The organism is Longispora fulva (assembly GCF_015751905.1).
Taxonomy (GTDB): domain Bacteria; phylum Actinomycetota; class Actinomycetes; order Mycobacteriales; family Micromonosporaceae; genus Longispora; species Longispora fulva.
On sequence record NZ_JADOUF010000001.1, the window covers coordinates 2,689,639 to 2,804,981 of the forward strand.

A 115,343-nucleotide genomic window follows, 5' to 3' on the forward strand; every position below is an offset into this window, starting at 1 on the left:
GTCTCGCGGAGAGCGGGGTGCAATGCGCCCGGGCGGGCGACGACGCCAGGTCAGGGCAGCGTGCCGGGATCGGCAAGCGGGTCGGCGCGGGCCGGTGTGCCGGACTGCTGACGCAGCCAGCCCTGCGCGGCACACAACGCGAAGCCCGCTGCCAGTCCCACGAGATGTTCGCGTTGGGACAGGCCGTTGAAGACCGCGATCTCCACGGCGTCATAGACCACGAGGGTCACGGCCAGCCACGTCATGCCCCGCGACCAGGCGACGTAGCCGATCAGGCAGATCACGGCCGCCGAGGGCCCGGCGTCGGGGAAGTGCCGGAAGTGCCCGTCGAGGCCGATCGGGTCCTCCATGGCGATCCACGCCCGCGCCGACACCGTGGCCAAGACGTGCCCGGCGAAGGCGACGGCGACGGTGGCACGCCACCCGAGGAGCACCTGCGCGGCCCCGAAGACGACCGCCACCTGCACGACCGCGAACGCGAACGGCAGCATCTGCGCGGGGGCGAACATCGACAGCGGCAGCTTCATCGCGAGCACAGCCCACGGGTCGCTGGCGCGGGGAACCGCCGCGGCGAACACCCAGCCCCGCAACCCGTGCGTCCGGAAGGCGAGCGCCAGCACCACGACCGCCAGGCCGCCGGCCGGGCCGAGCCACCACGACCGCCACTGTCCGCGCCGCACCGCCCGCGCCGGTGGCCCGATGAGCGGCCCCAGCTGGCGCTTGCCCCATCGCCGCGCCATGCGGATCGCACGCACCTTGCCGAATTGCCCCATCCGGCCTCCCACCCGCCACGCTCGGATACCGCGCCGCCAGGCCCTACTGCCGCCCATGTCCATCGTCGCCCCGGAGCGCCCGGCACCGCTACCCGCCGCGCCCAACTAGGGACGAACGGGTACATCTCACCTCCTCCTCGCGGCGCCGGTCTCCTCCGTATGGCGGCCGAGTCCGTCGAGGTGCGGGTGCGGGTCACAGCGCCGGGGAGGAGTTCTGCGATGGGCTGACCGGCGGCGTCGTAGCTGGTGATCCACGTGCGGTCGGCGGGACGGTCAGTCCCCGGAGAACCCCCAGAACGCGACCTCGACGGGCTCGCCGTCCTGGAACAGCACGACGCACCGCCCGGTCCAGCGGTCGCCGAGTAGACCTTGGACACCCCTGGCATGTTCGCCAGCAACTCGATCCCAGTCCGCTCTGGTCGGCTGGTCGGCGCCAAAGACTCGCATGACGGTCTCAGCGTCGACGGGGCTGATCCCATCCTGGCCGATGCTCGGGACATCCAAGATCGAATGAGTCCCGTTGGTGCCCAAGAACTCGTGATAGACCTCGCTACCCCACAGTTCTGCGAGCGTGGCCGGCTGGGGTAGCTTCCAGCGGTCGAGCTCGGTGCGGAACCACGGCTCGCCACCATCGAACATCTTCTGGTGAAGTGCGGCCAGACTCGATCCGATGTCGCCCCGGTATGCCGTCACGTAGTCCCATCCCGAAGGTCCCACTGCCAACGCCCTTCGTCGGATCCGCCACCTCGCTTGATCGGATGGTTCGGCGAACGTAGCACCCGGCTCTGACAGGAATCTCTGCAAACGGGTCGGGGTCAACGGCCTCGACGCCGAGTAGACGAGGCGCAGCGTCGAGTCCGGTGTGGCCACCTGCCCAGATCGCTCACGGAATGTGCGCGATGGTCGGGCTCGGCGGGAGCGGGTGCGTCTGCGGGCGGCGGGCATGTTCGCCTCTGGGATGTCTGCGGTCGAGGTGGCCTGCGTGTTCGAAGTGTCGGTCGACCTACCAGTGGCGGCGTGCCTTCGCCCGGTTCCTCGACGGCGTCCACCAGCACCTGCGCGGCCCGATCGTGCAGGTGCTGGGACGGACTACCGGCCCACCGGTCGGCCGCGATGCGCAAGTACATCGCGGCCCGACCCTGGCTGCGCGTGTTCTACCTACCCGCCTACGCACCTGAGCTGAACCCGACCGAGAACGTCTGGTCAAACATGAAACGCTCCATGGCCAACCTCGCCTCAGGCACCGTGACCAACCTCGCCCGGATCGCGAAGAACCGACTCAAGGCCATGCAATACCGGCCCGACCTCATCAACGGCTTCCTCGCCGCCACCGGCCTGGCCCCACCCTGACCAGGCCCTGACCCACAAAGCTCAGTAGGGTGGGGTATGCGATCGGTGGTGTTCAACGGGGACCTGGGCAGTGGGAAGAGCACCGTGTCGGTGCTGCTGGCCGAGCGGCTGGGGCTGCGTCGGGTGAGTGTCGGCGATCTGTACCGGGAGCTGGCAGCTCAGCGCGGCATGACGGCATTGCAGCTCAACTTGCACGCCGAGCTCGACGACAAGATCGACCACTACGTGGACCAGTTGCAGGCCGACATCGCCGCGTCCGGGGAGCGCTTGGTGGTGGACAGCCGGCTCGCCTGGCACTTCTTCACCGATGCGGTCAAGGTGCACCTGGTCACCGACCCAGCGGTGGCCGCGCACCGAGTGCTCGGCCGGCCGGCGTCCACGGTTGAGAGCTACCGCTCGGTCGCCGATGCCCGGGAGCGGTTGGCCAGCCGGAGCGACAGCGAACGGGCCAGGTTTCTGGCCCGGTACAACGTGGACAAAGCCGACTGGGCTAACTACGACCTGATCTGTGACAGCACCCGCGCCGCGCCGACCGAGATCGTGGACCGCATCATCGACTCTCTGGACCGCGACGCCCCCGGTCCCGTCTGCTTCCTGGACCCACACCGACTGCACTGCGGCCCCCCAGACGGCGATCTCGTGGTATCCCAGGACCTCCAGGTCCGATCCGGTCAACACTTGGTCGACGCAGCCGCCGACCACTCTCTGATCCGCGCGTACCTGGCCTAGTACTGCAACCCGAATCGCGCCGTTTGCGCCGTTTTACCAGCGTGAGGACGGTGGAACCAAGCGCCCCCCAACATCACCCAAAAGTCACATTGGATCCGAACCAGACCCCGACCCACGAAGCTCAGTAGCACGCGGCACTGACAGGCATTTCTGCAATTGGGTCGACTGCCAGCGGCCTTGACCCCGAGGTGATGACGCTCAGCGTCGAGTCCAGAGCCGCCACCTATCTACTTGCCCCTGAAAAACTCGTGGGCTGGGCGGTCGTTGTTCTGGGCATGTTGAGGTCAACGACCGCCTGGTCAGCATCGTGGGATGGGTTGCCGCAGGAGCTGCTGCGGTTGCCAGTGGAGTTAGCGCAGGTCGACGGTCTGCTGGATGATGCGCGGTTCGTCGAGCCGTTCCGGCCGTACTTCGATTCCTCACGCGGCCGGCCGTCGACCCCGATCGACACGTACTTGCGGTTGATGTTCTTGAAGTTCCGCTTCCGGCTGGGCTATGAGTCGCTGTGCCGGGAGGTCGGTGACTCGATCTCCTGGCGCAGGTTCTGCCACCTCGGGTTGGGCGAGCGGGTGCCGCATCCCACAACGCTCATGAAGATCACCACCCGGTGCGGGGCGGCGGCGGTGGCCCGGTTGAACGAGGCCCTGCTGGACAAGGCGGTGGAAGGCAAGGTGCTGCGGGTGGGAAAAGTGCGGGCCGACACCACCGTGGTGTCGGCCAACGTTGAGCACCCCACCGATTCCGGCCTGTTGGCCAAGGCGGTCACCAAGACCAGCCGGCTGGTCCGGCGGATCAAGGCGGCTGGTGGCGCACCTCGGACCCGCTGTCCTGACCGCTCCAGGGCGGCTGGGCGCCGAGCCCGCCAGATCGCCTCTCGGCTGCGATTACGGGTCGGCAAGGACGAGGCCCAACAGATCGTGCGGCGCATCACCGGAGAACTGGCCGACCTCGCCGAGCACGTCAGCGCAGACGCCGATGCAGTGCTACGCAACGCTTTCCGGGCCCTCAGCAAGGCCCGTGGGCCGGTGGCAGGCAGACTTCGCCGGGCAGCCGACGAACTCGCGTCCCTCCTGGCCCGCACTGGCCAGATCATCACCCAGACCCGCTCCAGGCTGGCCGGCGTCATGCCCGACTCGGCTACCCGCGTCATCAGCCTGCACGACGTCGACGCCCGCCCGATCGTCCGAGGGCGTCTGGGAAAACCCGTGGAGTTCGGCTTCAAAGCCCAGGTCGTCGACAACGAAGACGGCATCATCCTCGACCACACCATCGAGCTCGGCAACCCTGCCGACGCCCCGCAACTGGCACCCGCCATCGCCCGCATCGCGGCCAGAGCCGGGCGGGTGCCTCGCGCGGTCGCCGCTGACCGCGGCTACGGAGAAGCCCGCGTCGAGGCCGCGCTGCACGACCTCGGAGTCCGCATCGTCGCGATTCCCCGCAAGGGCCAGCCCGGCCCTGCCCGCCAAGCCGTCGGAGAAACGACGCGGTTTCCGCGACCTCATCAAGTGGCGCACCGGCTGCGAAGGACGCATCAGCCACCTCAAACGCCGATCCGGATGGGACCGCGCCCTCCACGACGGCCTCGCAGGCGCCCGCACCTGGTGCGGACACGGCGTCTTCACCCACAACCTCATCAAAATCAGCGCCCTGACAGCCTGAACAACCCAAAAGGCCCAGACAACACCCGAAGGCACCACCCGAACTCATGAGTTTTTCAGGGGCAAGTATCTAGTGCAGCGTCAGGGAATCGTCGCCCTGTCTGTGGCTCGCGGGTAGCGTTGGCGGGTGCCTGATGCGATCTTCTCTCACTCTCGTCTTGCGGCTATCTATGACGCTTTCGACGGGAACCGCGTCGATCTGGACGCCTACGTCGCGATCGCTGACGAGTTGGCTGCGAGGCTTGTCCTTGATGTTGGTTGCGGGACTGGGAACCTGGCGATTCGGCTGGCCGAAGGCGGGCGCGGTGTCGTGGGTGTGGACCCGGCCGAGGCGTCACTGGCGGTCGCGAGGTCAAAGGACGGGGCCGCGGCGGTCACCTGGATCTGCGGCGACGCGACGGCGCTGCCGGCTCTGGGCGCCAATCTCGCGCTGATGACCGGGAACGTGGCGCAGGTGTTCCTCACCGACGACGAGTGGGCAGGCACGCTCCGCGCTGTCGGTTCCGCGGTGCGGCCGGGCGGCCACTTGGTGTTCGAGACCAGGCGGCCCGAGCATCAGGCCTGGCGGGAGTGGGCTGCCGACACCGATCCGGTGGTCTTGGACGTCCCGGGAGTCGGGATGGTGGAGCAGCGCCGGGAGGTCACCGCGGTTGATCTGCCGTTCGTCTCCTTCCGCTTCACCTACCGGTTCGCCTCTGACGGCGCGGTCGTGACCTCGGATTCGACGCTGCGGTTTTGGGGCCGCGACGAGGCGGAGTCGAGTCTTGTCGCCCACGGCTATCGCGTGGTGGATGTGCGCGACGCCCCCGATCGCCCGGGACGGGAGTTCGTGTTCATCGCCGAGCGTGCCGCCGCCTGACGCTGGGTGTCTGTCAGGCGACCTTCACCCTGGCCACCACCGATGGAGTTCACCGCACCGCGCATTCGCGTCGCCGCCTATGTCATCCGCCACCGCCACTGCCAGCCCGAGCTTTTGATCTTCGACCACGTCGACATGCCCGAAGCCGGAACCCAGGTTCCCGCCGGCGGCGTCTCGCACGGAGAAACCCTGCAAGACGCGGTACTCAGGAAAATCCTGGAGGAGACCGGAATAGCCGACGTCAGGATCGTCACCGCGGTAGGTGTCGAGGACAAACCCCACCCCCGGACCGGGGCACCCCGCCGCACCACCTTCATTCACGCCGAAGCCGGCCCTGACAGCGCCGACGGCTGGCGGCACCATGTCCACGGCGACGGCGAGGACACGGGGATGGAGTTCGACTGCTGGTTTCAGCCCCTTCCCCTACCGGCACGACTCGCCGACCACCAGGACGTCTTCCTCAACCGCATCGAACCTAACTGGGCAGCACCGCAAGACCGCGCTCAGTAAAGGTCAAGGAGTAAACCGCAGCAACGCGCGGAGCTGGACTGCCGCGGTCAGCCTGGCGGGGCGAAGCCGTGCGGGAAGACCAGGTCGGGGTGCACGCTCGAGCGCCATTCGACGATCGGCGCCCCGGTGAGTCGTTCCCACTCCTTGAGCGCTGTCTCGAGGCGCTCCCGCGAATGGCCGGTGGTCCACTCTCCCGAAGTGAGCGTGACCATCGCCTGTGCCTCGGCGAGTCGGGCCCGGTCCTGTTCGTCGAACTCCACCACCGACCCGTAGTAGAAGGTGATCGCGGTCCCGGGTGACGTGTCGTCGACAGCGCAGTCGAGGTACACGCCCGTCACGACCGCGTCGCCCGCGACGTCGAGGCGCAGGTCCGCCGTGAGGATCGCGGGCTGGGCTTCGACGGTCCGGACAACCTCACGGGAAGGGCCGAGCCACATCAGATCGACGACGACGTGGGTCGCGGTCACCAGGTCGGCGAACCCGGTGAGGAAGGCGCTCACCGCGGCGTCCGGGTGCGTGCCTCCCCCGGCGTCCTGGCTGATCGTCCAACTCCCGACCCGGCGAGGGCCCGAGGAGACGCTGGCCTGTGCGCGGTCACTACGTCGCGGGTTCATTCCTGACGCTCATTCGTTCTGCCGGGCACCACCGCAGGTGGCAACCCGGGACTGGGCGCCGGCGCGGCCCTGGGCCGCAGCACCTCGGTGAAGGGGCCGTTCACCTGGCCGTCGGCGGTGCGGACCATGAACGACCTCTTGATCTGCCCGTCAGCCAGGTCCTTGTACATCACCTCAAGGTAGTCGATCTGACTGAGGCGAGCGTTCGGATCGGAAGGAGCACCGCGCATCTTGCCGCGCAGGAAACTCTCGACCTGGGCCCGGTCCATGCCGGCCGGGGACTGGGAGGCGTCGACGATGATGTCACCGCGTTGGGCCCCGGTGGGGTCGGCGGCCTTGATCTGTTTGTTCGCGGTGCTCACATCGGTGTTCAGGCTGTTGCGGGTAATCGGCTCCGTCGCGCGGTTTTTCACCTCGACCTTGACCGGATCATTGGCGGGCGGTCGGGCACCAGGGTGCTGCGCGTCGATGTCGGGGTTCCTGACCCCCGCGTTCTCCTTCGGGGTGGCAAGGCCGGTGTCGTATCCGGCGTCCGCGTACCGCTCCGCCGTCCTGAGCTCGGCGATCGCGTCGGCGTCGCCGGCCCGGGCCCGGGCCAGCCTGGCGTCGAGGTCCCCGCCCACCCCTTTCGCCCGCAGCCGCGTCTCCCACGCCGCGAAGTCGACATCGCCGGTCGGCGTCCGTGGAACGTCCTGGGGGACCTCCGGCCGCGGCCGCCCGGGACCCGGCTCCACCTCCTTCGCACCGCCGGCCACCCGCTCCCAGGCTCCTTTGAGGCCACCCTTCAACCCGGTCCACATCTCCACCGCGACGCCGCCGACACCCTCGCCCATCCTGGGGAACAGGCCCCGCCATCCGCCCGGCACCTCCACAGGGCGGGTGAAGGCGCCGCCGGGCGGGCCCTTGATCGCCGACCGCACACCCAGGACGATCGACACCAAGGTGACCGCGCCGAGCACGCCGCGTTCGGTGCGGTCGGCGGCGCTGAGCTGGCGGTCAGTGAACAGCTCCTTGCCTCTGATCCCCTCGATGATGCCCGTGATGCCCACCGTGTCCGACAACGCCATCAAAATGATCATTCCGGGGCGGCCCTGGAGTTCCCGTTGCCGGGAGCGTTGAATCAGCGAATAGATCAGACCGGCGGCCAGCAAGATGGCACCGGCGATCATCACGGCGGTCCAGGCGGTGAGAAACACTCCGAACATCGCCGCGATCGCGGCCACCACCAGCGCGACCACCACCATGACCACCAGGCCGATGGCGATCTGGACCAGCGCCCGGCCCAGACCGGCAAGCCAGCCCTGGTCGACCTGTTCGCCGGCCTCACGGGCCCGGGTATTCACATCGTCGGTACGCGGCCGACTGGCCTCCTCGATCCCCCGGTCGGCGGCCTGCCGCACCCCCCGCCGGTGTTGGCCGCTCATATCAGCTAGCTGCGCGCGCGCCTCAGACACCGCCCGGTCGACCTCCCCGAGCACGCCGTCACAGGTCTCCGAGTGCCGCGCGCGCAACCCGGCCGTAATTTCAGCGGCCTGCGCGGCGCGGCTCGACGTGACCTGCCCGACCATCGCGGTGAAACCGGCGACGACCTGATCGTGCTGGCCACCGACCCGCTCCAGCAGCGTGCCAGCGGAAGTGTCGAAGCTGGTGGTGACGGCGGTGAACTGCTCGCCGGCGCCCTGGGCAGCGACCGACAGCTGGGCACCGGCCCCGATAGCCAAGGCGGACATGCCCGCCCGGGCGGCCTGAGCCTGCTCAGCCACGCCGGGAAGGAAAGGCCGCTGCACTGGCGACAGGACAGCCGTAGTCTCCTCCGTCGTGTTGTCGAGCTCCCGGTGCACACTCTCGACACCGGCACCGAGCTCACGCTCAGCGCCGGCGATCCCGGTATCCAGCTCAGCGAGCGATTGGCGGGCGGCGGTCTCCAGCTGTTGCCCGGCGACCGTGGCCGCCGCCTCGACCCCGGCGAGGTCCTGGCGTAGCCGGCCGTCGACGGCGGCCGTCACACCCGCCAGGCCGGTGCGCACCGTGCCCTGGGCCTGGGCGCCGGCGTCGCGGAGTTCAGCGATCAGAGCCTGCTCCGCCTCGGCGAGTTTGCCGAGGACGCCACGGACGTACTCGGCACAGCGCCGCGTGTGCTCGGCCGTGTTGCCCCGCAGCTCCGCACCGATGCTTGTCTTCTTGGCCCGGATATCGGCCGCGCTGTCCCGACCCACCTTGCGGGCCGCGTCGCGCTGTTTGGGTTTCGGGTCCTCCGAGCCGGGGAACCGGTCCGCCTCGGCTTCCCCGCCCCGCTCACAGGCCACAGCCTGAGCTTCAAGCTCCGCCACCGCCCGGGCCGACTCCGCCTCCGCCGCCGCCTGCGCGCCCGTCCCCTCGGCGCCGGACGCGTCAGTGAGGGTCCGGCGACGCTCCGCCAGCGCCGCCCGCGCCTCGGCGATCCGGGACTGGGTAAGCTGCCCGAGCGCTGCGACGTCCTGCTCGACATCGCCAGCGAGAGCGGCCTTCGCCCGCTCCGCGCCCGACTGCAACATGGCCTTCTTGCCCTGCGACCGTTGGGTCAACTCGGCACGGCGGGCGGCGAGCCTCGCCTGCACTGTCGCCTTCTGCTCCTGCCCATGCCGGCGCACCGCGGCCCGATGCGTCTCGGCATCGGCGGTGACCGCCATCTTGTGCCGCTCACCCTCACTCGACAGCCCAGCGACCTCCGCGTCGGCCTGCGCCTTGCGCTCCGCCGCAGATCGGGTGTCAGCAAGATCAGCCAGCAGGTCCTCTTCCGGAGGGGCACTGGTCGGCAGTTGAGCACGCAACGCGTCCGGCGCGCTCGGAGCCACCAGAACCGCCGCGGTCTGCTGAGCGGGCGCGGGCGGCGTGACCGCCGGCTCTCCGCCCGCCACCACGGGTGATCCGGCGCGGGCGGTGGACAGAGCAGCCGAGATCTCCTGCTTGCCGCGCACCCGGTGTTCTGCCAGTCGGCTGGGGGCTGGACGAGTAGGCCCGGCCCGTGGCTCCGGCTTCGGCACGGGCGGCGGGGCCACAGCCGGGTTTTGCGGGACGAGCAGGTGCGCGCCGCTGGCGGTCGGGCGCGCTTGCACATTCTCGAACCCGGTTACCTCGCTGATCTCCGCCCGAATCACCGACTGGTCCAAAACGTCGCGTGGGTTCGTCCCGGGCGGCGCAGGGGGGTTCCGCTGCGCGAGGGCCCCTGCCACGGCCCGATTTCCAGCTAGGCGTTGCAGCCGGGTCACGCTGGCCGAACCCACCTCAGCCTCCCGTGACGGCCGGCGGACCGCAGTGGCCTCGTGCTCAGGTGCATCGTCGCCCCGCCGACCACGCTCCAATGCGCACCCCCACAACATGACAGACAGTCACATTCTCTGACAAGGCATCCGGGTGGGACCGAAGCCACGGGGCAGACTTTCGGGCAACGGACCAGACCGATTGGTCCGGTGCTCGGCCTGCCACCACCGCGTTGTCCAGTGGGGCACATCGGAGTCCTCCTGCGATCCTCAAGACTCGATTCTTATTCGGAAAGCCCGAAGCCGCATCCGTTGCGGTGGGATACTTTGCGGGCAGTTCTCGGTACAGCCCAACTGCCCATTCATCGATTAGCCCGCACGTCCACATGCGACTGGAGGCGGCAGTGGCAGACCAGACTGGGCTCTTCGGTGGCCTGTTGAATCAGATTTGCCCGGGCGTAATCTGCTGTGCGAGTTCGCGGGCGGTCGCCTGTGCGGGCAGTAGGCGGCTCAATGGCAGCCGCATGTCGGGACCCCGCTGGTCGTGTTTCCAGCCTTGCCACACTGCCTGCTGGACGCAGCGCGCGACCCACTCCTGCACAAGACGCCGGGGAACCCGTGAGTTAGCCAGAAACACGGCCATGGGCAGCAGGACTATCAGCTTGGCTCCGTCAGCTTTCGCCGTTTGAACCACCACAGCGGGCTGCCGACGACGCTCGTGCTCGACCCAGGCACTGGTCCACCGCAGCCGACCGCGGCCACTCCAGGCGGACAGCGGACGGGCCTTGCGAGTCGGCAATGCCACGCGACGATGGTACGTCCGCATGTCCAGACCAGCCCAACGGCTTCATGCACCCGTGTGCAACAAGCCAAATCGTTGAGGGTCCGCGTCGGCCGCCGCCGCCACGCAGCCACCGCCGACCACCCAGCGCGTGAGCCAGTGAACCAGGAAAATGGCTGAAGTGACGTTGGAGTACTAGAGCGGCTCGATGATCTCCTCGCCCTCACCGTCCGGCGGGTCGAACCGCGCGAAGAAGTCACCGAGCGCATCCTCGGTGACCGCGAGCGCGTTGGCGTCGGCCCGCCGGTTGCGCTCCTGCAACCGGCGGAGTAGTTCAGCCCGCTCAACCCGAAAATACAGCAGACGCCAGGTCCCACCGTGGGCCTCGACAAGCTGCTTGTAATTATCACGGTCCGCGCGGCGCCACAGGCCCTGATCCAACACCACTGACCGTCCGGCCTCCACGAGTTCGACCAGCCGCCTGCGGACCTCTTCTACGACAGGGCGTTCCCGCGCGAAGTACTCGTCCTCCGGATAGTCGATGCCGTACCTGCCGTGCCGGGCGAAGACCTCCTCGTCCACCGACAGACGCACAAGGCCTTCGGCCTCCAGCTTCTGCGCGTAGGTGGTCTTCCCGGAACCCGTCAGACCAGCCAGCAGCACGACCACGGGCTTGTCCACGCAGACCTCCGCCACTAAATAGTGATGCCAAATGCTATCGGCATCGGTGTGTTATGGCCGGTCACGGCGTCGGAGAACCTCGGCGTGTTCGGGAGTTCTTGGCGGCGCGCCGACGGCCATCGAGCGATTGTCGACTCGTCAGTGGTACCACCTTGATCTCCACGTCCCCACTGAGGACGCGATGATCACCATGACTTCAGCGTCCCGGAGCCAGCGCGCGCGACATAGATCGTCTTACCTGCAACTCAACCTCCCCTGGTTCTATGGACTGGAGTCCACAGTGAACTTCCGGGGTGTGGTGGGCTTTCAACTACGGCTAATAGATCGGGTGGGGGGCTGTGCTGACCAGGTCGCCGGCACAGCCCCGCACAACTCAGCAGTACTCGCTGGCCACGCAGACCCGGCTGGCCGCCTTGCCCGCGAGCGCAGCGATCTGTTCCTGGTTGCCGATGAGTTCCACGGTGTAGTCATAGACCTGGAAGATCAGGTGGTAGGTCACGCCCTCCGGCCGGGTGATCTTCCACGTGACCGACCGGTCGCCGACCGTGTCCACGCTGATCCGCTCGAACTTGTGCCCGGCGGGCGGGCTGCAGGCGGTCCCGAACGCCTCCCAATGGTCCATCAACCGGTTCGCGGAAGTCTGACCTATCGCCTGGGTCACCGACTCACGGAGCTCGACCTTGCCATCCCGGAGGTAGTCCTGGAACCGGCCGAGGAGCCGGCCCAGGGGAACCTCGTAGCCAGGGCCGCAGTTCGACCCGTACGAGGTGATGGAGTTGCCGGTCTTCGTGTGCTCGATCTCGACCCCCTGCCCCACGTCCTCGGGCTGGAGCATGGCAGCTTCCGGCAGGTTGCCCGGGTAGCCGCTGCCCGCAGGGATCGTCGGGTCGGGCAGCGGCGTCCTGCGGTTCGGCGCGCTGCTGGCCACGGGGACCGGGCTCGTCTGCGTGGGGCTGGTCGAGGCCGCGAAGGTTCCCGGCGGTGTCTGGCCGCCGGCGCGCTGACCGGCGACGGCCACCCCGACGCCGCCGACGACCAACATCGCCGCCACCCCGGCGGCCACGGCCACCCGGTTGCGGACCTTGCGGCGCCTGCCGGCCGCCTCAACGCTGGCCACCGTCGGCGCGACGAACCGTCCCGGGGCGGTGTCCCGGTAGACCAGCAGGGCAGGCAGGACCACCATCTCCTGGTCGGCGTCGTACTGCGGGTCGGTCATGACAGGCCCCCTTCGGTCGGAGCGTCGGCGAGCAGAGTCGCGAGCCTGGCCCGGCCGCGGTGCAGCCAGGACAGCACCGTGCCGCGCGCGACGCCCAGCTCGGTGGCGATGGTGGCGACCGTCAGATCGCCGAAATAATGCAGGACGATCGCCCGGCGCTGCTGGGCCGGGATCTGCCGGAGCGCGGCGACGAGGGCCACATTGTCCGGGCCGAGCGCCTCGACCGTCTCGGCACGAATACCGCGACGGAGCACCCTGTTGTGCAGCACGATCCGCCGCCAGCGGCTGGTGGCCATGTTCCAGGCGACCCGGCGCACCCAGGCGACGGGCTCCTCGTACCGGCTAACCTGGCCCCAGCGGCTCCACGCCCGCAGCAGCGCCTCCTGTACGACATCCTCGGCCTCCGCGGCGTCGCCCAGATAGGCGCTGAGCTGGGCGGCGAGCCGGCCGTAGCAGGCGTGGTAGAACTCGTTGAAATCAGGCGGTTTGGTGCGGGCCGCGACGGGTGACTCTACTTCCAGCACCGCTACTCCCCTCAGTCAGCTGCGGCCCGCCAGCTACCCCGGCGCGCTCAACACCCTAGACACGAGGAGCTGACCCGCGTGATTGCGCGGCACACCCGCCACCTGGCGCCAGCCGGCCACACGTGGCGGGCCGGGCCTGCCGGAACTGGGACCAGCCATCCGCCGTCGGTGCCGGTAGTGGGCCTGGGTGATCTCGTGGTGGCTGCCCATTTCGACGCCCTGATCCCAGGTCAGCGACCGCGCCATGTGGGCCGGCAGTCCGGTCACCGCCTGGGCGAAGACGTCGCGGAGGTGCTCGGCGGCCTTTCCATGGGATACGTGCAGCAGCTTCAGGAACCGGGTCGAGCGTTCGACCAGTGTTCCGATGGCCGACCGTCGGTGTCGACGACCTAGACGGCAAGGATCTCGCTGGATCCGTCTTCTGTGGTGAACATGTCAGCAGAGACGATGAGGTAGGTGGCGCAGATGCCTGCGGTTGCAACGGGCGGGACAATCAGCACATGACCGATCGAGAAGTGCACGGTGACAGGCCCGCGGGGACCGGGGATCGTGAGCCGTCGCGGGAGGAGATGTGGCGAGCCGCCGTCGCGCTGGGGGTGTTCGTTCGCCGATGGAACCTTCCGCTCAGTCCCGAAGACGCCGACGAGATCGCCTACGCGGTCCTGCGACAAGCGCGGTCGGCTCACACCGATGACGAGATCCTTGCTGCGGTACAGACACAGATCGATCAGCACGAAGAGTGCGCGCGGCGCCTGTACGAGGCGATGCGTTCCGCCGGCGATCCGCACGAAGTGCCGTCCCCACATGACCGACCACCCGGCACGTCGCTCCCGGAGCCCAAACGTGCCTGACCTGGTTGTTTACGCTCTCGGGCCGGGTGTGGGTTCGGTCCGCTGACCGAGGGCACTGTGCTGGAGGACGCTACCGGGAATGTCGGCGCGCCCGGAGGATCGTCGTGTCAGCTCGACGAATTCGGCGCGCAGCTCCGTGGCCGGTTCGCCCAGGACGATCGAGCTGAGCACCACCTCGAGCATCACACGGTCGAATTCGTCGGAGGTGCGCTTGTAGTGGTCGGGGTCAGATTCCACCAGTGCGCTGCTGATCCGCCATCCGCCTTCAACGGCGGCGAAAGTGGCCTGGTAGATGCGATTGCCGGTCCAGCTGCGGTGCATGAAGGCGGTGACGCCGCTGGTGTGGACGTTCCATTTCTCGTCCATGTCCTGCGCCCGGTAGCCGGCGCGGATGCGGGTCCAGTCCCGCTCCGACCAGACACGGGCCGGGAGGAGCGGCATGGTTTGAGGCATATGGATCTGCTGATCGCACGCGTCTGGATCGCTGTCGGCTCGCACAACCGGAATGGTAGGAGACGATGAGGCGGTCTCACCGCCGGGCACCCTCGCCTTCTGCGTGAACTTGGGTTGTCACGGTAGTGGTCATTCGAGGTCTTGTGCGGGGTTGTGCGAACTGATGGAACCGTGCTCTATCTGGGTGATGAGTTCCTCGGCGAGGTGGAGTGTGGCGTCGGTGGGGTCGGTGTCGACGTCGGCGAGACGGTTGGTGACCTCACGTCGGGTCGCTCTGATCGCGGGGATGTCCCCGGCGAGGGCGTGGATGCGCATCGCCTGGCAGTAGATGTCTTCGGCGTAGGGGTCAAGGCGCAGTGCGGCGGTGATGACCTTTTGGGCTTCAGCGGTGTCGGTGCGGGCGATCAGGTCGGCCAGCGCCAGGTGGGCGTCGAGGGCGAGGCGGCGGGCATGCTCGCGGTAGGCGTCGACCCAATCGAATCGGCAGCCTTCGGCCAGTGCTCCCCCGAATGCGGTTGTGGCGATGCGCAGCGCCGCGATCTTCTCCGCCGTCTGATGCGGGGCGCACGCCTGGTAGTGGGCGAACGCGTCCTGCAGCCGCCACAGGTCCACGTCGACGGCTTCACGCGCGAGGATGAACACGTGCTGTTCGCGCAGAAGGTACGCTCCTGGGCCGGCGAATCTCGTGAGAACTTTACGAATGTTGGTCGCGAACGTGTTGACGCGGTGGTGGGCCCTGGACATGGGCGCGTCGGGCAGCAGGTTCTCATAGATCGCGTCGGTGGTCGCACGACCCCCGTTGGCGGCGAGGAACACGAGGAGTTCCAGAGCCTGGGTCCGAAATCCCGGCCCGTCCTCGACCGGGTCGACCGTGGGCTGCACCCCCGGCGGTCCGAGAACGCGCACGCGGGCGCGCACCCGGACAGGCCCCGCGCCTGCGGTGACAAAGTCAGCCGGCGCGTGCCCGCTCATGGCCGTGGTGACGGATCCATCGACTGTACTGGGCGTCCCCGTCAGATCATGGCGATGTGAAGCGTGGGGTTCACCGTCCCCCGCATGAACGGCGGCCTCCTTCTCGTTGGGGACCCCTTCGACGGGCGGGCTCGTCGCCGTGACCGCGTCTTCGGTCGGCGCGGGAGTGGGTAGCTGGCCAGTGTGGGCTTCGGCGAGAACGCGCAGCAGGTCGGCGGTGTCGGCGGGGCTGATCACCGCGACGCGCCCGACGTCGGCCGCGTGGGCGCCGGGCCGGTCGACGTCCCCGCCAGCCCGGCGGGTGGTGCCGTCGTCGGCGACAGCGACGGTGTCTCCCGGCTGCCACGGGCCGAGCAGGATTCCGTGAATGTCCAGGCGCCTGCCCTGAACAAGAAGCGCCGCGATGCGGGCCTTCGCGTGTGGTTCGGCCGCGTCGGCGATGAGGACCACGGGAGGCATGTACTCCTCGAGCGGGTCACTGTGGCGTACAGCGGCGACGTCGTCGACCTCGTGCTCGTAGACGAGGCGGCTACGGTGCAGGGCGGTGTCCTCCAGCAGGTTCAGCGCCTCGGGCAGCCCCGCGGTGACCGTCAAGCGAGGGGTGTCGGCGATGTCGACGGCGGACGTTCCCAGCAGGGTCGCCAGCGTCGTCGCCGGAATGATCACCTCACTGTCGTGGGAAGGGTCATCAGGTGCCCCGGCGGCCAGTGTGGCCGCGAGCATTCCTCTCCCGGCCGCTTCGGCGCCCGGCCCGGTCAGTCCGAGGCCCGCAGGAGGCCAGATCGTCCGCGTGCCCGCGTGCAGGGACGGCGTGAACGGGCTCGCCGGTTCGATCTTCGTAGTCGGCTCGACCTCGGCCGCCTCCGTGGAGGCGTCGTCTGCCTTGAGCCGCGAATCCGCGTCGAGGTCGCTGGCCCGTGCCGGGTCAGCGAACAGCGTCGGGCCTGTGCGCAGTCGGCGGCCGATCGTCGCGACGACCTTGGGTAGTGGCTGCAGGTCCGGGTCGCGGTCGCGCGCGCCGGGCACCGGGGGCATGGGCTTGTAGCGGCGGCGTCGGTGTATCCACACCGTCGCGGCGGCCGCGACGATCGCCGTGGCCAGGCCGACGTCTATCCAGCCGTTGCCCGGCAACGACACCCCCGACTTGGCGTCCCGGGACGCTGAGGCCGTCGGAGGGGTCGATGCGGTCGCGGGGACGGTGACGTTCGTGGCCGGCGCGGAGGGCTGGGCGGCGACGCCGTCATCTGGCTGGGGCATCGTCGCCTGCGGCGTCGGCGCCGTTGCGGGGCCGGGAGTGTCGTGGGGTGCCGGACTGTGTGTCGACGGGCTTGGGGCAGGCGGGGCCGGTGTGGCGTCGGGGGGTGCCGTGGCGTCATCTGGCAGGGTGAGGGTCCAGCCGGCCTCAATATGGTCGCCTCCGCGCATGCGGCCGGCGTCGTCGTAGCGGTCGGCGTTGAGCTGGTAGATCTCCGCGTAGCGGGCTCCGTCGCCCAGCCACGTCTCGGCGATGTCCCACAACGTGTCGCCGTGGCGGACGTCGACGGTATGGCGGCCGCTGCTCGTGACGACGGTGAGCCGACCGTCGCCCGTTGCGGCGGCGAAACGCGGCAGCCCCTCAACCGCCGATTCGTGAACGGCCGACTCTGGTGCCGCAGACGGCACATGTGACGCGGACACCCCGACGGAGTCCACGGTGCGGACCTCTTGGACGGCGACCGCCGCGGTGGCCGCGGGCGCGGGTCCCGCCGCGAGGGTGATGGTGGGGGCCGCCATGAGCCCGGCGATCAGAACCGATGCCAGGGCGTGCAACGGGGAACGTGAACGCCGGGCCCGCCTCCCCCTTCCTTGGAGCGCGGCGATGGATTCGGCCACGAGGCTGTAGCAGACGGCGGCCCACAAGAACCACAAGGCGATGACGAGCAGGCGCACGACAACGGCGTCATCGAACCCGGACGTCAAAATCCGCCCCCACCCTTGCGGGGTGCTCGGCAGGCTGCGCGGCAGCGGGTCGCCGAAGAAATGCCACAGTGCCATGGGGAGTCCCGCGACCACGGCCGCGATCGCGATCAGCGAGGCGACCGCGCGGAACACCCGCCCCACAGCGCGCAGCGGCCGGCGGCGGAACGGATCTCTCGTCACGGGTCACCTCCGGTGGACGGGGTCGCCGACGCCGTCGCGGTGACCAGCACCGTCGGTCGCCCGAACACCGCGAGCATCGGCGTGCGCTGCACACTGGTGGCCGTCACCGTGACCATCAAACCCGCGACCATGACCTGGCCCTGCGCGCCGGCGGCAGCCAGATACCGGCGGGCTGCCGCCACCGCAGGTCCGGGGTCAAGCCGCAGTACCCCGCCGGCCCGGTAGGCGGCCAGATCGATGTGCTGGGCTCCGGCCCGTGCGGCCTCGGCGGCCAGATCGTAGGCGCGGGTCCGGGCGGCGAACACCGAACCGCCCCCGAGGAGGATCGCGGCCATCAAGACGACGATCATGCCGACGCACGCCATCGTCACGCTCACGACCCCGGCATCACCGGCCGGCTGCGCTTTGACGCGAGAACGCATGGTGGCGGTCATGTCGCCTCCCGGTACACGTCGACGGGGCTGGTCGCCGTGGCCTTGAGGTCCAGTTCCGCCGGGACGGCGACACCGGTGAGTCCTCGGACGTTGACGGTGCACGTCACCGAGACGGTCACCGCCCCGCCTCGGGCGAAGCCCTCGGTGGCGACGGTGACGGCCAGGGCCGCGCACCTGCCGTGAAGGTTCGTTTCCACAGACGCCCGGGCGGCTGCGGTCGCGGCAACAGCTGACCGTGCCATGGAAGCGGCCCGCGCGCCAGCACCGGCCGCCGATGCGACGGAGATCTGGGCGCGGGCGATCTGGAACGCGCCGATGATCAGGAAGAACATGAGGACGACCATCGGCACGGACAGCGCCATCTCCACGGCCACGGCTCCCCGATCCGCCGCACGCCGTTCGCGTCCGGGTGGCGTCATGGCATGTACCGCTCGGTGGGCGCGGTCATCGTGATCTCGATGGGCAGAGACAGGCCGGTCGATGTGGCGCGGATGGTGACGGTCGTGGTCGCAGGTGACCGGCGCACCGTGACCCGCGCGTCGCGGACGAGGGGCCCGGCGAGCTGGGCCAGGAGTTCACGCGCCTGGGCCTCGCCGGTGGCGGGGTTGCCGCCGAAGGCGCGGGTGCCACGCAGGGCGTGCGCGGCGGCGGATTCGGCCGCCAGGTAGCCGATGCCCCACAGGACCCCCTGGGTGAGGGCGGAGATGATCAGCATGATCAGGGGCGCGGCGATGGCGAATTCGACGCTGGCCGCACCACGATCCGTACCGCGAGGTGGACGGGTGCGCCGATGGGTGGCTGCCATGGCTACGGGGTGGTGCCGAAAAACCAGGAATGGGTCAGGTCGGTGATCCCGGCCTTGTACGCGCCGTACAGGCCCAGCGCGATCGCGGCGGCGGCGCCGATGCCGATGGCGATCTGGATCGCCTCGGCGCCCTGGTCGTCACTGGCGCGGACGGCTCTGCACCTGTCGGCGGCGGCCGCGATCAGGCGTGCGGTGAGTGGTCTCATGGCGTTACTCCTCGCGGGATTCGGTGTCGATGCTCTAGGTCAGGCGCAGATAGGCGCATCCGGCGGCGATGATCAGGCTGACGATCGTGATCACCGCCGCGACGGGCTGGTCGACGAACACGGCGTACAGCCACGTCGTGGGCGTGAACGCGGGTCCCGCGGCGGCGGGGCTGGTGTTGGTCGCGGACGTGGACGGGGTGGCCTTCTCATGCATGTGGGTTCTCCCTTTCGATGGCGTGTCATGGGCGCAGTCCTGCGATGCCGGGATAAACCAGGAACAGCAGGAACACGCTGGTCAGGAGCATCAGCGGGATGCTCATGTGCTCGGAGGCGGATTCCGCGCGGGCTTCCAGGTCCGCAGCGAGGCGCTCGGAGAGGGCCTTTCCGCGTTGGGTGAGCGCGGCGCGGATGCGCGTGCCCTCCCCGGAGGCCAGCTGCAGGGTGGTGGCGAGCTGTTCGAGGTGCACGACCCCGGTGTCTCGGCCGAGCTGTGCGAGGGGTTCCCACAGGGGCACCCGGGTGGTGCCGGCGGTGTCGAGAGCCTGGCGGATGCGGTCGGCCGCCCAGCCCGAGGCGATGGTGGCCGAGTCGCGCAGCGCCTGCTCCACCCCGGCGCCGGCCGCCAAGGCCGGGGGGACGATGTCGAGGAGCGCGGCGAGGGTGTGGCGCATCAGGAGCCTGCGCTCCTGCGCCCTTTCGTGAAGGGACGACTCGGCGATCCACACGCCGGCCGCGCCCAGCAGCATCCCGACCCAGACCGGCGTGGACACCGAAAGGCCGGCGCCCATCGCGTCCAGGAGCACGACCGTCGCAGGCGGCGCGAACAGCCCCACGAGAGCCACGGCGACCAGTCCCGCCAGATAGGCGGCCGGATCCCGATCGCAGACGGCCAGGTCAGCCAGCGTTCTCCTTCGTGGCAGACCCAGACGCATCAGCGGACCGGCGACGCCCACCTCGACCCGCCGGCGACGGCCCACCGCCACCACCTCTGGCGGGGGACGGCGCACGGCCGCGACAGCGATGGCCAGGGGCTGGGTGGCCGGCCACAGCGCGAAGCACACCACCGCGCAGCCGAGGCCGAAACCCGCACCGATCAGCACCGTGGCGATCATCGCGTCCCCGCCTCGACGCCGGGCGCTGCGGTGAGGATGCGAGGCAGGTCCTTGACCCGCCCGACGCGCACCATCCACACCAGGCACCCTGAGAACGCGGCCCCGAGCACCGCGAGGACGAGTTGTCCGACGAAGGTGCCGTACGGCCGGAGGAAATCGGCCGTCGCCACGCTCAGCAGCACGGTCGTGGCCAGAACCACCGTGATGACGATGCGCGTCGACGTGTGCGTCGCGGCGCGTTTCGTGGCGATCCGCAGCCGCGCGGACACCTGATCGCGGGCGATCTGCCCCACCGCCGTCAGCCCCGCGGCGATGTCACGGGCCTGATGCTCGGCGGCCTGCAGCAGCACGTTCACGACCAGGTCCGCCGTCGGGTCGGCCACCTCGTCGGCGAAGGAACGCAAAGCCTGCGGCAACCGGACCCCCGAGCGCAGGCTGTGCGCGAGCTGGTCGAGTTCGGCGCGCAGTTGCGGCGGCCCGATCACCGCCGTGGTGATGACCGCCTGCTCGATGCCGGCCCCGGCGCGCAGCGTGCCCGTGAGATCCTCCGCCCACGAGGCGACCGCCTCCATCCGGCCCACCTGCCGGCGACCGGCACGGTCCGGCCCGAGCACGGCCGGCAACGTCCACGCCGCAACACCCGCCAGAACAGCGGCGACAGGCCACCCCGTCGCCACCCCGACCACGAGCCCAACAACACCCACAACCCCCAGCCGCGCGATCGGTATCGCGCGCGGCGGGCAGCCCCGCTCGGCCCGCGTCAGCCGCGGTCGGCGCGCCCCGGGCCGCAACCCGGTCCCGATCAGCAGCAGGCCGCCACCGACCCCCGCTCCGAGAATCGCCAGGAGGAACGTCATCGCCGTTCACCAGCCTTCGATCAGGTGCGGCGTGAAACCATGCGCGACAAGCTCGTCAAGGGTGTCGGCGCGCAGCGGAGCGGCGGGCCGGGCGCGCCTGTCGGGGCCGGGACGCAGAACTTCGTTGCTGATCACGTCGGTCCCCTCGTGGTGCAAGACCTCCCGGACGCTCGACAGCACCCGGGTGCGGTCGGTGGCCCAGTCCAGGTGGATGACGAAATGGATCGCGCCGGCGATCAACGGGGCCGTGGCTTCGAAAGGGAGCCGTTCGGCCGCCTGGGCGGCGTACGTCTGCAGGCGGGTGAACGCCTGCCGCGACGAGGAGCTGTGCACAGTACCCATCGAGCCGTCATTGCCCATGGACATGGCGTTGAGCAGCGGAATCACCTCACCGCCGCGCACCTCGCCGAGGATCACCCGGTCAGGGGACATGCGCAGCGCCCACCGCACCAGCTCCCCCTGATCAATACCGCCCTCACCTTCGATGTTGGGTTCACGCGCCTGCAGCGCGACACAGTCGGGATGATCAGGGTCGATGTCGAGGCCCAACTCGTCGGTGTCCTCGATCGTGATCAGCCGCTCCCGCGGGTCGATCAACTTCGCCAACGCCCGTAGCACGGTCGTCTTCCCCGAATTGGTGCCACCACAGATCATGATGTTGCGCCGGGCCGACACCATCGCCGAGAACAGGCTCACCATCGACGGCGGAAACAGTCCATGCTCACGGGCCAAGGCCGCCAGGCTGGTCTGCAGCAGCGGGTGCTTGCGGATCGACACCGACGGCTCCCGCGACAACATCGTCGCGAACAACCGGCTGCCATCAGGGAGCCTGACATTGACCCTCGGCACCCCGCGGTCAAAGCGGCGCTCGTCGGTACCGGCACGGGCGGCGATGTCGCGGACAAGATCGATCAGCTCAGCCGCCGACCCGGCGATCGTGGGCACCCGCTCCTTGCGGCCGTCCGTGCGCATGGCCCACACAACCTGGCCGTTGACGAAAATGTTGCTCACCGACGGGTCATCCAGCAAAGGCTGCAGACCTCCCATGCCCGTCAACGCGTCCGCGATGGCCCTTGCCACCTGCCGCTCGACCGGCGGATCCAGCGCAGGACGGCCCGCCGCGAGCTGCCGGGTCGCGTACTCGTCAAGAACCTCGGCGACCAGCGCCGTCACCCGCTCCACCCTCGCCGCACCGGACGAAACACCCGGCGTGTCAGCGAGGCGCTGGGCGACCTCACGACGCAGGACCGCCGTCAGCGCGTGATCACCCGTCGACTGCCACAACCCGGCGGCCGGGCCCGGGTGCGAAGGCGCGCTCATGCGGCACGCTCCCGGGTGGGCACCGGGGTGGTGCGGACGACAACGTCGGCGAGATCCCCGAGCGCGCGGGCCACAGGCCGCAGATGCCAGCGCCGAGTGGCGAGCCTTCCGGCGAGAACCCCGGCACCGCCGTCATCGAACGGCACCTGCCCCAACACCGTGACCCCCCAGGCCCGGGAAATGTCAGCCGCCGAGTACGGACCCGTCCCGGCGAGAACCAGGCCCAACCGATCACCGGCGGCCTGCCGCAGCCACCACAACCGCGCCTGCAGATGCGCCTGGTCCTCCACCCACGGGCGCACCACGACCAGGACCCGGTCCGCGTGACGCACCAGCGGCATCGCCGCCGACGTCTCTGCCAGCCGCCCGACATCACAAACCACCGCCCGCGCCGCACCGCCGACCACGAGCTCTCCCCCACTCGTGCTGACCAGAGCCCGCACCCCGGCCTCAGCGCTGGGGTCAGGAGGCGCGAGGACGACATCCACGCCCAGGTCCGCCAGCCGCTGGGCGTGCTCACCCACGTCCGCGCCCGCGGCACCGGAACGGTTCGCCGCAGCCAGCGTCACCAGCCCCGGGGTCATGCTGTGCCCGAAGCGGGCCGCTAGGTCCCCACCGGCCGGATCGGCCTCCACCACAACAGCACCCCCGGCCGGCCAGACGCAGGCCAACCCCAAAGCCACGGTGGTCGCCCCCGGAGAACCCTTCACAGACGCGACAGCGATCAGCATCGGGGTCACCGCCCCATGCCGAGAAGCACGACCGACGGATCACCAACGGCGCCAGCCAGGCGCGGGGCGTCCGCGGCGGCGACCAGCAGCGTCACGATAGTGACCCCGGACGGGTCCCCGCGCACCTCCGTGATCGTCGCGTCCACCGACACCACTGAGGAAAGGCCCGGCCCGCCACCGCCTGAGCCGGGCACCGCGGCCGGGGGTACGAACACCATCACCCGGGACCCCGACGCGGCCCCGGCCGGCAGACGGCCCGTCTTGACCGCCACCGCGACGAGCGACTGACCTGAAGGGGGCCACGCCGGCTCCCCGAACAGGCCGGGCGTGAGCAGCGTGCCGGCAGCCACCGGCACAGCGACCCGACGCCCCACCACATCGGCCCGCCCGGCAGACGGCACCACCTCCAGGCCCGACGACGACACCCGCACCACCCGCAGATCAACGTCTGCCACCGTGTGCCCCACCGCGAGAGGCTGCGACGCGGCGAGCACCGACTCGCGGGCGTCCAAGCCGTTGAACACCACCACGGCGGCGAGCGCGCACACCACGACCAACCCGACACCGACCAGGGCCCGCGAATACGAGACCCTTCGACCCGGCGCACGTTGCCTTTGCGAAGGCACTACGGCATCCGAAAAGCGCATATTGCTTACTCGCTCAGCCTGTTTTTGGGTAGACGAAACCACCATCGGGTACTCCCGGATCTGTCGCGAAAGGAAAGGCGAGAACTGCTAGTTGATGAGGGCCTGAGCCTCGACGACCACGACGGTCACCGACGTGCTCGTCGTCAGCGCGGGAACCGTCCCACTCGCACCCGCCCCAACCCAGGACACGTCCCAGGTCACCGTGGCAGTCAGTGTGTAGGAGCCGGCCCGGGTGAAGGTGTGCCCGCACGACGGCGAAGCGGCCGTCGGCGCGAGACTGGGGGTCCAGGGTGTGCCCGCCCCCTGGCAGACGACCGCAGCGCCGTCACCGGTGGACACTCGCAGGTCGCGGGGGCGGGCCGTGGCGGTAACGGACACGCCCGCCACGGTGGCCGTGGCAGACTTCGCGTCCCAGGAAGATGACTGCGCCCACAACCACGTCGGCACGAACGCAATCTGGCGCGCGGTCAACGGTGGATTCGTCTCAACCCTCAACGCCGGCAACACCAGCTTCGCAACCGCCTGCCGAGCAACCTGCTCGGGGCTGACACGCTGCGCATCCGGGATCCACTGCCAAAACGCGCCCGTTGCCCCCCACGGAGCCGTACACGAACGGAAATACCAAGCTCCGGGTCCAGGCTGCGGAGGCAGTCCAACAGGAGCCTGCGCCGACGGCCCATCGTAATAGCACCCATCACTTCCCAGCCAACCACGACCAGGAATCGAGCAAGGGACCGTAGCACCGGCCGGATCACGGCAATCGACAGGTCCACTGTCCGACGCGCCTGCGCCAGCATGTCCCGGCAGCGAAACCACAACTGTGCAGGCCGGCTTGGAGGGATTCTCGGCGCAGTCAACTTCTCCTCCACCGTCTGCCGAAGCAGGCCGGCTTGCCAATAATGCGAGGCCGGATGCCATTACCGCGGCGGCTACGGACCAGCGGACACCATTCAAGCGCATGTTCCCACCGCCCTGAGTCCGAAGTCGACGACTTTCCAAGTGCCGTCCACGATCTCCAAGGTCGCGATCAAGAGCCGCTTGCCCCCGGGAGTATCCTGGTAAGGCGAACCATCCGCCTTATACATGGATGTTGCGGATGTATCGACGCAGTCGTTGACCGTTGCCTTGGTCGGAGCGGAGGGTGGCTGCAGCGCTGCCACGCTTGGTTGGAGTACGAAATCCCCACGTTCGAGCAAGCCCTTTTCCTTGGTTTGCTGAACGCCCTTTACCAGGATGGTCAGCGCCGCTCCCGAAGCATGGCGGCGTAGGTCCGGAAAATTTGGGTCGGGTATGCGTGAGGCGGCCAAGTAGCTCGTCCACATCCCCCGATAGGCATCTTCAGCCTGCCTGCCGGCCATGGTGAGTGGATCTGCCGACGGCGAGGAAGCTGCCGGCGTGGAGACGGGCGGCCGGGTCACTGTGGGCTTCTTGGCCTCGGTGTGCTCTTGGCAGGCCGTGACCGCCGGTAGGAGGGTGAGCGCGACGAGCACCAGTCCGCGTTCCACCAGGTTCGACATGGGTTACCACCTCTGCTTGGAGGGTTTCAGGGGTACCGCATGGACCCCCGGGTACCGCAACCTCACCACCTGGGCGTGCCCGCCTCGTCGTGGCCACGTCCAGGTAACCAAGATCCGGGGCAAAAGGCCAGAAAGGTCGGATCGTGCCACGTTGAGACGGCGTTTCAGCCTGCCCTGGCGGAGGTGCGGGTTATCGAACCGGAACCGTCGACATGCGTCGGCAGTCTTCCGGCGGCGCACCCTCGTTATGCCCGCCTCGCGAATCAGGTGCCCACGTGGAGACCCATAGGGCCGGGGAGATTTAGGCGGCAATGTCTGATATGGGCGCGGCAGATCGCCCATTCGCCAGCGAAATACAAAGTCCAGGTTTATAAAAAGAAGCTAGTGATCCATTCAGGAAGGGGCGTATCGATGGCCACGAAGGGCGCGCCGCTGGGCCCCTTGGGCAATCCCGCCGTGGAAATCGCCCGCCTCGTTCGTCACTGCCGCGCCCGAATGACCTCGGCTGACATTCCCGACTGGGTCGGGCCGCCCAGGACCAAGTTGACGCAGGAGGTCATCGCCCACCGCATCGGCTGCAGCCTGGTCACCTACGGGCATCTGGAGAACGGCCAACTGCGTCGCATGTCGACGCAGTTGGCCGAGGCGGTGGCTTCGGCGTTGTGCATGACCGACTCGGAGCGCTACCTGCTGCACTGGCTGGGCACCGGAATGTCGGCGCCGGGCGTCCATCCCACCACCGAGAAACTGGTCGCGAGCCTGCGCCTGATGATGCACGCCGTGCCGTGGCCTGCGTGGATGAGCGACCCGGCGGGCAACATCTTCGACCGCAACCCCCGCATGACCGAGTGGATGCCCGACACCGCGGGCAGCGCCAGCTTCATCGCCTGGGTCCTGACCGCCGCCCCGGCGCGCGAGCAGCTCGTGGACTGGGAGACGACGTGGATGCCAGCTGCGGTTGCCTACGTGCGCATGATCTCGGCCATGGCTCCCACCGATCCGCGCATCGTCGCCCTGATCCGGGGCGTGGTCGAGCCGTGCGCCCTTGCCCGAAGCCTCTGGGAGAACTCGGCGGTGCAACGCATCCAGCCAGGTGCTGACATCGCCTCGCAGCCCTTGTGGCTTCGCGTACGCGGTAAGCCGGTCGAAGTATCGCTGACCGTCCTCACACCACCGGGCGCATCGGAGGGACGATTCGTGGAACTCATCCCACTCGGCACCTAGGGACGGAGCGTGATTGCAAACCGGCACTTTACCAACCGGCACTTGACCAGGTAATAGTTTCTGGTTTCGTCCGTCGGTGCGGCGCACGCTGGGTCGATGATCGTCGCTCCCGCCCCTCAGAAACCCTCCCGCGAGAGGGCCCCGGCGGCCAGGTTCACCCGCTGGATCCTGGCCCTGCCCGGGCTGTCCGTGCTCCTGCCCATGGTGCTCGGCGCGGACATGGGCTCGGCGATCGGTGGCCGCCAGGAGGTCGCCCTCCTCTCCGACCTCCTGGCGCACACACCACTTCCCGCGATCGGTGCGCTCCTGTTCGTCATCGGCGCCCAAGTCCCGGTCCGCGACCTGGGGGCGCTGGCAGCCCGCACCGGCACCATCCTCGCCGCCGCCACGGCACTTCCGGCACTGCTGGTGCTGGGCTACGGCTGGGCCTGGGGTCCGCGCGGGCTACTCGGCGTCCCCCTGTTGACCGTGGCCAGCAGCGGCATGTCGATCTCCAACAATGTGTGGGTCGGGATCGTGCGCAAGATCGGCGCCCCTGCCGATGTGGCTGCCGGATGTGTCGCGGCCGTGGCGTCCAGCGGCCCCCTGGTCCCGCTGCTCGTCCTCGCGGTGTGGCGGCGTCACGCCACGTCGGCGCCGTGGACCCTCGCACTCGGCGCGGTACTACTGCTCGGCGGCGGTGTCCTGACAGGCGTGATCCTTCCGGCCTGCAAGGCGCCGCTGGCCCGCTTGACCACCCCGCTGCTGGTCGCGATGAGCGTAGCGATGGGGTGGGCAATCCCCCTACAAGCCCTTGCCCGAGCGGCTCCCCGGGGGATCGTGGTGGCCGTGACCTCCGGTTTGGTCACCGGGGGCACGGCCGCCCTGCTCTGGACACGCCTCGGCCACGGGCCCGCCGCGATCGGTTGGGCCGCAGCCGCGCCCGCCGGAGTGTCGGTCACCGTTCCCACGATGATCGCCATCGCCGACCCGTACTGGTCGCAGTGGGCCCCGACCGCGACCGCGCAGACCGCCGCCGCCGTGCTCGCGGGCATCATCCTCACGACCTTCCTCGGGACCGTCGCCAGGCCCCGCCCACACGACGGGAGCCGCACATGGACACCCTCATGATCGCCACCATGGCGGGTGCCACCCCCACCGCCGTGGTGGCCGGCATCGGCTGGGTCAGGACCCGCCTACGCCTGCGCCACGCACACGAGACCGTGCGACAGCTACGGACCCACATCGGCGAGGCCGAGTACGCCGCCACCCACGATCCGCTCACCGGGCTTCTCAACCGGCGGGGCCTCACCACCGCCCTCACCACTCACCTGGGCTCAGCACCCGGTCCCACGGCGCTGCTCCTGCTCGACCTCGACGGGTTCAAACAGGTCAACGACACCCTGGGCCACACGGCCGGCGACCAGGTCCTGGCCATACTCGCCCGGCGCCTGCTCACCTTCGCCGCAGGAGCCATCACCGCCCGACTCGGAGGAGACGAGTTCTTCGTCTACCTGACCAGCCCGTACCCGACACCCGTCGACCCCCGAACCTGGCCACAACCACTCGCCGAACGCCTTCGACAGGTCCTCTCCCGTCCGATGCGCATCAGCGGCCGCGCCCTGCGGGTCACCGCCGCGATCGGCATCGCTCCGGCTACCCGCAACGCCCCACTCGGCGACCTGCTCACCCGTGCCGACCGCGCCCTCTACCGGGCCAAGGCAGCCCGCGACGGCGTCGCGATCTACGGGTCATACCTCGACAAGGCGCCTCCCAGCCACCACATCAAGCACGACATTCTCACCGCCGACACACCACCCGCCTCCAAGATCATAGAAGGAACACGGGAATGACCGACCCTTTGCGGTGCCGAGCACCGAGCGAAGAGCACCAGTCCGGCGATGTTGGGCAGCGATCGCGGACCGGGGCGATCGCGGTGTCAACAGCCTCTGTCGCTCTCCGCCGACGCCCGGGTGCCCGGTCCCGAGTGCTCCTGGGTGTCGCCCGGTGGTGCCCTGCCTTTTGATGAACGTGCCAGCATGCACAGGACGGACGCCGGAACCATAGAATCCGACTGTGGACATCCCGTCGTTGTGGCAAGAGTTGGAGAACATCCTAACGCCGATGCTCGCCGGCTTCCGTTCCAAACGGTCCCTCCGCGTCGAGCAGAAGTCTGATAGGACCCTGCTGTCGGAGGCAGACGAGGCGGTGCAGGACCAGATCATCAAATGTGTGCGAGCTGCCGACCCGAATGGATTGATTCTCGGCGAGGAAGGCGTCCATGGCCCGGATCTCCTTCGTGGGAGTGACCCGAGCAATCGGCTTTGGATCATCGATCCCATCGACGGAACGGCCCAGTTCGTTGATGGCGCGGGTCGAGAGTTTTGCAGTGTCGTTTGTCTCGTTGAGGACAGGACACCGGTAGCCGCTTTTGTTTTGGCGCCTGAGATCGGACCCAGTCGTAGTTCCGTCTGCATTAGCTTGAGCGGCCGAAACGAGCCGATACTGATCAACGGTATACGGGTCGCTGGTAGGTCGATGTCCAGTCCGTCGCGCTTGGTTTCGGTAACCCGGAGTTCCGGTACGGACGCGCGGGTCTATGAACCCGAGCTGATGGAGCGGGGTTACCAGCTCAAGGTTCGTACGACATCGCAGACGCTGGACATGGTGAGGACGTGCGTCGACCTTGCCCCGTTTACCGATCCTACTCTCGAATCGTTCGGCCTTTTCTATCGTGAGCGCCAGAAGGTCTGGGATGGTGCCGCGGGCATGTGCCTGGCTGCGGCTGCCGGACTGTTTGTGGGCGACGGCACCGGCCGAGGGCGCGCCGCGATCGATATCCCACTGGACGCCGCCGATCCTGTCTTCGGCAGCACGCTTGTGGCTTCGGATTCGGTTGCCGCTCAGATCGTCGTGGAGGCGTCCAACCGCTAGTTCGGCCTATGGAATTTCGCTAGCGTTCGAGTGCTCCAAGCCGCTCAACTAAATGCTTCAGATAGGAAGGCCAAGCATGAGAAGTTGGTACGCGTTCGGCTAGCCGCTTCGCCAGTTCGATATCTCCGATGCTGGCGGCGACGCTGGCGGATCGGATTGCTAGATGGGGTATGCCTGCGGGGAGTTCTGTCGCGGCAGTAGTGAGGTAGTGCCTGGCCTGCGCGATCTCGTTGTGGCGCACCGCCTGGTCGGCCATCGCAAGCAGCCACAGGGCAGTGACGTCGGTGCGAAGATCGGTTAGCTGGTCGGCGTACACCTCATCGAGGCGGTTCAAGTCGCGTCGAAGCCGCCGGGCGCATGCAAGGGCTTCAGGATGCGGTATACGGCTCAGTAGGTGAATCACGCCGTCTGCCTCGGTTTTGCGGCGGTGAGCATTCACTGCGGAGACTTCATCGGCATCCTCGTCGGCGATACGGAAACTGTGCTTCATTGACTCGATCATGTCGTCAACGGCGTGCACCGCCTGGCGGATTTGGTCGCCGGTCAGAGTTACCGGAGCACTGTCCATCGGCCGCCCAGCTGCGGTGAGTTCTCGGGCCTGGCGGAGGAGGATTGCCTGCTGCATATGAAGTTGGACCTTCTCCATATGGCGCACCTCAGCGACAGGAAGGAGTTTTCTCCTGACGACCAGGAGATCGTTGATTCTGGTCACTTCGGGTCGCCAGTCCAGCCCGGGGCGGTGGTGGCTTGCCAGCATGAGCCGTTCCCGGCGAAAGCGCAGTTGAAACAGGATCGAATCCGCAGAGTCGTTACGAAATGAAGGATGGTGGAGCTCGATGTCGAGTGCGCGGCGATCGGAGTGCCTGCGAGCGACTGCGATACTGAGCAAGGCGAGGTCTTGGCGCTCTCGGTCGGTCAACATGCCCGAGGCGAGGGCGGCGTATCGAGCGAGACTAGCGAGAAGTGGTTTGGCGTCACCGGTCGAGATCAACTGCCAGGCGTAGTCGATCCCGTCAGAAAGTTGTTCGTGATCGAACGTGTTCTCAGCATCCAAGGTAGAAAGTGGCCCAGGGCGTGCCAGTGGCCCATCCGCGGCGTCCGCGAGACGTTGACCTGCAATGAGTACGATCCGTTGATCGACTGGATGCGCTGGATGTCGGGCAGTCAAGGCGGCACGATGCAGACAGAACAGGACCAACGGCACCGCCAGCCGAGACCGAGTGAACTTGCGACCGTCCATGCCGGCCAAGGCTGTTCCGTCGTAGTCGCTCATGGGCTCAGGGTTCGCCCCCGGCGCGAGGCGTGAGGCAATCAGAGCGACCCCGATCAGGATCCGCGCATCCGCTTTGGACCTTGCTTCGGCCGCTGCGTCTGCCAAGCCTCGATAGATGGCGACGTCCCGTTCCTGTGGCGGTAGTCGCTGAATCCACCTCACAGCGGGATCACGGGCGAGCACTTCCAGGCTCAGGCGCTCACCTTTCTGCGGCATCCCCAACAAGCGGACAGGGTGCTCAGCGGCACGGCGTGCGATGAACTCGTCGGCGAGGCTCTCGGCCGCATCGTGTCGCCAGTTGCTCAAGGATGCCCTGCTCGCAGACCGATCCTTTGAACCGATGGGACGCAGGTAGTAGCGGGCCAGCTCCGCCAACCGAGCCCGTTGCTTGGCCGTCGCGCTCCTGTGGATGATTTCCGCGAGGCGGTCGCTGAGGTCATCGCGCACCCAACCGGCCAGCCGCACACGCTCCGCCCCGGCGGAGTCAAGGATGGCCAACTCGCGGTGGTCACGCGGCACCAGCCAGCCAGCGTAGTCAGCATCGACCAATCCTGAGCCACGACGGATGGCTTCCAGAAACGACAGGAAAGCCCCTCGCATAGCTAGGAATTTAACAGAACTGAAAGTTCGACGGCGTCACACTTCGCTGTCCACCCATCGCAGCCGCACGATGTCAACGTGACGTCGATGGATGCGAGCGCCCTGCTCGCCTCGCCCGCAGCGCGACCGGGATTACTAAGGCCGAGGCCCGCCAGAAGACCAGACCGCCTCGTTCGTCGGAGCAGAGCCTGGCTACGGCGGCAATCCACCGACCCCCAGCGGTGTGCTATGGACTCGCGCTGCGCGGCAAAAGGAGGAACTGTGGAACCCACGTCTCAGGCCGACGGATTGAGGTCTGTGCTCCGTAGCGCAATGTCTACGACTTCCTCGGCTGTCTGCCTGACCTCGATGCCGTCGACCGGTTCGCCGTTGACGTCGTTGACGCTCCAACCGCCGATGCTGATGACCGGTACGCCTCCTCGCCGCTTGGCGAGTGCCAGTTCCGAAAGTGTTCCCCAAGAGCCGCCGACGATGATCACGACGTCGGCGCTCCAAATAATGATCGCGTTTCGGGCCTCGCCCATGCCGGTGACGATGACGGCTGACAGGTGCTCATTGGCACCGTCGCGGGTGTCGTTCGGGCGGATTCCGATGACGAGGCCGTTGTGTTCATGGGCCCCGGCGGCGACTGCGTCCATGACACCGGTGCCTCCGCCGCAGATGACGGTGGCACCGGCCTGGGCGAGGAGCTGGCCGATCCGGCGTGCGTGGGCAAGGTCGGCGTCGGTGGCGTGGCGTGGTCCGCAGACGGCGACTTGCAAGGGCATAGGCATGGCGTGCTCCCGGGTACTGGTGGGCTCCCGGCCAATGGTGTCAGGCGGGCAGGCTGCGGACGGCGGGGTAGGCCAGGAACAGGGCGACCTGTTCGGTCAGGTCCGCGACCGCCGAGCCGGCTGCGGGACGGGCCAGGTGCTGGCCGAGCGCCCGCATCCTGCCTGTGATCGGCGTGGTCCGCATCTCGGTGGGAAGATCCAGGACGGGGCGCACTGCTTGTCCTGCGGCTTCTACGTCGCCGAGTGCCAGGTGTGCGGCGGCCAGGTCCTGACGGCCGGCGGCCACGAGTTCGGCGCTGTGCTGTGCCACTGGGCCGGCGGTGAGCAGCTCTACCGCGCGGGTGGCGTCGGCGACGGCGCGGCGCAGGTTGGCGGGTCCACCGAGGGAGAGACGGACTTCGGAGCTGTAATAGGCGGCCTTGCCGGGGGCGAAGTGAAAGACCCCGGGCTCGCTCGTGGTGGCGTCGGCCGCGGAGTCCTGAGCGTCGAGGCCGGTGCCCAGAGCCCGTTCAACTGCCTGGGCGTCTCCTCGGGCGGCGTGGGCGCGTGCTTCCTGGCTGGCCAGCCGCAGCAGCGTACTGCCGGCGGTGGCATAGGGGCGGGCGCTGGCTGCCAGCTCGGCGGCCTTCGCGTAGTCCCCGGACCAGTAGGCGACGTTGGCCTGGACCCACCGGACGTAGACGCGCAGTTCGCCGTGTCCGGCGTGATCGGCGCACAGCCATGCCGCGCGGGCGTGCGCGTCGGCGGCGACGGGCTGGCCGAGGTCGGCGGAAGCGTGAGCAAGCAGGGCGGTGACGCGCCCGGCGGCCAGGTACAGGTCACCGAGATGGGCCGGGTTGGGGTAGGAGTCGATCGCGGCGAAGATCTGCTCGCGCAGGGCGGCCAGCGGCCGGAACATGGCGAACGGCGGAAGACTCAGGTAAGCCACGGCGAGCCGCTGGACGTCGGTGTTGAACTGCTCGACCAGCTCACCTCCGACAGGGCGGGCGGCGGCGCGGGCGACCCGAGCGGAGTCCTCAGCAGCCATCATGACCTCCTCGATCGTCGGCCCCGTGAGGGCGGGACCGTATGCCAGCGAAACGTCGCTGACTCTGGGCGCGGCGAGCGTCCAGCTTCGAGGATGACGCATCCGATCGGCCAAGAGAACCAGGTCCCCGTTGGCGCCGAGTTCGTCGTCAAGGAGCTGAGCGAGCGATGCGTCCGGGGTCGTCAACTCGCGTTCCAAGTTCGATATGTGGGTCTTGCCGCAGTGCACGGCGGCGGCCAACGAGCGCACCGTGTGGTCGCTGCCTTCGCGACGCCGCCGGAGTTCTGCTCCGAACGTATATCCGCCCACCGGGTGCCTCCCCGTGTCCGTTGTCCGCGGACAAGACGCGGACGCTCAGCGCTTTCCCCTGCACTCACCGTACAGGCAGTGTGATTCACAGCGACAGTGTCCCTTGTCGATCGAAAAGTCAATCCAAAGCCTCAGCCAGGGAGGACGTCGCTCCATGTACACCATCACGATCTTGCCGACCGGCTCCAGCTCTCACGGCCAGGTGACGCAGAGCAACGCCCAGCGGGAGTGGGAGAGCGACGATGCCCCGTCTTCCGGCGCTCCGGCTCCGCTGGCTGGCGTTGGCACGGGTAGTCAGTGGCTGCCACAGGATCGTGGCTTCGGCCGGCCCGGGGCGAGCCATGTCCGGCACGTCCGCCGTGAGCCGGCGGCGGTGCCCCGGTCCGAGTGGCCGTTCGTGTTGAGGGCGGCCACCCGGGCCTCGGTCTCCGGCTGGTCGAGCTCAACTCCTCCCCAAGGGTTCAACTTGCTCGACCAGCCGGTCTCCCCCGTGGTTGGGAGTCTTCTATGACGACGCTGATGGGGATCGACCCTGGCGGGGTTGGCTCTGCCGATCATGCTCTGGCGGAGCTCGATCAGATGCGGTGTGTTCTCGTCTGGGGATACCGGCAGGTGCGGCGCGAAGGCGTCGGCATGGAGCAGCTGAAGCAGGCGTTGGACGACTTGGACGCCGCCGTGCGGATCGTCGCCGATGTGACGCGAGAGGTGTCCCAGGCGAGCCGCGCGGAGAGGCGTCGTCCCGCCGTAGTCAGCGCGGTACTGGCCACCGCGGCGTTCGGCCTGCTCGCTGCGGAACCCGCTGGAGTCCTCCCCTCCGGGCTGGCCCTGGTGCTCACGGCTGTGGCGGCACTCGGCGCGCTGGTCCACCCCGCGCGGAGGACTTTGAATTGGTGGAGGGCGAACACCGACCGGGTCCTGACAGAGAACCGGTGGAATGACCGCGCGAAGGCGATGCTGGCCGACGCTCAGGGGCAGCCGGCTGAGGTCCGCCACGCGCAGGCCGTCGCTTTGGCCTACCGGGCGGTTCGGGAGGCCGAGCGTCGGCGCGAGGTGCTGGCCAGGCAGGTCACCGTCGCGTTGGGCGTCGAGTGGGGCCCGGACTGGCTTTCCATCCTGTACAGCGGCCTGTTGCGTCTGTCAAAGCCGCTGGGCGACCTGAGCGCCGCGCTGCCGGCGCTGGACCTGGGCTCCTACGGCGCCAGTCCCGAGGCGCGGTCGTGACCGCCGTCGGCAGGCCGTGCGCTGGCAGCGGCGTGCCGGTTCAGCGACCTCTGGAGCTTGATCCACGTGATCGAGAAGTAGATGGGAGACGCGAGATGTCGAGAAGTATCACCACCGATTCCCAGCGGCGCTGGCGGGTGTTGTTCGTGGCGCTGTTCCTCGCCGCGCTGGCCGCTGGCTGTGTCGGCGCGGTGTACTGGGCGGTCACGAGCAGAGCCCATACCGAGGCTCCCCGATGAACGGGGCACGCGGCGAGGATCGCGGCGACCGTCGCCGTACTGACCAGCCCAGTGGATCTAGCGCGGCAGGCCGCCCTGCCCCAACCGCTCGCCGAGGACGACGCAGTTCCGGAAGGCAGTGCGCCTGGCGGTCAACCTGTGACGCCCCGCACGTCGACTTGAAGCGCCACAAGACGGTGGTGCTCACCGAGGCAGAACGGAAACGGGGCGCGCAGATCGCGGGCTGCCACATCAACGATCGGACTGCCACTCACGCGGAGCGCCGGTGGACGAGAGTGGCGGGTTGCTGCGGGGGCTACCCGCCCGCCTCACCGACATAGGAGGAACCCGATGAACGACCTGTTCGCCGTCGACAGCCAGCCGTTCGAGCTGGATCTGCGGATCGCCACCGAGGGTCCGGTGGTCGCCGCTCTGCTGTCGTCCACCGATGACGGCTGCGACACCAAGCAAGGCAGCGACTGCTAGACGGAGCCGCAACGGCCAGGCCCGGGATTCCCGGGCCTGGCACCGAACCGACCACGAAAGGGGGATGCGTTGAGCCGATTTCGGCACCTCGCGACGGCCATGGTGCGCGCGAGCGCCCAGCCCGAGCCCGAACTGGGACCGTGGCCATCGGCCGACCACCCGGACCGGGTGCACCGTTGGCTGATCGGAGCCTGGTCCTCGGACACGCTGCGGTTCCAGGTCCGGCTGGCCAGTCCCGGACTCGCCGACCGCCTGGACGCTCTCTCCGCAGGCACACACCTTGATGGGCGCGATGCCAGGCGGGCGGCGCTGGCACTGGCCCGCTATCTGGTGCGCGGCGGCCGGCGCGCCACACCGTTCGGGCTTTTCGCCGGGATCGGGCCTGCAGCCTTTGGCCCAGCGGCCTCAGTACACCACTCGGGACCGCCGGAAGTACGCCTTCGACCTGACGCGGTCTGGCTGGCCGACGTGATCTCCCGGCTGGAGCGTGCCCCGGAGCTTCGCAACCGGCTCAAGGTCGGTTCCAACAACCTGGTGGCGGCCCGTGGCGACCGGCTTGTGCTGGCGTGGCAGCCGCACGGAACCGTCACCCCAGTTCCATTCAGCGCCGAGCGGTCGGTGGCCCGGACCGCACCTGTCGAATGGTGTATCCGGCGAGCGCGGACGCCGCTACAGTTCGCGCTTCTGGTTCGGCTGCTGCGCGCGGAATTCCCGACCTGCGGCGAGCAGGCGGCCGTGGACCTGGTCGCAGGGTTGATGGGCTGCGGGATGTTGATCTCTCAACTCCGGGTGCCGTCGACAGTCGTGGACCCTCTCGGCTTGCTGCTGGACCAGCTCCACTCGGTCTCCGCCGAACACCTCGACGCCGTCGCCGGGCTGGTCGCTGATCTGCAGGCCGTGTGGCTGAAGCTCGGGGGCGTGGGCCTGTCGCCGGCCTTTTCCGACGCAGGCGACATGGCGGTGGTGAAGCTGATGCGCGAACTCGCGCCCGTCGAGCAGCCGCTGGTCGTTGACCTCCGACTCTCCGAACAGATCACGCTGCCCTCCGACATCGCCACCGAGGTGGAAGCAGCGGCCGGGGTGCTGGCCAGGCTCGCACCACATCCGGCCGGGCGGCCGGAGTGGCGTGCCTACCACCAGGCGTTCCTCACCCGGTACGGCACCGGATCACTCGTGCCGGTCACACAGTTGGTGGACCCGGTCTGCGGCCTGGGGTACCCGAAGCACTTCACCGCCCCTCGCGAACCGGCGTCGTCGGCGCGAGACGGGCGACTGTGCGCGCTGGCGGAGCGGGCGGTGCTCGACGGTGTCCGGGAGATCTGCCTGGATGACGACGCCGTCACCGCGCTGTCCGAGCCCGTCACACCCTCCGGCTCGCCGATGGCGCACCTGGAGGTGTGCGTGGAGGTGCATGCCGGCACCGTCGCCGACCTCAACACCGGGCAGTTCACCCTGACGGTGGCCGGCACCAGCAGGTCGGCGGCGGCAACCCGGGGCCGGTTCCTGGACCTGCTGCCCGAGCCGGCCGGCACAGACACCACTACCGAACTGGCCGGGCTGGTCACTCTCACCGAGGGAGCGGTGCCGGTGCAGGTGAGTTTTCCGCCCCACGCCACCCGGCCGGACAACGTCCTGCGATCCCGGCAGGTGCTGCCGGAGATCATCTGCCTGGCCGAGCTCCGCAGCCATGCAGACACGGTGATCGGCCTAGACGACCTGGCCGTCACCGCCACCGGCGACCGGCTGGTTCTGGTACAGGTATCGCGACGGCGGGTGCTGGAGCCTATGGTCACCCACGCCGGGGCCTCACACACCATGCCGCCGCTGGGCCGACTGCTGCTGGAGCTGCCCGCCGCCCTGGCCTGTCCGGTCAAGCCGTTGGACTGGGGCGCCGCATCGGCGATGCCGTTCCGGCCGGCGCTGCGCTACGGCCGAGTCATCCTGTCCCCGGCGGCGTGGCACCTCGACCCGACCGAGCTTCCCGGCCCCACCTCCACGGAGTTGGAGTGGACAGCCCGCTGGCGGGTGGTACGGCGACGGCTCCGGCTACCGGACTGCGTGCGCATTGGGCACGGCGACCAGCAACTCCGGCTGATGCTCGCGAAGGCGATGGACCGGGCCCTGCTGCGCGTCCACCTCGACGCGGCCGACGGGCCAGTCACCATCACAGAGGCAGCCGGCCCCAGTAGCTTCGGCTGGCTCGACAGCCGGGCGGCCGAACTCGTCGTCGGGCTCACCAGCATCCACCCGCCAGCCCCGCCACCGTCGATCCTCACCAGCGGCCCGTGGCCACCGCACGAGCCCACCGCGCCACTGCTACCCGGGAGCCGGATGCTGTCGGCCCGGTTGCTCACAACACCCGAGCTGATGGACACCATCCTCACCCGGGGCCTGCCGGCCCTGCTCGCCCAGTGGGAGACACCGCCGGAGGTGTGGTTCCTTCGGATGCGCCACCCGGAGCCACACCTACGCCTTCGGGTGCACACCGCCGACTACGGTACCGCCGCCATGCGGGTCGGCCGCTGGGCCGAGCAGCTCCGCCAGCACGGCTGGATCGGCGACCTTGTCCTGGACACCTACCGGCCGGAGACCCACCGCTACGGCCCGCATGCGTGCATGGACACCGCCGAACTGCTGTTCACCGCCGACTCCGCCGCCGCACAGGCCCAGCTTGACGTCGCCCGGCAGCGGTGCGTGGACCTGCGGGCTCTGACCGCCGTGAGCATGGTCGACCTCGCCGGGGCAATGCTCGGCGGCCCGGCCGCGGGCCGAGAGTGGCTGATCGCCCACCCCGAGCTTGCCGCCGACACCCCGACCGACCGGACCGTACTCCGCCAGTCCCTCGCCGTCGCCAGCAATCCCGACGATGACCTGCTCGCCGAGGCGTGGACACGCCGCCGCCGGGCCGCCCAGCACTACGCGGACACGCTGGCCGCCGACGGGGGCCGTCTGGCGGCGGATTCGGTGCTGCCAAGCCTGCTGCACCTGCACTTCGTCCGCTCCCACCTCCCCGACCCCCACGGTGAGGCCGCCGTGATGCGGCTGGCCCGCGCCGTCGCCCTCGCCACCGCCCGCACCCGCACCCGCACCCGCACCAGGGAGGCGGCGTGATGAGCCTGTTGGCCGACACCCCGGTCCTCCACGAAGCCGCCAAGCTGGCCGCCTCGATCAGCCACGGGCTCATCGAGCCGCCGCCCCCGGACTTCACCCCAGACGACCACAGTCCGCGCAGCACACGGTGGAACGCGCAGTCCATCGCGCGCGGCGCGGCCGGGGTGGTGATCCTGCACGGGGTGCGCGCCCAGACCGGACACGGCGACTGGCTGCCGGTCCGCGCATGGCTGCGCCGGATGACCGCCGACCCGATCGCCGCCCGAGGCCACGGAGTCGGTCTATGGTTCGGCGCCCCGGCCGTGGCACACACCCTGTCGGTGGCGCTGCCCGGGATGCTGCCCCACTATCAAGCTGAGCTCGACCGCGCGGTAGCAAGGCTCACGGGGATCAAACTCGACGCCGCCTTCGCCCGGATAGCCGTGCGCTCCCGGCCCCGGCTGGACGAATTCGACCTGGTCCGCGGCTTATCGGGGATTGGCGCGCATCTGCTGCGCCACCAGCCCGACGGCGATCTACTGGTGCGGGTGCTGCAGTACCTGGTGCAGTTGACCGCGCCGGTCGACGCCGACGACCCGGCCGGCAGGCTCGCGCCGGGCTGGTGGAGCAACCAAGCCCCAGACGGCGGCCCGCTTCGGGGCGGGCACGCCAACCTCGGGGCCGCGCACGGCATCGCCGGTCCACTGTCGGTGCTCGCTGCCGCCTACCGGCACGGCGTCACCGTGCCCGGACACGGCGAGGCGATCGAGCGGATCTGCGCATGGCTGGACCGCTGGCGACAACCGGGAACGGCGGGCCCCTGGTGGCCGCAGAAGATCGCCCTGGCTGAGCTGCGCGCGGGCGAGCCCATCCCGGGCGGTCCGCTGCGGCCGAGCTGGTGCTACGGCACCCCCGGGCTGGCCCGCGCCCAACAGCTCGCCGGCATCGCCCTCCAAGATCCCGGCCGTCAGCAGGCCGCCGAAGACGCGCTCACCCGTTGCCTGGCCGATCGCGGGCAGCTGGCCCAAATCGTCGACCCGTCGCTGTGCCACGGCTGGGCGGGAGTCGCCGCGACCTTGTGGTACGCGGCCCTCGACGCCCGCTCCACCGCCGTGGCCCGGCACCTGTCCCCAGTGCTCCAGCAGCTCCTTCACCACGCCGCCGACGCTGCCCCGGAGCGCGCCGGCCTGATCGAGGGGCGGGCCGGGATCGCGCTGACCCTGCACGCGATGGCCACCGGCACAGACATCCGCTGGGCGACCAGCCTCATGATCGACTGAACGGAGAACCCTGTGGACATCGACTACAAGCCCGACAAGCCCGCCACCTGGCGACAGGTGTTCGTCACCTTCACCGACTGGCGCGACCTCGACCAGTACCTCCGCGACCACCTCGCGCCCGTACTTGCGGACGCGGAGGAATCCGGGGCGGTGCTGGCATTCTGGTTCATCCGCAAGGACGAGGTGCTGCGGATCCGGCTGCTGCCCAGCCACGACCGAGACCAGACCGAGGCGGTGATCGAACGCCTTGCTGACCATGTGCTGGTCCGCGAGTACGCACACGTCATCTACGAGCCGGAGACGCCCGCGTTCGGCGGCGCAGAGGGCATGTCGGTGGCACATGGGCTGTTCCACACAGACAGCCGCCACCTGCTGACCCACCTCACCAACGGCGGCGGACACCAGCGGGAACTGGCGGTGCGACTCGCCGTGAGGTTCATGCGCGCCGCCGGGCTCGACTTCTACGAGATGGGCGACGTGTGGCAGACCCTCGCCGCACACCGCGCCGTCCCTGCCGGAGTGGCCCCCGGCCCTGGGCTCGTCGCCGGGGTCCAGCACCTGATCACCGCCAGCGGCGAGACCTCAGAGAGCGCCCTGCACCGCCTGCCGAACTGGCCGAAGGCGTTCGAGCAGACCGGGCAGATGCTCGCCTACCTCAACAGCGGCGGCCACCTCAACACCCGCGGGCTGCGCGCCGTCCTGGCCCACCACCTGCTATTCATGTTCAACCGCCACGGCGTCAGCGGCTGCGACCAGGCGCTACTGGCGTCAGCGGCCGCCCACTTCTCCTTCTGCCACACCCCCGACACCCGCCCCGGCAGCCGCCCGGATGCGCTCTCCGACACTAGGGTGACCTTGGTGACCAACGACAATCCCACCAGCACGAAGGCCTTCCGCGACCAGCTCGTCACGACGCTGACCGGCCGAGGTCACCTGCGCGACGAACGGGTCCGCGCCGCCTTTGCCGCCGTGCCCCGTGAGCTGTTCCTGCCCGGCGTCGAGTTGGCCGAGGCGTACGCCGCCCGCCAGTACGTCACCAAGCGCGACGAGACCGGAGCCGCGTTGTCCTCGGCATCAAGCCCCAGCCTGGTCGCCGACATGCTCGAACTCCTCGACCCCCGGCCCGGCCAGACGGTGCAGGAGATCGGCGCGGCCACCGGCATCAACGCCGCACTTATCGCCGAACTCGTCGGAGCCGGCGGCCGGGTGGACACCATCGAGTACGACGGCGACTTCATCGCCGGAGCACGAAACGCCCTGGCGCAGGCCGGATACCGGCAGGTTCACGTCCATCACGGCGACGGCGCCGTCGGCCACCCGGCCGGAGCCCCCTATGACCGGATCATCGTCACCGCCGGGGCCTGGGACATCACCGACTCCTGGTGGAAGCAGCTCGCCCCTGACGGCCGGATCGTCGTCCCGCTGCGCCTGCACGAAAGCGGTCTGACCCGCGCCATCGCATTCGATAGCCGGGGCGACGGCTGGATGGACAGCACCGGCGAGCCGCTGGTCTGCGGGTTCGTACCGATGCGCGGATCAGACGAACACGACGACAACCACCTGCGCCTCGATGCGGATGTGGTCTTGAAGTTCGACGCCACCGACCAACCCGACCGCGCCGCGCTCGCCGGAGTCCTCGACCGGCCCCGCCAGGAGCTGTGGACTTCCATCACGGTCACCGACGACGACCCGATCGGACACCTGGATCTGTGGCTACTGGTCAACGCCAGCAAGCCCTTCGCCCGGCTCGGAGCCGGCCAGACCGCCCGCAGCACCGGCCGCGTCACCCCTGCCTACCGCTGGGCCGGGGCCGCCGCCTACGACGGCGGCACCATCTCCTACCTGGCGTTCCAACCCACAGGCGAGGGCGGCTACAAACTCGGTGTAATCAGCCACGGCCCCGACGCCACCAAGCTCGGACCCGAGGTCATCGACCTGCTCCATGAATGGCAGGAGACCGGACGCCCCAACCACCCAGCGTTCACCGCCCGCCGGCTCGACCAGGGCGCGGCCCTCGACGGCGAGTTCACCCGACCCAACAGCATCTTCTCCGTCGCCTTCTAGAGCCCGGTGGCGACCTGGCAGCTCCGGTCGCCTCCAACCTCTGGCGCAGCGCACCATTCCCGGCCCTCTCCCACCCCGAGGGAAGCCATGACCACACTCCCTGACCCGCTCGCCGCGATCATCAGCCGGTTCCCGCGCGTCCCGCGCATGCGCCCGGCCGCCCGGCCCCTGGACGCCCGCGCCGCCCGGCTGCTCGCCCTGGCTCACGCCGCCCGGGACGAGCAGGACCCGACGAAAGCGTCCCAGGCGATCAACGGAGCCACCCTGCTCGCGTCTGACTGCCAAGCACACGGCCTGGCCCGCGACTGGTGCCGGATCCACGCCTTGGTCTACCTCGACCAGACACCGCTCGACCGCCACGCCGCCTACTTCGTCCTGGAACCGCTGGTCAACCTTGCCCGACTGCGCATCCGGGCCGGAGACGGACGCGGAGCACACCACATCCTCACCAGCCTCCACGAGGCGTATACCCGCCCCGAGCCGGTGAATGTCGAGGGCATTCACTTCCAACCCGAAGCTCTGATGCACGACGCCGAAGTGGCCGGCAAACTCCGCGACTGGGTCCGCGACGTGCTCCTGACTGACGGCACCCGAGCCCTCATCAGCATCGGAGCCTGGCGCGGTGCCGTCAGCCACATCCAACGCCTCAACGGCCTGCGCCCCGACCTCACCGACAGCCGCCAAGTCGCCGTCATCGCCGCCATCCGCGACGGCCACCACGACGAAGCCGCCGCGCTGCTCGAAACCGCCGAAACCACCGAACCCTGGCAACAGGCCGCCGCCGCCCTGCTCACAGCCATGAACACGCCCGGCGCCGACCACCGGCACCTTCTCGACCTGCCCACAACGGTCAACTTCCCCGAACCGAGCCACACACTCTACCGAACTCGACTGGCGCTGACCGCCATCGACCTGGCCGACCAGCCGCCTTACAATCGCTCGCGCGACCTGCTCGACCAGACCGTCGCCGATGTGATCGCGGCAGCCGACGGCACTTCCGCACGAATGCTCCTCACCCATCCCGGGCCGTCAGCACCTCAGCGCGAACACCTCACCGCCGTCGTCCACACCAGCGGACTACACCTCCAACAGCTTCCCGCCGACCTCCACGCCACCGTGCTGACCACCCTGGCCACCGCCGCCGACGTCATCCGCCACCGCGACCGGGAACCCGCAGGCCGGCCCGACTCGCCTGGAACACCGTGAACCCCACCCGGTCGAACCGCAGACGCGTGCCCGTCGCGGCGATCCTTGTCGCGTTCAGCATCGACCCCGTTCTCGCACCCAGCCCAACCGCGCCCGCTGGCCCACCCTCGGTCGGCCCACCTCCGGCGGAAGGCACCCCCTCTATGCGCAGTCCGGCATCACCAGCCTGAGCATCGAATCCCAACCCGGTGATCCGGTAGCGTATGAGGCTGCATCACAGGCCGGCTACTACCGCTCTCGGGACTACAAGACCATCGCCCGCGACGCCTGCGGCTTCTGAAACCCCGTCAACCAGCGGCTACGAACACGCTGCGCGACCACCCGACGAGCCCCGAGGACACCTCTCCGGCCGGAGGCTATCGTCTTGATCATGAAGCTTGACGCGGTACTGCTCTGGGTGCACGGCGGCGGTTGGCAGCACGTGGACAACGTGGATGTCAGCGTGTTCGAGCGGCTGGGCATGACGGTGAAACACGCGAAGTACCGGCTGGCCCCGCATCACGTGTGGCCGGCCCAGCTCGACGATGTGCGGGCCGAGGCCCGGGCCGCCCGTGAGGCCGGCAAGCCCCTGGTTCTCGCCGGCAACTCCTCCGGCGCGCACCTGGCCCTGCACGTCGGGCTGCGAGGGGTGGACGAGCCCGGGGACGTGGCCGCGGTACTGGCCTTTCAGGCCCCGGTCGATCCGGTCAGCCCGGACTGGCCGCAGCCGTTGGGCCCACGCAGTTCCTGGACGAAGCTGCTCGGCCGGGTGCCCGCTGCAGACGACCCGGAAACGATAGCGTCCGGGGTGCTGCCACATGTGGGCGGCAGCACGCCAGTGCTGGTGGTACACGCCTTCGACGACGCGATCATCCCGCCGAGCCAGGCAGTGCGGCTGGCGGACGCGCTCATCGCGGCCGGACATCCGACCCATGTCACGATCACCGACGGCGGGCACACCGACTTCGACCCGGGCCGGGCCGACATCGCCGGGACCATCGCCCGGTTCCTGTCAGTCCGACTCGGCGGGACCAACTGACCACCACCACGCAGGTCAGGCCCAGCCTAGACACCAGAATTGACCACAGACAATCGCGGGCACCATAGCCCGACGAACCCGACCCCCACCAACTTCGAAGAGCCGCCATACGCCGACGGGCCTGGTTCGCCGACCATCTGGTCGACAAACCAGGCCCGCACGGCAATCACGCCCACTAACAGCTCGTCATGGGGCGGCCAGTGACTAGTCCGTGACGCAGGTGCTGGGTACGTAACCGTCTCGCACGCCATCCGGGCGGCCGAGGGGAAGGACGTCCACGGGAATCCAGCCATTCGCGATAACCCCGTTGGAACACAACCTGTAGGTGTTTCCCACGATGATGGGCCAGCAGCTCAGGTACTCACCCCTGACAGCCACCTTGACGACAGAATAATTCGTGCCAGCGCCGGTGTACACATTGACAGCGGCGGTGTTGACCCTCACGTAGCCGTAGTCGACACAGCGCCCACCGATCATCAGGGTCTGCGACGAGGCGGCTTCCGGTGTCGTGGCCGCGCTGGCGCTAGCAGGAGCCACCACCGCGGCGAATAGCGCTGCTCCTACGGCAACAGCGGCGCACAGCTTCTTCTTCATTGCGTCTCCTTCGTTGTTGGCGCGTCCTGTGTGGCGACGCCGGCGGGCGAAGCACCTCGTGTGCTTCGCACGGGACCTCGACTGAGCCAGGACAGCACCGAACTGGTGTTCACCCACCCTGTCCACGTTCGCCGGAAACGACCAGCGACAACCTCTACTGACACCTCTACACTCGAGGGTTGTCACCGGTCGAAAGGCCGGAAATGCGGTCGACGGGGGGCCTGTGGACGAGACGTTCGGCGAACTCCTCCGCGCTCACCGCCACGAAGCGGGTCTCACCCAGGAGGGACTGGCGGAGCGTTCGTCACTCAGCGCGCAGGCCATCGGTTCCCTCGAACGCGGCGACCGGCGGTTCCCCCGCCGCGAGACGGTGCTGCGCCTCGCCCGCGCACTGCGCCTGTCCCCGGACCAGGTGTCCGTGTTGGTCGCCGCCACCACCCGCCGTGCAGCCGCCACCCCGCCGCCTGCCCCGGTAGAGCAGCGGACGTGGTGGGTCGCGCCACGGCAGCTGCCTCCCCGACTACCTGGCTTCACCGGTCGCGCGGACCTGCTCGCGGCCGTCAGCGACCACCTCATGGCATCGGCGGGAGTGGCGGTGGTGGCCATCTCCGGCATGGGCGGGGCGGGGAAGACCTCCGCGGCCGTGGAGATCGCATACCGGGTGGCCGACGAGTTCCCCGACGGGCATCTGTTCGTCGACCTCGGCGGGGACGTGCGCGCGGGCGACACCGGGCCGTCGGTGCGCCTGGCCTTGGCGCACCTCCTGAGCGCACTCGACCTCGGCACCGGACCCGTCGACGACGTCGAGGAGGCCTCAGCTCGCTACCGGTCAGGGGTGGTGGGACGGCGGGTGCTCCTCGTGTTGGACAACGCCGCGTCCACCGCCCAGATCCTGCCGCTGCTGCCGACGGGCGCCGGATCCGCCGTGTTGGTCACCAGCCGCCGCAACCTCGTGTCCCTGCCCGGCGCACGGCACGAGCAGCTCGGCATGCTGAGCGAGGCCGAAGGCGTCGACCTGCTCGCCCGGATCGCCGGCAGACGCCGCGTCGAGGCCGAGCCCGATGCCGCGGCGGCGGTCGTGCACCGATGTGGAGGACTGCCGCTGGCCGTACACCTCGTCGGGGCACGACTGGCGACGCGACCGGCATGGACGGTGGCCCACGTCGCTGCGCTGCTGGCCGACGAGGAGACCCGCCTCGACCAGTTGGAGGCCGAGGATGTGGCCGTCCGCGTCAGCGTGGGCGGCTCGGTCAACCACCTGGCCACCAGCGCCGACCCGCGCGACCGCGAGGCGGCAAACGCGTACCCACTGCTCGGCCTGCTGGAAGGCCCCGAACTAGACGTCGCCGTCGTCGGACACCTGTTCGGCCTGAACGAGCGCGCGGCCGCACGGGTGCTCGACAGGCTGGCGGACATGCACCTGGTCGAGGCGCGGGAACCCGGCCGATACCGGATCCACGACCTGCTGCGGGCGTACGTGCGAGAGGCCCTGTCCACGCCGTCGCACGACCTCGCGCGGAGCGCGGCGACGATCCGGCTCCTGGAGTTCTACGCCGCTGCGGCCTGGCGCGCCCAGCGGCTGCTGTACCCGCTCAGTGTTCGCTCGACGTGGGCCGACGACCGGTGGGAGGCGACGTCACCCCCGTTCCACGACTCCGGCGAAGCTGTGCAATGGCTGCACCGCGAACACATGTCCTTCATCCCCCTCCTAACGCGGGCCCGAGCCGACGCCACAGTGCCACAGGAGCTACTGGTGCGGCTCGCGGTGCCACTATTCGGCTACTACGTGGGCCGCGGCCTCGACGAGGACTGGGTCCGGGCGTGCGAGATCGCCCGCGACGCCGCGCAGGAGGGAACCGACCGGTCGCCGAAGCCCTCGCCCTCATGGACCACGGAATCGCGACAGTCAGCCGCGACCGGGCCGGTGACGGGCTCGCCGCGGGAATCAAGCTGGTGGAGTGCGGCCACTCCCGGTTCGTCGCAGCGGGGCACCGCGCGGGACAGGCGATGTGCCTGACCAACCTGTGCCATCTGTTCGAGGCGCGCGGGGACATCCGCTCCGCGATCGACTGCGGAGAACGCGGCCTGAGCATCGTCGCCGAGTTGGACGACCCGGTGGCCCAGGCCGCCGCGCACGAGAACCTCGGCATGCTGATGCGCCGGGTCGGCGATGCCGCTCGTGCGGCCGTTCACTTCGAGCGGTGCTTCGCCTTGTCCGAGGGTGCGGGGTTCGAACGCGGCACCGCGAGTGCCCTGCGCCTGCTCGCGCTGGGGTGGGCGGACACCGGCCGCAACGACGACGCGGTCAAAGCTCTGGAGCGCAGCGCGCATATCACCGGCCGGATCGGTGACGGGCTCGGCGAGGCCACCGCCCGCCGCGACCTCGGCGACCTGCTGCTGTCGATGGGGGACGTGCGGGGAGGGACCGACGAGCTGCGTGCGGCGCTGGCCCTCGCCCAACGCCACGGGGGCCACGCCCTGGCGTCGGAGATCCACGAACTGCTGGCAGACAGCCTGGCCCTCGCCTTCCCGCTCGAGCACCGCAGTTGACGGGACGACGAATCGTCGCGCGCGGGCCGCGCAGATTGCCGAGACCGATCAGCCGGCTCTCCGAGCCGCGTGCCGTCTGAGAACAGCGAGCCCATGATTGGCTTTGCACTGCAGGCGTGGGGACGTCGAAAGGCAGACCCTTCGCCAAGCGAGGCAAGAGCGTGAGCTTCGCGCCAGGCGGGACCGGTGGCTGATCACGCTGCGGTTTGTGGAGCGGTCGGACCTGGCAGAGACGTGCCGGTGGCGACGTCGCGCGGAAGCTAGACCCTCCTGCGGGAGCGCCGACTCGTCATCAGTCCGGGCGGCTTCGCGTCAGCGGCCAGAGCGGTGGGAGAGCGAAGTCCAAACGCGGCAGTTTGATCTGCACCCCATGCTTTGTGTACCGCCTGGTAGGCCACGGAGTAGCCGGCGAGTGCGGCTGCGAGCTGCTCGGCTAGGTCGCGGACGCGACCTTCCTGTCGAACCGCCACCTCCACCAGTGTTACGTTGGTGGCCGCAGCCGCCTTGGCGATCTTCGTGGCATCGACATCAGGTGTGGCAGTCACGGTGCACCTTCCGATGTATCTGCTGGCGGACCCTGTCGGGGGCTTCTCATTGGAGCGCCGCCAGGACGGCGGCTGTGACCATGAACGGGCCAAAGGGAATGCTCGTAACCACCGTTCCGCCCCGAAGCATCAACGCGACAGCTAGTGGCGTGGCCAGCACGTACGGGGCGAGGATGCCGATGGTCAACGGGACGGGACCGAGGGCGCCAAGTCCTACGCCAAGGATAGCGGCGAGCCGTACATCTCCCAGCCCGACCTGAGCTCTGCTTACCCAGGACGCGGCCAGGTAGAGCCCGCCGTACAGCAGGCTGCCGAACACCGAGGCGGTGACAAGCCGCCTGCCGTCGGGGGTCAGGAAAGAGGTGACCCCGATCAGCCCCGTGGTGACGAAGGCTGTCGCGGCAAGGATCGGGGTGGGCAGGCGGTATACGGCGAGGTCGATCTGCGCCAGGATCAGGCCCACGCCGGCGAGTACGAGCCATGCCGCCAAGACGCACATTTCAGACGGCCGGTTGGTTGGCAGCCGCCACGCCAGCAGGCCGCATCCGACCGCCGCGCACACCGCGCCCGCAACGGCGTCCTCGGTGTTTGACATCGTGCACGGCTGCGGGCAGGTGGCCGGCCCCGCCCATCCACGCGGGCCGCGCCTGTAGCTGGCCCCGCACCAGCCGCATGCGGGCCGTGCGTGCGCGGGTGATGACACCGCCCAGCGGTAGACGATCCGAGGCGCCGCCGCCCCGAGGTATGCCCCCACCGTGCACGCGATGGCCACGTCGAGCAAACTCACGGCGATCCCGTCACCGGACGATGCAGCGTGTTGATTGTGCGTTCATGCCGCGAGGTAGCCGTCGGCGAGCAGGATTCGCCATTGCTCGAGGTGGTCGACGAAGTCGCGCACGATCGCGATCAACGCCGTGCCCGACTCGGTGAGCTCGTAGTAGGCGCCGTGGGCGTCGGCCTGCTGGCGGACGTAGCCGTCGAGCACGAGGTGTCGAATAGCGTCGCCGAAAGTCTTGCTGTGCGGGCGCGGGGTGATGTCGTGCAGCAGGGCCGTCCACCGGGCATGGCCTGATTCCAGGGCGGTGAGGATCTCCAGAGTGCACCGCCGGTGCACCAGATCGAACACGTCATCGAAGTCACGAACGTTCACACTTGCCTCCAGGCGGGGAAGTCGTAGGCTCACCAGCCCAACACATCGACCGCCCGGTTTCCACCAAGTGCGACTTCACAAAGTCGCGCTTTGCAAAGTGCCACTTGACCAGGTGGAACTTTCTGGTCAACTCCGGAATTGGGAGCGCACGATGTGGCGACGCACGGCATATCTGTGACCCCCGTAAGTACTCGCTCCGCAGGCGCCGTGCACCGGCGGCCGGCCGATGTGCGCACACCGGCCGGCCGCCCACCTCCCGCACCCGCCGCTCGCCCTGCCCACGCCCGACACGAGCCAGACGTCGAACACATGGTCAGGCGCGAGCACCCGCGTTGAAAGGAGCGGACATGTCCATCGTTCCATCTCCACAAGGAGCACGTTAGTGCCGCGAGGAAGCCATCGTCGGGGAGGGAGCGCACCCGCGTCCACAGGTAGCACTGGGCATTCATCAGCTCGGGCGACATCTGCACTGGACTACCCCGCGCCCGCGGGAAGCACACGGCGACAAGTCGAGCAAGGCCCTGGCGCTCCCGCGGCTGCGGGGGTGGTCCCAACGCGCCGACGGTCTGGCGGAACCGGTGACATGCTCCCCCGCGCCGTAGAGATGGCGGCCACTTGGCGGTGGCAAGGGTCGATCGGCCTCACGCGGCGGTGGCAGCGCCGGGCGCAGCGCCGGATGCGCCCGCTCCCAGGCGGCCCGCACACCCTTCGGGAGGACGAGCCGGGGCCACAGCCTCAAAAGCGTGTCCCGGTTCAGGAAGGTGTCCAGGTCGTCGTAGCAGGCGGCCTCGCGCAGCACGTTCTGGTTCATGGACCGCAGCCTGTAGTCGCTGGACAGGTCGAAGGTCCGCTCGGGCTGCCAGTAGATGTAGATCGGCAGCTCCACGACGCCCTCGGTGGGCTGAGCTGCACGAGTACTTTCCGAACCCGGAGAAGTACCTGCTCGCGGTGTGGTTGCAGCACGACACCGGCGGCGGCGACCGGCCGCTGCGCACCGGGGACGGCGAGCCGCTGGGCCTCGACGAGCTGCCCGGCAAACTCAGCGAACTGCTCCGGGAGCTGGCGTCGGCGAGCCTGGAGGCGCTCGGCGAGCTGACCATCGAGTTCGTGCTGCCCGACGAGCTGCTCAGCCACCCGGTCGACCAGTGGGAGGTGACCCCGATGGGGTTCTCCCGGGAGCTGGGGATGGAGTACCCGGTGGTGGTCCGCAGCCTGGAGCGGGTCCGCAACTCCCTCACCCGGGGCCGGTGGAGGCGCCGCTGGTCGTGGCTGCAGCGCAACGGCGCGCACGACTCCGCCGTGCAGTGGCTGCACCTCGGAGCCGTCGACCAGGCCAGCAGGTCAACCAACGTGCGCCCGAAGGGGCTCGAACCCCAACCTTCTGATCCGAAGCATTCCAGGTCCAAAATGGACCTACCACCCTTTGACCTGTGGAAACGCAGCTCTTCACGTCGTATTCAAGCGCTGTTTTCGGCCCGCGTTGCTCCGTTGTTGCTCCCGCGCTTGACCCACTCCGCATTAGACAACATGAGCCGCCACCCATCGGGAGTCCGCGTCCACCGCAGAGCGCACGTCACGCAAGCTCAATCCCATACACCGAACAACTCGGGCAAATCGCCGATCGGGGTCGTGCAACACGTAACGCGGCCAGCGACCCCGAACTAATCGCCGTCTCTGGCTGGAGAACGCCAAGTCCATACTGCGGCCCGTAGAATCGCCAAGAGTTAGATGGCCGCACGTAGCTCCCCAAAATGTGCGCACGACGCCAGAGCAATGCGCCGACGAGTCCAAGCACAAGGAAGATCAATTCGAAGTGGGTCCAAGAAATCTTCACCCCGGCGCGCCCTTCGATCACCGACGCAGGCTGAAATGCAACTGAATGAACTGGCCCCTCCGGGGCCGTAGAGGCCCAGGTCACCAAGTGTCGGCCCCGCGCTCGCGGGGATGTTCCCACCGCGGTGATGACGGCCGAGTGCACCTGGCCGTCGGCCCCGCGCTCGCGGGAATGTTCCCGGCCCGCCGGTGACGGTGATGTCGCCGGCGTTGTCGGCCCCGCGCTCGCGGGGATGTTCCTGACCGGGTACACGGCGTCGTCGGGGGTGTGCGGTCGGCCCCGCGCTCGCGGGGATGTTCCTTCCTGCTCATCGTCGCAGCCCTCTACCGACGGGTCGGCCCCGCGCTCGCGGGGATGTTCCCCCCAGCAGGCCGGCCGTCTTGCACTCGACCAGGTCGGCCCCGCGCTCGCGGGGATGTTCCCGGGTGTATCGACATGACCGGAGCGCGCCGAGCGTCGGCCCCGCGCTCGCGGGGATGTTCCCGGTCAGGGCAAGAAGCCTTCGGGGCTTCGTGCGTCGGCCCCGCGCTCGCGGGGATGTTCCCCCGATGTATATCCAGACCGACGCGACCCACCTGTCGGCCCCGCGCTCGCGGGGATGTTCCCCGGGCCTCGCGGGCCTCGTCGGTCTTGAGCGCGTCGGCCCCGCGCTCGCGGGGATGTTCCTCACCGGCGGACCGCGTACTACCTCCGTTGTGCGTCGGCCCCGCGCTCGCGGGGATGTTCCCCCGTCGCCCATGTCCTTCGACGCCGGCAGGAAGTCGGCCCCGCGCTCGCGGGATGTTCCCGACTTCCTCGCGTACGTAAAGGAGAACGGCCCGTCGGCCCCGCGCTCGCGGGGATGTTCCCGCCTGCTTCGCCGGCGGATCGGGACGCCTCGGGTCGGCCCCGCGCTCGCGGGGATGTTCCCGGATCGGAGAGGTGCAGCTCGACCCGGCCGACGTCGGCCCCGCGCTCGCGGGGATGTTCCCGTGGGCGGGTTCGTCGCCCTGGTCGGCGCGTCGTCGGCCCCGCGCTCGCGGGGATGTTCCCCTGGCTGGCCTGGTTGTTGACGGCGTCGTCTAGTCGGCCCCGCGCTCGCGGGGATGTTCCCTACCGGTCTGACGGCACCACCCGCACCCCCGGGTCGGCCCCGCGCTCGCGGGGATGTTCCCCGGCAGTGGTCCAGTCGGCGTGGATGACGTCGGTCGGCCCCGCGCTCGCGGGGATGTTCCCTTCACCGGGCAGTCGGCGCAGACTTCCTCGCCGTCGGCCCCGCGCTCGCGGGGATGTTCCCCCGACGGTCGCGGCCGGCGCGACAAAGGGGTTGTCGGCCCCGCGCTCGCGGGGATGTTCCCACGCTCGGCGTGGGGTCGACGTCGGTCGGGGCGTCGGCCCCGCGCTCGCGGGGATGTTCCCACCGCCGGCAGCACCCCGGATGCGGTGGTTCAGTCGGCCCCGCGCTCGCGGGGATGTTCCCACCCCATACCCTGGTTCCGGCCCCGCCCGGGTGTCGGCCCCGCGCTCGCGGGGATGTTCCCAGCAGGGCCCCGCTCCCCCACCCCCCGAGGTTGTCGGCCCCGCGCTCGCGGGGATGTTCCCCACGCGTCGTCGTCCTTGTCGAGCCACCGCCCGTCGGCCCCGCGCTCGCGGGGATGTTCCCCCCATGATGACCCACGACCCCGTCGCCGTGTTGTCGGCCCCGCGCTCGCGGGGATGTTCCTGCGGACATGGCCACCGCCGTGATGGCCTACCGTCGGCCCCGCGCTCGCGGGGATGTTCCCACCCCATACCCTGGTTCCGGCCCCGCCCGGGTGTCGGCCCCGCGCTCGCGGGGATGTTCCCGAGTACCGCCAGTGGTCGCTGCCGTTCGACGTGTCGGCCCCGCGCTCGCGGGGCTGTTCCCGGTTTTGGGGACTGTCCACAAGCGAAACCCTTGTCGGCCCCGCGCTCGCGGGGATATTCCTCTGTGACGTAGGCCGACTGGCCGTAGGCGTTGGTCGGCCCCGCGCTCGCGGGGATGTTCCCGGTCGTCGCCGTCATCGTCGCCTCCCGGAGGGTCGGCCCCGCGCTCGCGGGGGTGTTCCCGCGGTCCGGGTCGACGAGGCGCAGGGCCCGAGGTCGGCTCCGCGCTCGCGGAGATGTTCCCGGGGCGATGGAGTACATGCCGGAGGAAGCGCGGTCGGCCCCGCGCTCGCGGGGATGTTCCCGAGATACCGGCTTTCACCTGCGGTCTAGGCTTGTCGGCCCCGCGCTCGCGGGGATGTTCCCTACACCCGGACGACATTCGCCACGTTCACCGGGTCGGCCCCGCGCTCGCGGGGATGTTCCCGCGCAGATGCCCCTCGAGGACACGGTGGGCGTGTCGGCCCCGCGCTCGCGGGGATGTTCCCGGTGGCTTCATCGCCGGCTCGAGCGTCTTCATGTCGGCCCCGCGCTTGCGGGGATGTTCCATACGTCGAGATTTGTGCCTTCGGCGGTTCCGTCGGGGTGGCATCCGCGTGCGACCTGGTGTGTTATGCCCTTTGGCGGGCGGAGAGGATGAGTCCGTCGTAGTCGGTAGGGTGCCAGCGGTCTCGTCCTGCGGTGCGGACGGTCCAGCCTTGTTCGTTGTTGGCGGGTTCGATGAGGATGGCTTGTCCGTCGTTGATCCGGGTGGCGAGGAGGTCCCAGACGCGGTCTCGGATGCGGCGGCTGGGGTTGCCGACGAAGACGCCGGCGTGGACTTCGATCATCCAGCGGGTGAGGTGCCCTCGGAGCCCTTCAGGTGCGGCGATGAGGATGATGACGGTCATCGGCGTGGGCCGGTGGGGGCCGGTCGGTCGAAGTCGGGGCCGATGACCGCGAGGTGTTCGTCGCCCATGCCGGGGTCAATGGGCCCGAGCGGATTTGCGTCGGAGTTGGTTGCCCAGTTGACTCCGCCTGCGACGGTGCCGAGGTGTTCGTCCCAGAGTTGGTTGAGTTCGTCGTCTGGGAGTTCTGTGCCTGTGGGAGTCAGGAGACTCTTGACGTCGCGGACGATGCGTCCGAGGAGTTGATCCTGGGCGATGCGGTCGCGGAGTCCGACGCGGGCGTCGCGTTCTTGTGTGAGACCTTTGCTGGCGAGGTCGAAGGCGAGGGGGATGGTGTATTCGGCCTTGTAGAGGTCTGCGATGTCCAGGACGAAGGACGTTGCGAGGCCGGTATGGACGAATCCGAGGCCGGGGCTGGCTCCGAGGCCGACGATGACGGCGTGGCAGATGCCGTATAGGGCGGCGTTGGCGGCGGACAGGAGCCGGTTGAGGTCGTCGCCGGCGGCGTGGGCGTCGCCTGCCTTGTAGACGCGGCCGTTCCATGGGACGCCGGTACGGCGGGATTCGGCTTGGTAGATCTTGCGGACGCGCGCTCCTTCGCGGCCTCGGAGTTGTTGCATAGTGCAGGCGGTGACGTCCTCGTCGGGGAATCTCATGGCATACATGGCGCGGGCGACGGCGAGGCGTTGGGGGATGCGGCTGACGAGCCAGGCTTGGCGGTTGAGGAGTCCGGCGCCGCGGCTGGGGCCGAGTCCTGCGGCGTACATGCGGACGCCTTGCTCTCCGACCCAGCACACGGTGGTGCCGGAGTCGGCGAGCAGATTGATGGCGCCGTGGGTGACGCGGGTGCCGGGCCCGAGGAGCATGACGGCGATCATGGCGGCGGGGACGCGGACGGTTTCGCGTTTGTTGATGATGACGACGGCGTTTTCGTCGCGGTCGAGGTGGCTGCGTTCGACGTAGACGCTGGAGACGCGGTCGGCGAGTCGGTGCAGGTCGTGCGGGTGGGCTTTCCACCAGATGTCGACCACGTCACCGGCCTGCGGGTGGGGCGAGGGTGAGTAGTCCGCAGCCGTAAGCCTTAGAAGGGCCGATGCCATTGAGCATGGCCGTTTCGAGGAGTCGCGGATCGGTGACGCGCATGAAGCCCTCGAAGGTGGCCGTGGTGAGGGTGGCCGCGGTCTTGGAGCCGGGTTTGGTGATGTTGTGGCGGCTGCGGTCGATGATGCGCACGTCGTGGGCCGGCGTCAGCTGTTCCGGGAGGGCGAGGCCGGGTGCGGCGGGGTCGGTGCGGGCATGGGGGATGTCAAAGCCCCACCGGGTGGTGCGTTGCAGCAGCCAGTCGAGCTGGTGGGCTGCCGTGCGTTGCGGCAGGCGGTAGGACCGTTGGTGAAGTTCTTTCGGGGTCTTCTTGCGGTGCTCGCTGTCTCCGGTGGGTTTGGAGGAGTTCTGCACGGGGCTGGCGGTGAGGCGGAAGGCGAACTCTTTGCCGATGGCCAGTTGTGCGAGCAGCGGTGTGTAGTCGGCGATGGCGGAGTGTTCCCCGTCGGCGTCGGGCCATCCGGCCTGTTCGACGATGTGGGTCCAGTCCGGGCGCGACGGGCTCAGGACGAACAGCATCGGCCGGTGGGGGTTGTCGGAGTCCAGCCGCCACAGGACGCGTTCGTCGGTGGGCCGGTCGGCGATGCCGCCTTGCACGGCGCCGTGGATGGCGCGGGGGTTGGCGAGCAGCTTCTGGCTGGCTGCGCGCAGCGGGTTGATACGGATGCGGGACAGGAAAGGCATGTGGTCACCAGCCCAACAGGGCGAAGGGGTCATGAGCGGGGGCCGCGGTGGCATCGTCGGGTGCCGGGAATCCCGTGGGCACCGATAGCCAGGTGTGGCGGATCCGCCGGCTGGTGAAGCGGCGTTCGCGGGGCGCAAACGACAAGGGCACATCGTGCGCGACGTCGTCGCCGTTGTCGTCGTCGATGGTCGCGGATAGGTCGACGTGGTCGGCGCGGGTGTTGGTGCGCTTGGCTGTGCGCCAGTAGGCGTCGCGATGGGCCTCGCCGGCCTGCCACGGTTCTGTGGCCAGCACGTCCAGCAGGGTTCCTTCCCTCAGGCCGCCCAATGCGATGGGCTGGGATGGGACGCAGGAGCGTCGGCCGAGTGCCAGTGGAAACGCGGGGCGGAGTACGGCGTCGGCGAGTCCCTCAATGAGGGGGCGTGGGCCTGAGATGGCGGCGAGGAACACGGCGTCTTGCAGGTAGAAGCGGTGGGTGACGTGGGTGTCCTTTGCAGGTGAGGTCAGTTTCTGCACACCTTTGGCGGATACGCCGGTCTGCGGGAGCGGCCGGCCCCGGTAGTCGCTGACGGTGTGGTAGTCGCGCAGCAGGGTGCCGGCCTGGTCGACGCGGATGCCGAGGCGCAGACCGAGCAGGTCTGTCAGGTCGGCTTCTCTGGGTAGTCCGGCGGCGGCGGCCAGCAGTCCGATGACGCCGGACTTGGTGGGCTCAGGTCGTGTCTCCCGCCGGTTGAAGGCGCTGCGGTCACCCCAGGACTGCAGCACGCCGGCCAGACGCAACACCAGCACGGGCTCGCCGCCCGAGGTCGGGTGGTAGGTGGTCATGACAGGTCGCCCACCCGGTCGGCGAGGCTGGACTTCAGACCGGTCAGCAGGTCCGGGAAGGAAATGTTGGGCCCGAACGCGGCGGCGAGGTCGCGGGCCTCATCCGTGCCGTCGGCGAACGCGTGGGAGACGGCCACGTGTACCGGGGTGTCGCCCCACTGCCGGGTCGCAGTGGTGTACTCGCCTGCCAGGCGTCGGGCGGATTCAGCGACGATGCCGTCGGTGACGGGTACCGGCTTCTCGAAGGCGGAGACCAGGTTGACCGGCTGATCGGCGCGCACTACAACGGCGACGAGGCTGGGGCGGGTGCGGTGGGCGAAGGAGTTGCCGTAGCCGGTGGGCATGGAACGGGCGAACGAGTCGACGAACAGGTTCACCGCGTCCACCGCCTTGTCGTGGGTGGTGAGGTTCTCCAGCAGTTGGTGCAGGCCCACGGTGGCGTAGCGGTAGAGGGTCGCGGAGTTAAAGCCGATCGTGCCGATCATTCCTGCACCGGTCTCATCGGCGGCGTTTTCGTCGTCGACGGCCGTGTAGTAGTCGAACTCGAGCTCGGCGGCGTGGGTGGAGATGGCGTGGGCGACCTGGGTCGCGGCATCGACGTTGAGGGCGGGGATATCTGCGACCATACGCCCGAACAGGGCCACGTCGGCTGGGTGTCCCTGCCGCAGTTTGTCCTGCGCGCCGCGTCCTTCGACGGCCTTCTTCAGCCCGTCGTCGTCGAGTGCGGCGAGTTCGAGGATGTCGGCGGCGACGAGGTCGACGATCGTGTCGAGTTGACGACGGCCGAAGAACAACAGGTAGGCGGTGTCACCGGCCTTGCGACCCGCTGCGATACCCATCGGTTCCAGCAGCGCGCCGGCGATGCGCTGGGCTGCTTCGACCTCCATCGCGTTGCCGTCTGCCTTCGCGCGGGAGATCAGCTTCTTCGTGAGTTCACCGGCGATGCGCTTCGTGCGGGTACCCAGGTCCTCCTTGTCCTGCCTCTCGGCGAAGTGCATCCGGGTGGCGCGCTTCCACGCCTGGGAGGAGACCCGCGACCGGCGACTGCCCCCGAAGTCCGCCTCCTTGGGGTTGCCGTTGTCGTCGCGGTTGAGGTTGGCCGGGGGCACGGTCTGCAGGACGTGCACATCGATGTAGAGGCGTCGGGGCATGGACAAGGGAAACTCCAAAGAAAGGTGACAGCTGCGGGAGTCGGCGGAAGTGAAAGCGGTCTGTGGGCTACGGGCTACTCGGCAGCCGGGGCCGTCGGGGCCTTGGGATCGGGGGTGTTGTGGGTCCACACCCGGTAGTCCAGCGCCCATCGCCGCCGGACCGGGGGCCGTCGGTCGGGGTGGTGCCAGTTCTGGATGTCGGCCATCAGCTGGGTGTAGTCCACGGGCTGGCTGATCACCCGCAGTTGGGTGATCAGGCTTCGCAGGTGACGAAGGAGTGCCGGCACGCTGGTGGCCGCGGCCATGGCCCCGACCCTGGCGTCGGTGGCCGAGTCGCTAAACTTCTCGTGGCGGCGTAGTGCCAGAAGGGCGGTGCCGAGACCGACCCCCTGCCGGTGCATGGGGACCTTCTCACCCTGCTGGTGTAGTCCGAACAGGGACAGCGCCGCGTGTTCGGCGGCTTGCTCGGCGGACACTTCGCCGCGTCGGGCCAACATGTCGTTGACGGGGCATGTGTACAGCGCCCACATCTTCGGGGAATCCATCGGCGGACGGCCCAAGCCTGAGCGCATAGCGGCGAGGTCCTCCCCTGGCGGCGGGCCCTTGTCGGAACCGTGCTCACGCCATGCGTGGTCGGGCCCGACCCGACGCTGCCAGTACCGTTCTTTGATCTTGTAGTCCATGGCAGTGCTCACGCTCCGGTCATTGTTGCGGGCTGCGCGGCGTCGCTCGCGCGGCGTGCTGCCGCCTCAGTGGTGCGGGCGTCGGCGGCGCGGGGCAGGACTGCCCTGAGTTGGCGTAGGAAGTTGTGCTCCGCCGTGCCCAGCGAGTAGGTCACGGCTTTCTCATTGTTCTTGCCCTGTTTGGTTTGCTTCACTTCCCGGCCGACGAACGCACCCGGCGGTGTGGTCGCGAAGACCTTCTCGGCGACGTCGCGGGTGGTGCGCCAGGCGAGTTTCTCCCATGCCAGCTGTCCGCGCTGCAAGACTTCCTCGTCGCCGCCCGCCGCCCGCACGCCGGCCAGCAGGCGTCGCACGAGCGGATCCAAGCCGTGCAGGACCAGCTCTCCGGGGCGCTGCCCCTCATTCCAGGGGATAGGGTCGGCGCCGGCCGCACGGCGCAGGTCCGCCGACAGGTTGTTGACCGCCCGGGCCAGCTTCTCCGCCTGTTCGGCGACTTCCAGCACCATGTCGCGGGTGTCGGTGTCGGCGACAAGTGAGAGGATCGGCAGAGCGATGGCGTCACACAGGATGTCTTCGACCACGGCGGACTGGGTGCCGTAGATCATCCCGTAGGTGTGGACCTGCAGCGGGTAGTCGGCGGGGATGGCGCCGGAGTCCTGGAGTTCGGCGATCTGGTCGAGCAGGAAACTGGTCTCCACCGCGTTGTTGTCACGACCTGGGGTGAGCATGGCCTCAAGGCCCCTCCACGCTGCCTTGCCTGCGACGTGACGGCGCGGATGCCGGTGCCCTTTCGCCGCCTTCTTCTCGGTCCCCTTCTTACCAACCGGGGCAAGGTTCCACGCGGTGTGGGGTTCCCACTCCGGGACCATCGACAGCCGGTCACCGGCCGAGACCACGACCCTAGCCACGCGCACGCCATCCTGCGTGTCGTGCGGGATCAGCCGGACACGGCGGCTCTGCCACGTCCATAGGTCCAAAAGGCCGTCGGCTGCCCTGGTCGTCCAGGCCGGTGTGGCCGCCGGACGCTTCCACTGGGGCACTCCGAGGCGGGCTGCCGGGGTGAACGGCATGTTCAGCAGCAGGGTCTCGTACAACGTCTGACCGACCGGCATGACGACACCCAACTGGCCCAGCGGGCCGGTGGGATTTCCGGTCGTTTTACCCGCCTTGGCCTGGGGGTCATCGACCGCCCCTGTCTTGATCGCGGCGGTGTCCCAGCACAGCGTGTGCAGCAACCAGTGCACCGCCTGAGCGGGAGTCAGCTCGAGTGGATCGGCCTCGGTACGCGAAGCGAACAGCGGAACATTGTTGCCGCTGGCGGCATTGGCCACCAAGGTCGCGGAGCCCTTCGTCTCACCCTTGGTGGTGCGCAGCCCCGCCACCTGGCCGAAGGGGAAGGTCTGGCTGAATAGGTCGAACCGTTCATGATGTTCACCGAGGTAGATCCGCAGCCGCTCACGTTCGGCCTCCGAGAAGTGGCCCTGCGCGAAGCGCTGGCGCCAATCCCGCCGATCCGCGGGAGCCCCCAATGCGTCGACGACGACGGGCAGTAGCACCTGACGCAGCACTGCCGGTATCTGGGTCGGAAGATCCATCACCAGATCCTCGAACCGGTCGGCATCGAGCAGCACGTCCAACAGGCCCACCTGCCGGGGGCCATCGTCGGAGCGCCGGCCGGTCATCCACGCCTCATCGACCAGGTTGTACCAAAACACAGGCACACATCCAATTGGCTATGTCTACAGTAGAGCAGTGAGGAAGTTCATGATGCCACCCTCTGGCTTCCCTGTCCAACGGGTGCTTCAATGACGGGTCAGTCCCGCATGATCCACACGGCGGGGATGCTCCTTGGCTGTGTCTGAAGTCGTCTTCAGCCATGCACTCGGCTCCGCGTTCGCGGAGATGCTTCCACCTCTTGGCCTCGTTCAGGGGCGTGCGCCTCGCGAGGGGCGCACACCGCCCCTGACGACCAGGCCCAGGTCGGTGTCGTAGGTGACCTGGAGGTCGCCCAGCTGCGTCCATCCGTCGGGTCCCAGGACCAGGGCGCGGCTGTAGCGCAGCCACGGGTGGTCGCGCCAGCTCGGCAGCGGAACAAGGTTCTCCTCGACGACCGACGTCAACGAAGCCGGGAGTCGCACGGTCGCGCCAAGCACCTCCTCCACGAGTTCGCTGGTGGAGGCCTCCCCATTCGGACCGAGCGAGCGACCAGAAGGGGTGCGGTACCCGGCATCGTCGTCACCGCGAACGACAATGACCTCGACCGTCGGATCTCCGTCTCGAACGAGCGCCTCGAAACGGCCCTCAGGGAGGCTTTCGCGGATCCCACCGGTGTGCAGGGCCTGCAGAGTCGGGTTGGCGTGCTCGCCGAGACGAGTCAACAGATACGGTGCCGCCGCCTCGGCGCGACGTCGTTGCCGGGTCGACCACGTCTCGCCAGCCGCGCGTTCTGCGACCGACCACGCCGCGGGCACAGCCTGCCCACCCCCGTAGACCTGCTCCACCAGCTGCGGGACCTGACCGGGAATCCGCCAGCCCTCCTGCTGCGCTTCGACAAGTGCGGCAGCGGTGCGCAGCAGCAGATACGAGCCGTAGATTCCTTCACTGGCCTTCAAGATCCACGGAATCTGATCAGGGTCAAGGCAACCCAGACCCGTCACAACCACCGTCGCGACACTGACCCGTGCCGGCCGGTCCACCCCCTCATGGCGATGCAGCCTGCCGATGCGCTGCAACAGAAGGTCCATCGGGGCCAGGTCTGTGATCAGCAGGTCCGCGTCGACGTCAAACGACTGCTCCGCCAACTGTGTGGCCACAACGATCAACCGCTCCGGGCGTTGCCTGTCCTTCGATGGTGGCCCCAGCTTTTCAAGGCAGGCCTCGGTGCGCTCGGCACGGTCGGCGGCATCAAGACGGCCGTGCAGCAGCACCACGTCGGCGCCGAACGTCTTCTTCAAGGCCGCATAGGCGCTCTGGGCGCGGGGCACCGTGTTGCGGATGACCAGGACACATCCCCCGTCTTGGAGACGGTCCTCGAGCAGGTTGACCATCGACTGATCGGCGGGCGAGATCGTGTCCGGCTCATCTGAGGCGATCGGGGGTTGCGGGGCCTCGGAGAGAATCTCGACCGTCACGGGCACGTCGTCACGCCAGGTCGAGCAGCTGTCGACCAGGAACTGCGGACCACTGTCCGCGAGCCACGCGGCGGTCACGCTCGGATACCCAGCTGGTTCGGGAAGATCGGGCACGTCGCGCTCCTCCCGGGAACGGGCACCTGCCAGATACGCCCCCACCAACGCCCGCCGCTGCGCCGACGGCAGCGTCGCAGACAACATCACCACCGGCACGCCGGCCTGCCCCAGCCACCACAGCCCCTCCTCCAGGAACTGCGACATGTACACATCAGCCGCGTGCACCTCGTCGAGCACCACGACCTTGCCCACCAGCCCGGCCATCCGCAGCATCACATGCCGGGTCCGCGTGGCGGCGAACAACAGCTGGTCGATCGTCCCCACCACGAACGGGGACAGCAGACCCCGCTTGCGGCCAAGGAACCACTCCGCCGGCGCCCGACGCTCCACCGCACCGTGCCCGCCGAAGGCCGCCATGCCGTACTCGTCCACACCGTCGATGTCCTCACCGACCGAGGTGAAACAGTCATCGGCGCACTCATCCCCGACATCGTCCAGCAGGGCGCGCCATTCCTTGTTGAACATGCGTTTGCCGTGCAGAAGCGCGACCTGACTCTCCAGGCCCGGTTCCACACTGCGCAGCCAGTCGCGTACCTGCGCGAACATCGGATCACACGTCGCCTGCGTCGGCATTCCGACGAACACACCATCCGCACCGAACCGAGACGCCAGTACCTCCGAGGCGACCAGCGCGGTCTTTGTCTTGCCCTCCCCCATCGGTGCCTCGATGATCACCAACCCCGAGCCGCCCATCCGCCGCACCGCATCCAGCACCATCCGCTGCGAGGGACGCGGCTCCTGGCCGAACCGGCGCTGAAACACCTGCGGACCCGGTGTCGGCAACTGCCCCCACCCGCCACGCAGCCCCAACTCCGCCCAGGCCCCAGCGGCACGAACCCGGGCTCCACCCATGCTGACCCGGTCGAGGTCGTCAATTCCACCGAACTTGGTTTGGTCACTGGCGATCCAATCCGCCATCACCACAAACCCCGACAGCTGCAACTGAACCGCACGCGGCGGCACCACGCGCGGTTCCACAGCCAGCAACGGATTCTCGGAGTCAAAGCCCAGTTCCCGAGTGAACACCTCCACCAGAACCTGCTGGGCCTCTTCCCAGGCGACGCCTCTGCCCTGCAATGCGGGCGTGCCCGCCTTCAACTGGCCGCGAGAGGGATACGAGCCGTGATGGCCCGCGATCAATGGCCACACCCAGTCCACCTGGGCCTCATCCCACCCGGCCGCATCCAACACCCGGATCAGAAGCTTCGCTCCCGCCTTGTCATGCCGCCACGACTTTCCCTTGACCGCATACCGGTCCCACGTCAGACCCGACCCCCACACCGCGGCGGTACCCAACGGATCAACCTGCTGAAACGCGGGCGTGGCCTTCCCGCAGTCATGCACACCACACAGCCACGCAAAGAACCGCCGGCCCCGACCGACACCGCCTGCGACGTCATCCAACACCCGCCGGACACGCACAGGCAGATAGCAGTCCCACACCCGCTCTGCCACCGCAGCCGTGTCCAACATGTGCGACAGCAGCAAATTCATCACCCCGCCGCCGTTCATCGCCGACTTACCCCACAGCACACCTACCCGACCACGCACCTCGACTCCGTAGAATCGCCAATAGTCAACAGCGACAACCGCAGGTGCGTCATTCATGCCCACGACGCTAGAGCAAGGCACCGACAATTCCGTCAAGAACAAGATCAATCCGAGATGGATCATGTAATGCCGCCAGCGACCCCAGACCGCAATGCAACTGAATGAAATGGGGCCTCCCGCACCGTAAAGCCCCAGGTCACCAAGCGTCGGCCCCGCGCTCGCGGGGATGTTCCCGCGGTGTGCTCGCCGATCTCCAGGGGCAGGAGGTCGGCCCCGCGCTCGCGGGGATGTTCCCGGCACCCTGGACGCCGCCTCCGCGTCGAGGGTGTCGGCCCCGCGCTCGCGGGGATGTTCCCCGGTCGAGGTGGGCCGAGTGGGGCGGCGTAGCGTCGGCCCCGCGCTCGCGGGGATGTTCCGCCATGGCCGGCCACTTCACCCGCCCCGGGGAGGTCGGCCCCGCGCTCGCGGGGATGTTCCCGAAGATCCGGCCGACCAGGTCGGCGTCGTGGAGTCGGCCCCGCGCTCGCGGGGATGTTCCCGCCGCCGACCCGGTGAACAGCTCGCCGAGAGAGTCGGCCCCGCGCTCGCGGGGATGTTCCCGTCGACCTGGGCGAGTGCCCGAGCCCTGCGGCGTCGGCCCCGCGCTCGCGGGGATGTTCCCTCGGCTCTGGCGGGACCGAGCAGTGACCGCCCGTCGGCCCCGCGCTCGCGGGGATGTTCCCACCTCGGTCAGGACCCGGGTGCGGACCTCGCCGTCGGCCCCGCGCTCGCGGGGATGTTCCCCGGTCGCCGTCCTGGACGACGACACCGCCGCCGTCGGCCCCGCGCTCGCGGGGATGTTCCCTCCCCGGACCGGGTGGCACCCTGCATCATCCCGTCGGCCCCGCGCTCGCGGGGATGTTCCCGCCTGCCATTCGTCCATGCCGCCGTGCTCGGTGTCGGCCCCGCGCTCGCGGGGATGTTCCTCCCTTCACGAAGATCCAAACTCCGCGCGCCGTGTCGGCCCCGCGCTCGCGGGGATGTTCCCGCCTACGACCCGTCCGAGGACTCCGTCGCCCAGTCGGCCCCGCGCTCGCGGGGATGTTCCCTCTCGGTCAGCCAGGTCGGGGTCGTTCACGCAGTCGGCCCCGCGCTCGCGGGGATGTTCCCGGCAGAAGGCCCAACGTGACGCAGCGTGTACCGTCGGCCCCGCGCTCGCGGGGATGTTCCCACCGGACCCGTCCAGGGGATGCGGCACTACCTGTCGGCCCCGCGCTCGCAGGGATGTTCCGGTCTCCTTGACGGGGCTGACGCGGTCGTGGCGTCGGCCCCGCGCTCGCGGGGATGTTCCCCGGCTGCGGTCCAGGTGGTACCGCAGCACCGCGTCGGCCCCGCGCTCGCGGGGATGTTCCGACGCGTTCGGGGTGCTCGCCGACGCCCAGGTGGTCGGCCCCGCTCGCGGGGATGTTCCCTCGATGTCCGGGGAGCGTGCCTCAACCTCGACGTCGGCCCCGCGCTCGCGGGGATGTTCCCCAGTTCCCGGCATAGCCACGCCGAGAATCGATGTCGGCCCCGCGCTCGCGGGGATGTTCCCACCGTGCGCAGGAACCCGTAGGCGAACAGGAAGTCGGCCCCGCGCTCGCGGGGATGTTCCTCGGTCACTTCCAGGCCGAACACCTCGTGAGTAGTCGGCCCCGCGCTCGCGGAGATGTTCCCACCCGAGCAGTTCGCCAGCCTCATGGGTGATCGTCGGCCCCGCGCTCGCGGGGATGTTCCTTGCGCGCCGAAATACGGAGTGATGCTCCGGACGTCGGCCCCGCGCTCGCGGGGATGTTCCCACCACGTGCGCCCCAAGGACTGGAAAACCTGGGTCGGCCCCGCGCTCGCGGGGATGTTCCTGTGCGGTGGCCGAGCCATACGCAGCCCGCTGCGTCGGCCCCTCACTCGCGGGGATGTTCCCACCGTGCGCCCGGAGCTGGCCATGCCGGTGGAGTCGGCCCCGCGCTCGCGGGGATGTTCCCCTCTGGCTGATCGACGCCGGGGGTCTCTGGTGGTCTGCCCCGCGCTCGCGGGGATGTTCCCTTGTGCCCGCTGATGCTGATCGAGTCGGTCAGGTCGGCCCCGCGCTCGCGGGGATGTTCCCCAGGACTCGTAGTCGTAGCCGATCCAGATCCCGTCCGCCCCGCGCTCGCGGGGATGTTCCCGGACCGAAGGGTGACCCACCCAAGCTGTCGCCGTCCGGGGACTGATCGCCGTTTGAGCTGGGGCGTAGCCTGCCAGTCATGAACGAGCGCACTCCGGGCGCGTGTTTCGGCCGTGCTGAACTCGGCACCTTCCCCCCTCGGGCCCGACGGCGGTGCTCTCACTGTGCTCGGGTCCGGCCTGGTGCTCATCGGCCCAGTCGTCGTGCCAGTTTTGCTGGGCGTTGACCCAGGGGCGTTCCCTGCCTGGGCGCGGTGGGGCACCTGCGCCGCACCGCCGGCGACCCCACCGACTGAAGCGAACTTGGCCAGCGTCGAGTGGTCCACGCCTACGATCAGGCCATGGCGTGGAACTACCTGCAGGTCATCCTGAGCTCCCCCGTCGGCCAACCCCAGCCCCCTGTCGACCAGCCGAGCAGCACGCCGAGAGCCCTGATGTCCAGGTCGCGACAGGTAACGGCACCGACCCCCTCGGGGCGCAGCACCCGAGCTAGCCGCTTGTGGCCCACAGCCGCTCTGAACCAGGTCGACTGGGTACGCCCGTGGCCGGGGGCAAGACGCTGCTCGGCCGGGCTGACCAGAGGGACCGCCCTTGGACTGATCGCGAGGAGGGTCGCAACGACGTGGGCGACCACCGCGTCGCACACGTGGCGCATGGGGGGTGATTCAGGCCGTCTTGCGGCTGCGCGCCTTCTTGGCGGGGGTCTTGGTCCCGGCCTTCGTGGACGTGGTCTTCGCGGTGGAAGCTGATTCCTTGGCTTTCGGGACCGCTTTGAGCGCGCGCTTCGGACCGGCTGCGGCCGGCTCGCCGTCGGCGTGGTGCTGGTGGGCTTGGCGTGCGGATGCGACCGAGGCCTTCAGGACTTCCATCAGGTCGGCGGGGCTGGTGATCCCGGGTGCCTCGGGGCGTTCGGGTACGACGACCTCGCGGCCTTCCACTTTGGCGTCGATGAGTTCCTTGACCGCGGTCCGGTAGTCGTCGCTGAACCTGGGGTCTTGCGGGTTCCAGTCGGCGGTCATGTTCTCGACCAGGGACATTGTCATCTTAGAGCCTGTGAAATAACGGGTTGAGTGTTCGGTGTGCTGCTGTGTGTCGATGTCTGGGGCGGCGTTGGCGTGTCGTGGTGAAACGGGGAAGGGCCTTCAGGTATGAGCACTGGTGACGAAACCTCTGCCCAGACCACGAAGGCCCAACAGTGTCTTTCTACCTTGTCGCGGGACAGGGCGCACCTACCGCCCCCGCACGTCCTGGCGTGCACCTGCCCACCGTCCGGCCACGCCGCTACCCGTCAGACACCACCGACGCCGAGTGGACGATCATGGCGCCGTTCGTGCCGGTCAGCGGTTCGGAATCAGGACGTGGTGGCAGGCCGGTGGCCTATCCGCGTCGCGACATCGTCGATGCGATCCGCTACCTCACCCGCAACGGCGGGGTGTGGCGGGCCCTGCCGGTGGACTTCCCGCCCTGGCGCACCGTCTACCACTACTTCCGGACCTGGATCGGCGACAACACCCTCAACCAACTCCACAGCAACCTGCGCGACCAGGCCCGCCGGGCCGAAGGACGCCAGACCGGCCCCACCGCCGCCATCATGGACTCCCAGTCCGTGAAAGCCGCCGAGACCGTCGCCCGAACCAGCCGGGGATTCGACGCCGGCAAGAAGATCAACGGCCGTAAACGCCACATCGTCATCGACACCACCGGACTCCTCCTCACCGTGCTCGTCACCTCCGCCGCCGTCCAAGACCGCCACGCCGCCCGCACCCTGCTCACCGCGGTGCGCATGTGCTTCCCGACCATCCGCAAGATCTGGGCCGACGGAGGCTACACCGGCCAGCTCGTCACCTGGGCCACCGCCACCCTCGGCATCACCATCGACATCGTCAACAAACTCGCAGGACAGACCACCTTCCAAGCCCTACCCAGACGCTGGGTCGTCGAACGCACCCTTGCCTGGATTACCCGCCACCGACGCACCGTCCGCGACTACGAACGCAGACCCGACCACCACGCCGCCATCATCCAATGGGCCATGATCACCATCATGACCCGCCGACTAACCCGGTAATTTCACAAGCTCTTAGGTGTGGGGGTGGTTACGAGCATGTGCTCTACGTCGTCGAGGGCGTAGAAGGCGACCCGGCCCTCGCGGTAGCGCCTCCATTTCTGCTCGCTGGCCAGGCGGTATACCGTGCCCAGCGGGCGCCCGGACAGCGCGGAGACGTCGGCGGCGGTCAGCGCCGCGACCCGGCTCACGCCGCCATCCCGACCGGACGGGCGACGGGGGTGACCTTCGCGGCGCGGCGTACCGCCATCCACTGATCACGTGCCCAGCGGTGTGCGGCCGGGTCGAGGTCGCACTCGATGCGCGACCGCTCCGGGCGGTCGACGTGCACCACCCCGTCCAGCACGCCGCCGCACTCGGTGAACAGGCAGCGCCGCCCTAGCTGGGTCCGCCCGGGCGGGCTGGGGTAGGCGGCGCGGTCGGCGGAGTGCACCAGGTCGGCCAGCTCGTCGCACAGGTCCCCGGCGGCGGGGTGCGCGCCCAGCCACCGGAGTTGAGCGAGCAGGAAGTCGACCAGGGCGCCCGCTTCCCGCTTCGGTGCGTCGACCCCCCGCTCGTCGACCACCATGCCGGCCAGTTCCGGAAGCAGCCCGGGGGCGGTCGCGGCGGCTTGGTCGGCGGTCATGCCGTTGAGTTCGAGGAGGTCGAGGAGGATGGCCCAGGCGGTGCGGCCGGAGCGAACCGGCTGATTGCTGATCGGAGTCCTGAGCGCGGCGGCGGCGACTTCGGTGGCGGTCTCCGCTCCGATCCCGGAGTAGCTGATCAAAGTGTCGTCCAGGTCCCAGAGCAGAAGTCGACCGTTCCGCTTCCCGCGTGCACTACCGGAGGTCATTTTGTTCACTCTACGAGCCATCGCGATCTTGCTGGACGAGTTGGTGCCGCTTGCGGCTGATCAGGGCTGGTCCGTACGGTGACCTGATGCAGTCTCCCGTACTTGACCAGCTCGGATCTGCCGACCTGAAGGCGATCACCACGGCGTTCCAGTTGGGTCCGGTCAGTTCGGTGGAGCGGGTGGTCGCCGGGTTGATGAACGACAACTTTCGGCTCGCCACCGAGACCGGGGTGTTCCTGGTGAAGCGGGTTCGGGACGTACCTGTGGACAAGGCTCGCCGGAATCTGCACGCGGTGGCGGTGTTGGCGGCCGAGGGGCTACCGGTGGCCGGGCCCGTGTTGGCGGGCGGGGATCCGGTGCTCGAGTTGGGTTCCGGGGCGTTCACGGTGACCCGGTGGGTGGAGGGTGTCCACCTGACCGGCGGTGAGATGTCGGTGGAGCAGGCCCGGCTGCTCGGCACGGAGCTGGGTGCCCTGCACGGCAGGCTCCGTGCGCTGCTGCCGGATGGCGGCCCGCTGCCGGCGAGCCGGACGGCGTCTGTCGAGGCCGCGATTGATGAGGCCGATCGGTTCCTGGAGGTGATCGCCTCCAGGGTCGAGCTGGACGACTTCGACCTGCTGGTGGACAAGGCGCTCCGGCGGCGGGTGGAGTTGGTCGAGTTCCACCGCGGGCTCCGGCCGGAGACCGACGGGCCGGTGGGGCCGGGCGGGTGGACGCACGGGGACGTGCAGCCGTTCAACCTGCTTTGGCGCGATGGCGGCCTGGTGGCGGTGGTCGACTGGGACCGGCTCGGTATCCGCTCCTACGGTGAGGAGGTCGCCCGGACCGCCACGCTGGTGTTCGCGGCCGGGGACGGCGGCTTGGACCTGGCGAAGGTCGAGGCGTTCGCCGCCGGGTACCGGGCGGCGTTCGGCGTGGTCGACGGCGCGGCGTTGAGGGACGCTGTGGCGCGGTTGTTGTGGAAGCGGTTGTGCGACTTCTGGCACCTGGACTTTCACTACCTGCGGGCCGATCACGGCTGTGACCATCTGTTCGTCTCGGCGACCGGACTGCTGGAGTGGTGGCTGGAGCACGAGGCGCTGGTCGAGCTGGCCATCGCCGGCCCACGCTGAGCACGGCAACGCCCGGCCGGGCCCTTTTCGGGTCGGCCGGGCTCGGGCGCCGTCGAGTGCGGCTAGGCAGGCTGCCTGTCCCTCTTGGGTGTGCGAGGCAGGATCACTTCGCCTTCTGGGCGCAGGGTGCGCAGGAACACCCCGATCAGGACGAGGAACACGATGCCCACGGTCGCCCAGACAGGGCCCGTCTTCAGCAGCGGGATCAGCCGGGTGCCGGCCACGGTGTCGAGCACAACGGCGGCCGGGGCCATGGCGAAGATGAGGAACAGCAGCGACCCGGCGAACAGGTTGATGGCCCGGCGGGTACTCTGCCGGCGGCGGCTGTTTGGTGGCAGGAGACTGGCGAGCGGCGGGGCGGGTTCGGTCACGGCAGGCTCCTCATGCTGATGGTCGCGCGCAGGCCGCCGGGCGCCGCGGCGGCGTCCAGCGCGGCGTTGGTCTCGGCTAGGGGGTGGGCGCTGGTGATCATCGGCTCGACCTGGATCCGACCGGCCTGGACGAGCCGGGCGAAGCGCGGGATGTCCACGGGGGTACGGACACTGCCCATCAGGGAGCCAGCGATCCGCCGCCCCTGGCGCAGGGCACGGCCGGGCAGGACCAGGTCGGCGCCGGCGGGCATCATGCCGAGCACGACCGCCGAGCCGCCGGGCCGCAGCGCGCAGAACACGCTCCGGGCGGCCTCGGGGTCGCCGACGGCCTCCACCGCGTACTCCACGCCCCCGTCGGTGAGGTCGACGGCGCAGGCGGCCGGGTCGTTCATGATGGGGTCGATGGTGTGGGTGGCCCCGTAGAAGGTGGAGGCGGCCAGCCGTTCGGCGTCGGGGTCGACGGCGATGATCGTGGTGCAACCGGCCAGGCGGGCGGCCTGGATCGCGGCGATGCCGACGCCGCCGCACCCGGCGACGAGGATGGAGGTACCGGGTGCAGGGTTCAGGTCATTGAAGACGGCAGCCAGGCCGGTCGTCACGCAGCACGACAGCAGCGCCCCGGTGGCGAAGGACAGGGCGTCAGGCAGGGCGATGAGGGCGGAGGCGTCGACCAGCATGGTCTCGGCCAAGGCGCTGATGCCGAGGTACTGGTTGACCGGCTGACCGTCGAGGGTGAGGCGGGTGCGTTGGCGTTCGCGGCCGGAGGTGTCGGTGCAGTGCACCATCCTCCCTGACAGGCAGGGGCCGCAGGCGCCGCAGTACATCCGGTCACACACGATGACCCGGTCCCCGGCCTTGAGGCCGGTGACGCCCGGCCCGGTCTCGGCGACCACGCCTGCGGCCTCGTGTCCCAGGACTGTCGGGGTGCGGTAAGGGATGCGGCCGGCGGCAAAGTGCAGGTCCGTGCCGCACAGACCGACCGTCTCGGTGCGCACGAGCACTTCGCCGGGGCCGGGGGCGCGCAGAGTGAGGTCAACGAGCTCCAGGGGCTTGCCGGCGGCGGTGAGCAGCGCCGCGCGGGTGGTGATGGTCATGAGGGCGTCCTTTGTGGTCAGAGGGTGTGGTGACCGGTGGCGAGCACGGCGGCGATGGCGTCGGCGACCTGGACCATGTAGTCGTCGGCCGGCACGCTGGGGATCTTCAGGACGAGCATTTGGCGGCGGGCGGCGTAGTAGTGCGGGAACTCGGCCGGGTCCGGGGGCCGGTAGCCGGTGGCGGCCGGGAAGAAGGCCCGGAACAGGTCCTCGTTGTGGAGGACCGGAGAGGTCAGCCAGTCCTCGTACAGGTCCCGCAGGGGCACGCCTTCGTTCTTGAGCACCCGGCGCAGTTCGAGGTGGTCGGTGACCTTCGGCTGGCACCACAGCGGGGTGCCGTACCAGCCGCGCACGGTGCCCTCGGCCAGGACCGGTGCGGTGACCGGGGCGCCGTGGCCGGCGAGGGCTTCCAGGAGCACGGCCAGGTTGTTCTCGCTGTCGGCCATGCGTTGCGGGACGCTCAGAAGCTGGGCGGCGGCGATGGCGGCGGCCAGTGGGTGGATCCGAAACTTGTAGGCCACCCCCGTGACGGCCAGCGGCAGCAGGTCCGGTTCGGTGAGTTCGTCGGCGAGCCGGCGCGGATGGTGTCCGAGCGTCATGGCCCGCTCGTAGATCCGGCGGGTGCCGGTGGTCAGGACGCCGCCCTCACCGCCGGAGACGAACTTGGCGTGCTGGAGGCTGAAGCACCCGGCGGCGCCCCAGGATCCGACCGGCCGGCCCCGGTAGACCGCGCCGTGGGCGTGGGAGCAGTCCTCGATGACCGGCAGACCGGCACGGGCCAGGGCGTCCAGGCGGACGGGGATGCCGTAGGCGTGCGTGGCCAGCACCGCGCCGACCCGGCCGGCGTTGTCGGCGACCGCGGCGGCGGAGATGTTCGCCGTGCCCGGCTCGACGTCGCAGAACACCGGGAAAGAACCGGCGTGACCGATGGCGGTGATGGCCGAGACCCAGGTCAACGGGGAGGTCGCCACCCCGGCGCCGGGCGGGACCTCCACCGCGTGGACCGCCGCGTGCAGCGAGGCGGTGCCCGAGTTGAACGACAACGCCAGGTCGGTGCCGGCCAGGGCGGCGAAGCGTTCCTCCAGCAGCCGGGTGGCCGGGCCGCAGTCGATCTCCGACAGCAGCCCGGAGGCCATCACCCGGGCGACCGCCTCGTGCTCGGCCGGCCCGTACTGCTCGGCCTTCGGGAAGTGCAGGGTCACCCGGCGCGGCCGGCCGCCGACCTCCAGGCCAAGGCCGGCGCTACCGGACATCGCCTGCTCCTTCGATCGGGGCGGGCACGGCGGGGACGAGGTGCCGCGCGGCGTCGACCGGGTCGCGGTGCAGGTGTCCGGGCGGTGTCCCGTCGGGGGTCTCTCCGGTGATCCAGAAGATCCGCAGTTCAGCGCCCCCGCGTACGGCGGTGATGTCGTGGTCGACGCCGGGCGGGGTGAACACCAGGTCGCCGGGCTGCACGTCAAACGTGTGCTCGCCGACGGCCACGGCGCCGAACCCGGCGGCGATGAACCAGGCTTCCCAGGTGGTGTGGTGGTGCCGGTCGAAGGTGGCGGTGCCGTCGGCGCGGATCACGAACTGCCCGGCCGAGCTTGCCCCGATGCCGGCGGGCCGGTTGTCCAGGGTCAGACGCTCGCGGTTGGCTCCGCGCACGAGAAACGGGGTGTTCAACTGCTGCTCCCTACAGGTCGGGGGGCGGCCGCCGGGGCTCCGGCGTCCAGGTCGTCAAGGTCGGCGGCCAACAGCGCGATGTAGCGCTGAGCCGCGGGTTCGCCGCGTTCGAGGTGGAAGGCCGCCAACGCGACGGCGATGCGGATCCGGTAGACGGCCATCGCCGCCGTCTCGGCCCGGTCGGGTCCGGCCGGGCAGTAGCCGTGCAGCACCTGCTCAGCCAGCTCAACCGGGAACCGCAGGCTCACCCCGGCCAGCTCCAACCACGGGTCACCGCCCCGCACCGACTCCCAGTCCACGACCCCGGCGACCCGGCCCTCGCCGTCGATGAGCACGTGACCGCAGGTCAGGTCCCCGTGCAAGAGCCGGGCGGGCCGCCCGTCCAGGTCCGGCGCGAACCGGCGCAGCATCGCCTTCGCCCGGCCCGCGAGATCCGGGTCCAGGCCGTCGGGCCAGCGCACGGCGCTCAGCCAGGTCAGGGCGCTGGTGTGCTGACCTCGGCCGCCGGGGCTCAGCCGGCCGTAGCCGGTGACCGGGACCTCGTGCAGCCGGCGCAGCAGCGCGCCCAACTCGATCGCCGCGGCCAGGGTCTCGGCCGGGTCCGCACTGTCTGCGTCCAGGGCCCGGCCGTCGATGCGGGTCTCCACGCAGGAGCCCTTCGCCCAGCGCAGCACCCGGGGCGCCGGGAACCCGACCCGCAGGCACTGCTCGGTGGCCCAGTGCGCGGAGGAGAACCGGTCCCGGCCCGCCACCCTGGGAACCTTGACGACCAGGTCTTGCAGGAACGGCTGCGGGGCGGCGAAGACGTGGTTGTCGACGCCGCCGACCATCTCCGAAAGCTCGCGGACTGCCCAGAAGCCGGAGGCCAGGGTGCGGTGCGCCTGCTCGGCGGGCGTCAGGTCCCGCCCGGTCGGGCTCACCGGGTACCTGCCAGTTGGATGCGGTCGCCAGTCGACAGCGACAGGGTGGCCGCCTCCAGCACGCTGATCGAGGTGGCGTGGTCGGTGGCCGACACGCTCGCCGGAGTGATCGAGCCCCCGGTGAGGACCGCGAGCATGTCCCCGATGCACAGCTCATAGCCGGGTGCGGCCGGCTCCAGCTCGACCATCTCGTCTCCGACGCGCAGTTGACGCTGGCCGTCGAAGGTCGCCGAGCCGGTCGCGGTGTCGGCGCTCCACCGGCCATTCGCCGGGGTGCGCAGCCCCGGGCCGGCGTAGCCGCCGCGCCAGGACACCACGGTCTCGTCGGCGAACTCCAGCAGCAGGGTCACCAGACCGGCGTGCGGGGCAAGGTGCGCGGCGGGGTGTTCGGTGCAGCGGACCGCGATCACCGGGGCGTCGGTGAGCCGGCGGGCCTGCTCGATGGCGTGCACGCCGAGATCGGCCAGGGCCGTGTGCGCGGTCCGGAAACCCGGGGCCCGGAGCTGGACGAACGTCTCGCCGGCCGCCAGCAGAGGCCCGCGGCCGGCGACCGAGCGGACGAACGCGCTGTAGCCGGGGTCGAAGGCCCGGTTGCGCATGACCATCAGCCGGCGGCCGACCTGCTCCGCGTGGGCGATCAGCGCCTGGGCGGGGGCAGCCCGGACGGTGAGCGGCTTCTCGGCCAGGACGTGCAGCCCGAGGGTCAGCCCGAGCCGGGTCATCTCCGGCTCGGCGGCCGGCGGGGTGAGGTTGACGATCGCCTCGACGTTCGCCAGCGCCAGCGCCTGGTGCACGGTGGTCGCGGTGACGGCGTCGACCTGCCCGAGCGCGTGCAAGCGCCGGGCGGCGGCGAGGTCGGTGTCCACCAGCGCGGTGACCGACACCTTCGGGTGGGCGGTGAGTACTCGCAGCCAGCGCTGGGCGATTTGCCCGCAGCCGACGACAGCGATCTTGATCATGCTGCGGTTCCTTCGGTTCGGGCCGAGCTGTGCTCGGCGATCACCGCCACGGCGGTAGCCAGCACGGCAACGGGGTCCGCGTCAGCGTCGACCGGCACACAACGCTGGGTGACCAGCGCTGCCGGATTGGTGAAGTGCTTGTTGAACAAGGTGGCGAAGAACGAGTCCACGAACAGGGCCGGGAACCCGGGCCGGGTGCGCGCCCGCAGCGCCAGAGTCTCGGGCCGGGCCGTCAGGTGCAGAGTCAGGTCCGGGACGATCACCCGCCGAGCTGCGATCAGGTCGAGGGCCAGCGGGTAGGCGTCGGCCTCCGTCATGGCCGACACCGCGCCGACGTGCGCCAGGAGGGTGTCAGCGGTCCGGTCGACCACCACATCCCGGCCCTCGCGCACCCCGGCATCGACCAGCCCGAGCCGCACGGCCTCCACGGACAAGAACACCTCCAGGCCGGCGAGCTGGCCTGCGACGCTCGAAGCCTTAGCAGGTGGCAGGCGGCCCGGGTCTGGGGCGGCGTGCCAGTAGCAGGGCACCACCAGCGGATCGCGGAGCGCACCGGAGGCGGCCAGGGCGGCGGCCAGGGTCGTCTTGCCGGTCAGGCTGGTGCCCTCGATACCGATGATCACGACGCCTCCCCGGTGATCCGGTGGGCCTTCGGTGACAGCGCGGTCCGGGCACCGGCGAGCCGGGCCGCGACCGCCCAGGCGGGCCCCACGCTGTTGAGGACCGTCGCGCAGAACAGGTCCACGCTGTCGTGGGCGACCGACAGCGGATCGGCCGGCCGGTCCTCCAGCCGAGCGAGCTGACGGGCCGGCTCGACGAACCCGACGACCAGGCCGGCGGCGGCGGTCAGCCGGGTCGGCCAGCCGGTCCGGCTCACCGCCAACCCCAGCAGGGTCAGGGCCGCCGGCCCGCGCAGCAGCCAGCCCGTCCCCCGGTAGCCGCCCACGGCCAGGGCCACCGCCCGTTCCACGGGCCGGCCCCGCCCGGCGGCCGTGGCGTCGCGGGCACACCGCGGATAGTCCAAGTAGTTGTTGAACCAGCGGCGTCCCTGCCGGACCAGCTCGGTGAGGGTGTCGGGCATCGGGGCGCGACCGAGCATCGGAGCCGAGCGGACCGGGACGCCAGCCATCGTGACCTGGAACCCGAACGGGAAGTCGTCCAACGTCGTACTGGTGGGCAGCCCGCCGACCTGCGCGAAGACGTCCCGGCGGACGAGCAGGCCGTGCCCGACCGTCTGGGCCAGGCCCCGGACCACCGTCCTGCGGAAGCCGGCGGGGTACCGGTCGAGGCCGGCGCGGTAGCGGCGGAACGAGGCGAGTTCGCGCCGCAGCGTCCAGAGGCTCTGCATCCGGGCCGCGCCGTGCGCCAGCGCGCCAGATCCGGCCGGGGCGGTGAACAGCGCCGACTGCTGCATGATCTCGGGCCAGGACCCGGCGCGCTGCCGGTGGCTGGCCAGCTCCCGGAGGATGAGTGTCATCTGCTCGACGGTGGGCCGGGAGTCCACATCGAACACCGCCAGGTAGGACTCCGTTTCGTCGCCGGCGGGGATCTGTTCGGCGGCGTGGTTGACCTGGGCGGCCTTGCGACCTTCGACACCCGGGTGGTGAAGGTGGCCGATGGGGAGCTTGGCCAGAGCGGGCTCGGCCAGCAGTCCGACGACCACATCCCGGGTGCTGAGGAACCCGTCCAGCACGGCGGCTACCTCGCCCGTCGTGGTCGGTCGGACGGCGGCCAGGGCCTGGCATTCGTCGGCGGTGAGCGGGAACCGTCCGGCCCGCAGGGCGCCGGGGCCGGCGGCGGCGATCTGCTCGGCGAGCAGCTGCCGTTCGGCGTCCTCACGTGCGGTGGTGACCACCGTCAGGGTCAGGCTCGGCAGCGCCTCCAGCAGCGTCGCGCACCAGTCCAGCAGGCTGGCGACCGCCTGCTGCTCGCGGAGCACCGGCACCACCAGGTGCACCGTCGGGGCGGGGACGTCGATCGGGTCCGGGCAGGCCGGGCGGATCAGGGCGCGGCGGGAGCGGCGAAGCTCCAGCAGGCCGACGGCGTGGCGGCCTGTGATGCCTGCCGCCAGCAGTAGGCCGGCCAGGGCGGTGCGGCTAGATCGGGAAGACGCCGACATGAGACTCCTCCGTCGAGATTGAGCGACTGAAACGGGTATAGGTATCCAGCAGCGGGCCTAGCGGGTAGTTGTTCCAGGGCTTGAGCGAGCCGGCGAAGTGCAGGATCGAGGCGGTCTCCTCGGCGGCCAGCAGGTCCGCCAGCGGACAGAACTCCTCGGCGTAGTGCACGAACCCGCTCTGGCGAGCCAGCGTGGACAAGGCGAAGGTATTCCACCGGTACGGCAGCCGGATCCAGTTGTCGGCGGCGGCCCAGTTCAGGGCGCACTGGTCCCAGAACCGGCCCGCGTTCGGGTGCTGGTCCAGGAACTGCCAGGCCCGGCCGAACAGGTTCGCCTCCCGGCTAGCCGGGAGGTTGAGGAGCATGACCCCGGAGTTGAAGTACTCCCTGCCCCGCTCGATGCCCAGTTCCTGCCAGCCGGGCAAGGCGATGCCATGGCCGATCCGGGGATTCTGCGCGTCGAGCACCGCGGCGAGCGGGTCGGTGATCCGGCGGGCCAGCAGCGGGACCAGGTCGCCGAGCACGAGGGTGTCGCAGTCCACGTACAGCACGTGGTCCTCGTCGGCTAGCAGATCGGCTAGTTGCAGCCGCAGGTACACCGCCTCGCTCACCCACTCACCCACCGGGAGCGCGCCGGTCCGGTGGTCGACTTGCCGGAGCGTGAGCGACAGGCCGAGCCGGTCGGCGTGATGGCGCAGCATCCGCCGGTCGTGCTGGAGCAGGTCGTGGTGCACCACGACCACCCGCAGGTCACCGACCATCTCCGAGTGCGCCTCAGCGAGGGACTGCATCAGCACACATCCCGGCTCCCGGTAGCGCCCGTCGACACACAGCACGATCGGCGCGAGATTCAACCCGCTCATGCCGCGACCTCTCGTGCCTGACCGGAACTGGGGCACACCCGGGCCAGCGGGCAGCGCCCGCACTGAGGAAACTTCGCGTAGCAGACGGTGCGCGACAGCCAGATCAAGATCTCCGAGAGCAAGCCGGCGTCCGGCGCGAGCCTGCTGATCGTCGCGGTCGTCCGGCCGGCGAGGGCGTCGTTGCGCGTGGTCACGGCCGGGCCGAGCCCCAGACGCCCGCTGATCCGGAGCAGGCCGCCTGCCGGCGGGACCCATCGCCGTTCCCTGGTCGAGCCGGCCAGAACCCGGACGGCGGTCGCCGGCCCGACGCCGGGAAGCACTGCCAACTCCGCCAGGGCCTCGGCCGGATCCTCCTTCAGCAACTTGCCCAGCTCGCCGATGCCCTCGGCCAGGCCGTGCAACGCCAGCCGGAGCCGTCCGGACAACGGCGGCTCCGCCAGCGACAACCGGATCGCCGGCAACTGCACCACCCGGCTCAGGTCCAACCCGCCGGTCGCCCAGTCGATCTCCTCCAACCGTCGCCCGGCCGCATCCGGGCCGATGCCAGCGGCCTCCAGGATCGTCAGGATCAGCAACGCGATCGGCCGGGCCGTCAACACCGCCACGTCCGCGAACTGCCGGCCCAACTCGGCCAGGACCGGGTGGGTGCCGAGTGCCAGGTCACCCACCCGGTGGCCGAAGTCGTCTTCCACTGCGGAAGCCACAGCACGGGTCGGGGCTTGAACACGGAGCTTGCCGCCGTCGCTGGTGATCACCACCGGGGCCAGGGCGCCGTCCACCGGCGCAGTCCGTCGCCACCGGTCCGGGCCGTCCGGCCGCCAGACACGCCCCGCCACCTGGCTGTCCAGCGACAAGGCCAGGTCGACCGGCCCACTCGCGCTCCTCGGTCTCGACCCCGCTCCGGCGCGCAGCCCTTGGCGGGCACGCCTCACCCGCCCCGGTCCGGGAACCAGCGACTCATCAGCCACGGCGAACCTCCTCGGTTCCGCAGGCCGTCCAGCAGCCGAGCTCCGCCCGATGCCCGCAGCGGCTGACCCGCTCGGCCACTTCCCTCCGCGCCCCGGAAGCATGGGCCGGCGCGGAGGGCACGATCGGGACAGTGAGGATCAGCAACAACACCACGAAGAACCAGATCGGTAGGGCGCGTATCACGTGTAGCTCCTGCCTACTGTCTAGAAGGGACTGATGCGGCGACCTGTCGGCTCGTCGACCTGGGGATGACGGATATCCGGACGGTGCGGCCGTCCGCGCGGAGTACGTCCAGCTCGTCGGTTGTCTCGCTGGTCAGGAGCCGCAGGAGCGCGAGCGCCCTTTGTGCGACCGCAGACACTGGGCTGCCGGTGGCCGCGCCGATCGACCACGCCAGGTCGGCTGCGGCCTCGGTCAGCTCCAGGTCCGGGCGGAGCGGTCATGCCGTCACCTGCCAGAGTCGCCACCCCCGGGTGAACCGGAGCTCGTAACGACAGCTCGATCCCAGCTCGGCCAGGCCGTCAAGCAGCGGCAGGTCCGCGACCGCGCCGCCGAGGGCGTTCACCAGCTGGGCGGGCGTCCCGTCCGGACAGGTCGGCCTGCCTCGCACCAGCCACCCGGCGGCCTGGCTGTGCCGCAGCAGGTAGGTCCGGGCCGGATTCAGCCAGGGAAGGATCAGTCGCGGCCCGGGAGCCCCGTCGGTCCACGGCCCGCTTCCTCGTCGGGTGTCCAGGCGGCGGCCGACAATCTGCCAGAGCTGGTCGGTGCGCCTCTCCTCCAGGTAGGCGTCCACCAGCCGGAGCGGTCGTCCGGTAGTCGTTTGCAATCCATGCTCGGCGGCAGTCCGCTCCCACAGCAACACGACAACTCCATCCAAACTCGACATGAGACGCCAGCAAAAGGCAGCGTTTGCCCTAGCCAGTCACCTGACTCACAAGCTCAGCGGTGACTAGCCAGAGGACGGGCCGTGGTCACTCGCGGAGGATCAGGATCCGAGAAAAGGGGAGAATGTCCGGCTGGTCGAGCGGGTCGAACCCTTGGGGAGGATTGGAGCTCGACCAGCCGGAGCGGGGAGTCCGGGTGGCCGCCGCGCCACTCAACGCGAACGACCACCCGGGGACGCGCAGACCCCGCACGCCGAGCAGGGCCTGCCTCCGGGAGAGCCGGGCCGACCTCCCGAATCGGGTCGCGTCCACGGCCCGGGAATCACCGTCATCTGGGTCGCCGACAACCGGCGGCGCTGGCGGCCGGGGCGGCGGCGGGAACAACGCCCCGCCGATCGCTGGCGGCGCCGGAGCCCCAACGCGCAATTGAACCCGCTGGGCGGTGAGCAACATCAACGACGGTGGGGACATTGCCGTTCACCTCCTCGTTCGGCGTTGACCGTTCGTCCAGGCTGCTCGCAAAAACCCGGGAAAAACACGGAAAATTCACGGACTCATCACCATCGATGTTGCCTAGTGAGGGTGCGGCAGAGTTCCGTAACTGGCGGACTGCTTCGTCGGGGACGCTGACTCCGGCCCTGTTGCTCACATTGAGTGAACCGTCCTGCGCGAGTGGCGACTAGAGTGTGCGTCGAGGCAAGGCGTTTATAGGGTTTAACACTGAGGTGACTGGTAGAGCCCATGTCGCGAGAACCGAACCTCCGCCTGCGTGACGTGATAGCGGCGACCGGGTGGACCTACGAGGCGCTGGCCAGGTCGATCTGCCGAATCGCCGCAGAGAACGGCGAGGTCCTGCGGACCAACAAGTCGGCGGTCGCGCACTGGGTCGACGGCACCCGGCCTGCCGAGCGGACCGCCGGGTACCTGGTCGAGGCGCTGGCACGCCGAGCTGGATGCCCGGTCACCCTCACGGAGATCGGGCTGATCGGCGCCGACGGCCCGACGACGGTTGGATCGGACCCGGCGGACACCGCCACCGTACTAGGCCGGGCGGACGTGGAGCACCGGAACTTCCTGGCCGCCGCAGCGTTCACGGTCGCTGACACCGCGATGCCGCTGGGATATGACCACGAACCGGTGACCAGCCTGCTGCGGGCGCGTACCGGATCGGCAATGGTCGGGGCCGACGAGATCGAGGTCATCCGGCGAATCACGGCCGTGTTCGGGGCCGCCGACGAGGTCTTGGGCGGAGGCCACGGCCTGACAACCGTCGCGGCCTACCTCGCCGACACCGCCGCCCCGATGCTCCGGGGCAGATTCGCGTCCGAGGCGATCCGGCGCCGGGCGTTCGGCGCGGTCGCCGAGCTGGCCTACCTGGCCGGCTGGAAGCACCACGACGTCGGCCACGAAGGCGCCGCGCAACGCTACTACCAGGTCGGATTCCAGCTGGCGTGCGAGGCCGACCCGCACGCCCATGCCGGCTGGATGATGCGCACCGTCGCCCACCAGGCGCTGAGCCTGAAGCAGCCCCGCTACTGCATAGACCTGGTCGAGGCAGCCATCGTCCGCAGCCGCGGGTACGCCGACGGAGGCACCGAAGCCCTATTGCACATCACCCACGCCCGCGCCTTCGCCGCCGTGCAAGAGAAGGCCCTGGCCGCGAAAGCGCTGCTGGCCGCCGAGGCGGCCTTGGGGCGGGCGGACGGGCCGCAGCCGACCTACTCCCAGATCTCCGGGCCGGCGGCCGGGACGGTAGCCAGCCACACGGCCCGGACCTTGACCGAGATGGGCGACCACCGCGGCACCGAGCGGCAACATCGTGTCGCGCTGCTGTCGTGGGACCCCGAGAAGTACAAGCGCGTCCACATGCTCACCTACGCCGACCTCGGCGACTGCCTCGCGGCCCAGCGGCGAGCAGACGAGGCAGTGGCCACCTGGGGTAAGGCGCTGGACCTGGCCGAAGGCATGGCCTCGGCGCGCGGCACCGAGGCGATCTCCTCCATCCGGCCGACCCTGGCGATCTACCGCCGACGGGGCGTTCCGGGAGCCGCGGCCCTCGAACGGCGTACCCGTGCCGCGCGGGGTTAGATCCCCGAACACCCACGCGTCATGGAGGATGGACCCGTGAACACCCCGATCTCCGGCCGGTCACCGGCCAGCCTCCCGCCCGCCCTGGAGTCGATGACGCTGCTGGTCGCCGCCGTCATCGTCCACGACGAAGCCGCCGGGCGGGTCCTGCTCATCCAGCGCGGGCCGCAGGCCAAGTTCGCGCCCGGGAGCTGGGACCTACCTGTCGGCAAGAGTGAGCCGGGCGAGCCGATCACCGTCACCGGCGCCAGGGAGCTCAAGGAGGAGACCGGCCTGATCGTGGAGCCTGAGGATCTGGCGGTCGCGCACATCATCCACGGCTCCCACGGTGTCGAATCCCCGAACGGCTTCCTGACGGTCGTCTTCGCGGCTCGGCGCTGGCAGGGGCAGCCGGTGAACGCCGAGCCCGACCGGCACGCGCAGGTGACCTGGATCAACACCGACGCCATCCCCACGAACTTCGTCGCCACCACCGCGACCGCGCTGGCGAGCTACCTGGACGGACGGATCGACGTCTCAACCGAAGGCTGGTAGCCGCCGGCCCCAAAGCGTCGTTGAACAAGACGTCGCCGTAACGGTGATACCCAGGTACTGGCCAGCATCGATACTGGCCAGTACGGTGAGATGTCGGCGATGTCTGGTCGGTCCCGGGGGCACCATGCGAGTACGCGAAAGGACCTCGGACCCCGTCCCGACCTCCGAGAGCACCGAGGCTCTGATGCTGGAGTTGCAGCGCCTACGCAAAGCGGGGTTGTCGGATCTGGCCGTGAGGAGCATGCGGTACCCGCATCTCTCGGCGGAGCTGCACCGCCGGGCGGGCCCGGTCCCCCGGGACACGGCCGAGCGGCTGGCGTGGGTCAACGCCGCGTTCTCCGCCCTGGTCGCCGAGTTGCCCGTCGAAGCCCGTGATCCGGCAATGGTGCTGTTCCATGCTGGCCGGCCCGGGAGGCTCCCTCCGCTGGATGATCGGCGGCGCGTAGCGGACCAGCTCTACACGGGCCGTGCCTACGCCAGGACGCCCGACACCATCCAGCGGATCCTGGAGCGCGATCTTCTCGATCCGCTGCTGGCCGCGATCCTGCTCCGGACCCCGGCCGAACATGATCTGGCAAGGCCCGCCCCGGTCTCCGGCGTCGTCCTACGCCCAGTTCCGCTCGACGGGGTGGGGTTCGGGACGCTCGACCATCTCCGGATCAGCGCGGAGACCGTGCTGACCAGCGGGACGGTGTCCCCGGCACGGATGACGCTGATCGAGGAGACGGTGGACCAGTTGCGCCGCGATCACGTCCGCCAGTCGCCGGCGGTCATGCTGAGCGCGGCGCTGACCGAGTTCGGCGAGGTCATCTCCCAGCAGCAGCACCGGCAGCCGACCCGGATCGCCGCTCGGCTGTCGGAGGCGGCGGGCACGCTGGCGATCCTGGCCGCCGACAGCCTGATGAAGGCCGGGAACACCACGGCCAGTCATGCCTGGTACCGCACCGCGCGCCTGGCGGCGGACGACGGCCTGAGCGTGGAGCTCCAGGTGCAGGTCAGAGCGCAGGAGGCGATGTTGCCGTACTACTACGGCGACCTGCCCCGAACCATCGACCTCGCCCAGGAGGCCCAGGCCATCGCGGGGTCGTTCGTGTGCCCGGCGGTGTGCCTGGCGGCGGCGGCCGAGGCCCGAGCGTGGGCCCGGCTCGGCAACCACACCGCGGCCGAGGCCGCGATCGGCCGCGCGAGCAACCTGTTCGATCAGCTCGGCGAGAAATCCGGTGCCGACGCCTTCGCCTTCCCCGAAAAGAGGCTCCTGCTCTACTTCTCCGGGGCGCTCACCTACCTGAACCAGCCGGACCGTGCCGCTGCCGTCCAGGACCGCGCGCTCAACCTCTACGGCGACGGTGCCGCCACATTCACGCTCGACCCGACCCTAATCCACCTCGACCGCGCCGCCGGGCTGGCCCTCCGGGACGCCGACGGCGCCTGCCAGCTGGCGCGTGAGACCATCCACGATGTGCCGACCGGACACCTCACACAGATCGTGCTCACCCGGGGGGCCGATGTCCTCGCGGCGCTTCCGACCTCCGCCCGAGCCCTGCCGGCCGCCGCTGACCTCCGCGCACTGCTCACCAATCTGCGCGAGCCGGCCGTCCTTCCGGCCGGCCCACGATGATGTCGGCGCTCACCGAACGGAACTTCTCGCCGGCCGGCACCCACCAGATCCTGAACCAGGCTTGCGCGGAGATCGGCATCGAGCCGCTGGTGGTGACCCTGGTCCGCCACCAGACCAACGCCGTCTACCTGATCGAACTACCCGACCGAGCCCGGCTGATCGTCAAGATCGCCCGGCCGGCCGAGAGTCGCACGAGCGTGGAACGGACCCTGCGGCTGATCGACTGGATCGGCGGCCAGGGGCTGGCCACCGTGCACCCCACCGGCCACTTCCAGCCGGTCGCGGTCGGCGGCTGCCTGGTCACGTTCTGGCCGTACCTCGACCAGGGCGGCCTGCGGCCCGTCACCGCCGCCGAGCTCGCCGAACCGCTGGCCGTGCTCCACAGTCTGCGGCCCCCGTTCCCGCTCCCGCGCCTGGAGGCCGTCAGCGCGATCCGGCACTCGATCGCCACCAGCCCCATCCTCAGCCCCGCCGAGGCGGCCCTGCTCCGCAAGCGCTGCGACGCCCTGTCCGCGGCCCTCCCCTGTCTCCCGTACGTTCTGGAACCGGGGCTGATCCACGCCGACCCTCAGCACCGCAACGCCCTGCGCGCCGACACCGGCCAGGTCCTGCTGATCGACTGGGACTCGGCATGCATCGGCCAGCCCGAGTGGGACCTGGTGACGATAGAGATCCACACCCGGCGCTTCACTGGCGACCACGCTGACTACCAGGCATTTTGCACCGCCTACGGAATCGACATCCGGACCTGGGCCGGCTTCAACACTCTCCGGAACCTGCGCGAGCTCCGGATGATCACCACCAACGCCAGAAAGTCCACACCCGGCTCGCCCGCCGCCGACGAGGTCCACCGCCGGATCGCCGGACTCGAAACCGGCGACGACGATGCCCCTTGGCGGCGGCTGTAGCGCGGCGGTCGAGCCACGACAGACCGAGCGAGCAGCCGCTGCCCTAGCCGGAATCGACAGACGCCACTACGGTGTAGACCCTGCCGATTGTTCCGATCAGTGGGGGCCGCCGTGTCCAGCCCCAGACAGCATCCCGGGCCTGCTGACGCGCTGCTGGTCGAAGTTCGACGGCTGCGCCAGGCCGGGCTGTCGGACCTGACGGCGCGCCCCGGCCGGTACCCGCACCTGGTGGCCGAGCTGAAACACCGCGCCGGTCCGGCGCCCCGGGCCAAGGCTGAGCGGTTCGGGTACTTCGGCGACGCCTTCGCCGGTGTGGTGGCCGATCTGCCCGAGGATGTGCGCGGCGTGGCGCAGGTGCTGTTCCACGCCGGCCGGCCGGGCAGCCTCCCTCCGCTGGACGATCGACGCCGCGCGGCCGACCGGCTCTACACCGGCCAGAACTACTCCCGGTCTCCCGATTGCCCGCCGGCGACCAGGATGCGCCCGCAGTTGGTGCCCGGTGAACGCGGTGGAGCCCGAGACTGCTCAACCAACGGCAACGACTACGTGATCTTGAATGGACTGGTCGGGGCTGATTCGGTCGCGGATTTGCTGGTCGGTGGCTCTGTTGTTGCGGCGTCGGGCGGCGGGGCTGGCGTCTGCCGCGCCCGTGCATCTGACCGCCCCAGCTCCGTACTGGACTGGTCGTGTGCTTATTTATTGGGGTACATCTCCACGTACCAGTCGCCGGTCAGGTACCGGGCCTCGATGGTGATGGTGACCGGGGTGCCCGGCGGAATGTCGGGGACGGCGGGTCCCTCGTAGTCGTATCCTGGCCCTGACCTCAGGTCTCTGACGTGTCCGGAGGCTTTGTAGTCCCACCATGTCTGGGTCTGTGTCAGGGTGCCGTTGACGCTGAGGAGCAGTTGGCCGGGCGTCTGTGTGTGATATACGACCGTGAGATGGCCCCATGAGACGGTGGCGCTGGGGTTGTCCGCGGACAGGACGGTGTAGTTGAGCTCGGACGGCAGGCGCTTGTCCAGCGGTGTGAGGTGCGCGGGCCGGGCCGGTAGCGGGTATTGCTCGAACGGCACCGGCTCGGCGAGGGCGACGGCGACGTTGACGTCGGTCGGGACGGTCGCCGGGACCGGGTGCGTGCCGCCGTGTGCGTCGTAGGGCACCGGGTCGGTGAGGGTGACGGTGACCGGTACGCCGAGCCGGAGCTCGAGCGGGGCCAGCTCGGCCTGCGTGTACCACGTGTAGCCGTTGTCGGGTTCGTTGACGTTGCACGTCACGCCGTGCGGGGCCGGTTTGCCGTCGAACAAGACCGTGGAGAACGTCACGTGCAGGTCCTCCTTCTCCGGCCGGGTGCAGTGGAAGAAGAACCCGACGTCGAGGCTGGCCGGGACCCAGGTGAGCGTCACCGGCCCGGTCACCGTGCCCTTGCCCACAGCGACGACGTGGTAGCCCTCGTGGTACTCGGCGAACCCGCCGATCCGCCGTTCGGCCGGCGGCATCGACGTGTTCACCCGGGGTGCGACGAGCACCCCGAGCACCACGGCGAGCACCACCGCCGCGACCACCCCGACCACGGCCAGCCGCCGGCGCCGGTCGATGCGGCCCCGAACCGCGACGAGCCGCTGCGTGCCGGCCGGCTGCTCCGTCAGGTGCGGTTCGGGCAGCTCGCGCAGGGTCGGGTCGAGGCGGAGCTTGGCCAGCCCCTTCGCGGCGTAGTTCTTCACCGCCCCAGCTGACACGCCCAGGGTCTCGGCGATCTGCGCCTCGGACAGGTCCTCGAAGTACCGCAGTACCAGCACGGCCCGCTGCTGCCGGGGCAGACGGGTCAACGCCCGCCACACCTCGTCGCGGTCCTCGACCTCGCCCTGCGCACCAGACCAGGCCCGCTCCGGAAGCACCGCCGTCGGATGCTCAGCGGTCCACCTCCGCCGCCACCACGAGTTGAACGTGTTGACCAGCACCCGGCGCACGTACGGCTCCGGGTCCTCGTCGATCCGCCGCCACGCCGACCACGCCTTCACCAGCGCCGTCTGCACCAGATCCTCCGCCGCCGCGTGATCACGCGTCAGCAGCAACGCCAACCGCATCAGGCGCTGTGACCGCGTGATCACGAACTCGTCAAACCCCGTGCCGGCCGTCATCCCGCCGTGCCCTCCCTCGATCGGTGTGAACCTAGTACCCGATGGCGAGGCGATTCGGTTGGACGACCCGGCCAACAAATTTCCGGACCACTGTCGCGGGCCCGCCAAGATCATGAAATCGTTGTTTTCTTCCTGGAGGATTCGGCTACCCGAGAGCCCGGTCCAGAATTCAGCGCACTCGGAGACCAGCCCGCCTTGCGGCCTACAGACAAGGCTGGCCCGACAGCCGGGCGGCCTCGTTGTCTTGCCAGGGTCCAGGACGCTGTTCAGCGGCAGGGGTGGTCAGGCCTGGCGGGATGATAGACCGAGTCGAATGCCCGACCCCATGTTGGGAAACTGGCGGCCAACGTCGCCAGGGCTACGATCCACCGAACGCCCTGCTCTCCTCGCCGCGGGGCGTTAGAGTTCTCGCCGGCGCGCTGGGCGCACGGGGGAGGCGACCAATGACGGCGAAGGCACAGGACTGGGCGGCGTTACCCGGGGCGCAGGATCTGCGGGCCGCGTTCTCGCAGGCCGGGTGGCGCGAGGTGGTAACGGAGTCGACGGTCAAGGAGTACACCACCGTCATGCTCGACGGCTACGGCGAACACCCCGGCACAACGGTCCGAGGCAACTGGACCTGGCCAACCGACGACCCTTCAGCCGTCCGAACCAGCGGCATGGCACCACTTCCCGGAACTCGCAGCCTCGCGCCCACCACGGACATCGACACCGTCGCGGCCAGCGTCACTGGCTTCCCGCCACCACCGCCGGACGCCGACAAGCCTGCCTGATTGGGGCACCCAGAACAAGACCAACAAATCCTGGGCCACATGTCACCTGGTGACCCAGTTATTACCAATACCCCGTGTTGCGTTGACGGCATTCGTGGACCCCCTCGGATGCCCTCGGTCGGTCAGGGCGAAGGTACAGCGGCGCGATCCGCAGGGCTGGGAGGCAGCAGGATTACCCCAGGCGTGCCCATGTCCAGGCTGAAGATTGGCGGGACATCGTACCGGTGAGGTCTGGACAGGTCCACGGACCCGCCGGTGAATGTCGAACCGAGGAAGCCGACATCCGCGCCGGTGAAGGTCGCGCCGTGGAAGGCGACGAGGCCGCCGGAGAACGTCGCGGTGGAGAATCTGACAGAGCCGCCACCGAGGAACGCCGCTCCGTGGAACCCGACCAGACCGCTGGAGAACGTCGCGAATTGGAAGGTGACGTCGCCGCCGAGAAACGTCGCCCCGCTGAACGCGACAACGCTGCCGGAGAATGCCGCGCCGTTGAAGCCGACCTGGCCGCCGGCGAACATCGCACTGCTGAAATGGACGTGGCCACTGGCGAACGTCGCGCCGATAAAGCGGACCTCGCCACCAGAGAACCACGCGTGGGTGAAATTGACGTCGCCGCCGGAGAACTTCGCTCCGCTGAAATCGACGGTGCCGCCGGTGAACGTCGCGCCCTGGAAGTTGACGAAGCCGGGGGCGAACATCGCGCCCTGGAAGTCGACGAGGCCGCCGGAGAACGTGGCCTTTCTGAAGTCGCCACCGTCGAACGTCGCGCCGCTGAAGTCGAGGTCGTGGCCCTGCCAGGAGACGGCGGCGGTGTCGCGCAGGCGGGTGGTGATGGTGCGGATGATGGTGTGGCGGACCTGCCGCTCGGCGAGGGCGCTGTCGCGGCGGACCGTCCAGGCGTCGAGCTCGGCCACGCCGTCGGCGTCGACCGTGGTCTCGGCGGCGGAGGCGGCGTCGGGGTCGACCGGAGGGGTGTAGGGCATCCGCAGGTAGGAGCACAGCACGTCGATGCACGTCTGACGGCCCGCCGCCCAGTCATCGGCCAGGCCCGCCATGGCGTACACCCCGCCGAGCCGGACGGCGGACTTGTCCGAGCCCAGCTGCTCGCACGCCTTCGTGTAGCGCTCGTTGAACAGCTTCGTGTTCTCCCGCACCGAGTCGACCTCGCCGAAGCGTTGCTTGCGGTAGGCCACGACCAGGGCGACGACCGCCCCCACGCCGCCGGTCACCGTCAAAGCGACCTTCACCAGGTCCAGGCGATCCTTGGCCTCCAACGGCACCGCCGACAGGTCCGGGCTGCCGGACGTGAACCACAGCAGCCAGGTCGTGCCCGCGGCCACCACCACCGCCAGCCCCAACCACAGCGCAAGCTGCACACCGAACGACAACCTTGGCGCCGACGGCCCGGCCGACTTCTTACGCGCGAACATCATGATCGAGGTGTAGAGGCCCGACGGCCGATCCACAACCCCGGACCGCTGTCAGATCCCCGCCCCGGCCAGACCGGCGACCAGGTGTTGCTCAATGATCTTCAGTGGCCTTCTACCGTCTAAGGCGGGATGACCTGCTGAAACGAGGCTGCGAAAACTAGAAGAAGAGCCAGTCGATGCCGTCAATGATGGATGGATCCGATAGGACGAGTGAGTGGAACTTCTCATCCGTCCGCAAGTACTCGACGACGTATTCCTCTACTTTGGCCCTAATGTATTGGCGATCGGGGCCAGAGTAACTCGACACGCATCGAAGGAAGTTGAGTTCCTCTGCCAACTGGGCCTTGCTTCTTCGAACTCCGCCTGAATCAGGCGCAGTATCTCTCGCCTCGACCGACTTGAGTGCCTCCACAGCAAGTCTCCGATGCGGCCAATGGACCAAGGCTCCTCACTGTATCCCGCATCGATATCTCGACGCTCTCGATCCGCCGCGAATCTCAACAGGGACGCCGCGACAGACCCAGGGGTTGCCGGCACGATGTGGTCAGAAAATTGGATGGGCTCTTCTGACGAAAACCCGTCTTCTTCACTCATCATCATGACCTCGTTACACCGCAGGAGGCATCTGGACATACAAATTTCCATTGCTGTAGATATAGTGCTCACAGTACGGTAGCCCTTGAAGCTGAGCAGTAATTGATTGATCCAACGCTCCTTGGAAGCCGTACTTCGAGACAGCCACCGCGAATGTAGCAGCGTCCAGCACCAGCATCGCCGCGCCGAGCCCTCGGCCCACCGCTGGCGACGCGCGATCCTCGTGGATCGCACAGTGACGCCACTGTCCCAGCGTGATGACCAAACGTCGCTTCGGGGTGTTCGACGATGCTGCTGAAGGGCGGAACCGCGGAGGTCCCGTCTATGGGCTTAAATGAATAATTGGTCGGTACGTGTGGCACCGAGAGTAGAACGCTCAAGTCTCAGGGTGGCGGGGTCTCGATGCGTTCTGCAGTCAAGGCAGGTCAGGTTTGAGGGCCGAGCGCGTCGCGTAGCGCGGATCGGGCCTCGATCCCAAGTTTGCGGTAGGTGTTGGTCAGATGGACTTCGACGGTCCGCCTGGTGAGGAACAGGAGTTGGGCGATCTCCCGGTTGGTGGTCCCTTCGGCGGCCAGGGTCGCCACGCGTATCTCGCTGGCGGTGAGGGCGTCGCGGCCGGTGAGCATCGGGCGTCGCGGGCGCAGGCCCATCGCGCGTAGTTCCTCGACGGCGCGGGTGACGAGTCCGTCCGCTCCGCATCGCGCGGCGGCGTCCAGCGCCTGCCGGAGGGGGTCACCGGCCTTGGTGCGTCGTCCTGCGCGGCGCAGCGCTGCCCCGAACTCCACCAGAGTCTGTGCTCGGGCGTATTCGGTGTCGGCGAAGGTAACCGCCTCCTCCAGCAGCTCCAGTCCTTCCTGGCCGCCGGCGAGGAGTCCGCTGACCCGCAGGGCCGTGCACACCGGCTCGGCGGCTCCGAACCTGCGAGCCAGACGCAGGTTCTCGGCAGCCAGTTCGGCGGCCTCCTCTGCCCGGCCGAGGGCCCGGGCCGCGAGCGCGGCCTCGGCCCGCCACGGTGCGAACCCCGGGTTGAGGTAGCCCCGGCCGGTGAGGGTCGCCCCGCAGGCCGACAGGTCGACCAGCGCCTCGGCGGGCCGCAGTTGGCCCAGTCGCAGCCGGCCCCGGGCTATCAGGCCGAAATGGTTGATGAGGACCCCGAGCTCATGCCCGTCCTCCAGGCCGCCGGCTGCCATCGCCCACTGGGCCTCGTCCAGCCGGCCTCGGGCGGTGAGCGCGTTGACCAGGGTGGCCGCGGCCTCCGGGTTGGGGCGCCCGGTCGTCTCGTGCTCGGCGTCGACGGCGGCCCGGGCGTCGCCCTCGGCCTGGGTCAGCTGGCCGGCGTACAGGCACTTGTGGGAGCGCAGCATCATCATGAACTGGTACGCGGCGAGCGCGCCCAGGCGGCGGGCAACCCCCAGGCCCTGGTCGATCAGGTCGAGGGACTCCTGGTGCGCGCCTGAAATCGACAGGGCCCCGGCGGCCAGGCCGAGCAGCAGGGACTGCTCCCCGTCGGGTAGCGGGCCGGAGACCGCCAGCCGGGCGAGCCGGATCACCTCGGCAGCTGGCCGGTCTCCGGTCGCCGCGGCGGCGAAGGCCAGTGTGGCCAGAATGGTCCGGTCGACGGCCCGCTCGGGCGACAGCCCGGGTGCGATCCGGTCCAGAACTGCGATGATCGCGGCCGGTGGGCGCATGGTCAGCAGGCCCGCGCCTGCCAACGCGGCGACCAGGGGCAGGGGCACCTCGGCCGGATCGCGGTCGATGGCACGGTAGGCCAGCTCGAGGGCCTCGACGGTCTGGTCAGCCTGCCCGGCGCGCAACATCGCGAACCCGAAGTCCAGAGCCGTCCCGATCCGCTCCAGGGGCATGTCGGTGAGCTCCAGTGCCCGGCGGTATGCGGCAGCGGCCTCCTCGGGGCGGTGCGCCAGGCCCAGCGCCCGGCCCAGCTCGGCGTGCAGCGGCCCAGTGTCCGCCGATGCGGGCGGCTCGTTCAGTGCCCGGGTCAGGCATGCGGCGGCGGACTCGGGCGCTCCTTGGGCCAGCGCGGCGTGCGCGGCCGCGCGCAGGGTGTCTGCCACCCACGGGTCGGCGCCCGGCTCGGCCAGCAGCAGGTGCGGCGCGAGGGCCCCGGGGGCCTGGCCGTCTCCGGCCAGCATCCGGGCGGCCCGCTTGTGCTCGGCGGCCTGTAGCACCTCGCTGGAGTCGGCATACACGGCGGTGCGGACCAGCGGGTGGGTGAAGTCCAGAGGGCGGCCCGGGCCGACGATCGCCTCCCGGGCCAGCATGTCGGCCAGCTCGGCCGCCCGGTCGACGGCAAGCCCGGCGAACAGGGCGGCCTGGCGCAGATCGGCGGACGGGCCGAGCACGGCCAGCGCGCGGGTCAGGAGCTGGGCCTGCGGGCCCAGCCGGGCGATCCGGGTCAACACGGCGCGGGATACGGTGTCAGGGCGCAGGTTCTCTAACCGCCAGGTCTCGGCGGCCACCGGCCGCGCCCCATCGGCCCGCAGACTGTGCAGGGCCTCGGTGAGCAGGAAAGGGTTACCCCCGCTGGCCCGCGCGCACGCCGCGCAGAACTCCTCCTCGGCGTCGGCCGCCAGGTCGTTGCGGACCAGCACACCGACTCCGGCGGGACTGAGCGCCCGCAGCCGGAGCAGATCAGGCCGGATCCCGCCCAGCGCCCTGCCCACGAACCCGTCGAGCAATCGTCCCGGCCTGCCGGCGGCCAGCAGCAGCACCGGCAGGTCCACGATCCGCCGCGCCAGATGGGACAGGAACCGCAGCGACGCGTCGTCGACCCAGTGCACGTCGTCCACCACCAGCAGCACCGGCCCGGCCTCTGCCAGATTGGAGCACAGCCAGTACAGGCCATGCACAACATCGCCCAGCAGATTCGGGTCAGAGCCGAATTCCGCCCCCTCGGGGCCGAACACCGGCCTGGCCAGGGCTGCCGCACCGGCGGTCAGCTCAGCCCGTTCCGTCGGAATCGCCGAACGCAGCACCGGCTCAAACAGCTGGCGGACAACACCGAACGGCAGCTCGTGATCCAACTCGCCACCGAGCGCGCCCAACACCCGAACCCCCAAGGCCCGGGCGTGCCCGCCGGCGGCAGCCAGCAACGCCGTCTTGCCAATCCCCGGCGGGCCCTCGACCAGCAGCACACCACCGTGCCCGCCGGCCGCATCAGCCAACCGGGCGGCGATGGCGGCCAGGTCCGACTCGCGCTCGATCAGTGCCATCGGGCCCCCGTAGAAAACCTAGTGGTGCCTACCACGATGCCCGACATGACCCGTGAAGGCGAACATATTGCCATGTCGCCGATCAGACCGGCGATCAACACCCCGAAGGGATCATCATGTTCAAGCTCCTTCTGAGAAATTTCCTCGCCATGTTCACAGTGGCCGTCGCGGTGTTCGCGGGAACCGGCCCGGCGACCGCGGCCCCCGGGTCGGCCGCCCCGATGGCGCGGACGTACTACGAGGTCCGGGCCCAACACAGCGGCCAGTGCCTGGACGTACGGAACATGGTCAAGGACTGGGGGACCCCTGACCAGCAGTGGCCCTGCTGGGGCGGCGCCGGCCAGCTGTGGTGGAAGAATCCGGTGTACTCCAACGGTGGTCATGTGTTCTACGAGATCCGGGTCCAGCTCAACGACCTGTGCCTGGACGTCAGGGACGGCAGTACCGCGGCCGGCGCCGTCGTGCAGCAGTGGGGCTGCAACAACAGCCTCGCCCAGCAGTGGGAGGTCATCGCGGTCGGCGGCAGCTACGTCAAGGTGGTCAACCGTGGCAGCGGGATGTGCCTGGACGTGAAGGACATCAGCACCTTCAACGGCGCGCCCATCCAACAGTGGTACTGCTGGGACAATCCCGGACAGCACTGGTGGTTCGCCTAGGCTGCGCGGCACGGTCCTGGGAGCACAGCCTCCCAGGACCGTATCGCGTTCAGCTGTGCCTGCGTGATGCCAGGACGACCAAGGACACGGCCGAGGCGTCGCGCGAACTGTCATGGGCTGCCACCTGCATCGCGAGCATGGCGAACTTGGCCGCCGAAAATAGTGCCCTCTTCCTCATGGGCACGTGATTGACGCAGCTCTGTGCGTTCGAGTTCGTCGAGTTCCGCGACGACGGTGTCGTTTCCCCGCAGGTTGAAGAGCCGTCGGGCTGCGCGCCACCTCCGGAGTCCGGTGGTCGTCGCGGCCGGGGTGGCCGGCGTCGTGGATGGCGCGGGCTGGGTTGCCGTGATCGTGCTATGCGGCGGCCACGTCCAGCATGGACATCGGTGGTCGGCCCGTCGGCCAGGTCGGCGGGCGGGACCCGGCCACGGGCCTGTGAGTCGACGGCGCCCGGCCCGTTCGGCGTTGAGGGCCAGCGCCGGAGTTGGCGGTTGTCAGTTCTGGGCTGGGTAGGCGTCGGCGATCATCCGGTCTGGGTTGAGGATCTTCCAGTCGATGACCTTCTCGCCGTTGAGTCGCTCCTGGACGAAGCGGTCATCGCGGTACCAGATGGCCTCTAAGAAGGCAACCGGTAACGCGGCCCCATGAACTCCCAGGCCGCAGAGCCCACATCGCGGCCGGATCGGCGCAGGTTGCCTTCCCGGAAGGTTGTTCCCTTGCCGGCCGACCTGTAGTAAGCGGCGTAAAAACAACGGGCAGCTTTTGATCTTGCTTTGACCTGAGGTATTGTCGGGCCGTTTCGTTGTCGCGTAGGGTTTGATCGATTCGATCGTGTCCTATGTATTGGGTGGGCTGGTGGCGACGCGGGATCTGTTCTCGGCGGAGGAGCTTGAGCGGCTTCGGGGGTTTGCGGAGGTCGACCGTTCGGAGCTGATCCGGTATTTCACGCTGACGCCGGCGGATGAGGCGTTCGTGCGGAAGTTTCGGGGCCGGGACAACGTGATCGGCGCCGCGGTTCAGTTGTGCGTGTTGCCGTGGTTGGGGTTCGTACCGGATGAGGTGCGGACGGCACCGGCCGCGGCTGCAGCCTGGTTGTCGGAGCGGCTCGGAGTCACGGTCGACGAGTTGCTGCCCTGCGGACAGAGGCCGCAGACCCGGACGGATCATCTTCGCGAGATCGTCGCTTACCTGGGCTGGCGGCAGGCTGATGGCACCTACCGTCGAAGGATCGGCCGGCAACTCAACAAGGGAGAGAACGTCCACTCCCTCAAACGGACCCTCGCCTACGCCTCAGAAGGCGCGATCCGCAAACGCCAACACGAACAGCAGGCCGAACAGATGTGGTGCCTGACCCTGGCGACCAACGCGATCGTCACCTGGATGACCGAATACCACGGACTTGCCGTCACAGCCCTCCGCACCGCAGGCCGGCACATCGACGCGGAGATCCTCGCCCATATCTGGCCCACCCACCACGAGAACGTCCACTTCTACGGCACCCACACCATCGACCTCGCCGGCGAACTCGCCCAACTCGACCACGACGGCTACCGACCCCTCCGGCAGGTTGCCCGTGAGGGAGACCGGTCATGAGCCTCGGAACAAAGCCGCCGCCCCCACGCAGGCCACCGACAACCGCTGAGCGGATCACGGCCTTTCGTACAGTGGCGGAGAGATGGGTGCGGCCACGCGCGCTCGCCTACATGGTTTTGGTACTGGCCTCCATCGCCGCGGTCGGGTTCGTGACCGGGTCCTGGCGGCACTTCCTTGACTTTCTGCACTGGCCGTGGCGGGTCTATCCGGTCCTCATCAGTCTCGGAGTGATCGGAGACTTCGCACTGAAGGGACTGCGCAAGCCGACACCCTCGTCGGCCCGGAGCTGGCTGCGGACCCGCAAACCCGCCTTCCTGGTTCTGCTGCTAGCCGTTCTCGCCGCAGCCGTGGAGCTCACGGAAATACGGCGCCACCTGCTGGACTTCCTGCACTGGTCCTGGTGGGTCTATCCGGCCCTCATCGGTCTTGTAGGTATCGGCGCCTACGCAGCGAAGGAACTGGGCAGGCACACGGCACCGATCGCGCCGCAGCGGCCAGCCAAATCGGCGTCGATGCGGCAAATCTCGGCCTGGTGGATGGTGGCCGGCATCGTGGCGGTGACCGCCACCATGTGGATCACCACGGCGTTGCTACTGCAGCAGGCCGCAGCGGCGGGATCGTCCGCGGATCGGGCTAGCGCCCGCATCGAAGCGGTCCGCACCGGTCTGACTGCGGCCGGCGGCGTCGGAGCGGCCACCGCCCTGCTCCTGGCTTTTCGTCGTCAGAAGCACCAGGAATGGGTTGCCGCCGGCGTCGACTACGACGCCGCCGAAAAACGCATCACCGAACTGTATGTGAAATCCATCGAACAGCTCGGATCAGCAATGGCGCCAGTGAGGCTCGGTGGCTTCTACGCACTGGAACGCCTCGCCCAGAACAACCCGGAGCACCGCCAGACGATCACCGACGTGATCTGCGCCTACCTGCGCATGCCCTACACCCCTCCTGGAATCGCCACCGACAGCGCAGTCTCGAGCGAGGTCCCAGCCGGAGTCGCACCGCCGACGACCGTGGAGCCCGGCAACCGTAAATCCCGAGAGGAACTGCAGGTCCGGCTGGCCGCCCAGCGGATCCTCACCGGGCATCTGCGCGATGACCGCCCTGATGGAGGGGTTTTTCCGCCGAACGCTGAGCAGTATCCCCGGTACTGGAACGTACAACTGGATCTCACCGCTGCGACCCTGGTGGACCTCGACCTCAGCCGGTGCCACCTGAGGAAAGCCACCTTCGATAGCGCTGCCTTCCACGGCGGCTCCACATTCAACGGGACGCTCTTCGCCGGCCGTACCGGGTTCAACGCCGCGACCTTCACGGGCGACGTCACATTCGCCGGAGCGTACTTCACCGACGACATTGACTTGAGAAGCGCAACGTTCTACACCAACGACATCGGGCTGGGCCATGCAAAATTCGCGAAACGCGCCGATTGCACCGGAGCGCAGGTTCGAGAGGACCGTGACTCGAGCCGAGACTGGAAGCGGCCGGAGTCGGCATACGGAATGGGGCCGTATGGTCCCTTTACTGATCCTTACAATCCTCCCGACACCCGGTGCCCGGGCGGGTGGCATCTGGGTCCAGCAGTGGATGGATGGCAGCCGTTCGTCGAAGCCGAGCCAGAGATCTGGTAATCCTTTGATATCGGCACCAATACCGGGTCACGCTCACCACCAGCCAAGGCCGGGCCGACACGTTCCGGGCCCGCAACGCCGACCTCATCGAGCTGGCCCGTAGCCGCCCGTACCTGGTAGCGCTGGCGACCTGGTTCGACGCCGGCCGGCCGGCTCACCAGCGCGACGCTCCTCGCCGTCCTCGACCGGCCTGCCGATGCGCACGTCGACGTGCAGGACCGGTTCTCACTGACTACCACCGCCAGCGCGACGCCGCTCTGGCCGAACATGCCGACCGGCGCGGGTGGCGCGGGTCTGTAACAAACTTTGAGACAGTCCCAATCCGTCCGGTAACCAGACCTGGCAAATGGCGGGCAGGGAGTAGCGAGACGTGCGATGACCCTGTGACACCGAACTTCTCGCAGACTTAGGTGAGAAGCGTCGCGTGAACTGTCACGGGCTGCCACCTGCATCGCGGGCATGGCGAACTTGGCCGCCGACGATTGTGCACCCTTCCTCATGTGGCAAGTGATTGATGCACAGCTGTGCGTTCGATTTCGTCGAGTTCCGCGGCGGCGGTGTCGTTTCCCAGCAGGTTGAAGAGTCGTCGGGCGGCGCGCCACCTCCGGAGTCCGGTGGTGGGGTCGCCGGTTTCGGTCAGCGCCGAGCCCAGGAACTTCAGCGTGACAGCCGAGGCGTAGATCATTCCGGCGCGCTGGAACAGTCCCAGGGCCTCGGTGAGGTGCGGGACCGCCTGTTCCGGATGTCCGGTGATCATGTACGCCCGGCTCAGGCTGCGCAGAGCGAAGCCCTGCTCAATGTGGTGTCCGGTGGTGCGGGTGATCCGGAGTGCCGTGGCCAGCACCTCGAGCGCGGTCGGGTCGCCCAGCCGGCACTCCACGAGACCGAGCTCGCGCAGTACCTTCGCTTGTTTGACCGGCGAGGCCATCGACTCGGCGAGCTCGAATGCCTCTCGGAAGGCCGTGCGGGCCGGTTCGAGTTTCCCTTGTCCCGCCTGGATGATCCCGAGGAAGCGGAGTGCGGTGTAGCGGGGGCGACGGTTGCCGTGCCGGGCGCACAACGCCAGGCTCCGGCGGAAGTGGTCCACTGCGGCGTCGCGTTGGCCTCGCTCGAAGCAGGTGGCGCCGGCCTCGTTGTGCGCGACGCTCTCGCCGAGACGGCTATCGGTGTGAGCGGCCAGGGTGATGGCCTCGTCCATCAGCAACGCGGCCTCGTCCAGTCGGCCCTGGGCGCGGTACGCCTCGCCGCGCAGGACCAGTGCGTCCACCCGGCCGCGATCGTCTTCGACGCGCCCGAACAGCGTGTGCGCGGTCTCGGCGTGGGCCGCCAGCACGTCGGTGTCACACTGTTGCGCCGAGCTGGCCAGGTAGGCGAGATTGCGGGCCATGACGGCGTGACCGTGGTCGTCGCCCAGCCGCACGCACGCCGCCAGGGCGGCCTCGTGTCCGGACCGCCAGTCGTCGTACAGGTCCCGCATCTCGTAGAAGCCGACCGCGCTGTCGGCCAGGTTCCAGGCCAGTGCGGTGGCCCCGAGCGCAACGGCCTGGCGCACTCCGGTGAGCAGGTTGCCCTGTTCAGCCTCGAACCAGGCCGCCGGGTCTGCGAGTAGTTCGTCGATGATGCCGGCAGGCACCGGCCAGCGCGGCGCGGCTCCGTCGATGCGGGCCAGGTAGCGGCAGTTCAGGCGGGTGTCGGCCTGCTCGGCGATGGACAGCCAGGCACCCAGCGCCCTGGTCACCGCGGCGCGGCGCTCGGCGGGCGGGTCCAGGGTTTCGGCCTGGCCGAGGGCGTAGAGCCGGACCAGGTTGTGTAGCCGGTACCGGCCGTCGCCGTCCCCCGCGGCCAGCAGGTGTGCGTCGAGCAGCGCCTCGAGCTGGGTGTCGGCGTCGTTGGGTGAACAGTCCAGCAGGGCTGCCAGCGCCCAGTCGCTGACGTCGGGTGCGTCGAGGAGGCTGAGGAGCCGCAAGGCCCGTTGGGACTGCGGGGACAGCGCCGCGTAGCTCAGGCCGAGGGAGGCGCGGACTGCGAGGTCGTCGGCGACGAGTTCGTCGAGGCGGCCCCGTTCGTCACGCAGCCGGGTCTGCAACTTGGGCAGTGGCCAGTGGCTGCGGGTGGCCAGTCGGGCGCCGATGATCCGCACCGCGAGGGGCATCCAGCCGCACAGCGCGAGGATGTGGGCCGCGGCCTCCGGGTGCGCCGCGTGCCGTTCGGTGCCGATGAGGATTGCCAGCAGCGTCGTCGCCTCGACGGGGGTGAACACGTCGAGGGATATCCGCCGGGTCATGGGCAGGGTGCCGAGCCGGTCGCGGCTGGTGACGAGCACGGCGCAACCGGGGCTGCCGGGCAACAGGGGCAGGACCTGTGCCGCGTCGATGGCGTCGTCGAGCACCAGGAGGGTCCGGCTGTTGTTCAGCCGGGTCCGGTAGAGGGCAGCGCGTTCGTCCAGACCGTCGGGGATCGCCGAGCCGGTGACGCCGAGCCCTTGGAGCAGCCGGCCGAGTACGTGTGCCGGATCCGCCGGATGGCCCGAGCCGCCGTGCAGGCGGACGTAGAGCTGGCCGTCGGGAAAGTCGCCGGCGAGTTGGTGTCCGAGATGGATCGCGAGTGTGGTTTTGCCGACCCCGGCCATGCCGACCACGGCGGCGATCGGCACGACCCCCTTGTGGTCGCGGAGTGCCTGTCGCACCTGGTCGATCTGTGGTCGGCGGCCGACGAAGTCGACGATGTCGGCGGGCAGTTGCGCGGGTCGGATTGATGCGGCCGGTGCCGTGGGGTTCTGCTGGTCGCCGGTGTCGCCCGGTCGCGCCACACCGTTGCGCAGTGCCTCCCTGTGGGCGGCGGCCAGGTCGGGGCCAGGCTCGACCCCCAGGGCGTCGGCGAGCCGCCGCCGGGCCTGCCGGAAGGCATCGGAGGCGTCGCCGGGCCGGCCGGTCGAGTGGTAGGCGCGGACCAGCCGGGCGGCGGCCCGCTCGTCGAGGGGCAGTGCCCGGACTGCGGCTTCGGCCTGCCCCACGACTTCGCCAGCCCGGCCCAGGACCAGCGCGATCTCCATCTGCCAGCCGACGGCGGCCCACCGTTCCCGGTCCAGGACTTCGACGATCGGCCGATCGGTGAGGATCGGGATGTCGGCGAGCGGCCGGCCGCGCCACAGGGCCAGTCCCCGCCCGAGCAACGAGAACGCGGTACTGAGGCGCTGTTCGCGGTACGCGGTTCGAGATGCTTCGACCAACTGTCGAAACCGCAGTAGATCGACTCGGTCGGGGTCGGTGGTCAGCGCGTAGCCGTCGGCGACCGTGAGGATGGTGGTGCTCGGGGCGCGTGCGACCCGGCGCGGTTCCAGCAGGGAACGAAGCTGCTTGACGTGGGTCTGGATCACATTCCACGCCGCGGTGGGCGGCTGGTCGTCCCACAGGGCGGTGATGAACTCGGTCCGCCGAACGGGCTGGCCGCCAGCCAGGGCGAGCAGGGCGAGCACCGCTTTCTGCTGCCCGGGGCGCACCTCGATGTCCATGCCGCCCGCCTGGACCCGCAGCGGTCCGAGCACCGACACCGCCATGGCGGCGTCCTCCGACAGAACCGTCACATCTCCTCCGGTTGCTGTGGGGACACGCCGATCTCGTCCCAATTTCATCATCGTCGGTGGCACGAAACTATGTCCCGGGCGGCATCGCTCCAATCGGCATCCAATCGAAATTCAACGATGGTTGCTACGTTGCCAGGGATCAGGCCACACGACCAGCGACGAAGCGGTACTGACCGGAACGTGACACGTCAACTGGTTCATGAATCCGGTGGTCATCGACAGTGACTTCCCTATAGACAGGACAGTTTCCATGCGCCGTCCCCTCCTTGCCGTGCAGACGGACTCGACCATCGCGGCGCCCGCGTCCGTCACCGCCCCGGCGTCGCCCTCGCCCGCGGGCGCCACGGCCGGCACTCCGATCGGGATCACCGGCTCCTACGCTGTCAGCGAAGGCTGAGCCGGTGTTGTCCTTCGAGCCGATCCTGCGCGACCTGGCGGTGCGCCACGGCGCTGGCGACTGGAGCAGTCCAGTTCGGGATTCGTGGCACTATCTGTTGCCCCCGGATGGTCCACGCCAGGTCCAGGGCTGGAAATTGCACGTGTCGGCGACGCCACTGTCGGCGCCGTTCGTGCTGGCCCGGTGTGTGCCCGTGCTGATCGCGCACCGGTGTGGGTTCAAGTTCGCCAGCACGGTCGATGACGCCGAGGCGATCACGTCGATGCGGGGAAGCCGGGTACAAGGCGGCAAGTTCCTCACCGCCTATCCACCCGACGACGAGGTGTTCGCGGCGCTCGTACACGAGTTGCACGACGCGACGTACGGCCTACCCGGCCAGGCGATCCTGTCCGACCGGCGCTACCGTCCGGACAGCCTGGTCCACTACCGCTACGGCGCGTTCAGCGGCGTCACAGTGCGGGACAACGAAGGTGTCCTCCAGTCCAGGCTACGGGCACCGGACGGAACGCTGGTTCCCGACGAGCGACGCGAGGCCTTCGCCCCGCCCGCCTGGGCTCCGGCTCCGCCGGGCGGCATCGGGGTGTCCCAGGAGTTGGCGGTCGACGGCCCGGATCGCCCGACGGAGATCCTCCTCGCGGACCGGTTCGTCGTGCACGGCGCGATCCGCCACGCCAACCGTGGCGGCGTGTACCGGGCCACCGACCGCCAGACCGGACGCAACGTGGTGGTCAAACAGGCCCGCCCGCACACCGGAGCCGACCTCACCGGACAAGACGCCCGCGACGCGCTGTGGCACGCGGGAGAGATGCTCGAACAGCTCGACGGTCTGGGGCCGGCGAAGATCGCGGCCTTCGATCAGGACGGGGACCTGTTCCTGGTCGAGGAAGAGGTGCCGGGTGTCGCCCTGTGGGACTGGGCACAGGAGCGCAGGAGTCAGGGAAACGACGTTGAGCCGGCACTCGACCTACCGACCATGGTGAGCGCGGCGACCAAGCTCGTCGACGTCCTCGACGCGGTACACGCGCGCGGGTTCGTCTGCCGAGACTTCACCCCGACCAACATCATGGTCACCCCGCAGGGCGACTTCCTCCTCATCGACACCGAACTCGTCAACCGGCCAGGCCAACCGGTCCGGCGCGAGTACACCCCGGGGTTCGCCGCCCCCGAACAGGTCTGCATGCCGAAACTGGCGCCCTGTCCGCCGCGAGCCGTCGACCTGTACGCCCTCGGCGCCGTGCTCTACTTCCTGGCCGTCGGCACCAGCCTGCACCTCCTGGAAGAGGAGCCCGCCACCCGGACAATCCGCGAACGATGCGCCGACCTGCTGCGGTTGGCCGGCGAGCGCAATCTCACGGCCGCCGCGTTCACCGACACCATCCTCGGGTTGGTCGCCGACGATCCCGCCGAGCGGTGGGAACTGCACCGGGTCCGCACCGAACTCGGCGCGCTGGCACCGATGACAACGATCGGCCGCACCGCGCCGCCGCTGGTCCACGGGATCAGTCGGCAGGCCGCCCGGGACCGGACGCTGTCCGACGGCCTCGCGTTCCTCGCCGAGACAATGCAGCCCGCCGCCACCCGACTGTGGCCGAGCGGGTCGTTCGGAGCCAGGACCGAGCCCGCCAACGTTCAACACGGCGCGGCCGGGGTCCTCGGCGTCCTCACCCGCGCGGCGAGACACCAGCCTGAGCTGCGCGACCCCGTCGCCCGGGCCGCCGCGTGGACCGCCGACCGGCTGGAGCACATCGACCGGCACCTGCCGGGGCTGTACTTCGGGTCGGCGGGCGCGGTGTGGGCCCTGGTCGACGCCGCTGACCTACTGGAGGACACCGCGCTGCGTGACCGGGCGCTGCGGGCCGCAGAACACGTGCCCCACCGGTGGCCGAATCCGGATGTGTGCCACGGCGCGGCCGGAGCCGGCATGACGCTGCTGCACCTGGCAGACCGCGGTGCCGAACACCTGATGACCCGGGTACTCGACTGCGCCGACGCCCTGATCTCCCAGGTCGGGCAGAACCCGCCGCACTGGAAGATCCCCGACGACTTCGACTCCTCACTCGCCGGCACCGTCCACCATGGCTTCGCGCACGGCACCGCCGGCATCGCGAACTTCCTTCTCGCCGCCGGCATCCGCACCGGACGCGACGACTACCTGGATCTCGCCCGAACCGCGGGAGACGCCCTGGTCACCGCCGCCGACCGGTCCCAGCCGGGTGCACGCTGGCAAGCGGGGGTATTCGGCACCCCGGACCGCGACGAGCAGCACTACCACTGGTGCAGCGGCGGTTCCGGAATCGGAACCTTCCTCATCCGACTGTGGCGACACACCGGCGGCGCGGACTACCTCGAGGCGGCTCAGGCGGCAGCCCAGGGCTCCTACCGCAATCGGTGGCAGTCCACGACCGCGGCCTGCCACGGACTCGCCGGTACCGGGGAGTTCCTTCTCGACCTCGCCGACGCGGTCGGTGGCGACCACCGGGCCCGGGCCGAGGACATCGCCGATCTGCTGACCGCCCGCCACGCCGTGCGCGGTGGACGCTGGCTTATCCCCGACGAGAGCGGCAGTGCCGTCCACGCGGACTTCAACACCGGCCTCGCCGGGGTACTCGGCTTCCTCCACCGGCTCCACCACGGCGGTCCCCGCTGGTGGATGAACGCGTCACCCGAGATGTCAGGCACGCCGTCCGGCGTTCCTGCGGACTAGATACGCACAGAAACGAGGGATTACATCCGGCTCCGGGCCGGGCGACGTCCCGACGAGTCCGTCCAGACCCACCCCACCGATCGAGGCCAACCACCCGCAGTCTCTCCTTGGAGGATTCCATGTCCATCATTCGAACAATCCGCAACTACTCGGCCATCGCCCTCGTCGGCGCCGCCGGCATCGTCCCCATGGCCGCACAGCAGGCACCCGCCGCCGTGGACCAGGCGAACTGCACCTTCACCTACGGCGTAGCCGGGGACAACGCGGACGCCATGACGACGAATGTCAACGCGCTGCACCTCCTGCCGGCGGAACAGGGCACCAGCGCCGGCCAGAACGCCGGCCGCAGGACATGCTCGGCGTGCTTCACCTGCGAAGTGACCACGTGTAGCGAGACAGTCGGCTAGTGTCCGCCCGGCCGGGCGGACACACGAGTCCGGAACCGCCCGGCCGGCACCCCCCATGACCAGACTTCCGACCAGCACCACACCACCGGCCGGCACCCACAGGATCGACGGAATCATCCGCCATAGAGTCGACTTACCAGCTACCTGGCTGTCACGGTCGACGGGATCCGCAACAACCTCGGGCTATGGGCCGCGGACGCTGGCGCCGTTGTGGGCGGCTACTCCCGGGCCCACCTCTGGTGGGAACCGGCTGTACAGGTCCCGAGTGTCACCGGGGTGCCATTGGCGGTGCCCGCCTTATTCGCGGACAGGCATAGGCCGGACTGGACGCCGACGATGGTTCCGTCCGCGTTCAGCGTCCACTTCTGGTTGTCGCCGCCGTTGCAGCCCCAGATGCCGATCGGCGCCCCGGCGGTGGTTCTCTGGTCGAACACGTCCAGGCACAGGTCGCCGTAGACGCGTAGTTCACCGGCGGCTGTGGGAGCCCAGTCCTGGTTCGTCCCGCCGTTGCAGTCCCAGAGCTCGACCCGGGTACCCGGGCTCTGGGACGCGTTAGTGACATCGAGGCAGCGGCCCGATAGGACGCCGACGAGTCGGCTCGACTCTGCTGACCAGGATCCGGTCGCGGTGTCAATACTCCAGGCGGAGTGCCAGCTCAGGGTGGCCTGAGTGCCGCTGATGGTCAACGGCAGCCAGACCGGGAGGGAGTGGTTGAGGTCGTCCGGGTTCCACCGGTCACCGACGTACACGTAGCTGGTAGTGGCTGTTCCGGTTACCGGCAGGATGGTGGAGGTCTGTGAGTCGAACGTGTCGGTGCCGACCGGCGCGAACGTGGTGAACGAGCTCCATGGGCCTGACAACGACGTGGCCGTCGCGTAGACGTTGTCGTTCGTGTTCCAGCCGGTCATGTGCGAGGCGAACAGGAAGTAGCGGCCGTTGGCCTTCACCATGGCCGGCGACTCGAGGTCGTCGACGAGGGCGATGCCCGCCTGCACGGTGGCGTAGTCGGCGGAGAGCCGCTCCACGCGCAGGCCGTTGTCGCGGTCCTCGGTGAGCAGGTAGCCTGCGCCGTCGTCGTCCTTGAACAAACCCAGGTCGCGGCTGACATGGCCCAGGGGTCGCGAGGAGCCCAGATATGTGTACGGGCCGCACGGCGTGCTGCTGGTCGCCACGCCGGCCCGGGCGTCGGAGTAGTCGGCGCTGTCGATGTGCATCCACATCACGTACGTGCCGGTCGAGGAGTTGTAGATGACCTTGGGGCGTTCCACGATCCGCCCTGCGGCGAGGTCGCCGCTGGGCTGCTGGCTCAGCGCGTTGCCGAGGAAGGTCCAGTGCGACAGATCCGGTGAGGAATAGCAGGACACGGCCGTGAACGTCGCGCCGGCGGTCTTGTCCTCGCCGACCATGTAGTAGGTCGAACCGACCTTGAACAACCCGGCCCCACGGGCCTGGAGGATGTCTCCGCCGCCGTCGTACATCGGGGTGCCCGGGTTGAGGGTGACGCCGGACGCATGGGCCGGAGCGGTCAGTGCCGTCAGGCCGGCCGTGACCGCGAGGGCGCACGCGGCTGACGCCGTTGCGAGGCGGCGCAGGCCCGTCCGTGCTGAAGGCCTGCCGGATTCGGCTGCCCGCCCCGTGTGACGGTTTTGGTGTTCTCGCATGTCAGCTCCCTGGTTTAGGTGTTCTTCTCCCCCCGTTGGATGTGGCTGGCCAGCGCGGGGGCTCGGTCCCGCGCTGGCCAGGTCATGTCAAGCCGTCAGGTCACCCGCGCCTCTGGGCTCGCTGTCGGCTTGCTGCGGCCTCAGACCTTGGTGAAGGTCCACCGTCGGGTTGCGGTACCTGCGGAGTAGAGCTGCTGGGTGAGCGGGGCACCCTCGGTCAGGTCGGCGGCGCCGAGCACCAGGTGCGTCCCGACCGACCGGAGTAGGTAGGCCCCGTCCGTCGAGGCCTCGACGAGCCACTGCTGGTTGTCGCCGGAGTGGCAGGTCCACTGAATGATCGCCGTGCCTGCGGCGCTCGAACCGCCGTTGACGTCCACGCACAGTCCCGAGGCCACGTTCTTGAGCTGGTATGAGCCGTCGGCGTTCGCGGTGAATGTCCACTGCTGGTTGGTGCCTCCGTGGCCTGTCCACTGGATGAGCTGGGTGCCTGCGGTGGTCGAGGCACCTGGGACGTCGACCAGTTTGCCGGAGCCGACGTTGGCGATGGTGTAGGTGCTTCCCGAGCTCACAGGGCTCGTGTCGATGGCCACCCGGTCGAGCGCGACGTACGTGCCCGTGCTCGCCGTGTTTTTGCGGCCGGTCACCGCCAACCGCAGGGTGTGGGTTCCGGCGGACAGCGGCGGACTCGTCCACAGGCGTACGTTGCCCGCCCGTGAGGAGCTGTAGAAGTCCACGTCCACCGGGGCACTGCCGTCGATCGACACGGCGCCGATGCCGTGCGCCGGATCGGTGATGCCGTACAGCGCAATGGTGGTCCCGGTGAAGGGGATCGTCACCGAGGCTGCGGGGTCGTCGCTCCAGCTGTTGGAGGAGTTGTACGCCTCCGGGCAGCAGCTGGCCGAACTGCCCCACGTGCCCGTGTAGGCGAACTGGTTGGGACCGGTACCCGTGACCTGGTCGTCGACGCTCACCTGACCAGCCACAGCTGCACGGCAGCCGCCGAACTCGCAGCCCGCGGTCCAGTCGGAGGCTCCTGCCTCATACGCGCCGATGTCGGCACTGCCGGTGCTGGTGACGGTTACTCCAGGAACGGCGATCCCCGCGCCGAGCGCCGGTGAGGTGGTCTGAACCCGGTAGTCGCGGCCGGGCTGGTCGACGAACTTCGGATCGGTGCCGGAGGCGAGGTTGTGATCCGTGGTCGCGCCCGGGGAGACCGAGGTGTAGGACCTGTACACGTTGTTGCGGAGGATGGAGCCGGTCGTCGAGTCGATCCCACCGGTCATGTTCAACGGGCCGTCGAGCACGTTGTTGTACAGCTTGATGTCCTTGCCGGAGTTGGCGTACCCGGAGACTCCGTTGATCCCGATGGCGCTTTCGGTGTTGTTCCACAGGACGTTGTGGTGGACCAGGATGTTGTGGGTGCCGTTGTCCAGGTAGATGCCTGTTCCCTCGCTGGCTCCGTCGTGGGCGTAGTTGTGGTCGATGCTGCTGCCCGTCCAGTCGGTCTTGCAGCAGGTGTAGATCGCGCCGAGGTCGTTGTTGAACATGCCGTAGCCGCTGACGTCGTTGTAGGCGATCCGGATGTTTTGGTACGTCTGCTTCGCGGCGATGTTGGTGTTGAGGTTGATGCCGTCGCGGGCCATGTTGTAGATCGTGTTGCGGGTGATGGCGTGCCCGGATGACCCGCCCTCGACAGCGATGCCTGAGGTGTAGGTGGCACCGTAGGCGATGTCGTGGATCAGGTTGTTGTCCACGGTCTGCGCGTTGCCGTCCACGCTGACCGCGTTGCCCGCGCTGTAGACGAGGGTGGAGTTGCGCAGAGTGTTGTTGGCGCCGTGCAGCAGGATGCCGGTGTCGGCGCGGTGGCCGGCGTCGTACACCCCGCCGTAGGGAAGCGTCGAGTCGTACTGGACTGTCATGAAGTGCGACAGGTAGCGGCCGTTGACCCCGTCCAGCACGTTGTTGGTACTGGAGGAGTCGGTGGTGATCGTCGCCGCCGTGACGTTGACGCCCTGGACCGTGACCCAGCTCCTGCCGCGCAGGTCGAAGGCGTAGTTGCGCTTTTTGGCCTCCACGCCGGTGGGCGCTCCGCCGCCGGGGGCCCACAGGTACAGGGTGCCGGCGTCGTAGAACCACTCGTTCTCGGCGTCGAGGAGCGAGCGGCTGTTGGTGATCCGGTAGCGGTCGCTGCCCTTGCTCGGCGGGTACACATTGTAGTCGCTGGTGGGCATCGTGAACGTGACCGAGGAGCCGCTGCGCCCGGTGACGGTTCCGGACACCGCGGCCCAGCCGCCCGTGACGTAGACGGTCGCTCCGGTGAGGCTGCCCGCCGGAATGGTGGAGTCGGTGAACGTCGTCGTGACGGTCGAACCGCTCGTCGTGCTCGACGCCGAGGCCATGGTCGCTCTCACCGGGCTCATGACGTCCAGGCCGACGTTGGGGAACTGCGCCTCGGGCATCATCTGCCCGCCGACGAAGATTTGGTTGGCGGCGAGCTGGGTGTTGGCCGGGTTGAGGGTCGCGTCGTAGCCGGGCGCGAGAGAGACGCTCGCCTTGTAGACCTTCGCCGAGTCCAGGGTCCAGCCGCTGACCACATCGGTGCCGCTGACCGTGACCTGGGCGCCGGGCTCGGCCGCGAAGGTCACCGGGGCCCCGGAGGTACCGGATGGGGGTTTGATGGTTTCGCGGTAGGTGCCCGAGCGGATCGAGCACGTGTCGCCGGGGGTGGAAAGGTCCGCGCACTTCTGGATCGTGGCCAGCGGTGCCGCGGCTGTGCCGGGGTTGGAGTTGCTGGCCCCGGAGCCTCCGACGTACCGGGTGGTCGTGGCGGCCGAGGCCGGCAGGGCGGTCACGACCGCGGCCGGAACGACGATGGCGAGGGACACGGCAGCCATCAGGGTGTGTGTTCGTCGAGACATTGCTGTTCTCCTTCGGACTCCCCCGATGAGCGGTTGGTTGCGTTCACAATCTGGGCCCGGCATTACTTCACCGCACCCAGGGCCAGGCCGGCGCGCCAGAACCGTTGCAGACTTAGGAACAAGGCGATGATCGGCAGGATCGACACCAGCGCGCCGGTGATGATGAGCATCTGCAGCCTGGGGTCGTGGGAGAGTTGGGACTGCCAGTAGTACAGCCCGTAGGTAAGGGGATAGAGCTCCTGGTCCTGCAGCATGATCTGAGGCAGGAAGAAGTTATTCCAGATGCCGACGAACTGGAACAGGAACAGGGTCACCAGGGCCGGGCTCATCAGTCGGACGGCGACGGTGAAGAAGAACTGGAACTCCCCGGCGCCGTCGATGCGGGCGGCCTCCATGAGCTCCTTCGGGACGGCGGAGGCGAAGATGCGGGCAAGATAGACCCCGAAGGGGCTCACCACGCTCGGGATGAGTACCGAGGCGTACGTGTTGGTCTGGCCGACCTGGGCGGTGAGCAGGAACAGCGGGAGCGCCAGGGCGGTGGTGGGCACCAGCACGCCACCGAGGACGACCGCGAAGAGCATGTCGCGGCCACGGAACGCGTATTTCGCCAGGCCGTAGCCGGCCATGGCCGCGAGCAGGGTTCCCATCGCGGCGCCGCCGCCGGCGTACAGGACGCTGTTGCCGACCCACCGCAGGAAGATGCCGTCGTCGCGGGTGAACAGGTCGCCGATGTTGCCCGTCAGGTGTGAGCCCGCCAGGAATCCGTTGGTGGCGGTCAGGTCTCCCTGGGTTTTGGTGGCGGCGACGAGTAGCCATAGGACGGGGAGCAGGAAGTACGCCGCCGTCGCGGCGCACACGGTGGTGGCCGCGACGATGGGCCACCGCTTCTGCCTTCTCATGTGCGCTCCTGGCGGCGTGCGGTGAAGCGGAGGAACCCGAACGACATTGCGAAGGTGACCACGGCCAGGAGCACGGAGATCGCGGCGGCACCTGAGTAGTCGTTTCCGGCGGCGGCGGCAAACGCCTGCATGTTCGGCGTGTAGTCACTCGCGATCGCCGTTGAGATGATCTTGAGCATGGTCGGTTCGGCGTACAGCTGCAGCGTGCCGATGATCGAGAAGACGGTCGTCATCACGATCGACGGTCGCACCAGCGGGATCTTCAGGCTCCACGCGATCCGCAGGGTCCCGGCGCCGTCCATCCGGGCGGCCTCGTAGATCTCAGGCGAGATCGACTTGAGGGAGGAGTAGATGATCAGCATGTTGTAGCCGGTGTAGGTCCAGGTCACCACGTTGGCGATCGACCACAGGATGAGTCCGCCGCTGAGCGGTTCGGGGTGCATGCCCGCCTGGGCCAGCCCGGACAGCACTGGCGAGACCCCCGGGCTGTACAGGTATCCCCACATCAGGGCGCCGATGACCGCGGGCACCGCGAACGGCACGAAGTAGGCGCCTCTGAAGAACTTCATGCCCCGGGGCAGTCCTGAGTCCAACAGCAACGCCAGGCCGAGCGCGACGGCGACCATGACCGGGACCTGGACCAGGCCGAACAGCCCCATGCGTTCCACGCCGCCCCAGAACTCCTGGCCCGAGACGATCCGGGTGTACTGGCTCAGCCCCGCGAACTTGGTGTGCGCCGGGCCGTAGATCCCGCTGGTGCGTTCGATCTTCTGGAAGCTCTGCCAGACGGCGTATCCGATCGGCACGAGGTAGAAGACGGTGAACAGTACGAAGAACGGGGCCACGAACCCGGCCGCCGTGCGGCGGATGCGGCGGCGTTGGCCCACCGGCCGGGACCGCGCGGGTCCCGACCGAACGTGGCTGGTCGACATGGAGTTCACCCGGTGACCGTGATGCCGAGCTGCTTGAGGCCGTCGGCGGTGGCGTCCTGGGCTTTTCGCACCGCGTCGTCGAGGGTGCCCTTGCCGTTGAGCGCGTCGCTGAGTCCGTCGCTGAGACCCTTGTAGGTGTCGGTCATGTTCGGCCCGAAGGTGAAGTGCGGGTCGACCGTGGCAGAGGCGTCCTTGAACACGTCGAAGATCTTCTGACCGCCGTAGTAGTCGACGCCCTTGCTCAGTGCGGGCATCGACAGGCCGTCCTTGGCCGCCGGGTACAGGCCGCCGAGTTCGTTCTCCATGGCCAGCGCCTCGGGGTCGGTGTTGAGCCAGAGTGCGAACTGCGCGGCTTCCGCCGGGTGCTTGGCACCCTTGAGGACCGCCGTGGTGGACCCGCCCCAGTTACCGGCCGTCGGCTTGGCTGCGTCCCAGCTCGGCATCGGCACGACCGTCCACTTGCCGGCGCTGTCCTTGGCGTTGTCGCGCACCGTTCCGAAGCCCCAGGCACCTGAGATCCAGGTCGGCATGGTGCCGTCGTCCCAGCCCTTGAACTGCTCAGGCGTGAAGCTCTGGATGTTGGTGGACACCAGCTTCTCGTCGACGAGTTTCTGCCAGTAGGAGGTGACCTGTTTGACCTTCGGGTCGGTGGTCAGTGACAGCTTCACCCCGGAGTCGGACTGCGCGAAGGGGGTCGCCCCGGCCTGCCAGAACATGGCCATCGTCCAGGAGGAGTCGCTCTGGGTGAAGTTCGTGATCTTGATCTTGGGGTCCTTGGCCTGCAGCGCCTTGGCCGCCTGGTAGTACTCCTCCCAGGTCTTGGGGATGGCGACCCCGTGCTTGTCGAACACGTCCTTGCGCACGAACATGGCCATCGGTCCGGTGTCCTGCGGGATGGCGAACACCTTGCCCGATGTGTCGGAGACCTGGCTCCAGGTCCAGTCCACGAACTTCGACTTCGAGGCGCTCACGCCCGGGCAGGCGGAGATGTCCTCCAGGCCGTTCTGCAGGCGGAAGCTGCTGATCGTGTCGTACTCGACCTGGCCGAGGTCCGGTGCCGTGCCGGCCTTGAGGCCGTTGGACATGTTCTGGTACGTGCCCTTCTGGCCGCCCGGCACCATCTTGATCGTCACGTGGATGTCCGGGTGCCCGGCGTTCCATTTGTCGACAACCTTGTCCATGCCCGGAACCCAGTTCCAGAACGTCAGTTCGACCTTGCCGCCGGCCAGCTTGCAGCCTGAGGCGGCGACCGTGGTGCCGGACGTCGAACACGCTGCGCCCACAGACGCTGTCAGCCCTAGGGCGAGGAAGGCCGCCGACCTCCGGCGCCAACTTCTCGTGCTCCTACCGCTCATCATGATGCCTTTCGGAGGGGGCAGCGGTGCGTTCGTGCGGTGAACGACATCAGCTGGATCCGCGTTGTTAACGCAAACATTCTCCGTTAGTGTGATCCATGTCAAGCCCCCGAACGTCGAAATCGCGCGACCGCGCTCCAAGTGGCGCCCGAATTCGACGCTACCGCACCAGATGTCCAACCTTACAGTCTATGGTGGTTAGGAAAGCTATGGAATACAATCCCGGCCAGCTTTGGCCTGTTGTCGGGCAACTCGGCTACGGCGCCGACTACTACCCCGAGCAGTGGGACCCGGCCGTGTGGGCCGAGGACATCGCTTTGATGCGGCAGGCGCGGGTCAACACGGTCTCGCTGGGGATCTTCGCCTGGAGCCAGCTGGAGCCAGAGCCCGGACGGTTCGAGTTCGGCGCGCTCGACCGCGTGATCGGGCTCCTGCACGAGGCTGGCATCCGGATCAACATGGCGACCCCGACCGCGGGCCCCCCGGCCTGGCTCGCGGAACTGCGCCCGGAGACCCTTCCCCGGACCGCGGCCGGCGTGCGCCTCGGGCCGGGCTCACGTCAGGCGTTCTGCCCCAGCTCACCGGTCTACCGCCAACACGCGGTCGCCATCACCGCCGCCGTGGCCAAGCACGTGGCCGGGCATCCGGCGATCGCGATGTGGCACGTGCACAACGAGTACGGCAACCACAACACGCACTGCTACTGCGAGGTGTCCGCCGAAGCCTTCCGGGGCTGGCTCCGAGCACGCTACGGCAGCCTCGACGCGCTCAACGCGGCGTGGGGCACCGAGTTCTGGAGCCAGCGGTACGGCAACTGGCGGCAGGTGACCCCGCCGCTGCCGACGCCGACGTACCCGAATCCGACCCAGCAACTGGACTTCGCGCGGTTCAGCTCCGATGAGCTGCTGACCTGCTTCACCGCCGAACGCGACGTCCTGCGCCAGGCCACCCCCGGCATCCCGGTGACCACCAACCTCACCGCCGGCATGCATACCCACCTCGACCACTGGGCCTGGGCGGAGCAGATGGACATCGTCTCCAACGACCACTACCTGCCCGCCGAGGATCCCGACACGCACGTCGACCTGGCGTTCGCAGCCGACCTGACCCGGTCCCTGGCCGGCGGCAAGCCGTGGCTGCTGATGGAACACTCAACCAGCGCCGTCAACTGGCAACCCCGCAACCTGGCCAAACGGCCCGGGGAGATGCTCCGCAACAGCCTCGCCCACGTCGCCCGGGGCGCCGACGGCGTCATGTTCTTCCAGTGGCGGGCGTCTGCCGCCGGGGCGGAGAAGTACCACTCGGCCATGGTCCCGCACGCCGGCACCCGCACCCGAATCTGGCGCGAGGTCCTCGCCCTGGGCGAAACACTCGAACAGCTCGGCGAACTCGCCGGCACGGTCGCCACCGCCGAGGTGGCCATCCTGTGGGACTACGAGGCCGCCTGGGCCTGTGACCTGCCGTGTCACCCGTCCGTCGACGTGCGCTACGAGGACATGGCCCGCCGGGTACACGCCGCGCTGTTCGCACTCGGGATCACCGCCGACTTCGCCCACCCCAACGCAGACCTGTCCGGATACAAGCTGGTCATCGCCCCCACGCTGTACCTGGTCGACGACGCTGCCGCGCACGCGATCGCCGAGTATGTCCGTTCCGGCGGGCACGTGCTGGTCACATACCTCTCCGGAATCGTCGACCACGACGACCACATCCGCCTCGGCGGCTACCCCGGAGCCTTCCGCGAACTACTCGGCATCTTCGTCGAGGAGTTCTACCCCCTCGCCCAGGACCAGACCATCACCCTGGACAACGGGAACACCACAGACGTCTGGACCGAACTACTCACCCTCGACGGGGCCGAAGCCATCGCGACCTACGCCGACGGCCCGCTCCCCGGCGTGCCTGCCATCACCCGCAACGGCACCGCCTGGTACATGGCCACCAGGCTCGACCCGACGGGGATGCGCGACCTGCTGTCCGCCATCGCCGACGAGGCAGCCGTCACCCGCCCATTGGAGTTGCACAATGGCCTCGAACTCGTCACCAGGCATGACGCCCACAGCGCCTACCTGTTCGCCCTCAACCACACAGACCAAGGAGCGCGCGTGGCCACAACCGGCGTCGACCTCCTAACCGGCGAAACCGTCACCGGCGAAGCGCTCGTACCCGCCGGTGGCGTGAGAGTCATCCGCCAATGCTTGCGTTAACATCATGCCTGACACACCCCAGCGAAGCGGTGCGGCTCGACGTCGCCGTGAGGAGGACCGATGGCAGTGACACGGCCATCCGAATCCGGCGTGGTCAACGGCGACGTGCCGGCCCACGACCTCACCCGACCTTCCGTGACCATGAACGACGTGGCCGCAGCCGCGAACGTCTCCGCGCAGACCGTCTCCCGGGTCCTCAACGACCACCCGAACGTTCGGCGCGGTACCCGCGAACGGGTTCTCACCGCCATCCAGCAACTCGGCTACCGGCCCAACACCGCCGCCCGGGCTCTGGTCACCGGCCGTAGCCGCACGCTCGGGGTCATCACCTTCGACGCGGTCGGCTACGGACCCGCCACGATCCTGCAGGCCATCAATATCGCAGCCCAGGACGCCGGCTACTTCGTGTCCATCGTGCCCCTGCGCTCACTCGATCCGCACGCCGTCGCCGAGGCCATGGAACGCCTCCTCGGCCAGTCGATCGATGGACTGATCACCATCGCACCCCAGGAACAGATGGAACGGGCACTGCTCGGACTCACACACCAGGTACCCGCTGTTGCCCTCGACGGCAGCCTCGATCCGTCGACGCCCGTCGTCACCGTCGACGAGGAGGGCGGGGCCCGGCAGGCCACCGAGTACCTGCTCCAGCTCGGCCACAAGACAGTGCTGCACCTGGCCGGCCCGGCTGACTCGATCGCCGCCACGGGACGTATCGCCGGCTGGCGCGCCGCGCTGGCGGCCGCAGGCGTGCCGGCGCCAGAGGTCCTCGTCGGCGACTGGAGCACCGCCTCCGGTTATCAGCTCGGCCAGCAGATCGCCGCCCGGTCGGATACCACAGCTGTGTTCGCCGGCAACGACCAGATGGCGTTGGGAATGATGTGCGCCCTGGCCGAGCGTGGGATCCGGGTACCTGAGGACATCAGCGTCGTGGGATTCGACGACATCCCCGAGGCCGCGTACCTCATCCCGCGCCTGTCGACGGTCCGCCCCGATTTCGCCGAGACCGGCCGACGCTGCGTCAAGGTCCTTGTCGACCAACTCCGGGGCAACAACCCGGCCACGATGTACACGATCGTTCCCACCGAACTGGTGGTCAGGCGCAGCACCGCTCAACCGCCCAGAACCTGATCGAGCAGGCACGACGGGTCCTCGGCGCGGGCTGCGGCGGGGCCGATCGGACACGCTGGCGGCACCCTCGCCCTACTCACGGCGAGCGGGGTCCGCGCCACCTGCCCCGTCCCGGTCGAGGTCCGCGCCGGCACGCTGACCGGTGACGGCGTTCGCCCGGAGCCATACGAGCCGCCGCTATCCGAGACATCGTCTGGGGCAACCGCACCAGTGAAAGGGCGGTTCCCTAACCCCGTCTTCTTCGCCACTGTCAGTGCTTGCTGGTTACCGTCCACAGCTCCCCCGTCGACGACCGACGGGGGAGCTGGATCGTGACGTCTGCGTCACGAGGACGTGGATCTCACCGGCACCGGGTCAGGCTCCGACTCTGGTCAGGGCCCAGCGTTGCAGGTTCGTGCCCGTGTCGGTCGCCTGGGTGGCGGCGTCGAGGTTGTTGTTGCCGGCGATGGTGAGGACCTTGGAGCTGTGTGCGGCGGTGATGGTGCCGTCGGTGACCCGCCATCGTTGGTTGGCCCCGTTGGTGCAGGTCCACTGGATGACCGCCGCCCCGGCCGATGTCGAGCCGCCGTAGACGTCGACGCACAGTCCACTGGCGACGTTGGTGATCGTGTACGTGCCGTCGGCGTTGCCGGTGAACCGCCACTGCTGGTTGGTGCCCGAGTGCTGTGTCCACTGGACGAGCTGCGTGCCCGTCGTGGTGCCGCCCGGGTTGTCGAGGTTCTTCGCGGAGCCGACGCTGGTGACGGTGTAGACCCCGTTGGTCAGCGCCGTGGGTTCGTAGGCCTCGAACTCGGCGAGGGACAGGATCTGGCTCCCGGACTGCTGCACCATCAGGTACCGGGCGGAGCGGCCGACCGGAATGGTCGTGGGCGCACCCGCCTGGGTGGTCTGGTGCACGCTCCACACGCCGGCCGTCGCCGCCTGCTGCGTGGGGGTCTTGCTGGTGGTGAACGGCGTGTCGGAGGCGAACACCCAGTAGTCGGTCAGCCGGTTGGAGCAGCAGTCGGTCCGGTTGAAGATGTTGACCGTGCCCAGGGGCCGCGAGGATCCGAGGTCGACCTGCCACCACGGGTTGGCTTCCGTGGCGGGGTCGCTGGTGTGGGTGATCGACCCGGCGCCCCATGAACCGTTGGTGTTGCCGTCGACGGCCCGGCCCGCGTCGCCGCCCCACGCGGTGGTCGACTGGGTGGCGGGGCGGCCGTAGGCCAGATTGGTGACCTGGTCGCCGGCGTAGGCGGAGAAGGACGAGATCGCGGGGACGGCGCGGGCGGCGAGGATCCGGAGCCGCACCTTGCTGGTGGTGATCGGGTTGGCGAGCTTGAGGAGGCGCCGGTAGCCGACGGTGGTGGCCGTGGTCGCCTGGACCCAGGCGGTGCCGTTCCAGGTGTCCACGGCGAAGGACGTGACCCGCTGGCCGGCGGCGATGTTCTCCTGGACGCCGAACTCGCCGACGGTCGTCGGCGAGCCGAGGTCCACGGTCAACGTGCCGGTCGTGGTGGTCGGGCTCCAGGCGGTGTCATAGCCGCCGTCGGTGGCGTTGGCCGCCGTGCCGCCGTCC

96 protein-coding genes, 2 pseudogenes and 4 CRISPR repeat arrays (1 of these 102 running past the window's edge) are annotated in these 115,343 nt (G+C 69.2%); of the genes and pseudogenes, 36 read left to right on the plus strand and 62 right to left on the minus strand.

The features are described from left to right. Positions 1-50 precede the first annotated feature (50 nt). Both IW245_RS12000 and IW245_RS12005 read right to left on the minus strand, forming a co-directional pair. Positions 51-740: a hypothetical protein gene (locus IW245_RS12000; RefSeq protein ID WP_197003254.1), complete on the minus strand. Its 690-nt coding sequence runs from the start codon at positions 738-740 to the stop codon at positions 51-53. 306 nt (positions 741-1,046) lie between these two features. Next, positions 1,047-1,466 (minus strand): hypothetical protein, encoded by a 420-nt coding sequence (locus IW245_RS12005; RefSeq protein WP_197003255.1) that lies wholly within the window; start codon positions 1,464-1,466, stop codon positions 1,047-1,049. Between the two features lie 324 nt (positions 1,467-1,790). Between IW245_RS12005 and IW245_RS12010 the strand changes: the two genes are divergently transcribed. From IW245_RS12010 to IW245_RS12030, 5 genes and pseudogenes are all read left to right on the plus strand, one after another. Further along, positions 1,791-2,123: a transposase gene (locus tag IW245_RS12010; RefSeq protein ID WP_443673909.1), complete on the plus strand. Its 333-nt coding sequence runs from the start codon at positions 1,791-1,793 to the stop codon at positions 2,121-2,123. Positions 2,124-2,159: 36 nt separating this feature from the next. Then, positions 2,160-2,831: pseudogene (locus IW245_RS12015) on the plus strand (AAA family ATPase); the annotation flags it as partial. 296 nt (positions 2,832-3,127) lie between these two features. Next, positions 3,128-4,511: pseudogene (locus tag IW245_RS12020) on the plus strand (ISNCY family transposase). A gap of 126 nt (positions 4,512-4,637) precedes the next feature. Next, the gene (locus tag IW245_RS12025; RefSeq protein WP_197003257.1) at positions 4,638-5,369 is read left to right on the plus strand and encodes a class I SAM-dependent methyltransferase; all 732 of its coding nucleotides are present in this window, start codon (positions 4,638-4,640) and stop codon (positions 5,367-5,369) included. A gap of 42 nt (positions 5,370-5,411) precedes the next feature. After that, entirely contained in the window at positions 5,412-5,879 is a 468-nt protein-coding gene (locus IW245_RS12030; protein ID WP_197003258.1) for an NUDIX hydrolase, read from the plus strand. Between the two features lie 47 nt (positions 5,880-5,926). Here IW245_RS12030 and IW245_RS12035 read toward each other — a convergent pair whose 3' ends face one another. The 20 genes from IW245_RS12035 to IW245_RS12130 all read right to left on the minus strand — a co-directional run bounded on the left by IW245_RS12035 (position 5,927) and on the right by IW245_RS12130 (position 24,978). After that, on the minus strand, positions 5,927-6,493 hold the full coding sequence (locus tag IW245_RS12035) for a hypothetical protein (protein ID WP_197003259.1): 567 nt from the start codon (positions 6,491-6,493) through the stop codon (positions 5,927-5,929). Further along, on the minus strand, positions 6,490-9,450 hold the full coding sequence (locus tag IW245_RS12040) for a hypothetical protein (protein ID WP_197003260.1): 2,961 nt from the start codon (positions 9,448-9,450) through the stop codon (positions 6,490-6,492). Before IW245_RS12040 ends, IW245_RS12035 begins: the two co-directional genes overlap by 4 nt. Before the next feature lie 1,258 nt (positions 9,451-10,708). Beyond that, complete coding sequence (locus IW245_RS12045) at positions 10,709-11,194, minus strand: P-loop nucleotide/nucleoside kinase family protein (protein ID WP_197003261.1); 486 nt, start codon at positions 11,192-11,194, stop codon at positions 10,709-10,711. A gap of 373 nt (positions 11,195-11,567) precedes the next feature. Continuing rightward, complete coding sequence (locus IW245_RS12050; protein WP_197003262.1) at positions 11,568-12,410, minus strand: hypothetical protein; 843 nt, start codon at positions 12,408-12,410, stop codon at positions 11,568-11,570. Then, positions 12,407-12,934, minus strand: a complete 528-nt coding sequence (locus IW245_RS12055; protein ID WP_197003263.1) for a SigE family RNA polymerase sigma factor — start codon at positions 12,932-12,934, stop codon at positions 12,407-12,409. The genes IW245_RS12050 and IW245_RS12055 overlap by 4 nt, the downstream gene beginning before the upstream one ends. 389 nt (positions 12,935-13,323) lie before the next feature. Continuing rightward, a complete protein-coding gene (locus tag IW245_RS12060) occupies positions 13,324-13,740 on the minus strand; it encodes a hypothetical protein (protein WP_197003264.1) in 417 nt (138 codons plus the stop codon). A 54-nt stretch (positions 13,741-13,794) separates the two neighbouring features. Further along, complete coding sequence (locus IW245_RS12065) at positions 13,795-14,283, minus strand: hypothetical protein (RefSeq protein ID WP_197003265.1); 489 nt, start codon at positions 14,281-14,283, stop codon at positions 13,795-13,797. Positions 14,284-14,367: 84 nt separating this feature from the next. Then, positions 14,368-17,349 carry a BTAD domain-containing putative transcriptional regulator gene (locus tag IW245_RS12070; protein WP_197003266.1) on the minus strand — a complete coding sequence of 994 codons (2,982 nt, stop codon included), beginning with the start codon at positions 17,347-17,349 and terminating at the stop codon, positions 14,368-14,370. Next, a complete protein-coding gene (locus tag IW245_RS12075; protein ID WP_197003267.1) occupies positions 17,346-17,771 on the minus strand; it encodes a pilus assembly protein TadG-related protein in 426 nt (141 codons plus the stop codon). The genes IW245_RS12070 and IW245_RS12075 overlap by 4 nt, the downstream gene beginning before the upstream one ends. 8 nt (positions 17,772-17,779) lie before the next feature. Next, on the minus strand, positions 17,780-18,202 hold the full coding sequence (locus IW245_RS12080; RefSeq protein ID WP_197003268.1) for a TadE/TadG family type IV pilus assembly protein: 423 nt from the start codon (positions 18,200-18,202) through the stop codon (positions 17,780-17,782). Then, entirely contained in the window at positions 18,199-18,588 is a 390-nt protein-coding gene (locus IW245_RS12085) for a TadE/TadG family type IV pilus assembly protein (protein WP_197003269.1), read from the minus strand. The genes IW245_RS12080 and IW245_RS12085 overlap by 4 nt, the downstream gene beginning before the upstream one ends. A 2-nt stretch (positions 18,589-18,590) precedes the next feature. Then, positions 18,591-18,794 carry a hypothetical protein gene (locus tag IW245_RS12090; protein WP_197003270.1) on the minus strand — a complete coding sequence of 68 codons (204 nt, stop codon included), beginning with the start codon at positions 18,792-18,794 and terminating at the stop codon, positions 18,591-18,593. A 34-nt stretch (positions 18,795-18,828) separates the two neighbouring features. Next, positions 18,829-19,008: a hypothetical protein gene (locus IW245_RS12095; RefSeq protein WP_197003271.1), complete on the minus strand. Its 180-nt coding sequence runs from the start codon at positions 19,006-19,008 to the stop codon at positions 18,829-18,831. Between the two features lie 25 nt (positions 19,009-19,033). Then, a complete protein-coding gene (locus IW245_RS12100; RefSeq protein WP_197003272.1) occupies positions 19,034-19,906 on the minus strand; it encodes a type II secretion system F family protein in 873 nt (290 codons plus the stop codon). Next, positions 19,903-20,763, minus strand: coding sequence for a type II secretion system F family protein (locus IW245_RS12105; RefSeq protein ID WP_197003273.1), 861 nt, complete (start codon positions 20,761-20,763; stop codon positions 19,903-19,905). The genes IW245_RS12100 and IW245_RS12105 overlap by 4 nt, the downstream gene beginning before the upstream one ends. Before the next feature lie 6 nt (positions 20,764-20,769). Beyond that, positions 20,770-22,083 (minus strand): TadA family conjugal transfer-associated ATPase, encoded by a 1,314-nt coding sequence (locus IW245_RS12110; RefSeq protein ID WP_197003274.1) that lies wholly within the window; start codon positions 22,081-22,083, stop codon positions 20,770-20,772. Continuing rightward, complete coding sequence (locus IW245_RS12115; RefSeq protein WP_197003275.1) at positions 22,080-22,721, minus strand: CpaE-like family protein; 642 nt, start codon at positions 22,719-22,721, stop codon at positions 22,080-22,082. The genes IW245_RS12110 and IW245_RS12115 overlap by 4 nt, the downstream gene beginning before the upstream one ends. 98 nt (positions 22,722-22,819) lie before the next feature. Beyond that, on the minus strand, positions 22,820-23,506 hold the full coding sequence (locus IW245_RS12120; protein WP_197003276.1) for an SAF domain-containing protein: 687 nt from the start codon (positions 23,504-23,506) through the stop codon (positions 22,820-22,822). A gap of 42 nt (positions 23,507-23,548) precedes the next feature. Beyond that, complete coding sequence (locus tag IW245_RS12125; RefSeq protein ID WP_197003277.1) at positions 23,549-23,839, minus strand: hypothetical protein; 291 nt, start codon at positions 23,837-23,839, stop codon at positions 23,549-23,551. A 572-nt stretch (positions 23,840-24,411) separates the two neighbouring features. Then, positions 24,412-24,978 carry a hypothetical protein gene (locus IW245_RS12130; RefSeq protein WP_197003278.1) on the minus strand — a complete coding sequence of 189 codons (567 nt, stop codon included), beginning with the start codon at positions 24,976-24,978 and terminating at the stop codon, positions 24,412-24,414. 411 nt (positions 24,979-25,389) lie between these two features. Here IW245_RS12130 and IW245_RS12135 point away from each other — a divergent pair, with 411 nt between their 5' ends. The 4 genes from IW245_RS12135 to IW245_RS12150 all read left to right on the plus strand — a co-directional run bounded on the left by IW245_RS12135 (position 25,390) and on the right by IW245_RS12150 (position 29,115). After that, positions 25,390-26,202 (plus strand): MmyB family transcriptional regulator, encoded by an 813-nt coding sequence (locus tag IW245_RS12135; RefSeq protein WP_197003279.1) that lies wholly within the window; start codon positions 25,390-25,392, stop codon positions 26,200-26,202. Positions 26,203-26,298: 96 nt separating this feature from the next. Beyond that, positions 26,299-27,312 (plus strand): 2-keto-3-deoxygluconate permease, encoded by a 1,014-nt coding sequence (locus IW245_RS12140; RefSeq protein ID WP_197003280.1) that lies wholly within the window; start codon positions 26,299-26,301, stop codon positions 27,310-27,312. Further along, complete coding sequence (locus tag IW245_RS12145; protein WP_197003281.1) at positions 27,297-28,034, plus strand: GGDEF domain-containing protein; 738 nt, start codon at positions 27,297-27,299, stop codon at positions 28,032-28,034. Before IW245_RS12140 ends, IW245_RS12145 begins: the two co-directional genes overlap by 16 nt. A gap of 223 nt (positions 28,035-28,257) precedes the next feature. Beyond that, positions 28,258-29,115, plus strand: a complete 858-nt coding sequence (locus tag IW245_RS12150; protein WP_197003282.1) for an inositol monophosphatase family protein — start codon at positions 28,258-28,260, stop codon at positions 29,113-29,115. Between the two features lie 19 nt (positions 29,116-29,134). Here the strand turns inward: IW245_RS12150 and IW245_RS12155 are convergent, their stop codons facing one another. The 3 genes from IW245_RS12155 to IW245_RS12165 form a co-directional block, all read right to left on the minus strand. Further along, complete coding sequence (locus tag IW245_RS12155) at positions 29,135-30,988, minus strand: hypothetical protein (protein ID WP_197003283.1); 1,854 nt, start codon at positions 30,986-30,988, stop codon at positions 29,135-29,137. 275 nt (positions 30,989-31,263) lie between these two features. Then, positions 31,264-31,761 carry a TIGR00725 family protein gene (locus IW245_RS12160; protein ID WP_231398775.1) on the minus strand — a complete coding sequence of 166 codons (498 nt, stop codon included), beginning with the start codon at positions 31,759-31,761 and terminating at the stop codon, positions 31,264-31,266. Between the two features lie 40 nt (positions 31,762-31,801). After that, entirely contained in the window at positions 31,802-33,097 is a 1,296-nt protein-coding gene (locus IW245_RS12165; protein ID WP_386779595.1) for a helix-turn-helix domain-containing protein, read from the minus strand. A gap of 507 nt (positions 33,098-33,604) precedes the next feature. On the opposite strand from IW245_RS12165, the gene IW245_RS12170 reads away from it, so the two are divergent. From IW245_RS12170 to IW245_RS12205, 8 genes are all read left to right on the plus strand, one after another. Continuing rightward, complete coding sequence (locus IW245_RS12170; RefSeq protein WP_197003285.1) at positions 33,605-34,318, plus strand: hypothetical protein; 714 nt, start codon at positions 33,605-33,607, stop codon at positions 34,316-34,318. A gap of 95 nt (positions 34,319-34,413) precedes the next feature. Beyond that, positions 34,414-34,557: a hypothetical protein gene (locus IW245_RS12175; RefSeq protein WP_197003286.1), complete on the plus strand. Its 144-nt coding sequence runs from the start codon at positions 34,414-34,416 to the stop codon at positions 34,555-34,557. 330 nt (positions 34,558-34,887) lie between these two features. Continuing rightward, complete coding sequence (fxlA, locus tag IW245_RS12180) at positions 34,888-35,022, plus strand: FxLD family lanthipeptide (RefSeq protein ID WP_197003287.1); 135 nt, start codon at positions 34,888-34,890, stop codon at positions 35,020-35,022. A gap of 69 nt (positions 35,023-35,091) precedes the next feature. Beyond that, positions 35,092-38,133 (plus strand): lantibiotic dehydratase, encoded by a 3,042-nt coding sequence (locus IW245_RS12185; RefSeq protein ID WP_197003288.1) that lies wholly within the window; start codon positions 35,092-35,094, stop codon positions 38,131-38,133. After that, the gene (locus tag IW245_RS12190) at positions 38,133-39,392 is read left to right on the plus strand and encodes a lanthionine synthetase C family protein (protein ID WP_197008459.1); all 1,260 of its coding nucleotides are present in this window, start codon (positions 38,133-38,135) and stop codon (positions 39,390-39,392) included. The genes IW245_RS12185 and IW245_RS12190 overlap by 1 nt, the downstream gene beginning before the upstream one ends. A 12-nt stretch (positions 39,393-39,404) precedes the next feature. Continuing rightward, positions 39,405-41,456 (plus strand): methyltransferase, FxLD system, encoded by a 2,052-nt coding sequence (gene fxlM / locus IW245_RS42160; protein WP_197003289.1) that lies wholly within the window; start codon positions 39,405-39,407, stop codon positions 41,454-41,456. A gap of 87 nt (positions 41,457-41,543) precedes the next feature. Then, on the plus strand, positions 41,544-42,662 hold the full coding sequence (locus IW245_RS12200) for a hypothetical protein (protein WP_197003290.1): 1,119 nt from the start codon (positions 41,544-41,546) through the stop codon (positions 42,660-42,662). 370 nt (positions 42,663-43,032) lie between these two features. Beyond that, positions 43,033-43,680 carry an alpha/beta hydrolase gene (locus tag IW245_RS12205; protein ID WP_197003291.1) on the plus strand — a complete coding sequence of 216 codons (648 nt, stop codon included), beginning with the start codon at positions 43,033-43,035 and terminating at the stop codon, positions 43,678-43,680. A 204-nt stretch (positions 43,681-43,884) separates the two neighbouring features. Here the strand turns inward: IW245_RS12205 and IW245_RS12210 are convergent, their stop codons facing one another. Continuing rightward, a complete protein-coding gene (locus IW245_RS12210) occupies positions 43,885-44,274 on the minus strand; it encodes an SH3 domain-containing protein (RefSeq protein ID WP_197003292.1) in 390 nt (129 codons plus the stop codon). A 223-nt stretch (positions 44,275-44,497) separates the two neighbouring features. Between IW245_RS12210 and IW245_RS12215 the strand changes: the two genes are divergently transcribed. Then, entirely contained in the window at positions 44,498-46,291 is a 1,794-nt protein-coding gene (locus IW245_RS12215; RefSeq protein ID WP_197003293.1) for a helix-turn-helix domain-containing protein, read from the plus strand. Then, on the plus strand, positions 46,282-46,824 hold the full coding sequence (locus IW245_RS12220; RefSeq protein WP_197003294.1) for a hypothetical protein: 543 nt from the start codon (positions 46,282-46,284) through the stop codon (positions 46,822-46,824). Before IW245_RS12215 ends, IW245_RS12220 begins: the two co-directional genes overlap by 10 nt. 591 nt (positions 46,825-47,415) lie before the next feature. Here the strand turns inward: IW245_RS12220 and IW245_RS12225 are convergent. The 3 genes from IW245_RS12225 to IW245_RS12235 form a co-directional block, all read right to left on the minus strand. Then, complete coding sequence (locus IW245_RS12225) at positions 47,416-47,964, minus strand: A24 family peptidase (RefSeq protein ID WP_197003295.1); 549 nt, start codon at positions 47,962-47,964, stop codon at positions 47,416-47,418. A gap of 234 nt (positions 47,965-48,198) precedes the next feature. Continuing rightward, the gene (locus IW245_RS12230; protein ID WP_197003296.1) at positions 48,199-48,519 is read right to left on the minus strand and encodes a winged helix-turn-helix transcriptional regulator; all 321 of its coding nucleotides are present in this window, start codon (positions 48,517-48,519) and stop codon (positions 48,199-48,201) included. A 448-nt stretch (positions 48,520-48,967) separates the two neighbouring features. Then, entirely contained in the window at positions 48,968-49,405 is a 438-nt protein-coding gene (locus IW245_RS12235) for a hypothetical protein (protein ID WP_197003297.1), read from the minus strand. 53 nt (positions 49,406-49,458) lie between these two features. Here IW245_RS12235 and IW245_RS12240 point away from each other — a divergent pair, with 53 nt between their 5' ends. Then, the gene (locus IW245_RS12240; protein WP_269216087.1) at positions 49,459-50,184 is read left to right on the plus strand and encodes a VMAP-C domain-containing protein; all 726 of its coding nucleotides are present in this window, start codon (positions 49,459-49,461) and stop codon (positions 50,182-50,184) included. A 258-nt stretch (positions 50,185-50,442) separates the two neighbouring features. Continuing rightward, positions 50,443-51,082: direct repeats of the CRISPR family, unit length 29 nt; unit sequence GTCGGCCCCGCGCTCGCGGGGATGTTCCC. A gap of 91 nt (positions 51,083-51,173) precedes the next feature. After that, positions 51,174-52,786: direct repeats of the CRISPR family, unit length 29 nt; unit sequence GTCGGCCCCGCGCTCGCGGGGATGTTCCC. A gap of 62 nt (positions 52,787-52,848) precedes the next feature. Here IW245_RS12240 and cas2e read toward each other — a convergent pair. The 9 genes from cas2e to IW245_RS12285 form a co-directional block, all read right to left on the minus strand. Further along, on the minus strand, positions 52,849-53,127 hold the full coding sequence (gene cas2e / locus IW245_RS12245; RefSeq protein WP_197003299.1) for a type I-E CRISPR-associated endoribonuclease Cas2e: 279 nt from the start codon (positions 53,125-53,127) through the stop codon (positions 52,849-52,851). Beyond that, complete coding sequence (gene cas1e, locus IW245_RS12250; protein ID WP_197008460.1) at positions 53,124-54,146, minus strand: type I-E CRISPR-associated endonuclease Cas1e; 1,023 nt, start codon at positions 54,144-54,146, stop codon at positions 53,124-53,126. Before cas1e ends, cas2e begins: the two co-directional genes overlap by 4 nt. Before the next feature lie 10 nt (positions 54,147-54,156). Next, positions 54,157-54,909, minus strand: a complete 753-nt coding sequence (cas6e, locus tag IW245_RS12255; RefSeq protein WP_197003300.1) for a type I-E CRISPR-associated protein Cas6/Cse3/CasE — start codon at positions 54,907-54,909, stop codon at positions 54,157-54,159. Between the two features lie 4 nt (positions 54,910-54,913). Beyond that, positions 54,914-55,735 (minus strand): type I-E CRISPR-associated protein Cas5/CasD, encoded by an 822-nt coding sequence (cas5e, locus tag IW245_RS12260; protein ID WP_197003301.1) that lies wholly within the window; start codon positions 55,733-55,735, stop codon positions 54,914-54,916. After that, positions 55,732-56,886, minus strand: a complete 1,155-nt coding sequence (gene cas7e, locus IW245_RS12265) for a type I-E CRISPR-associated protein Cas7/Cse4/CasC (RefSeq protein ID WP_197003302.1) — start codon at positions 56,884-56,886, stop codon at positions 55,732-55,734. Before cas7e ends, cas5e begins: the two co-directional genes overlap by 4 nt. 74 nt (positions 56,887-56,960) lie before the next feature. Next, positions 56,961-57,569 carry a type I-E CRISPR-associated protein Cse2/CasB gene (gene casB / locus IW245_RS12270; RefSeq protein WP_267920135.1) on the minus strand — a complete coding sequence of 203 codons (609 nt, stop codon included), beginning with the start codon at positions 57,567-57,569 and terminating at the stop codon, positions 56,961-56,963. Positions 57,570-57,577: 8 nt separating this feature from the next. Then, on the minus strand, positions 57,578-59,284 hold the full coding sequence (gene casA, locus IW245_RS12275; RefSeq protein ID WP_197003304.1) for a type I-E CRISPR-associated protein Cse1/CasA: 1,707 nt from the start codon (positions 59,282-59,284) through the stop codon (positions 57,578-57,580). Positions 59,285-59,494: 210 nt separating this feature from the next. Beyond that, a complete protein-coding gene (gene cas3, locus IW245_RS12280; RefSeq protein ID WP_197003305.1) occupies positions 59,495-62,425 on the minus strand; it encodes a CRISPR-associated helicase Cas3' in 2,931 nt (976 codons plus the stop codon). A gap of 148 nt (positions 62,426-62,573) precedes the next feature. Beyond that, positions 62,574-63,761: a CRISPR direct-repeat array (repeat unit 29 nt; unit sequence GTCGGCCCCGCGCTCGCGGGGATGTTCCC). 90 nt (positions 63,762-63,851) lie between these two features. Next, positions 63,852-64,551: direct repeats of the CRISPR family, unit length 29 nt; unit sequence GTCGGCCCCGCGCTCGCGGGGATGTTCCC. 663 nt (positions 64,552-65,214) lie between these two features. Further along, complete coding sequence (locus IW245_RS12285) at positions 65,215-65,586, minus strand: Ku family protein (RefSeq protein WP_197003306.1); 372 nt, start codon at positions 65,584-65,586, stop codon at positions 65,215-65,217. Between the two features lie 158 nt (positions 65,587-65,744). Between IW245_RS12285 and IW245_RS12290 the strand changes: the two genes are divergently transcribed. Continuing rightward, on the plus strand, positions 65,745-66,617 hold the full coding sequence (locus IW245_RS12290) for an IS5 family transposase (RefSeq protein ID WP_197003307.1): 873 nt from the start codon (positions 65,745-65,747) through the stop codon (positions 66,615-66,617). 2 nt (positions 66,618-66,619) lie between these two features. Here the strand turns inward: IW245_RS12290 and IW245_RS12295 are convergent, their stop codons facing one another. Beyond that, a complete protein-coding gene (locus tag IW245_RS12295; protein WP_197003308.1) occupies positions 66,620-66,805 on the minus strand; it encodes a hypothetical protein in 186 nt (61 codons plus the stop codon). Next, positions 66,802-67,446, minus strand: coding sequence for a hypothetical protein (locus IW245_RS12300; RefSeq protein ID WP_197003309.1), 645 nt, complete (start codon positions 67,444-67,446; stop codon positions 66,802-66,804). The genes IW245_RS12295 and IW245_RS12300 overlap by 4 nt, the downstream gene beginning before the upstream one ends. An 86-nt stretch (positions 67,447-67,532) precedes the next feature. Here IW245_RS12300 and IW245_RS12305 point away from each other — a divergent pair, with 86 nt between their 5' ends. Continuing rightward, positions 67,533-68,558 carry a phosphotransferase gene (locus IW245_RS12305; RefSeq protein ID WP_197003310.1) on the plus strand — a complete coding sequence of 342 codons (1,026 nt, stop codon included), beginning with the start codon at positions 67,533-67,535 and terminating at the stop codon, positions 68,556-68,558. 62 nt (positions 68,559-68,620) lie between these two features. Here IW245_RS12305 and IW245_RS12310 read toward each other — a convergent pair whose 3' ends face one another. The 12 genes from IW245_RS12310 to IW245_RS12365 all read right to left on the minus strand — a co-directional run bounded on the left by IW245_RS12310 (position 68,621) and on the right by IW245_RS12365 (position 78,713). Continuing rightward, positions 68,621-68,929 carry a hypothetical protein gene (locus IW245_RS12310; RefSeq protein ID WP_197003311.1) on the minus strand — a complete coding sequence of 103 codons (309 nt, stop codon included), beginning with the start codon at positions 68,927-68,929 and terminating at the stop codon, positions 68,621-68,623. Continuing rightward, positions 68,926-70,023 (minus strand): alcohol dehydrogenase catalytic domain-containing protein, encoded by a 1,098-nt coding sequence (locus IW245_RS12315; protein ID WP_197003312.1) that lies wholly within the window; start codon positions 70,021-70,023, stop codon positions 68,926-68,928. The genes IW245_RS12310 and IW245_RS12315 overlap by 4 nt, the downstream gene beginning before the upstream one ends. A gap of 17 nt (positions 70,024-70,040) precedes the next feature. Beyond that, positions 70,041-71,276, minus strand: coding sequence for a DegT/DnrJ/EryC1/StrS family aminotransferase (locus tag IW245_RS12320; protein ID WP_197003313.1), 1,236 nt, complete (start codon positions 71,274-71,276; stop codon positions 70,041-70,043). Beyond that, complete coding sequence (locus IW245_RS12325) at positions 71,266-71,688, minus strand: cupin domain-containing protein (RefSeq protein ID WP_197003314.1); 423 nt, start codon at positions 71,686-71,688, stop codon at positions 71,266-71,268. Before IW245_RS12325 ends, IW245_RS12320 begins: the two co-directional genes overlap by 11 nt. Then, entirely contained in the window at positions 71,685-72,608 is a 924-nt protein-coding gene (locus IW245_RS12330) for a phosphotransferase family protein (RefSeq protein ID WP_197003315.1), read from the minus strand. The genes IW245_RS12325 and IW245_RS12330 overlap by 4 nt, the downstream gene beginning before the upstream one ends. Next, a complete protein-coding gene (locus IW245_RS12335; RefSeq protein WP_197003316.1) occupies positions 72,605-73,567 on the minus strand; it encodes a Gfo/Idh/MocA family protein in 963 nt (320 codons plus the stop codon). The genes IW245_RS12330 and IW245_RS12335 overlap by 4 nt, the downstream gene beginning before the upstream one ends. Next, complete coding sequence (locus tag IW245_RS12340) at positions 73,564-74,190, minus strand: nucleoside/nucleotide kinase family protein (protein ID WP_197003317.1); 627 nt, start codon at positions 74,188-74,190, stop codon at positions 73,564-73,566. The genes IW245_RS12335 and IW245_RS12340 overlap by 4 nt, the downstream gene beginning before the upstream one ends. Continuing rightward, positions 74,187-75,686, minus strand: coding sequence for a glycosyltransferase family 2 protein (locus IW245_RS41575; RefSeq protein WP_197003318.1), 1,500 nt, complete (start codon positions 75,684-75,686; stop codon positions 74,187-74,189). The genes IW245_RS12340 and IW245_RS41575 overlap by 4 nt, the downstream gene beginning before the upstream one ends. Further along, entirely contained in the window at positions 75,664-76,548 is an 885-nt protein-coding gene (locus IW245_RS12350) for a glycosyltransferase family 8 protein (RefSeq protein WP_197003319.1), read from the minus strand. The genes IW245_RS41575 and IW245_RS12350 overlap by 23 nt, the downstream gene beginning before the upstream one ends. Next, on the minus strand, positions 76,545-77,327 hold the full coding sequence (locus IW245_RS12355; protein WP_197003320.1) for a hypothetical protein: 783 nt from the start codon (positions 77,325-77,327) through the stop codon (positions 76,545-76,547). The genes IW245_RS12350 and IW245_RS12355 overlap by 4 nt, the downstream gene beginning before the upstream one ends. 629 nt (positions 77,328-77,956) lie before the next feature. Then, positions 77,957-78,310, minus strand: a complete 354-nt coding sequence (locus tag IW245_RS12360; RefSeq protein ID WP_197003321.1) for a hypothetical protein — start codon at positions 78,308-78,310, stop codon at positions 77,957-77,959. A 178-nt stretch (positions 78,311-78,488) separates the two neighbouring features. Then, on the minus strand, positions 78,489-78,713 hold the full coding sequence (locus IW245_RS12365; RefSeq protein WP_197003322.1) for a hypothetical protein: 225 nt from the start codon (positions 78,711-78,713) through the stop codon (positions 78,489-78,491). A gap of 429 nt (positions 78,714-79,142) precedes the next feature. Between IW245_RS12365 and IW245_RS12370 the strand changes: the two genes are divergently transcribed. The 5 genes from IW245_RS12370 to IW245_RS12390 all read left to right on the plus strand — a co-directional run bounded on the left by IW245_RS12370 (position 79,143) and on the right by IW245_RS12390 (position 84,353). Beyond that, positions 79,143-80,489 (plus strand): NsdA family TPR-like regulatory protein, encoded by a 1,347-nt coding sequence (locus tag IW245_RS12370; protein ID WP_197003323.1) that lies wholly within the window; start codon positions 79,143-79,145, stop codon positions 80,487-80,489. Positions 80,490-80,525: 36 nt separating this feature from the next. After that, positions 80,526-81,023: an NUDIX domain-containing protein gene (locus IW245_RS12375; protein WP_197003324.1), complete on the plus strand. Its 498-nt coding sequence runs from the start codon at positions 80,526-80,528 to the stop codon at positions 81,021-81,023. Between the two features lie 124 nt (positions 81,024-81,147). Next, complete coding sequence (locus IW245_RS12380; RefSeq protein WP_197003325.1) at positions 81,148-82,641, plus strand: hypothetical protein; 1,494 nt, start codon at positions 81,148-81,150, stop codon at positions 82,639-82,641. Continuing rightward, positions 82,641-83,549, plus strand: coding sequence for a phosphotransferase enzyme family protein (locus tag IW245_RS12385; protein WP_197003326.1), 909 nt, complete (start codon positions 82,641-82,643; stop codon positions 83,547-83,549). The genes IW245_RS12380 and IW245_RS12385 overlap by 1 nt, the downstream gene beginning before the upstream one ends. Positions 83,550-83,660: 111 nt before the next feature. Next, positions 83,661-84,353: a hypothetical protein gene (locus tag IW245_RS12390; RefSeq protein WP_197003327.1), complete on the plus strand. Its 693-nt coding sequence runs from the start codon at positions 83,661-83,663 to the stop codon at positions 84,351-84,353. Here the strand turns inward: IW245_RS12390 and IW245_RS40600 are convergent. After that, complete coding sequence (locus tag IW245_RS40600) at positions 84,242-85,687, minus strand: SigE family RNA polymerase sigma factor (RefSeq protein WP_231398776.1); 1,446 nt, start codon at positions 85,685-85,687, stop codon at positions 84,242-84,244. The two genes, IW245_RS12390 and IW245_RS40600, sit on opposite strands and share 112 nt — an antisense overlap. A 443-nt stretch (positions 85,688-86,130) precedes the next feature. Between IW245_RS40600 and IW245_RS12400 the strand changes: the two genes are divergently transcribed. Beyond that, positions 86,131-86,460 (plus strand): hypothetical protein, encoded by a 330-nt coding sequence (locus IW245_RS12400; RefSeq protein WP_197003328.1) that lies wholly within the window; start codon positions 86,131-86,133, stop codon positions 86,458-86,460. Positions 86,461-86,582: 122 nt separating this feature from the next. Here the strand turns inward: IW245_RS12400 and IW245_RS12405 are convergent, their stop codons facing one another. Next, a complete protein-coding gene (locus IW245_RS12405) occupies positions 86,583-87,893 on the minus strand; it encodes a pentapeptide repeat-containing protein (protein WP_197003329.1) in 1,311 nt (436 codons plus the stop codon). A gap of 1,016 nt (positions 87,894-88,909) precedes the next feature. Next, positions 88,910-91,714 carry an AAA family ATPase gene (locus tag IW245_RS12410; protein ID WP_197003330.1) on the minus strand — a complete coding sequence of 935 codons (2,805 nt, stop codon included), beginning with the start codon at positions 91,712-91,714 and terminating at the stop codon, positions 88,910-88,912. Positions 91,715-91,830: 116 nt separating this feature from the next. Between IW245_RS12410 and IW245_RS12415 the strand changes: the two genes are divergently transcribed. The 3 genes from IW245_RS12415 (at position 91,831) to IW245_RS12430 (ending at position 95,591) form a co-directional block, all read left to right on the plus strand. Further along, complete coding sequence (locus tag IW245_RS12415) at positions 91,831-92,370, plus strand: RICIN domain-containing protein (RefSeq protein WP_197003331.1); 540 nt, start codon at positions 91,831-91,833, stop codon at positions 92,368-92,370. Between the two features lie 855 nt (positions 92,371-93,225). Beyond that, complete coding sequence (locus IW245_RS42800) at positions 93,226-93,963, plus strand: DUF4158 domain-containing protein (RefSeq protein WP_307788956.1); 738 nt, start codon at positions 93,226-93,228, stop codon at positions 93,961-93,963. 86 nt (positions 93,964-94,049) lie between these two features. After that, positions 94,050-95,591, plus strand: a complete 1,542-nt coding sequence (locus IW245_RS12430; RefSeq protein ID WP_197003334.1) for a pentapeptide repeat-containing protein — start codon at positions 94,050-94,052, stop codon at positions 95,589-95,591. Between the two features lie 496 nt (positions 95,592-96,087). Here the strand turns inward: IW245_RS12430 and IW245_RS12435 are convergent, their stop codons facing one another. Beyond that, complete coding sequence (locus tag IW245_RS12435) at positions 96,088-99,174, minus strand: AfsR/SARP family transcriptional regulator (RefSeq protein ID WP_197003335.1); 3,087 nt, start codon at positions 99,172-99,174, stop codon at positions 96,088-96,090. Between the two features lie 250 nt (positions 99,175-99,424). Between IW245_RS12435 and IW245_RS12440 the strand changes: the two genes are divergently transcribed. The 3 genes from IW245_RS12440 to IW245_RS12450 all read left to right on the plus strand — a co-directional run bounded on the left by IW245_RS12440 (position 99,425) and on the right by IW245_RS12450 (position 102,682). After that, entirely contained in the window at positions 99,425-99,571 is a 147-nt protein-coding gene (locus IW245_RS12440; RefSeq protein WP_197003336.1) for a hypothetical protein, read from the plus strand. 4 nt (positions 99,572-99,575) lie between these two features. Next, positions 99,576-102,275: a class IV lanthionine synthetase LanL gene (gene lanL, locus IW245_RS12445; RefSeq protein WP_197003337.1), complete on the plus strand. Its 2,700-nt coding sequence runs from the start codon at positions 99,576-99,578 to the stop codon at positions 102,273-102,275. A gap of 119 nt (positions 102,276-102,394) precedes the next feature. After that, positions 102,395-102,682, plus strand: a complete 288-nt coding sequence (locus tag IW245_RS12450; RefSeq protein ID WP_197003338.1) for a hypothetical protein — start codon at positions 102,395-102,397, stop codon at positions 102,680-102,682. A 218-nt stretch (positions 102,683-102,900) separates the two neighbouring features. Here the strand turns inward: IW245_RS12450 and IW245_RS12455 are convergent, their stop codons facing one another. The 5 genes from IW245_RS12455 to IW245_RS12475 form a co-directional block, all read right to left on the minus strand. After that, positions 102,901-104,343 (minus strand): ricin-type beta-trefoil lectin domain protein, encoded by a 1,443-nt coding sequence (locus IW245_RS12455; RefSeq protein ID WP_197003339.1) that lies wholly within the window; start codon positions 104,341-104,343, stop codon positions 102,901-102,903. Positions 104,344-104,483: 140 nt separating this feature from the next. Then, positions 104,484-107,261 carry an RICIN domain-containing protein gene (locus tag IW245_RS12460; RefSeq protein ID WP_197003340.1) on the minus strand — a complete coding sequence of 926 codons (2,778 nt, stop codon included), beginning with the start codon at positions 107,259-107,261 and terminating at the stop codon, positions 104,484-104,486. A gap of 62 nt (positions 107,262-107,323) precedes the next feature. After that, entirely contained in the window at positions 107,324-108,160 is an 837-nt protein-coding gene (locus IW245_RS12465; protein ID WP_197003341.1) for a carbohydrate ABC transporter permease, read from the minus strand. Then, on the minus strand, positions 108,157-109,092 hold the full coding sequence (locus IW245_RS12470) for a carbohydrate ABC transporter permease (RefSeq protein WP_197008461.1): 936 nt from the start codon (positions 109,090-109,092) through the stop codon (positions 108,157-108,159). Before IW245_RS12470 ends, IW245_RS12465 begins: the two co-directional genes overlap by 4 nt. A 5-nt stretch (positions 109,093-109,097) precedes the next feature. Then, a complete protein-coding gene (locus tag IW245_RS12475; RefSeq protein ID WP_197003342.1) occupies positions 109,098-110,375 on the minus strand; it encodes an ABC transporter substrate-binding protein in 1,278 nt (425 codons plus the stop codon). Between the two features lie 281 nt (positions 110,376-110,656). On the opposite strand from IW245_RS12475, the gene IW245_RS12480 reads away from it, so the two are divergent. Then, positions 110,657-112,654, plus strand: coding sequence for a beta-galactosidase (locus IW245_RS12480; protein WP_197003343.1), 1,998 nt, complete (start codon positions 110,657-110,659; stop codon positions 112,652-112,654). 60 nt (positions 112,655-112,714) lie between these two features. Further along, complete coding sequence (locus IW245_RS12485; protein ID WP_231398777.1) at positions 112,715-113,785, plus strand: LacI family DNA-binding transcriptional regulator; 1,071 nt, start codon at positions 112,715-112,717, stop codon at positions 113,783-113,785. A 354-nt stretch (positions 113,786-114,139) separates the two neighbouring features. Here IW245_RS12485 and IW245_RS12490 read toward each other — a convergent pair whose 3' ends face one another. After that, on the minus strand, positions 114,140-115,343 hold the end of the coding sequence (locus tag IW245_RS12490) for an alpha-L-fucosidase (protein WP_197003344.1). Its footprint extends 1,238 nt past the window's final position; only the last 1,204 of its 2,442 coding nucleotides appear in the window; its start codon lies beyond the right edge, outside the window; it ends in the stop codon at positions 114,140-114,142.

Coding starts and splice junctions, on each gene's coding strand:
- IW245_RS12175 (WP_197003286.1), top strand. CDS start 34,414: ATGTCGAGAAGTATCACCACCGATTCCCAGCGGCGCTGGCGGGTGTTG.
- IW245_RS12410 (WP_197003330.1), bottom strand. CDS start 91,714: ATGGCACTGATCGAGCGCGAGTCGGACCTGGCCGCCATCGCCGCCCGG.
- IW245_RS12120 (WP_197003276.1), bottom strand. CDS start 23,506: ATGGTGGTTTCGTCTACCCAAAAACAGGCTGAGCGAGTAAGCAATATG.
- IW245_RS12305 (WP_197003310.1), top strand. CDS start 67,533: ATGCAGTCTCCCGTACTTGACCAGCTCGGATCTGCCGACCTGAAGGCG.
- IW245_RS12145 (WP_197003281.1), top strand. CDS start 27,297: ATGGACACCCTCATGATCGCCACCATGGCGGGTGCCACCCCCACCGCC.
- fxlA (WP_197003287.1), top strand. CDS start 34,888: ATGAACGACCTGTTCGCCGTCGACAGCCAGCCGTTCGAGCTGGATCTG.
- casB (WP_267920135.1), bottom strand. CDS start 57,569: ATGGACTACAAGATCAAAGAACGGTACTGGCAGCGTCGGGTCGGGCCC.
- cas6e (WP_197003300.1), bottom strand. CDS start 54,909: ATGCCTTTCCTGTCCCGCATCCGTATCAACCCGCTGCGCGCAGCCAGC.
- IW245_RS12085 (WP_197003269.1), bottom strand. CDS start 18,588: ATGGCAGCCACCCATCGGCGCACCCGTCCACCTCGCGGTACGGATCGT.
- IW245_RS12160 (WP_231398775.1), bottom strand. CDS start 31,761: ATGCCTATGCCCTTGCAAGTCGCCGTCTGCGGACCACGCCACGCCACC.
- IW245_RS12205 (WP_197003291.1), top strand. CDS start 43,033: ATGAAGCTTGACGCGGTACTGCTCTGGGTGCACGGCGGCGGTTGGCAG.
- cas7e (WP_197003302.1), bottom strand. CDS start 56,886: ATGCCCCGACGCCTCTACATCGATGTGCACGTCCTGCAGACCGTGCCC.
- IW245_RS12300 (WP_197003309.1), bottom strand. CDS start 67,446: ATGACCTCCGGTAGTGCACGCGGGAAGCGGAACGGTCGACTTCTGCTC.
- IW245_RS12320 (WP_197003313.1), bottom strand. CDS start 71,276: ATGTCCGGTAGCGCCGGCCTTGGCCTGGAGGTCGGCGGCCGGCCGCGC.
- IW245_RS41575 (WP_197003318.1), bottom strand. CDS start 75,686: ATGTCGGCGTCTTCCCGATCTAGCCGCACCGCCCTGGCCGGCCTACTG.
- IW245_RS12400 (WP_197003328.1), top strand. CDS start 86,131: ATGACGGCGAAGGCACAGGACTGGGCGGCGTTACCCGGGGCGCAGGAT.
- IW245_RS12405 (WP_197003329.1), bottom strand. CDS start 87,893: ATGATGTTCGCGCGTAAGAAGTCGGCCGGGCCGTCGGCGCCAAGGTTG.
- IW245_RS12060 (WP_197003264.1), bottom strand. CDS start 13,740: ATGTGGGGACGGCACTTCGTGCGGATCGCCGGCGGAACGCATCGCCTC.
- IW245_RS12385 (WP_197003326.1), top strand. CDS start 82,641: ATGTCGGCGCTCACCGAACGGAACTTCTCGCCGGCCGGCACCCACCAG.
- IW245_RS12350 (WP_197003319.1), bottom strand. CDS start 76,548: ATGAGCGGGTTGAATCTCGCGCCGATCGTGCTGTGTGTCGACGGGCGC.
- IW245_RS12100 (WP_197003272.1), bottom strand. CDS start 19,906: ATGATCGCCACGGTGCTGATCGGTGCGGGTTTCGGCCTCGGCTGCGCG.
- IW245_RS12225 (WP_197003295.1), bottom strand. CDS start 47,964: ATGTCAAACACCGAGGACGCCGTTGCGGGCGCGGTGTGCGCGGCGGTC.
- IW245_RS12485 (WP_231398777.1), top strand. CDS start 112,715: ATGGCAGTGACACGGCCATCCGAATCCGGCGTGGTCAACGGCGACGTG.
- IW245_RS40600 (WP_231398776.1), bottom strand. CDS start 85,687: ATGACGGCCGGCACGGGGTTTGACGAGTTCGTGATCACGCGGTCACAG.
- IW245_RS12315 (WP_197003312.1), bottom strand. CDS start 70,023: ATGACCATCACCACCCGCGCGGCGCTGCTCACCGCCGCCGGCAAGCCC.
- IW245_RS12140 (WP_197003280.1), top strand. CDS start 26,299: ATGATCGTCGCTCCCGCCCCTCAGAAACCCTCCCGCGAGAGGGCCCCG.
- IW245_RS12200 (WP_197003290.1), top strand. CDS start 41,544: ATGACCACACTCCCTGACCCGCTCGCCGCGATCATCAGCCGGTTCCCG.
- IW245_RS12335 (WP_197003316.1), bottom strand. CDS start 73,567: ATGATCAAGATCGCTGTCGTCGGCTGCGGGCAAATCGCCCAGCGCTGG.
- IW245_RS12095 (WP_197003271.1), bottom strand. CDS start 19,008: ATGCATGAGAAGGCCACCCCGTCCACGTCCGCGACCAACACCAGCCCC.
- IW245_RS12050 (WP_197003262.1), bottom strand. CDS start 12,410: ATGACCGACCCGCAGTACGACGCCGACCAGGAGATGGTGGTCCTGCCT.
- IW245_RS12470 (WP_197008461.1), bottom strand. CDS start 109,092: ATGTCGACCAGCCACGTTCGGTCGGGACCCGCGCGGTCCCGGCCGGTG.
- IW245_RS12455 (WP_197003339.1), bottom strand. CDS start 104,343: ATGCGAGAACACCAAAACCGTCACACGGGGCGGGCAGCCGAATCCGGC.
- IW245_RS12135 (WP_197003279.1), top strand. CDS start 25,390: ATGGCCACGAAGGGCGCGCCGCTGGGCCCCTTGGGCAATCCCGCCGTG.
- IW245_RS12110 (WP_197003274.1), bottom strand. CDS start 22,083: ATGAGCGCGCCTTCGCACCCGGGCCCGGCCGCCGGGTTGTGGCAGTCG.
- IW245_RS12480 (WP_197003343.1), top strand. CDS start 110,657: ATGGAATACAATCCCGGCCAGCTTTGGCCTGTTGTCGGGCAACTCGGC.
- IW245_RS12415 (WP_197003331.1), top strand. CDS start 91,831: ATGTTCAAGCTCCTTCTGAGAAATTTCCTCGCCATGTTCACAGTGGCC.
- IW245_RS12080 (WP_197003268.1), bottom strand. CDS start 18,202: ATGACGCCACCCGGACGCGAACGGCGTGCGGCGGATCGGGGAGCCGTG.
- IW245_RS12370 (WP_197003323.1), top strand. CDS start 79,143: ATGTCGCGAGAACCGAACCTCCGCCTGCGTGACGTGATAGCGGCGACC.
- IW245_RS12075 (WP_197003267.1), bottom strand. CDS start 17,771: ATGCGTTCTCGCGTCAAAGCGCAGCCGGCCGGTGATGCCGGGGTCGTG.
- IW245_RS12190 (WP_197008459.1), top strand. CDS start 38,133: ATGAGCCTGTTGGCCGACACCCCGGTCCTCCACGAAGCCGCCAAGCTG.
- IW245_RS12450 (WP_197003338.1), top strand. CDS start 102,395: ATGTCCATCATTCGAACAATCCGCAACTACTCGGCCATCGCCCTCGTC.
- IW245_RS12030 (WP_197003258.1), top strand. CDS start 5,412: ATGGAGTTCACCGCACCGCGCATTCGCGTCGCCGCCTATGTCATCCGC.
- IW245_RS12285 (WP_197003306.1), bottom strand. CDS start 65,586: ATGTCCCTGGTCGAGAACATGACCGCCGACTGGAACCCGCAAGACCCC.
- IW245_RS12380 (WP_197003325.1), top strand. CDS start 81,148: ATGCGAGTACGCGAAAGGACCTCGGACCCCGTCCCGACCTCCGAGAGC.
- IW245_RS12155 (WP_197003283.1), bottom strand. CDS start 30,988: ATGCGAGGGGCTTTCCTGTCGTTTCTGGAAGCCATCCGTCGTGGCTCA.
- IW245_RS12460 (WP_197003340.1), bottom strand. CDS start 107,261: ATGTCTCGACGAACACACACCCTGATGGCTGCCGTGTCCCTCGCCATC.
- IW245_RS12105 (WP_197003273.1), bottom strand. CDS start 20,763: ATGACGTTCCTCCTGGCGATTCTCGGAGCGGGGGTCGGTGGCGGCCTG.
- IW245_RS12035 (WP_197003259.1), bottom strand. CDS start 6,493: ATGAACCCGCGACGTAGTGACCGCGCACAGGCCAGCGTCTCCTCGGGC.
- IW245_RS12440 (WP_197003336.1), top strand. CDS start 99,425: ATGCGCCGTCCCCTCCTTGCCGTGCAGACGGACTCGACCATCGCGGCG.
- IW245_RS12220 (WP_197003294.1), top strand. CDS start 46,282: ATGTGCCTGACCAACCTGTGCCATCTGTTCGAGGCGCGCGGGGACATC.
- IW245_RS12090 (WP_197003270.1), bottom strand. CDS start 18,794: ATGAGACCACTCACCGCACGCCTGATCGCGGCCGCCGCCGACAGGTGC.
- IW245_RS12170 (WP_197003285.1), top strand. CDS start 33,605: ATGACGACGCTGATGGGGATCGACCCTGGCGGGGTTGGCTCTGCCGAT.
- cas3 (WP_197003305.1), bottom strand. CDS start 62,425: ATGAATGACGCACCTGCGGTTGTCGCTGTTGACTATTGGCGATTCTAC.
- IW245_RS12465 (WP_197003341.1), bottom strand. CDS start 108,160: ATGAGAAGGCAGAAGCGGTGGCCCATCGTCGCGGCCACCACCGTGTGC.
- cas2e (WP_197003299.1), bottom strand. CDS start 53,127: ATGACCGTCATCATCCTCATCGCCGCACCTGAAGGGCTCCGAGGGCAC.
- IW245_RS12130 (WP_197003278.1), bottom strand. CDS start 24,978: ATGTCGAACCTGGTGGAACGCGGACTGGTGCTCGTCGCGCTCACCCTC.
- IW245_RS12000 (WP_197003254.1), bottom strand. CDS start 740: ATGGCGCGGCGATGGGGCAAGCGCCAGCTGGGGCCGCTCATCGGGCCA.
- cas5e (WP_197003301.1), bottom strand. CDS start 55,735: ATGACCACCTACCACCCGACCTCGGGCGGCGAGCCCGTGCTGGTGTTG.
- IW245_RS12210 (WP_197003292.1), bottom strand. CDS start 44,274: ATGAAGAAGAAGCTGTGCGCCGCTGTTGCCGTAGGAGCAGCGCTATTC.